The sequence below is a fragment of the Enterobacter sp. I4 genome, assembly GCF_022669095.1.
Taxonomy (GTDB): domain Bacteria; phylum Pseudomonadota; class Gammaproteobacteria; order Enterobacterales; family Enterobacteriaceae; genus Enterobacter; species Enterobacter pasteurii.
Genome location: NZ_JALBUO010000001.1, coordinates 860,836 through 974,989, shown reverse-complemented (window position 1 = coordinate 974,989; position 114,154 = coordinate 860,836). Strand labels below are relative to the sequence as shown.

Below are 114,154 nucleotides of genomic sequence, written 5' to 3'. Positions count from 1 at the left end.
GATTACCCGCTCCAGGGTGAACAACAAAGTCACGCGGCTTGTTGATGACCAGAATGTCGTCATCTTCATAGACGATGTTCAGGGGGATATCCTGCGGCTCGAAGCGGACTTCCTCTTCGATTTCAGCATTGATGGCGACAGCTTCCCCACCAAACACTTTCTCTTTTGGTTTGTCCCAGATCTTGCCGTTTACCAGCACACGCTGGTCAAGGATCCATTCTTTTATGCGTGAACGCGAATAATCAGGGAACAATTCGGCCAAAGCCTGATCTAAGCGTTGACCGAGCTGATTTTCGGAGACTGTTGCGGTGAGTTCTACTCGTTGTGCCATAAACTGCTTCTTCGTTTAACGTTGGGTTTTACGGCTTTGCCGTTTAATATAGTGTGCTATTGTAGCTGGTCTTAATCGGGAGCAGGAACTGAGTTTCTCCCGGACAAACATTTGAGGAAAGTCAAAACGTCATGACGCGCATGAAATATCTGGTGGCAGCGGCCACGTTGAGCCTGGCTTTGGTGGGCTGCTCCGGTTCGAATGAACAGGTCCCTGACAATCCGCCGAATGAAATCTATGCGACTGCACAACAAAAGTTGCAGGACGGTAACTGGAAACAGGCGATAACGCAACTGGAAGCGTTGGATAATCGCTATCCGTTTGGTCCGTATTCGCAGCAGGTACAGTTAGATCTTATCTATGCCTACTACAAAAATGCCGATCTGCCTTTGGCTCAGGCTACTATCGATCGTTTCATGCGTCTGAACCCTACCCATCCTAACATCGATTATGTGATGTACATGCGCGGCCTGACCAACATGGCGCTGGATGACAGCGCACTGCAGGGCTTCTTCGGGGTGGATCGTTCTGACCGTGACCCGCAGCACGCGCGTGATGCTTTCAATGACTTCTCAAAGCTGGTCCGTAGCTATCCGAACAGCCAGTACATTACCGATGCCACCAAGCGTCTGGTGTTCCTGAAAAATCGCCTGGCGAAATATGAATACTCCGTAGCGGAATACTACACCCGCCGTGGCGCATGGGTTGCCGTGGTTAACCGTGTGGAAGGCATGCTGCGTGATTATCCGGATACGCAGGCAACGCGTGATGGCCTGAAGCTGATGGAAAACGCCTATCGTGAAATGCAGATGACCGCTCAGGCTGACAAAGTCGCGAAAATCATCGCCGCGAACAGCAGCAACACCTGATCTCGCTTCAAAGCAAAACGGCAGCCCGATGGCTGCCGTTTTTGTATACATTCCAGACCTCAGCTGAAGCGGTTTAGCCTCAACACATCCTGTCAACTATGACCGTAAATTCTGGGTTCGACAAGGTAAATCTCGCCTCTTCCTGCCCTGCCTCACAAAAAAGATTCCCTGACAAAAACCGACAAAATAACGTGATCTAAATCACACATTTTGACATTAGGTCGGGTATGCTGGAATCACCAAGACGGAAAGACAAGAGGTAAAATTTATGACAATGAACATTACCAGTAAACAAATGGAAATTACTCCGGCAATCCGCCAGCACGTCGCAGACCGTCTCGCCAAACTGGATAAATGGCAAACACATTTGATTAATCCACATATCATCCTGTCCAAGGAGCCACAGGGTTTCGTCGCTGATGCAACTATCAATACTCCAAACGGCCATCTGGTCGCCAGCGCAAAACACGAGGATATGTACACCGCAATTAACGATTTGATCAACAAGCTGGAACGGCAGCTCAATAAAGTGCAACACAAAGGTGAAGCCCGTCGCGCCACAACATCGGTGAAAGACGCCAGCTTCGCGGAAGAAGTTGAAGAAGAGTAATCCTTTAAATTGAGTGTACCGACAACGCGCCTCCGGGCGCGTTTTTTATTGACAGGATTAAAACAGTACAGGTACTTTAACGATATCAATTTCAGGATGACCCCATGAAACAGACGCCGTTTTTCTTCGCATTCTTTTTTACCTTCCCCTGACCGGGAGGCGTTTCGTCGTGTGATAAAGAATGCGAAGACGAACAACAAGGCCTCCCCCACCGGGAGGCCTTTTTTTTGATAACGATAAAAGAGACAGGCAACACTATGACACCGGAAAACCCGCTACTGGATTTACGCGTAAAAATCAGCGCGCTTGACGAAAAATTACTGGCTCTGCTGGCTGAACGCCGTTCACTGGCCATTGAAGTGGGTAAAGCCAAGCTGGACTCCCATCGGCCGGTGCGCGATATCGATCGCGAGCGCGATTTACTGGAACGGTTGATTCAGCTCGGTAAAGCACATCATCTGGATGCTCACTACATTACTCGCCTGTTCCAGCTCATCATCGAAGATTCCGTTCTGACTCAGCAGGCCCTGCTCCAGCAGCATCTGAACAAAACCAACCCGCACTCTGCTCGTATTGCCTTTCTCGGCCCGAAAGGCTCCTATTCGCACCTGGCGGCGCGCCAGTACGCGGCCCGCCATTTCGAGGAGTTTATTGAGAGCGGCTGCGCGAAATTTGCTGATATTTTCAACCAGGTCGAAACCGGCCAGGCCGATTACGCCGTGGTGCCCATTGAGAACACCAGTTCCGGCGCCATCAACGATGTTTACGATCTGCTTCAGCATACCAGCCTGTCGCTGGTAGGCGAGTTGACTATTCCTATCGACCACTGCGTGCTGGTTTCCGGCTCAACCGATTTGCATCAGATCGAAACGGTTTACAGCCATCCGCAGCCGTTCCAGCAGTGCAGCCAGTTCCTGAACCGCTATCCGAACTGGAAAATTGAGTACACCGAAAGTACCTCGGCGGCGATGGAAAAAGTAGCGCAGGCAAACTCTCCTGCCGTCGCTGCACTCGGTAGCGAAGCGGGCGGCGCGCTGTATGGCCTGCAGGTGCTGGAGCGTAATCTGGCAAACCAGACTCAGAACATTACGCGTTTCATTGTTCTGGCCCGCAAGGCCATCAACGTGTCAGATCAGGTTCCGGCTAAAACTACCCTGCTGATGGCGACCGGCCAGCAGGCAGGGGCGCTGGTAGAAGCGCTGCTGGTACTGCGCAACCACAACCTGATCATGACGAAGCTGGAATCGCGCCCTATTCATGGCAATCCGTGGGAAGAGATGTTTTATCTCGACGTGCAGGCAAATCTGGAATCTGCATCCATGCAGAAAGCCCTGCGCGAACTGGGCGAGATCACCCGTTCGATGAAAGTGCTGGGCTGCTATCCGAGCGAAAACGTGGTCCCGGTTGACCCGGCTTAACGTTCGATAAAGCGGCTTTTCTTCATCCCTGCCACATTAACCGGCAGGGTGAAGATGGCGCCGGAAAGGGGATATTTCGCCAGCTCCTCCGCCTCCATATTTTCCCGCGTGGTGGTGATAAACAGCGTTTTCATATCGTCCCCGCCAAAGCAGACCATCGTCGGACAGCGTACCGGCAGCCGGTACTCTTCCAGCTGTTCTCCCTGCGGTGAAAATCGCGCTATCCGCCAGCCGTCAAACAGCGCGCTCCAGTAGCATCCTTCCTCATCCATTGCCGCACCGTCGGGTATCCCCTCCCCCTCGCTAAACCGGCGAAACGCTTCGCGCTTACCGGGTTCGCCAGACTCATCCAGCGGCGTACGGTAGATGACACCGTTTGGCGTGTCTGAGGTAAACATCCACTGCTCGTCCGGGCTAAACGCTAAGCCGTTATGCCCGTGAATGTCGCACTGGATCACCTTCGGCGTCAGATCGTTGTCGATACGCATCAGTATGGCGCCGTTATAATCTCCCGGTCCCCAGAACGTGCCCGCGTAAAAGCGCCCCTGCCGATCGGTTCCGCCATCGTTAAACCGCGCAAGCTGCGGGTTGGACGGGTTATCACATACCTTACGCTGGAGCAGGCCGTGTTTATCGGCCAGCCAGATAGCGTTACGCATCGCGACGATAAAGCCGCCGCGCTCACGCAGGGCAAAACACCCCACTTCTTCATGAAATGAGAGCACCGTATGCTCTGCGGTAGGCAGATGATAGCGATGGATCTCCCCTTCCAGAATATCCGCCCAGTAAAGCGCCTTCTCTTCTGCGCTCCACGTCGGGCATTCGGGCAGATGCCCGGTGTAGTTCAACAGCAGCTGCGGTTCAGCCATGACAGTTCCCCAAAATGAAAAAAGCCAGCATTGCTGGCTTTCAGTATATACATCATCGGATTACTGGCGACTGTCATTTGCCTGGCGCAACAGCGTGCGGCTTTCACTCTGGAAACGCGTGGCGTAATCGCCGAACCAGTGCTCCACCTTACGGAAGCTGTCGATAAAGGCCTGCTTGTCGCCGTGCTCCAGCAAGGTGATGGCTTCGCCAAAGCGCTGATAGTAGCGTTTGATCAGCGCCAGATTATTTTCAGACGACATGATAATGTCGGCATAAAGCTGCGGATCCTGCGCAAACAGACGCCCGACCATCGCCAGCTCCAGGCGGTAGATTGGCGAGGAAAGTGCCAGCAGTTGTTCAAGCTGAACATTTTCTTCCGCCAGATGCAGCCCATAGGCAAAGGTCGCAAAGTGGCGCAGCGCCTGAATGAAGGCCATGTTCTGGTCGTGCTCTACTGCGCTAATGCGGTGCAAGCGAGCGCCCCAGACCTGAATTTGTTCCAGGAACCACTGATAGGCTTCCGGCTGCCGTCCGTCACAGTAAACCACCACCTGCTTCGCCAGGCTGCCGCTGTCCGGGCCAAACATCGGGTGTAACCCAAGCACCGGGCCGGTATGCGCAGCCAGCATTGCCTGCAGCGGACCATTTTTAACGGAGGCCAGATCCACCAGAATGCAATCATCCGGTAAAGGAGGAAGCTTCCCGATGATCTGCTCCGTGACGTGGATCGGCACGCTGACGATAACCATTCCGGCATCTTTCATGAGTTCCGGGGCATGCTCCCAGTCCTCTTTTTCCAGAATGCGTACCTGGTAGCCAGAAAGCGTCAGCATTTTTTCAAACAGACGGCCCATCTGACCGCCGCCGCCGACGATAACCACCGGGCGCAGCGAAGGACAAAGGGTTTTGAAGCCCTTATCGTTTTCGCTGGAATAGGACTCGCGCATGACGCGACGCAGGACATCCTCAATCAAATCCGGAGAAACGCCCAGCGCCTGCGCCTCTTTGCGGCGGGAGGCGAGCATCGAGGCCTCGCGCTCCGGGACGTAAATCGGCAGGCCGTATTTGCTTTTAACCTCGCCGACCTCAGCCACCAGCGCCATGCGGCGTGCCAGTAGATCCAGCAGCGCCTTATCCACTTCATCTATTTGATCGCGTAATGCGGTCAATTCAGCAACCATAACTACCCTCTTAAGCCAGACGCGTCGCCAGCTGGCCGTTCAAATCTTTGTGGATCTCACGCAGCAGCGCATCGGTGGTTTCCCAGCTGATGCAGGCATCCGTTACGGAGACGCCGGGCTTCATCGCGCTGCGCGGCTGTTCCGATGACTGATTACCTTCATGAATGTTACTCTCAATCATCAAACCGATAATTGAACGGTTGCCATCTTTAATCTGTGCAATCACAGATTCTGCAACCGCAGGCTGGCGACGGTAATCTTTATTCGAATTGCCATGACTGCAATCTACCATCAGCGCCGGGCGCAGTCCCGCCTGTTCCATCTCTTTTTCACACTGCGCAACATCCGCCGGGCTGTAGTTTGGCGCTTTACCGCCGCGCAGGATCACATGTCCGTCCGGGTTACCCTGGGTTTGCAGCAGGCAAACCTGGCCCGCCTGGTTAATACCGACAAAACGGTGCGGCATGGCGGCCGCACGCATGGCGTTAATCGCCGTAGCGAGGCTACCGTCGGTGCCGTTTTTAAAACCAACCGGCATAGACAGGCCAGAGGCCATCTCGCGGTGGGTTTGTGATTCGGTTGTACGTGCACCAATCGCAGACCAGCTGAACAGGTCGCCGAGGTACTGCGGGCTGTTCGGATCCAGCGCTTCGGTTGCCAGCGGCAGCCCCATGCTCACCAGCTCCACCAGCAGGCGACGCGCAATCTTTAGCCCTGCCTCCACGTCAAACGAGCCATCCATGTGCGGATCGTTAATCAGCCCTTTCCAGCCAACCGTGGTGCGTGGCTTTTCAAAATAGACGCGCATCACCAGATAGAGGCTATCGCTGACCTCCTCCGCTAATGCTTTAAATCGACGTGCGTACTCAATGGCGGTTTCAGGATCGTGAATCGAGCAAGGGCCGCATACCACCAGCAGGCGCGGATCGCGACCCGCGATGATGTCAGAGATGGTCTGGCGCGAGTGCTCAATCTGCGCCTCCTGCGCAACGCTCAGCGGGAATTCTGCCTTCAGCTGATCCGGAGTAATTAAAACCTGTTCGTCAGTGATATGTACGTTGTTCAGCGCGTCTTTTTGCATGATTGCGATCCTGTAAAACTCGTTTGCGATAGTGGATGTCCTCAATGAGGTGGAACAACGATACCATAACAAGTAAAGATTTCAATCCAAAATACGTACACTTTAATTTACACAAAGCAAATAATTGCGAAAAACAGTGCGCACAATCGTAAATATAAAATTACACCCCTGGAGAGTTAAGCCAGGCTATGCTCAAAAAAAGGAGACACGCTATGCGTCCATTTGCTCTTGTGCTGCTGCTGATTTTATCGGGTTGTCAGATCGATCCTTATACATTCCAGCCCCACTGGACCAGCCCGGACTGGTTCAGCGCAGGTAAAGAAGACGCCATGAACGGCGTTCCGGTTAAAGATAACCAGACGCTGGCCGATAGTTTTAACGACCCGCAGGTGGATCGGGCTGAATATCTCCGAGGCTACGCCGACGGACGGAAAAAAATATGTGAAGAAGGCTTTATTCACGCCTGGGGATTAGCGGGAAAATCATTCCCTGCCAGCTGTGCCAACACGGAGAATGCTGCCAGGCTGCACGATTCATGGCAAACGGGAATGGATAAAAGCATGAGTTCCACCAGGCTTAATTGAGCCTATCTCAATTCTCCGGAATATAAGCACGCGTGAGATTTAGCTTAGGTCAACCCGGGGATATTTCTGACATAATGACGACTTTGACAAAAAATGGTATTCTGCCTGCAACTCTTAAGGACATCTATTTCCGGAGCAGTTTGGCGGACTCTGATGAGAAATGCATTCTTGATCGCTTTGCTCCGACTAACGCTGGCGCTAATGCTGCTCCTTATGGTGGGCCCTGTTGCCGCTGGCACGTTTACGGAAACGGATAAATCGGTACGTTCGATTGTTTCAGGTATTGTGAGCTATACCCGATGGCCCGCGCTGTCCGGCCAGCCTAAACTCTGCATCTATGCCTCTTCTCACTATACCCATGCGCTCAGCAGTGAAGATGAGCAAAACCCGTTGCCCTATGTCCCTGTCATTGTGCACAGCGACCGGGAAGCACTCACCGCAACGTGTGATGCCCTTTATTTCGGGACTGAATCCCCAGCTAAGCAGCTGGAATTAATAAGCGAATACCAGGGCCGGGCGTTACTCTTAATGTCAGAGCAAAATCCTGAATGCGTTATTGGTAGCGCATTTTGTCTGATTATAGAGCACAACCAGGTCAGGTTTTCCGTCAATCTAGATGCCCTAACGCGCAGTGGTGTCAGAGTCAATCCGGATGTATTAATGCTCGCACGGAATAAGAAGCATGAATAAGGATGTCACATCAATACCGCGTCCAACGTTTAAAAGAACGTTGCGGCGAATCAGCATGATAAGCGTCATTATAACAATGACGTTTATATGGTTGCTGCTGTGTTTCGCTTCCGTGGTGACATTAAAGCAATACGCGCAAAAAAACCTTGAATTAACCGGTGCCACCATGAGCCACAGCCTTGAAGCCTCTCTGGTTTTCAATGATGCCGTGGCGGCAAATGAAACGCTGGCCGCCCTCGGTAAACAGGGGCAATTTTCCGTGGCGGAAGTGCTTAATGCGCATCAGAAACGGTTTGCCTGGTGGGCATGGAACCCGGCGAATAATACCGACACGCTGGGTACGCTGGTCAGCCGCTGGCTGTTCCCTGTTCCGATCGCACAGCCCATCATGCACAACGGCATTAAGATTGGCGAAATTCGCCTGACCGCACGAGACAGCCTGATCGGCCACTTTATCTGGCTGTCATTTGCGGTCCTCACCGGCTGCATTCTGTTTGCCTCTGCCGTCGCATTGACCATCACCCGTTCGCTGCATCACGGTATGGTCACTGAAATGCAAAACATTACAGAGGTTGTTCATGACGTACGCACCAACCGCAACTTCTCCCGCCGCGTAACGGAAGGCCGCATAGAAGAGTTCCACCAGTTTGGTGAAGACTTCAACAGCCTGCTGGATGAAATGGAGGAGTGGCAGCTTAAGCTACAGGCGAAAAACGCTCAGCTGTTGCGTACCGCCATGCACGACCCGCTCACCGGGCTCGCAAACCGCGCCGCGTTTCGCAACAATATTGCGGCATTAATGAACGACGCCTCTGCAAAAACCAATTCTGCCCTGCTCTTTCTGGACGGCGATAATTTCAAGTTTATCAACGATACCTGGGGCCATGCCGCGGGTGACTGCGTGCTAATCGAAGCCGCTAAAAGGATGGTCGAGTTTGGCGAAAAACGTCATCAGTCTTACCGTCTTGGCGGCGACGAGTTTGCCATGATCCTGTACGGCGTCCATTCAGAGCGTGAGGTCCAGAGCATTTGTGCTGCGCTGTCGCGGCAATTCATTCGTCCGTTCGATCTGCATAACGGACACACGGCATCGATGTCACTCAGCATTGGCTTTGCTCTGGCGTGGGAAAATGCCTCCGTCGAGGCATTACTGGAGCAAGCCGACCGCAATATGTACATGGTTAAAAACCAGCGTTCGAAAACAATATCCTGAAAGGAAGACGATATGTTAAAGCGATACTTTGCGCCGTTGTTACTGGCATCTCTGGCTATGTCCGGGTGCCAGACGCCGGACGGTAAATTCACACCAGAGCAAATCGCGGCAATGAAGTCCTACGGCTTTAACGAACTGAACGGCGACTGGTCCCTGGGCCTGTCGGATAAGATCCTGTTTGATAAAAACGATGCCAGGCTGCGCCCCGAAAGTGAAACGCAAATCAGGACCATGGCTTCGCGCCTGGCGGCAACCGGTCTGAACCACGCCCGGATGGACGGCCATACCGACAACTATGGTGAAGACAGCTACAACGAAGCGCTTTCGTTGAAGCGCGCTAATGTCGTGGCGGATGCCTGGGCGAAGGGGGCGAATATCCCGCGCGGCAACCTCACCACGCGGGGTTTAGGTAAAAAATACCCTGTAAGCAGCAACAGCACTGCGCAAGGGCGCGCTGAGAATCGCCGTGTGGCGGTGGTCATCAGCACGCCATAACGTTATTTAACGGATGTCCCGGCGAGCGACACGCCTGAAGCCGCTCGCCAGCGCAGCCAGTCAATCACAATGAACAGCGCCAGGCTGACGCCCATCACCGGCAGCGCCAGCCCCAGCAAGACGCACGTAACGAGCGTCACACCTCTTCCCCACAGCGGCAATGCCAGCCAGCTCTGATACAGCGTTTGCACCGGATCCGCGCTGGATTTGGCAGGACGACGCATCCACCACATCCGATAACCCCAGATAATCAGCACGCACAGCGCAATACCGAACGCTATCAGCAGCAGCTGATTGGCCAGGCCAAACAGGATCCCCATATGGAAATCCACGCCCCAGCGGGTGAGTTTGGCCATCAGCGGGAAATCCACGAAGCGCGTGCTGTCCAGCACCTTCAGAGAGTGCGGATCTACGGCAACGGCATCAACCTGCGTCGGCCAGCCGCGATCGATTTCCGTTACCGTCCAGGCCCGATCGGCCATTCCTGGCGGACGGATTTCCAGCTTGTTTGCGTCAATCCCGGCCTGGCGGGCAGCCTGCAATACGCCGTCGAACAGCGACGGTTCAACGGGCATTTCAGGCATCGTCATGCCAGCGTGATGCCCATGATGCTCAGCGTGTTCATCCATCGTTTCCGGCGCGCCTGAAAGCTGGGTATTAACCTGCGGCGTCAGCCAGTTCATTTCTGCGCGCAGCTTATCGACGTTGCCTCCGGCCCACTGTGACCAGGTTAACCCGGTGGCAGAGAACAGCAGCATCCCCCCCAACAGCGTCCAGCCCAGGATCACATGCAGGCGACGACGATTCTGGAAGCGATTGTTAATGCGCCGCTTCGGTCGGGTGAAGAACCACAGCGCGATGCCGCCAAGGGCTGCCACCCACATCCAGGAGGCGGCTAGCTCGCTATAGAGTCGCCCGGGGTTGCCCAGCATCAGCGAGGTATGCAGATAATCGATGGTCTGGCGCAGCGGCAAAATCCCGCTGGTGCCATAGACCGTCAAATCACCGCGTTCCTCAAGGCTGACGGGATCGATAAAAATAGCCCGATGCTCCGAGGGGCCAAGCGCCGGGTCGGCAAACATCACGCGAGTGGTTTCGCCCTTTTCCAGCCCCGGACGAACGGCATGCAGACGCAGATCCGATCCTGCGGCCTTTTCGGCCACGGCAATTTGTGCAGCAAGAGGCTGCGCCTCACCCACGGCATCCGCGTGGAGCGCGTGATGGTACAGCGCATTTTCCAGCTGCGGCGTAGCGACATACAGCGTGCCGGTCAGAGCAGCAAAGAAGATAAACGGACCGACAAACAGTCCGATATAGAAATGGAGGCGACGCAGCAGGTTTCCCCATGCCGCGCGCGGCGTGCAGGTAGTCATACTTTTCCTTTTAAGGCAAAAAGTTATCGATTTTGTTTTTAAAGGGAGAAAGCAGACCGCGGCGGCGGCGCGCGGGTATCAGGGTAAAGCCAGGGGAAAAAGTGCCAGTGGCTGATCGCCTGACGAGGCGGCTTCAACCGCAGCCGCTGCAACACCACGCTGAGCAGGACGATAAGCGCCAGCATCACGCCCGGCACGTGGGCTAACAGCACGCAGTAGCCGCAGGCTTCAGCGTGGTCGACCGGCATGCTGTGGGACATATCACCGTGATGCTCGTCCATCGACATCATGCTCATGTCATGGTGCATGCCGGGCATCGCGCTCATGGGATCTTTTTGCAGCGAGACGGAGATCAGCGGCGCCACGACGATCAGCAGGATCGCAAACAGCGCGGTCATTGCCGCTGCGCGTTTCCAGCTATGCTGATGCAGTACGTTATCCACTTACCCTCCACCGAAGAGGCGATCATTGTAAATGATTTATGACGTAAGGGTTAACGCGAGAGGTGCGATGGGATAAAAAAAGGGCCAGCCTTTCGGCCAGCCCTTTCTAACAGGATGTCGCTTAAGCGAATCTTAGTTCAGACGCTCTTTAATACGAGCAGACTTACCAGTACGCTCACGCAGGTAGTACAGTTTAGCTTTACGTACAGCACCACGACGTTTAACAGCAATGCTGTCAACTACCGGAGAGTGAGTCTGGAAGACACGCTCAACGCCTTCGCCGTTGGAAATTTTACGAACAGTGAATGCAGAGTGCAGACCGCGGTTACGAATAGCGATAACCACGCCCTCGAATGCCTGCAGACGTTTTTTGGAACCTTCAACAACCCATACTTTCACTTCCACGGTGTCACCTGGACGGAAGGAAGGTACGTCCTGCTTCATCTGCTCTTGTTCAAGTTGCTTAATAATGTTGCTCATAATTTAATCTCTTATCCTGGGTAAACTGATATTCGGGAGCGTATTACGCATTCCCATCATGTTCATGCTGCTGGTGCGCGTGTTCCGTTTTGAACTCGGCCAGCAACTTTGCTTGCTCTTCAGTCAGAGCCAGGTTTTCCAGAAGTTCAGGTCTTCTAAGCCAGGTGCGGCCCAGCGACTGCTTCAAACGCCAGCGACGTATCTCGGCATGGTTTCCAGACAGTAATACTGCCGGTACTTCCATCCCTTCTAACACTTCAGGACGAGTATAGTGTGGACAGTCCAGCAATCCATCAGCAAACGAATCTTCCGTTGCCGAAGCTTCGTGGCCCAGTACACCCGGAATAAACCGGGCTACGGAGTCAATCAGCGTCATTGCCGGTAACTCACCACCGCTGAGAACGTAATCGCCGATAGACCATTCTTCGTCAATCTCGGTTTGAATTACGCGCTCATCTATCCCTTCGTAGCGACCACAGACCAGAATCAGCTTTTGATTCGTCGCCAGTTCGCTCACGCCCGCTTGATCAAGCTTGCGTCCCTGAGGTGACAGATAAATCACCTTCGCGCCTTCACCTGCCGCGGCTTTTGCTGTGTGAATGGCGTCCCGTAAGGGTTGCACCATCATCAACATCCCCGGTCCGCCGCCGTAAGGACGATCGTCCACGGTACGGTGCCGGTCATGCGTGAAGTCACGAGGACTCCAGCTCTGGATGCTCAGCAGGCCATTCTTTACTGCCCGGCCAGTTACCCCGTAATCGGTAATCGCGCGGAACATTTCAGGAAACAGGCTAATTATGCCAATCCACATAGCGCCGTCTTTTACCGTTTATCCGGAGAATTAAAAACCAGGATCCCAATCTACTTCAATGGTTTGAGTAGCGAGATCGACTTTCTTGATAACCTGTCCATCGAGGAACGGAACCAACCGCTCCTTGATGCCAAATGCATCTTTCAGGTTTGCCTTAATGACGAGAACGTCATTTGACCCGGTTTCCATCATATCGATGACTTTACCCAGGCTGTAGCCTTCGGTGGTCACTACCTGGCAACCCATAAGGTCTTTCCAGTAGTAGTCACCCTCTTCCAGCTGCGGCAACTGCGACGAATCCACGACAATTTCACAATTAGTCAGCGCATTCGCGGCATCACGATCGTCAACGCCTTTCAGCTTGATGATGATGTCCTGATTGTGGTGACGCCAGCTTTCCAGCTCGACCTCTTCCCACTTACCGGCTTTCTGGATAAACCAGGGCTGGTAATTAAAAATGCTATCAGCGTCTTCAGTGGAGGAAAACACTCTGAGCCAACCACGGATACCGTAGCAAGAACCCATTTTTCCCAATACGATCGGTTCAACAGGTGCTTTATTGCTCATCATGACCACCGTGACAGATTAAGCTGCTTTGTTTGCTGCTTTGATCAGCGTAGCAACGCGATCGGAAACAGTAGCGCCCTGGCCAACCCAGTGAGCGATACGATCCAGATCCAGACGAGTTTCTTCTTCTGCGCCAGCGGCCAGTGGGTTGAAGAAACCAACGCGCTCGATGAAGCGACCGTTGCGTGCATTACGGCTGTCAGTAACAACAACCTGGTAGAACGGACGCTTTTTAGCGCCGTGACGTGCTAAACGAATAGTTACCATAACATCCTCTTGTGTGAATAAAACAACCGGGCCCCATCGAGGAACGGAGCCCGGGTGTCATATTAAAAGCCCGAAAATTTTACTGATTTTTGGGGAAAATGCAATCAGCAGTTGATCGGTCTGCTGTAAAAGGCCGATTAACGCCCAGGGAATCCTGGCGGCATCATGCCTTTCATGCCGCGCATCATCTTCGCCATGCCGCCTTTCTTCATTTTCTTCATCATGCGCTGCATGTCGTCGAACTGTTTCAGAAGGCGGTTGACGTCCTGCACCTGCATACCGCAGCCGGCGGCGATACGGCGCTTACGCGAACCTTTGATGATTTCTGGCTTCGCACGTTCTTTGAGCGTCATGGAGTTGATGATCGCCTCCATCCGCACCAGAACTTTGTCATCCATCTGCGATTTGACGTTGTCCGGGATCTGCCCCATACCCGGCAGTTTCCCCATCAGGCTTGCCATACCGCCCATGTTTTTCATCTGACGCAGCTGCTCAAGGAAGTCGGTCAGATCGAAACCGTCGCCTTTTTTCAGCTTGCTGGCGAGTTTTTCTGCCTGCGCGCGGTCGACCTTGCTCTCGATATCTTCGATCAGCGACAGCACGTCGCCCATGCCGAGGATACGGGAGGCAATACGATCCGGGTGGAACGGCTCCAGCGCTTCGGTTTTCTCGCCCACGCCGAGGAATTTGATCGGCTTACCGGTGATATGACGAATAGACAGCGCTGCACCGCCGCGGGCGTCACCGTCAACCTTGGTCAGCACCACGCCGGTCAACGGCAGCGCTTCGTTAAACGCTTTTGCGGTATTCGCCGCATCCTGGCCGGTCATGGCGTCAACGACAAACAGGGTCTCTACCGGGTTGATAGAGGCATGCACCTGCTTGATCTCGTCCATCATCGCTTCGTCAACGTGCAGACGACCGGCGGTATCCACCAGCAGCACGTCGTAGAACTTAAGCTTCGCTTCTTTCAGCGCGGCATTGACGATGTCGACAGGCTTCTGGGCCACGTCGGACGGGAAGAAATCCACGCCAACCTGCTCGGCCAGCGTTTCCAGCTGTTTGATCGCCGCCGGGCGATAAACGTCCGCAGAAACGACCAGCACCTTTTTCTTGTGCTTCTCGCGCAGGAATTTACCCAGCTTACCGACGCTGGTGGTTTTACCCGCACCCTGCAGGCCCGCCATCAGCACCACGGCCGGAGGCTGAGCCGCCAGGTTAAGCACCTGGTTCTCTTCGCCCATCGCCGAAACCAGCTCGTTGCGGACGATTTTGACGAACTCCTGACCCGGGGTCAGGCTCTTGTTGACTTCATGACCAACCGCTTTCTCTTTCACGCGGTTGATAAAATCACGTACGACCGGCAACGCAACGTCTGCTTCCAGCAGCGCCATGCGCACTTCGCGCAGCGTTTCCTTGATGTTCTCTTCGGTGAGGCGTCCACGGCCGCTGATGTTGCGCAGCGTGCGCGACAAACGATCGGTTAAATTATCAAACATTGTCTCTCGCCTGGGGTAGAAACGTTAGGTCGCCTGGGCGACACATACACAGAATTTTGCCGGAGTATAACATGAAGGCGCCTTTGTTGTTATGCAACGGTTGGAGCAGGCGTCACGTAACGTTATACTGCTTCTCTTTCTTATTAAGACAACTGTCGACGCCTATATGCCTGTTTTCGCACTGATCGCCCTTGTTGCCTACTCTGTCAGCCTCGCGCTGATCATTCCTGGCCTGCTGCAAAAAAACAGCGGCTGGCGGCGCATGGCTATTCTTTCGGCGGTGATCGCACTGATAAGCCACGCCTTTGCGCTGGAATCACGCATCATTCCCGGCGACGGCAGCGTGCAAAATCTGAGCGTGCTGAACGTCGGTTCGCTGGTCAGCCTGATGATCTGTACGGTAATGACCATCGTCGCGTCCAAAAACCGTGGCTGGCTGCTGCTGCCGATTGTCTACGCCTTCGCGCTGATCAACCTGGCGTTAGCCACGTTCATGCCCAACGAGTTTATTACCCATCTGGAGGCCACGCCGGGCGTACTGGTGCATATTGGTTTGTCGCTGTTTGCCTACGCGACGCTGATCATTGCCGCGCTCTACGCCATGCAGCTCGCGTGGATTGACTACCAGCTGAAAAATAAAAAACTGGCCTTCAACCACGAAATGCCGCCGCTGATGGTGATTGAGCGTAAGATGTTCCACATCACCCAGGTCGGCGTGGTTCTGCTGACGCTGACGCTGTGCACGGGCTTGTTTTATATGAAAAACCTGTTCAGCGTGGAGAATATCGATAAAGCGGTCCTCTCCATCATCGCGTGGTTTGTCTATATTGTCCTGTTATGGGGCCATTATCATGAAGGCTGGCGCGGTCGTCGCGTGGTCTGGTTCAACGTTGCGGGTGCGGGTATTCTCACGCTTGCCTATTTTGGCAGCCGCTTCATACAGCAATTTGCTGGCTAAGTCATAAAAGGAGTTCCCCCTGGAACACATCTCTACCACCACGCTGATCGTCATTCTGATCGCCATGGTGGTCATCTCCGCCTATTTCTCTGGCTCGGAAACCGGCATGATGACGCTGAACCGCTACCGGTTACGTCATCGTGCGAAACAGGGTAACCGTGCCGCGCGGCGTGTCGAAAAGCTGCTGCGTAAGCCGGACCGCCTGATTAGCCTGGTGCTTATCGGTAACAACCTGGTCAACATTCTCGCCTCTGCGCTGGGCACCATCGTCGGGATGCGTCTGTACGGCAACGCCGGCGTGGCCATTGCCACCGGGGTGCTCACGTTTGTGGTGCTGGTGTTTGCCGAAGTGCTGCCTAAAACCATCGCGGCGCTCTACCCGGAGAAAGTCGCCTATCCGAGCAGCTTCCTGCTGGCACCGCTGCTCATTCTGATGATGCCGCTGGTCTGGCTGCTGAATATGGTGACCCGCGTGCTGATGCGCATGGTCGGCATAAAGGCGGACGTCACTATCAGCAGCGCGCTCAGCAAGGATGAACTTCGCACCATCGTGAACGAATCCCGCTCGCAAATCTCCCGCCGCAATCAGGACATGCTCCTGTCGGTGCTGGATCTGGAAAAGGTCAGCGTTGACGACATCATGGTGCCGCGCAATGAAATTGTCGGAATCGATATTAACGACGACTGGAAGGCTATCGTCCGCCAGCTGACGCACTCCCCGCACGGGCGCATCGTGCTTTATCGTGATTCCCTCGACGATGCTATCAGCATGCTGCGCGTGCGCGAGGCCTATCGTCTGATGACCGAGAAAAATGAGTTCACCAAAGAGGTGATGCTGCGCGCCGCCGACGAAATCTACTACGTACCGGAAGGCACCCCGCTCAGCACGCAGCTGGTGAAGTTCCAGCGCAACAAGAAGAAGGTCGGTCTGGTGGTAGATGAATACGGCGATATTCAGGGGCTTGTGACCGTTGAAGATATTCTGGAAGAGATCGTCGGGGACTTCACGACCTCGATGTCACCGTCCCTTGCGGAAGAAGTCACGCCGCAAAACGACGGCTCGGTGCTTATCGACGGCAGCGCCAACATTCGTGAAATCAATAAAGCGTTTAACTGGCACTTGCCGGAAGATGAAGCGCGGACGATGAACGGCATGATTCTGGAAGCGCTGGAAGAGATCCCGGCGGCAGGTACGCGCGTGCGTATTGAACAGTATGATATTGATATTCTGGACGTTCAGGACAACATGATTAAGCAGGTGAAAGTCCTGCCCGTTACGCCGCTTCGGGAAAGTATTGCCGAATAAAATGTAGGGCCGGGTAAGGCGAAGCCGCCACCCGGCACTACAGGCAGCGCATTACGCTTTCGCTTTCGCCACGGTCACCATCGCAGCGCGAATAGTACGGCCGTTCAGGGTGTAGCCTTTCTGCATCACGCCCAGCACGTTACCCGCGGTAACGTCTTCTGATTCCACCATCGCGATGGCCTGGTGAACGTTTGGATCCAGCGGTACATCAGTATCGGCAATCACTTCAACACCGAACTTACGCACCACATCCAGCATGGATTTCAGCGTCAGCTCAATGCCTTCAATCATCGCCGCGTTATCAGGGTTAGCTTTATCCGCCACTTCCAGCGCGCGATCCAGGCTGTCGATTACCGGTAGCAGCTCGTTGACGAATTTCTCCAGCGCAAATTTGTGCGCCTTTTCAACGTCCAGCTCGGTACGACGGCGCAGGTTTTCCATTTCCGCTTTGATACGCAGTACGCCATCGCGTTCGCGATTCTGCGCTTCTACCAACTGAGCTTCCAGATTGGCAATTTTTTCATCGCGCGGGTCCACCTGCTCAGCAGACGCGTCTGGCTCTACTGCCTCAACTTCATCGTGCTGTTCCGTGATAATTTCTTCAGGGGCTTGCCCCTCAGGCGTTTTCTGTTCTTTACTACTCATGAATTTCTCCGCGTTTTTCTGCATTCATCTCGCTAACTTCGCTTATTATGGGGATCAGTTTCCTGGATTCAAGGGAACAAGGCAGATTGTCATCATTCATCAGGCACAAGGACCTCCAGAACATGAATAATCATTTCAGGTGTATTGGGATCGTCGGCCATCCGCGTCACCCTACCGCATTGACGACACATGAAATGTTGTATCGCTGGCTGTGTGGCAAAGGCTATGAAGTGATGGTCGAGCAGCAAATCGCCCAGGAGTTGCAGCTTAAAAGCGTTAAAACCGGCACGCTGGCGGAAATCGGCCAGCAGGCGGACCTCGCCGTGGTGGTCGGCGGCGACGGCAATATGCTGGGCGCGGCACGCACGCTGGCTCGCTATGATATTAAGGTTATCGGTATTAACCGCGGCAATCTCGGTTTCCTGACCGACCTCGACCCGGACAATGCGCAGCAGCAGCTGGCGGACGTGCTGGAAGGTCACTATATCAGTGAAAAACGGTTTTTACTCGAAGCCCAGGTGTGCCAGCAGGACTGCCAGAAGCGCATCAGCACCGCCATTAACGAAGTGGTGCTTCACCCTGGTAAAGTGGCGCACATGATTGAGTTCGAAGTCTATATCGACGAAATCTTCGCCTTCTCGCAACGCTCAGACGGGCTGATTATCTCCACGCCTACAGGCTCAACCGCCTACTCGCTCTCAGCTGGCGGCCCCATTCTGACGCCATCGCTGGATGCGATAACCTTGGTCCCCATGTTCCCGCACACCCTCTCGGCGCGTCCGCTGGTGATCAACGGCGACAGCACCATCCGTCTGCGTTTTTCCCATCGCCGCAGCGACCTGGAGATCAGCTGCGACAGCCAGATTGCGCTCCCCATTCAGGAGGGTGAGGATGTATTAATTCGCCGCTGCGATTACCACCTGAATCTGATTCACCCCAAAGATTACAGCTATTTCAATACATTAAGCTCGAAGCTCGGCTGGTCAAAAAAATTGTTCTGATTTTGCATCCAGTACTTTACTGTATATAAAACCAGTTTATACTGTATGGAAACACAGTTATGGTTTTTCATACAGGAAAACAATTATGCTGGCACAACTGACCATCAGCAACTTTGCCATTGTTCGTGAGCTTGAGATCGACTTCCATAGCGGCATGACGGCAATTACCGGGGAAACCGGTGCAGGTAAATCCATTGCCATTGATGCCCTCGGCTTGTGCCTCGGCGGCCGTGCAGAGGGTGATATGGTGCGCGCAGGCGCAGCCCGTGCAGACCTCTGCGCCCGCTTCTCGTTAAAAGATACCCCTGCGGCCCTCCGCTGGCTGGAAGCGAACCAGCTTGAAGATGGACGTGAGTGTTTACTTCGCCGCGTCATCAGCAGCGACGGCCGTTCCCGCGGCTTCATCAACGGCACGGCGGTGCCTCTTTCCCAGCTTCGCGAGCTGGGTCAGCTTCTTATCCAGATCCACGGCCAGCATGCGCACCAGCAGCTAATCAAACCCGAACAGCAGAAAGCCTTGCTTGACGGCTACGCAGGTGAGTACGCGCTTACTCAGCTGATGGCGGATCACTATCGCCAGTGGCATCAGAGCTGTCGCGAACTCGCCCTGCATCAGCAGCAAAGCCAGGAGCGCACCGCGCGCGCCGAGCTGCTAGAATATCAGCTGAAAGAGCTGAACGAATTTAACCCACAGGCGGGTGAATTTGAGCAAATCGACGAAGAGTACAAGCGTCTGGCCAACAGCGGTCAGCTGCTCTCCACCAGCCAGACTGCCCTGAACATGCTGGCGGATGGCGAGGACGTGAATTTGCAAAGCCAGCTGTACAACGTGCGTCAGCTTGTTACCGAGCTGACCGGCATGGACAATAAGCTGTCTGACGTGCTGGATATGCTGGAAGAAGCGGCGATTCAGATTTCCGAAGCCGGAGATGAACTGCGCCATTACTGCGATCGCCTGGATCTGGACCCGAATCGTCTGTTCGAGCTTGAGCAACGCATCTCCCGTCAGATTTCACTGGCGCGCAAACACCACGTTACGCCGGAAGAGTTGCCGAATTACTATCAGTCGCTGCTGGAAGAGCAGCAGCAGCTGGACGATCAGGCCGACTCCCTCGAAACCCTGTCTCTGGCGGTAAATCTGCATCATCAGCAGGCGCTTGAAACGGCGAAACGGCTGCACGACGTGCGTCAACACTACGCGCTGGAGCTCAGCCAGCACATTACCGAGAGCATGCACACGCTGGCGATGCCGCATGGCGTGTTCACTATCGATGTTCGTTTTGAGGAACATCACCTGACGGCAGAAGGCGCGGATCGCATTGAGTTCCGGGTCACCACCAACCCAGGCCAGCCGTTGCAGGCCATTTCGAAAGTGGCGTCCGGCGGCGAGCTGTCGCGTATCGCGCTGGCTATTCAGGTGATTACCGCCCGTAAAATGGAAACCCCGGCGCTGATTTTCGATGAGGTGGATGTTGGTATCAGCGGCCCGACCGCTGCCGTTGTTGGTAAGCTGCTGCGTCAGCTGGGTGAATCAACCCAGGTTATGTGCGTTACCCACCTGCCGCAGGTAGCGGGATGTGGCCATCATCACTTTATCGTCAGCAAAGAAACCGATGGCGAAATGACGGAAACGCACATGAAGCCGCTGGATAAACGCTCGCGGCTGCAGGAGCTCGCACGCCTGCTGGGTGGCAGTGAAGTCACCCGTAATACGCTTGCGAATGCGAAAGAACTGCTGGCGGCATAAACTTTTTCGGGATCTCAGGGTCATACAGAACAATAAAAACGCCGCAAGACCGGTTTCAAAGTGGGACAAGGTCTATTATCATCGGCATATTACATATGAGCCGCGTACTGCTCGGGCCCGAAAAGGAATCAAATCACTATGCGCTGTAAAACGCTGACCGCTGCCGCAGCGGTTCTTCTGATGTTGACCGCAGGCTGTTCCACTCTGGAGAAAGTGGTTTACCGTCCTGACATCAACCAGGGGAACTACCTTACCCCTAACGATGTGTCCAAAATCCGTGTGGGAATGACACAACAGCAGGTCGCTTATGCACTGGGAACCCCGATGATGTCCGATCCGTTCGGTACAAATACCTGGTTCTATGTATTCCGCCAGCAGCCTGGCCATGAGAATGTGACTCAGCAAACCCTGACGCTGACCTTCAGCAGCGCTGGCGTGTTGACCAACATCGATAACAAGCCTGCCCTGACGAAATAATCAGGACTCAGAAATACAAAAAGGTGCTCATTGAGCACCTTTTTTGTTTTCCTTGAGCCCCCTGGAACAGGCTACTTACCCGATTTCTCCGCTCGCTGGCGACGCAACTCTTTCGGGTCGGCAATCAGTGGACGATAAATCTCAACCCTGTCGCCCTCTTTCAGCACATCACCAAGCTTAACCGGACGGCTGTAGATGCCGACTTTGTTCTTCGCCAGGTCAATGTCGCTGCGAAGCTCAAGGATACCAGACGCGCGGATGGCCTCCTCAACGGTGGCCCCTTCTTCCAAGGTCACGCGCTGCAAGTACTGCTTCTGCGGCAGCGCGTACACCACCTCAACAGCAATCTTATGCGACACTGTAAACCTCTTTGGCGCGCGTGGTGAACGCCTGAACCATATTCGAGGCCAGCTCTTTAAAAATGCGGCCAAACGCCAGTTCGATCAGCTTATTGGTAAATTCAAAATCCAGATGGAACTCAATGCGGCAGGCGTCCGCGCTGAGCGGCGTAAACTTCCACCCTCCCATCAGTTTTTTAAACGGACCATCCACCAGATGCATCAAGATACTCTGATTGCTCGTCAGGGTATTGCGCGTGGTGAACGTTTTGCTGATCCCCGCTTTGGAGACATCCACGGCCGCGGTCATCTGCGTCGGACCGGACTCCAGCACCCGGCTACCGGTGCATCCCGGTATAAATTGCGGATAGGACTGGACGTCGTTCACTAACTGATACATTTGTTCCGCGCTGTAGGGAACAAGCGCAGTACGGCTAATCTGAGGCATAGCATTTTCCATGGTCACACAACGGACAAATAATAACATTTATCACCTGTTAAAAAAACGCTAAGGCTTATCTCGTGCTAAGATAGCGCGTTAGACCTCACGGGACGCAATGAGGTGACTTTTTAAAATCAGATTACCGACGGCTTTACGACACTTATGACGAAGAAAAAAGCACATAAACCTGGTTCGGCGACCATTGCGCTCAACAAGCGTGCTCGCCACGAGTATTTCATCGAAGAAGAATTCGAGGCTGGCCTTGCGCTGCAGGGCTGGGAAGTAAAATCGCTGCGTGCCGGGAAGGCAAACATCGGCGACAGTTACGTGATCCTGAAAGACGGCGAGGCCTTCCTGTTTGGCGCAAACTTTACGCCGCTGACCGTCGCCTCGTCGCATTACGTGTGCGACCCTACGCGCACCCGTAAGCTGCTGCTTAACAAGCGCGAACTGGAATCCCTTTACGGGCGCATAAACCGTGAGGGCTTCACGGTGGTGGCGCTTTCTATGTACTGGAAAAACGCATGGTGCAAAGTGAAAATCGGCGTCGCGAAAGGTAAAAAACAGCACGATAAACGTACAGACCTGAAAGAGCGCGAGTGGCAACTGGATAAAGCGCGCATCATGAAGAATGCAGGACGTTGATTCTGCGCACTTATTGTACTATTCAATAAGTTAGCGTTTCGGACTGGTATCGAGGATGTGAAATCTGGTATACTGAGTTCAACACTATTGGGGCTGATTCTGGATTCGACGGGATTTGCGAAACCCAAGGTGCATGCCGAGGGGCGGTTTGCCTCGTTAAAAGCCGCAAAAAAATAGTCGCAAACGACGAAAACTACGCTTTAGCAGCTTAATAACCTGCTCTGAGCCCTCTCTCCCTAGCTTCCGCTCTTAAGACGGGGATCAAAGAGAGGTCAAACCCAAAAGAGATCGCGTGGAGGCCCTGCCTGGGGTTGAAGCGTTAAAACTAATCAGGCTAGTACGTTAGTGGCGTGTTTGTCCGCAGCTGGCGTGCGAATGTAAAGACAAACTAAGCATGTAGTACCGAGGATGTAGAAATTTCGGACGCGGGTTCAACTCCCGCCAGCTCCACCAAATAAAACAAGGGGTTACGTGAAAACGTAGCCCCTTTTTCTATTCCGATGGCGGCAAAATGGCGACAGGCTTTTGGACTGGCGACAAAAAAAACCCGCTTTGAAAGCGGGTTCTTTTTAAAAATTCATGTGCCCTTGCCCATCCTTTCCCGGATGTGGGGGCGCAGAAGAAATCACATTAGGCTTTATGATATGCCTAACAAATGTTTCATGCGTGACAAAAGTACAACCGCAGTTGATATTTTGGCACTGGTTGTAACGTTCTTTGGTTGTTGCTGATACCTGAAAACTGCTTCTTGTATGAGCTGCCTGGCCGCACTCTGGACAATTCATCATTCCGGTTATCCCACTACTTTTGCCAAAATCACAATAATGATACATCATTATTTAATTTTGAGAACCCATTACTCCATTTCGAGATCATCAATCTTCACTTCAAGCTCCAGAGCCGTAGTAAAACCATTATCTGCACTGACACTATGCGTCAGGGTGGTAATGGTCCATTCGGCATCATCAATGGGCTGTTTAAAGCCGCTCACCTTCACCGGCATTTCGGTATACAGATCAGCCCTCCCCTCTGCGAGCTGCAGGGAGAATGTTGCTACCCCGCGCTGCAGGCGCTCCCACTGCATCTTTGCCGCTCGCTCTGCATTGCTGCGGTTTGCATAAGTTCTGTTGAGTACCAGCACGTTTTCATCCGTTCCAACCAGGTAATCTCCCTGTTTTGCTTCCGGCTCCTTTGCTGCAGTGGTTTTCTTTCGACGGCGCTTAACCTTTGCCGTCTCTTTTTTCTTTGGCTCACGGGTATGGAGCCAGCTGGCAATTACCCCCGTATAGGCATCGCGATCAGCCAGGGTAAAACGATGACCGTCACCGGCCTGGCGGGTGATGGTGATAACCGGCAGCGGCTTACCGCTTGCCGTTCTGCCCTGCCCCTGGCGGATAAACAGCAGATTGCCGTCCTTAACTGAGGCTATCGCCCCATACTGCCGCGCCAGCTTCATCAAAAAGCTGGCGTCGCTTTCATTAGTCTGGTCAAGATGATCAACAGGCTTGTCCAACAGGTCCTTTCCCAGCGCCATCTTTAATTTATGCCTGCCCGCGATTTCCTTCACGACTTCGCCCACCGTTGTCTGGTGCCAGGACTTTTCACGCCGCGTATTAAGGGTTTCACGGAAATCTGCACTACGCGCGCGGATTGTGAGACGGTCAGGCGCGCCGCTGTGCTCAATCTCATCGACAGTAAACGCCCCTTTCGGAAAAAGAGGCTGACCTTTCCATCCCAGCGCAAACTGAATAATTGCCCCCCGACGCGGCAGAACGATTTTCCCGTCCGAGTCGTCCAGCTCCAGATCAAGCTGGTCCGCTTCAAAGCCCCGGTTATCCGTCAGCGTCAGACTCATCAGGCGCGCATCCAGCACGGTAGTCACATCTTTACCTTCAATGATGATGCTGAAACCGGGGGTTTTACTGTTCAGGTTCAGGAGTTCAGAGGTGAAATTCACTGCAGTAACCCCCCAACCGTATTTTTCATATTGCCTATCGCAGAGGTGGCGGAGTCCTGCAAATTACTGAGCTGATCGCTGAGGCTGCCAAACATATCAGACAGCGATTCATCCACCCGTTTCAGGCTCAGCGAAAATTCGATGCGCCGGGGCATACCGCTCTCAAAAAATTCTGTTTTTGTCTGGCTCAGACTCTCGATCACAAACATGCCGTAAATCGTCCCGCTCCCCTCAATCAAGGGCCAGGCTTTCCCCAGCTCCGCCATCTGCTCCAGCGCCAGCAAAGACAACCTGCCGCCGGTAATCTCCGGCAGCAGGACGCCGGACAGCGTAAGCGAATCGTTATCCGGCCCAAGAAACTGCGTTGTCGGGCGCCGGTTTACCCGGCTGTTAGCAGCGTGCCGCCAGCTGCGCTGATACTGCAGCTCCTGATAGGGTACGGTGCGCAGCATGAATACGTATAACCCCAGCACCATCATCATTATTCGTAACCCCCTCGATCACTGAAATTACTGCGTGTTTTTGCCCTGGCCCTGCGCTCTCGCTCATCAAGCTGCCGGGCCACCTCCCGGGCGATATCCTGCGCGCTTTGCCCTGGCTGGGCGACAATATGAATTGGCGCGCTTATCTCGTACTTAATGACCTGCGGCTGTCTTTCTGCCTTCGCCGACGGCGCCGGTTGCGTCCTGACAGGTACACTGTACGGATGAATTGGCGCGGCTTCTGCCGGGGCAGCCGCCAGGCCCATTACGCCAGCGACCACGGAAGCGAACACCTTCTGGCGCATAGCCATCGGGTCAGCCCTGTTATCCGTGATTTCCGTAATGGCCGGTGCTGGCATGACAGCCGCAGCGATATCAGCCAGCTCCGCAGCTCGCTCCCGACCAGGACGATTTACCGGGGCGTTAACAATCTCAGGCGGCAGTATTAACCTGCTTTCAGGCCGTTGCTCCGGGCTGGCTGTTACATCACGAACCGGGCTTACCGTTGCCGCCAGTTTCACCAGCTCAGTTGTACGATTAATTACCGGAAGATTTGCCGGACCGTTCACACTATCAGGCGGCAGAACTATCGCGCGTTCAGGATATTGTTTAGCGCTGGCCGGTTCCGTCCGGGATGGATTGAGCGTTGCCGCCACCCTTGCCAGATCAGCAGTCCGTTTCCTGCCGGTGACATTGGCGGGCCCGTTAACGATCTCTGGGCCATTCTCACCCACGATGCCGAACTGGCCGCGCGGAATGGTACCGCCGCTGTCGTACATGCCAGCAAAACCCATCGGCGGGAATCCGCCAGGCGGCAGCACCACTTTACCGTCTCTGTTTACCGTGGCTGGTTGCTGCCGCGTGACCTGCTCAGGAAGCTTCGCTTTGGCCGCTTCCTTGCTGACAATGCCAAGTTTTTCAAGCAGCCAGGACACGCCCGATTTAAGCGAATCCAGCGGGTGCATGACCATGTTCAGCCCTGCCGCCAGCGCCTCCCCAAACTGCCGCCCCATCGACGCCGCGCTTTGCAGCTCTGCAGAGGTGGATTTAACCGGCGTCAGCAGATCAGTAAACCAGCCCCACAATGCCTGGACCTTGTCACCTATCCACTGGAAAACAGGCTGCAGTGGCTCAAACGCCGCACTGATAGGCGCAGCTGCAGCTTTGAATCCTTCAACCACTCCGCCTAAAAATGCGCTTATCGGCTGCCAGTATTTCCAGACAACCAGCGCCACGCCAGCCAGCGCCGCCACAACGAGCCCTATCGGACTAAGCAGGGCGCCCAGCAATCCAGAAATCCCGTACAGCGCAACGCGAAGGAGGGCCAGCGGGCCGGACGCCAGGAAACGCAGCACGCCACCGGCTGCGGATAATCCCCCGCGCAACGCGGCCAGCGGATTCATTACCATGCCGATAATGTTGCGAATACCCGACATTCCGCCGCGAAGGACAGCAAGCGGCGCACCGGCCAGCGCTTTCAGCGCATTGCCAGCCAGCCCGGCAGAACGGCGCAGGGAGTTAAGGGGAGACGCCAGCAATCCGGTGCTGCTGCCGGATGCCGCCAGGCCACGGCGCAACAGGGAAAGCGGCGCATTTGCCAGCCAGGACAGCGCGCCCCCGGTGCGGGTCACTGCAGACATAACGGAGGGGAGTGTTTTTACACCCAACACGGACAGGCCAAAACGGATCACCGCCAGCGGCCCCAGAACGGCAGCCACGGCCACCGCCAGCGTGCCGAGCACAACGGTGATCGCAGCTGTGGCTGCAGCCACTTTCATCAGCGTGCCCGCCAGCTGCGGGTTAGCCTCAACCCATCGACGCAGTGCCCCGGTAACGTTTTTGACGTACCCCATGATATCCATCAGCGGCTGGCGCAGGGTTTCACCCAGGCTACTGAAAGCGTTCTGCGCGCCCGTTTTAACAAGCAACCACTGCGCGGAAAGTGAATCCTTATTGATATCGGATTCTTTCTGCATGGAGCCGTTAGCCTCAGTGCCTGAGGTGAGTTTCAGCTGTCGCTGCAGCTCCGGCAGGTTGTTTGCAAGCTTCGCCGCATCGTCGCCAAACTCCTTGCCAAATATCATCGTCATGGCGGACAGGCGCTTATCCTGCGGCAGCTTGTTGACCTTCTCCAGCACGCGCTGAATGGTCCCCATTGCGTCCTTTGTCATCTGCTTTTCAATCTCTTCAGGATTGAGTTTCAGCAGATCCATACCTTCCATGAACCGCTTGCTCTGCATGGTTGCAATCGACAGTTCGCGCACCATCGCATTTGATGCGCTGGCGGCAATTTCAGGCGCGGCCCCCAGAGAAAGGAAGGTGGAACCCAGCGCGGCCGCCTTTCGGAAATCAAGCCGGTCAGCCACGCCACCCATGCGCTGCAGCACACTGATGATATCGCCGCCCTTAGACATGGCGTTATCGTCCAGGTAGTTCAGGGCATCGCCAAGCTGTTCAATATTTCGGGTCGGCACTTTATACAGCTGCGCGATTTTCCCCAGCCCCTCCGCCAGCTCATCAGCGGGCAGCTCAAATGCCGTTGCGGCCTTTGCTGCAGTGGATGCAAAGGCCAGCAGGTCACGCTTCTGGTCTTCGTAAGAATCGTTCTGGTTTGTCACGCCCATGCGGGCGCCACCTTCAACCAGCGCGGCATAGTCAATGGCGCCATTCTCCATCGGCAGCTGTTCACTGGCGGCCTTAATGGCATCCTGCATGTCGTAAAACTGTTTTGTGCGGTTGCCGTTGTCGTCCCGCAGCCCGTTAACCTGCTTTGCAACGCCTTTCATCGCATCTTCCATGCTGGCATAGCTTTTAACGGCTGCCATCACCGGCGCGCCCATCGCCAGCCCGGCGGCAGTAGTCGTTGCTCCCGCGCCCGCGATACGATCCCGCACCTCAAGACGCCGCGAATACTGATCGCGGACGGCGTTCATACGGGCCTGCTGCTCACCCAGGCGTTTAAGGGATTTCTGCTGTCGGTCCAGCGCCTGCCTGGTTTCGTCGGCATTCTGCCGCAGCTCACGCTGGGCACTGCTCAGCTTTTTGGTGTCCAGCCCTGCCTCATTGAGCGCAAGACGCTGACGCTGCACCGACTGACGCAGGCCGTTATATTTGCTCTGCAGCTCGTTAACGCGGTTTTTTGCCTGCTCAAGCAGACGAGCCTGCGCCGCCGTCGGGCGGTTAGTTGCCGAGAACTGCGTGGCAAGCTTCGCCGCTTCTTCGCGTGCGGCTTTAAGACTGTTGCCGGTGACGGCGAGCTGCGCGCTTGCCTTGCGGAAACCGTCAATACGGCCCGCCTGGGCGTCCAGTTCTTTTAATCTTGCGCGGCTTTGCTGAATGGCGGTAGCCAGCTCTTTAGAGCTGGCCTGCGCTGATCGGAATGGGCGGGTGAGCTTATCAACCGCATTTAGAATTACCTGCAAACGCAGGTTAGTGTCACTCATCGCTGGCCCCGCTTCTCTGAATCGCTTTATGCCGCCACTCCAGCACTTCGGTCAGCGGCATAACGTCAGTGACGGACGGCGGCCAGTGAAAAATGGTGGCGATATCAGCCACCAGGTCTTCTACCGTCAGGCTGTCGGCAAACCGGCAAGCACCGATTTCTTCAACAAAAAAGTGACCACCTCAACCGACAGCGCGGTGAGATCGGCGGGGTCCATTTCAGCCATTTCCTGAGCGGTCAGCGCGGGCGTGGAGATGCGGGGAATAATCGTCATCATCGCGCCGACGTCCATATCCATGATCGCCTGCAGACGGGTGCCACGCAGCGCGCCGGACTGCGGCTTGCGCAGCACAATTTCGGCAATTTCGGTTTTACCGCGTTTGATTGGGGTGTCCAGCTGTACGGTTTTTTCAGTCAGTTGTTCGCTCATTGTCATTTCCTGTTAATAAGGTACTGGCGCGGCTGCCCGCGCCTTTAAAGTAGATCAGAGGCCCAGGGCATTGCGGTGTTCTTCCATCAGGTCCACGCCATCAACGATTTCAATCATGTTGATCACATCAACCTCATAGAGCACCTCGCCGTTAATGGTCAGCTTCGCGTAGCTGTTGGTGCTGCTGACTTTTGTGGTGTTGCTCTCCCCGGTTTTCCATTCGCCGGAATCGACTTCTTTATGTCGCCCTCGCACAACCAGCTCAACGGCCTGCACTTCGCCGGTATCGTCACGCTGAATGGAGCCGGTGAAACGCAGCTGGATACCGTCAACGGTGGCTTTACCCATCTGTTTGAATAACAGCAGTTCGGTGCCACCGATTGAAAATTCCGTGTCCAGCGCGCCATCATCCAGCCCCAGATCAACATCAGCCGAACCGGGCATACCACCGCCGCGATACTTTTCAAACTTGCGGCCGAATTTAGGCAGGGTCAGGGACTCAACAATCCCCTGATAGTTATTCCCGTCGTTAAACAGGTTCAGGTGTTTTAACTTGCGTGGTAAAGCCATATTGTCCCCTTACGCGCTGACCTGGCTGGAGAAATCCAGCAGATACTGATCGGTGATGCGCTGGCGCAGCATCAGGTTTTCCAGAGGCGGTACCGGCGTATAGTCGTAATCGATAGTGAGCTTCCCGGCTTTCAGGGAATCTTTATCGTTTACGGACTCATCCAGCCAGCAGTCGGCGCCGATGATGTAACCCTGCGTTTTCAGGTTACGCAGTTTGGCGCGAATACCTTCGATAATGTCGCGGGCCAGTGACGGGTTAAGCACGCCATCCACCGCCCACATATGCGCTTCGGCGATGGTGTCAGCCAGTACCTGCGCGGTGCGGGTGTAGTTTTCAAAGGCAAACAGTGGATCGTCACTGAGGCAACGGGAACCCCAGAAGCGGAAGCCGTCTTTGCGGATCAGCGTGGTGACATCGTTCTGGTTCAGCAGCCCCGCATCGGTTGCCGGGTCCTGCAAATCCCAGAACACATCAGCAGAAATGCCGGTGACGCCATTCACGCCCACGTTGGACAGGGATTTGTGCCAGCCGGTCTGTTCGTCAATTTTGGCACGCAGGCCAAGCGCACGGGCTGAGGCATAAGCCGTTGCTTCAGCATTCAGCACGGTGTCAAAACTGATGAAATCAGGCCAGATCAGCATCCCCTCGCGCTGGCTGAAATTAGCGCGGTAAGCAATGGCCTCCTCTACCGTTTTACAGCCGTAGGCTGACAGATAGGCGAACCCGCGCAGACTCTGCGCCACGCTCAGCAGCTCAGTGGCAACTGCCTGCGTATCGTGCCCCGGCACGCCAAGAATGCGCGGCTTAACGCCGAGCTGGGACTGCGCAGATAACAGCGCTTTCATCCCCGTTTTTTTACCGTCGGCTGTCACGCCGCCGATAATGTTGGAGGTTGTCTCCGCTTCGGTTTCACCCTGTGCAACGCGCACAACGACGGTCACGGGTTTAGCCTGGTCGGCAATTGCATCCAGCGAGCGGGCCAGCGTGCCGGACTCGCCTGCTTTACCGCTGGCGGTCAGCACGTCGGTGAGCAGGACCGGTTTATTGAGGGGGAACACGGACGCATCTGCATCATCGCCGGTACAGACCATACCGACAATTGCCGTGCTTACTGTTGAAATAGGGCGGGTGCCATCGTTGACCTCAACGACACGCACACCGTGGTGATAATCCTGAGCCATACGGCGAACCCTCCGGTGTTTAGGTTTCGCCCTATGGTGAAGTGAATCAACTTTGTAGACAGCTTCACTGCATTGTTCTGTTATCCATACAATGCCGCAGGGAATTTCCGGTAGAGTGTAGACATACCCACATCAAAAATTAATGCGACACGTTGCCGCGACTCTCCTGCTTCCAGCAGTCTCCCCGCCTGCGCCCATTGTTCCGCTGTGAGTTTTGGTCGCCTGCCGCCGATACGCCCTTGCTGCCTGGCTGCTGCTAATCCGGCTCGGGTGCGCTCAACGATTAGCTCACGTTCCATTTCAGCAAGGGCTCCCATAACATGGAAAAAGAAACGCCCCATAGGAGTTGATGTGTCAATGCTATCGGTCAGGCTGCGGAAATTTATCCCTCTCCCGCGCAGGTCTTCGATTAGCGTAACAAGATGTCGCATGCTCCTGCCTAATCTATCCAGCTTCCAGACTACCAGCGTGTCTCCTTCTGAGAGTGTGCGCAGGACCTTTTTTAGCCCTGGCCGATCTGAGGTTTTTCCGCTCATTTTGTCCTCAAATATCAGCTCACATCCTGCGCACTCAAGCGCATTTCGTTGTAAAGCTGTGTTTTGGTCATTTGTTGACACCCTCACGTAACCGATTTGCATGATTTTTCGCCCATAAAAAAGTGGTGAATGATGCCACCATTTTATCGAGCATGGTCATTTCTCGACTGTACTGCAGAGAATGGCCAACACGGACAATCATGGACCGTGGTGGATAAAAAACCTTCGTTTGGGGGAAGCGGCCTAAACGGGGTGTCGGCAATGGTGCAAATCAGCTTCCTGACATGAGCAACTTTGCCGGTTCTTTAGGTTTCAATGGTTATCAAAAATTGCCCAACTGGGCTGATCATACAATGGGGGGGCGCTTGGAGTTAACGGGACATCTGGGGCTGTAGGAACCACCGACATTACTTTCCCGATTGCATTCCCTACAGCATTCAGACATCTCAGCACTTTAATGTCTACAAACGATCCATCCATGCGATTCACTGGATTTGATATTGGCAATACGACTACCACTAAAGTCAGATTTACTTACGTTACCCCTACCTCGAACTCAATTTACTGGTTGGCTATAGGGTATTAAACGTTCGTTTGGGAGAAGCGGCAAAAACTCGCGAGCAGCGAGCGGCGTTTTGTCTAACAGCGGCTGGGCGAAATTCCCGCTAACCGGCGGTGTTACGTTAATAGTGCAGTGGGGGCGATGGGAGGGAGGCGTAACAAGCACTACATATAATTGTGATATTACGTTTCCAGTCGCGTTCCCGGCGGCTTGCTTCGGTGTATATTCAAGCTCAGGCGTAAGGGCATCAAATTATGATTATGTGCCATCGTATAGAACTTTAAGGCAAGCTGTTTCAGTCGGCTATCCAACGAAAACCGGCGCTAATGCTCAGTTTTTCCTTGATGATACGCTGCCTGGTAACTCCCGTATGTTTACGTGGTTTGCAATAGGGTTTTAATTTAATCCTGTATCTAACCCGACTGTATAAAAATAAAGCCCTTACGGGCTTTATTTCACTCAGGCCAATTTTTTACTACGTAACCGTTGTTTACTGCCTCAATGAGAATCCATTGAGGTATCGCAGGCAACGCTATGCCCGGCCAACCCTCACTCTCAGGCCAAACTTTAAACTTTTGCCTTACGTCCAAAAGTTCCGCTTGCTGCTCAGAGGTTAATAAAACATTGTTGATAGTGTAATCAGAAACAAGCATCCGATCTGTACTGACAATGAATTCATCCCGCAAAGCACGGGCGCGTGCCTGGATTTGTTCCGGGCTTTCTTCCACAACGGGAATATCAATCCAGATCGGCAATCCATCAGCTCCAATGCCACGCAACTTCCCTTCTGGTGGCGTCGCGGAAAACTCGCTAAACACGCTATCTTCAACTTCGATTAAATCATTAGGGAGACTACCTGCATTTACATAAGACTCCTTTAAAGCAACGGGATAAAAAGCATTATTTGCAGGGCTAAACCAATAGTTCATAACGCACTCCTTAGTTTGAAACTCAGATCGTAAGTGCGGTTTCATAAAATAATTATCTAGCTACTTTGTGTGAGTAATAACACAATATTTTGACGTCAGTAGCCAACAGCGAACCAGTAAACGCTACGTTCAAACGGTTGCTGCACGCCGTTCACTGTTCTGGCGCACAAAGCAAACGCGCTGGTTTTATCCCTGATAAATCCATTAGTCATAGTTACCATGCTCACATCAGCGGAATCAGTTGTATGGGCCATAGCAACCAGGCATAAACCACCTACGGGAAATGCAATTGGGAATTTAAAAGAATAATTACTCGCACCGGTCAAAAGCCCCCACTGCAGCAACATTTTTTTGCCGCCAGAAACGGGAATATATAGCCAGCCATTAGCACCGATCTGTGCGGTGGCCGCCTCCATTTTTGCCGCTTCTCCCAAACGAAGGTATTCGATAATCCCATCCGCTGTTTTTCCAGACAACGTTGTCAGCGTGTTATCAAGAGGCTGTTTGCCTGCCAGCGCATTTGTCATGGTAGTTGCAAAGTTAGGATCGTTTCCTAACGCCGCCGCCAGCTCGTTCAGGGTATCAAGCGCCGCAGGTGATGAGCCAACAAGCGCAGCCAGAGCTGATTTTACGAAAGCAGTAGTAGCAATTTGCGTATTGTTGACAGTCTGCGCAGCCGTGGGCGCCGTCGGTGTTCCGGTCAGGGCCGGGCTTGCCAGTGGGGCTTTGAGCGCAAGCGCGTTATTAATGGTGGTGCTGAAATTAGGATCGTTGTTGATAGCCGCAGCAATTTCTTTCAGCGTGTCCAGTGTCGTCGGGGCACCATTCACCAGGGCGATCAGAGCCGCCTGCACAAACGCAGTTGTGGCAAGCTGAGTGGTATTGTTACCTGCAGCTGCAGTCGGGGCTTTCGGGGTGCCGGTAAACGTCGGGCTGGCTTTTGTCGCATATTGCGTATGCGGATCAGCTGCTGCAAGATGCGCCGCCATCAGCTCATCTACATACACCTTCAGTTCCAGCACCTTGTCATCCACATATTTTCGGGTAGCCAGCACTACGGACGGGTCAATTTTCAGCGTAATGTTATCGGTGCTGCTGGTAATCAGTACCATGCGCACTGTCTGCGTGCGGCCGCTTCCCTCTGCCAGCTGCGGCTTGTAGCTCTCCGGGCAGTTACCCACTGCGATCAGCGCGCCCGTTTCATCAAACAGCCCAACCTCACGAATCCACCAACCGCCCTCAGTTTCAGGAATCACCTGCTCAGCAATAATCTGGCTGCTGTTCTGCGGATCGATGTAAAGCATGTTCAGGTCAGCGCGCCGCTTTTCGGAAACCAGCTTCGTCTGTTGTGCGCTGGGAGTTGGAAGCACGCCGCCGCCATCCCCCACCGCCATCTGGGTAATTTTCAGCGGCACACCGAGCGCGGCAGCGCTTGCCAGTTTCGCCGCGCCAATATCCGTCAGCAGGGTATAAAATTTTGCGCTCATGGGTTCACTCTCATTGTGTCAATAACATGGACGGCGCCGCCCTCGTAGGCAGTGCCACCGGAAATGATGGTTTCGTTGATATACGGGTAAATCGTGATTTCTTCGCCGGTATAAGTGGCAGCCCCAACAAAATATGGTCCGCTCGTCTGCAGGTTTATGGACATGCCGATCAGATGCCGACTGCAGGGTTTGGCATCACCAATCAGGCGCTCCAGCTCCAGATAGGTTTCCTCTGTTATGCCCTGGTCCTGCACCCCAATATCCAGGCGAAACGTGCCTGGCGCCTCGCCGGTCTGCCACCATTCAATGATGCGGATCAGAAAGCCGAACGGCTCCACCACACGCCGCACCGCGCTGGTTGTGCCCTTGTGCTGATGGATATAGAACGCATCCTGCACCACGCGGCGCTTCACACTCTCCGCCCATCCTTCATCCCAGCGATCAACCGAAAAGGCCCACGCCAGATACGGCAGAAACTTGACCGGGCATGTTGCCGGGTTCCATAAATCCCGCAGCGGCACCTGCAGATCGGAAATTCCGCTGCAGGTCTGAGCCAGTCGGCGCTCAAGCGCCGATGAACCAGGAGGAAGCAGACTATTCATCCGTTCCCCCGTTGGTTACGCTCCATTCCGTACATGAAGCGGCTTGTGTCTTATCCAGCACCACATCAGCAAGCGGCGAGGCCAGTTCAACACGCTGCACACCTTCAACATGCAGCGCGGCATAAATAGCACTGCGGCGAATATCACGCCCCAGCCTCGTCTGGCTGGCGATATATTTCTGCAGGCTGGCTTTTGCCGCCTCCATCACCGGCTCAGCTTCTGGCCCAGGGTAAAGAAAGATCGTCGCATCCACGCTGTACGGAATAATTTCAGCGCTGCGCACCGTCAGACGGTCAGCAACCGGCCGCACGTTCTCACTGTTAAGCGCCTGTTCAACCACTGCCAGCAGATCCGCCGCTGCCGTTCCGTCGCCCTCACGGCTCAGCACGGTAAGCACCACCTCCGCCGGTGCCGGGCTGGTTGCGCTGGCGTCAGCCACTCGCCCGTCAGCGCTTTTAGCGTGAAACTCATAGGCAGCCGTCGGCCCCGCCACGGACAGCCCCTCAAATGCAGCAGGAACACGCAGGCGCAGCGCCTCATCACTTTCCATTACCGCTGCGACCGGCGGCACCGCGTCGTTATCCGCAGGTGTAACCGTCAGCCGCTTCACGTTGTAGTTGGCCGCCATCTGATCGAGATCGCCGCCAATGGCATAAGCCACCATGACCGCCTGCGCCGCCTCGTTAATGCGCTGGCGCAGGAGGATTTCACGATACGCATTTTCCTGCAGGAGCTTGGTCACGGGTTCAGACTCCAGCTCAAGCGTGCGCCTTACCGCGTCCTGCTCGTCTGCCGGATAAAGGGCCATAAACGCGGCTTTCCGTTCGTTTAACAGCATTTCAAAATCCGGCACATCCACTATTTGCGGGGCGGGCAGCTGGGAAAGGTCAATGACTGCCATTGTCTGCTCCTGTTGATACCGAAAGTGAAACCGGCGCGCCGTTATCACGCTGCCCGGTAAGCTCAACCACCATCGAACCATCAAAACTGCTGTTTATGGTGATGGAATCCAGGGTAAGCCGCGGCTCCCAGCGACTCAGAGCCACATAGACGGCAGACATTATCTGCAGGCGCAGCGCCGGGTTCTGCGGCTGGTCTATCAGTTCAGACAGAAGCGAGCCGTATTCCCGGCGGGCAATGCGGCTCCCCTGTGGGGTCAGCAGAATATCCCGAACCGACTGGCGCAGGTGGTCCGTGTCGGTAATGGTCTTGCCGTTGCCCTGACTCATTCCGATATACAGCGTCATACCGGGCCTCCTGATGTATCGCCGCCGGACTTAACGCCGGTATGACCGTGTTTATCGACTACGATCCCGTTAGAACTCATGGCGCCGCCGCCCTGGGTGACGCCACCATTGATCACCACCTCGCTGTTTATGCGCGTGTTGCTTGCTTCCACCACAAATTCCCCCGTTTTCAGGGTTATGTTATCTGCAGCCTCGATCACCATGGATTTAATACCCCGCACATGCCAGCGGCCGGTCGCGGGTTCATATTCAAACCAGCCACCGTCCGGGTATTCCGTTACGCACCCGTCTACAGAGTCCGACGGCGGCGCGAACTGGTTGGAATAGATCGCAGGTAAGGCAAAAGCGGTTTCCAGATTGCCGCCCATACTCAGCACCACCACCTGCTCATCCGGCGACGGGCACCACCATGTACGGGCACCGCCTGCGCGCAGTGTCAGCCAGTTTATCCAGTTGGTTTCAAGCTCGCCCACTTTCACCCGGCACAGCCACTTTTCCCGGTCCACTTCGGTTACGGTGCCAGTGCGGATCAGGTTGGTGATAAGGCGCATGATTTCTGTCAGTTGTGAATTCATAAGTTGATTTTATTTGTACTATTTGTATATTTATATCCACCTTCCTTGTGGCATTAACTACACAAAAAATGACAACTAACTCCAATACCCCAGAAGCAGTTGAGCAAGATAATATTGTTCCTATGGATGCAATGAATGATTCCATTAATCCTCCCCCAACAAAGGAGGAGAGAGACGCATACAAAAAGAAACAGCAAGAAAGGATTGGAAAGTATATTGTTGGTGGAACAGATTTAGGTGGAAACACCATAAGTAAAATTTACTCACGCGGCGATGAATATGTCATTTATGAAGTAGCGAACCTTCCACCTCATGAGTCAATGCTCGTGTATATAGACTCGATCATTGAGGAAGATGATACTAAGATTGATAGATATCATGCATCTAAAGAGCATTTTGATGAATTCATTGCACACTGTTACAAATACAACTGCTCTTCAATTTATAAAAAAAGAGCAGCAACCGTCATGTCAGCAACGATCCTTGGGAAAAACAACTTAAACAAAAATAATTTTACCGAGATAAATAAAGATATAAAAATTGACTATGAAAACACAATGCTCGGAAGGAACTTATATCAATCAGGAGCAATATCGCTAGCTCTGTTATTCATCGCAGTTGCATTAATAGTATATTTAACTAGAGATACCAATTTCATAAAAAACAACCACTTTATTCCAGTGGTTCTTTATGCAGCATCCTTTGCTTCTGTTGGAGGATTCATCTCGGTATCTCTTAAAATAAAAAGCCTTCATACAGACAGAGAACTTAAAAAGAAAACCTATTTCTTTTATGGCGCGGAAAGGATACTTCTTTCAATGATGGCTGGTGTACTTGTATACTTCATGCTAAAGGGTAATATAATCTTCGGATTTATGAATAACAGCAGCGACATCTCATTTTCAATTTATGTGATTTGTGCTCTTTCTGGATTCAGCGAAACATTGATCCCTAACACATTGAGAAACCTTGAAACCAAGTCGGAAATTTAAATCTATAAATTAGAGTGGCGATTATGCCACTCTAATTTTTACTAGCCTAACAATATCAATTTGATACCTCTCTAAATAATATTTCTTTAATAATGTTAATTCCTTCATTGTTTATCCCTAAAAGCCGTCTCTCAGAATAGCGTACTAGCGGTCCTTTGCGGCTGACGCGATCACGTAGGCCGTAATGGTGAACACGGGCAATACGTTGCACTGAGCCGTCAAACTGCACGCTGGCAGAGTCCGCAGTGGCTGCAGTCTTCAGGTATTTAGTAGTGCGCAATTTGGCGAACATCTGGCGCTTAATGCGTCCCTTTTTACTTCTGGCCGTCACCCGGCGCGGCTCAAAGGCGGTGCCGTCTGGATTGCGCTGCAGCCTGATGTTTTGCTGTTGCGACCGGCGCAGCTCCTGCGCCAGTTGTCGCATCATACGGTTGCGGGCTGCCGGTTCCAGATTCGCCAGCAGGGCCTTTAGCCAGTCATCCACCCTCTGCAGGTCATCCACGTTTCACCGTCCACATTTCTTCGGGTACGTCGGGTTCCGGCACCGCTTCAACGCTCGATACGGTGCCGTCTGTGCTGACAATCACGCGCTCCGTGAGCTGCAGATTGAGGCTGATATCACACAGATCGTTGCTCAGGATATCGACGTCAAAGGTAAAAAGTTTTTCGCGCAGCTCCGGGTTGTTGATAGCGTCCGGTTGATTGGTCATTAACCAGAGCAATACGGGCGCCATCACTAAATTCTGGTTGCCGCTAAAGTCTTCAATCACCACGTTCAGGGTGTAGCGATATTCCCATGACATTGAACGGGCGCCGGTTGCAACCAGCGAACCGTTATCAACAAAAAGGTGCAGTTTGTCCGGGTTGTCACGGACATACGCTACCGATTTATTCAGGGCGTTGCGTAAGGACTGCGGCTTGTTCACTGTCTCGCTCCTGACACGCAATGATCGTGTCCACTTTGTCGGCACATGCCGCCCAGGCGGCCTCAGTCTCATCCAGCACCTGATTCAGATCCCCATTACTGCGCGGCGCTGACCTGTCCAGGCGGCACTGCGTCACTTTTGGACAACCACTCACGGTAAGCTGCACCTCCGGCGAGGGCCGGGCGGTCCCGCAGCCGGATAATGTCAGCAGGCAAAGGAGTGTCAGCCCAGCGGCGTAAATCCTCGTTTTCACGTTTTAGCTCCTCGATCCGTCGCTGGCGACTCCGCAACAGCGCGGAAGTCTCTTCCGCTGCAGCATAAAGTTGCATCTGCGCCCGACTGTTGGTTTCGGTAAGAATGGACAGGCTGATGAGCTGGCTGTTTTTCTTCGCCAGCTCCTGCTTGCTCTTTTTAAGCGCCTCAGCCTGCGTCCCGATGGTGTGACCGGCATTATTAAGCCGCCATGACTGCCAGCCTAGCAGTGCCAGTACCAGAGCCAGAATCACCGCCAGCGCGCGCGTCATGCCCCTGCCCCTTTAAGACACCAGGCAAGCTCACGGGCGCGCCGGTTTTCCAGCCCTTTATTCCATTGACCATTTACATAAACCCAGCGCGGGAGCTGGTAGCACGCCTGCCACCATTGCTGGCGATTGATGTAAGAAACCATTGTTGACCGGCAGATTGCCCCCGTTCCGACATTAAAGCCGATACTGATCAGGGCATCGTAAACATGCTGAGGTGGCTTAACTTGCAGGCAGGCTTCAATCCTTTTTTCCGTCAGCAACACGTTATTAATCAGCCCCTGCGCTGCCTGTCGCTCCGTTATGGTTTTGCCCGGCGCTACCCCGGACGTATTGCCGATCCCATCAGTCCAGACCCCGGCGCTACACTGGTATGGCTGCAGGCGGCACCCTTCGAAATCAGCAATCAGTTTCAGCCCCTCGACGGAGGTATGAAGCGACTGAAAACCCGGCAGCGTGGCGGCAATCGCCAGCACCGCGCCGACCAGGCAACGCTTAACGATTGAAGGACTCATATTCCCCCCTGGATATTCTGCCGTCCCGCAGCAGCTGGTAGGCTTTCCAGCGTAAATAACAGGTCACCGCTGCAGTAATAATCCCCAGCGCAAGACCGGTGATGGTGGATACATCTTTAAGAGACAAATCGCCGAGCCATGCCAGAAGCAGGGCAACGCAGTAAGTGATAAAGGCGCTGATTCGTTCAAGCGTCATAGTTCAGTCCCATAACTGGACAGTCTGCGCAGTGGTTGACGCCGTAATGTCCGGCAGCTCCACCTGCAGCCCGTGCGGTAAAAAGGGGCCATATTCAGCCAGCCCCGGATTCGCCTGCAGCACCTGTTCAGTGACTCCCTGCGTGCGCCCGTAATGGCGCCAGCAGAGTGCGTCCACCGTGTCATACTGATGCGCACGCACTTTCATCAAATCAGCTCCACCGTCATATGCGGCATATCGCGCAGGCGGGACTCCGCCCAGCGCACATCGCGCCACAGCTCGCCTAAGGTTGTTTCGATATCTTCAGCTTTCTTGCTTCCGTCGCCGGTTGCGTCAAAATCGCGATAGCGCTCAACCAGGTTTGCTTTTGCCCAGCAAAACACCGCACGGCGATACAGCATGAGCCGCTGGCTTTCGCCGTCGATCACATCAGCAGGGACGTCGGCCAGGCTCGCATACCCCTGCGCCCGTTGTTTCTCGCGGAACTCATAAAGATCGGCGTTAACTTCAGCAATCGCTGTCAGCAACGCCAGACGCAGGCGTGGATCGGTGACACTCCCATCCATGCGCATATCACGGCGGAACTCTGAAACCCTGACATCAGGCCAGAAACTGGTGTTTTTAATAACGTCCTGGGTACTTTCCCCGGCCTGTTCCGGCGAAACGAATTGCATATTTCTGGCACTCCCAAATAGTTGGGCGGTGGACGGGGTTTTGACGCGGCATAAAGCCTGTCGCCATCCCGTGCCGCCCCGCGCGTTGGCACGATTCGTTAAGCCGACATTGCCTGTCGCAATCGGCTTTCAAGCTTATTGATTTCGGTTTTGACGCCAGAACTGTTATCCAGCTGCAGGGCACGCTTCAGATGGTTAAGTGCCGCCACTGCCTGATCGTTATCCCGCAGCGCGTAGCCCATCGCCTTATGAAGTCGGGCGCGGGACTGATCCGGCATATCCTGACCTTCAACGATATCGAGCACCTGGGTAAGAATGGCGGCACTGAATGATTCACCGGCAGAAAAAGCGCGCATTGCCGCGTCGGCAAACTCTTCGGCAACAGCGGTCCCGCAGGTCCGGTTGAATCGCTGCGGCAGGACCCAGCCGTGTTTAATGGCATGGCGGGCAATGTCCAGCGCGCCGGTATAGTCTCCGGCATCAATGCGCCAGATCATGACGTACATCGCCACGTCGTCCTGGCCTGACGCGTCAGCATCCAGTAAACCGGCAATCCATGAGGCATAAGCGGGAAGAAACTCACGTTTGAGCTGAGCCTTGCGCTCATTTGACTGGACGGTTTTAAGGCGCCTGCGGTGTTCTGTCAGCTGTAACAGCATCTGATTGTAGCCCGTCAGGCTGGCATTACTGCCGCCCTGCCGGGCGGCATCCTGTGCCTGTACATACTGAGTGTGAGCACGGAACGGATTCATTTATCACGCTCCGGCGCCAGCACCGCCAGCTGCCTGCGCATCAAGCGCGCCTTTCACCGCTGCCGTGACGATTTCCTGGATGGTTTCAGTTGTCAGCGCTGGGCTGGCATTGCCACCTGCCTGCACGGGCAACAGTTCGATGTTCTCAACCAGGCAAACGCCGTCGTAATCTTCGACAACATACGCCTCGTTAACGGACTCGAAGTTCTCCACGCGGTCACGCTTCGGATTGTCGATGACCGAACGGCGGCGGGAGCCTGATTGCCAGTAAATAGACAGGTTATCCAGGCGGGTGATCAGCATGGCATTCGCCGGGAAGAACGGCGCGCGAACGGCCGGGAGGTTGCCGATACGCTTCTGGCTGACGATAAGATCTGCCGCCAGCGTTTCGCTGTTTGGCTGGTCACGGTTGACAATCGGGAAATATTTATCCGCCAGTAACTGGCGCCCGACGATAACCACAAGCTCCGTATCTTCCTGATACCACGGCGCGATTTTCTCATTCACTGCACCCATAACAAGCGCGTCCAGATTCAGGAAATCACCGCCTTTACCGACACGGATAGTCTGAGAAATCACCTCGCCCTCGGACACGATCTTGTCCATCACCTGAACGGGTTTCTCCTGGCGGATTTTTTCCAGCCAGCCGATATTCACATCCTGCAGCAGTGGATAGGTCGCGCGGTCTGACGTTTTCTCACGCTTCACGCCGTTGAAGCCAATCATGATGCGGTCAAGCGCCTGGCGGGTAATGATGGCGTCACGGATGCGCGTCTGGAAGTCCTGGAATTTGGCCCATAAATCCAGCTTCGCATAGGGCAGCGCCGTATCAGAGTTGGTCTGGGTACACTTGTACCCTTCACCGTCGATGTAAGTCGGATCAACGGGTTCACGGTCTTTCTGGGTGGTATCAGTATTTCCGGCAATACTGGAACCAATACCCAGCCCCAGACGCTCGCCGGACTGCTCATCAACCGGGACAATGTTGATTTTCTGCAGGAACGAGGAAGACTCCTGTATTTTGGTTTCCAGCGTCTGCGCCACTGACGGCTCAGCCGTATATTTCGAGGCGATATCGCTCACAGATACGCCGTTGAGTTTGGCGAGCTGCGTCAGATAGCCGTTAAATTTAAAGCGAGTCTCTTTTTTCATTGTGCTTTTGCTCCGTCAGCAATCGGTGGTTTGTTCTGCGCCGTTATTGCCGGTCGCATTAGGGCGGCGTTCGCTGCGGCTGTCCTGAGTGGAAAGCTGCTCACGCAGGGTGGAGAGTGCGCTGGTTGTCTCATCAACAACCTTTTGCATATCGCTCAGCTTGTTACTGAACTCGGTCTGATGGGTGCTGACCTGCTCCGCCAGCGTCTGATGCTCACGCGCGATGGCTTCAACAGCCTGATTCACATCAGCAAAGCGGGCGTTATCATCGGCGCCTTTGCGGGACAGCAGCTCTTTCACGCGGGTAAACAGGCTGGTTTTTTCCGGCACGTCCTCAAACTCGATCAGCGTTTCAAGAGCAGCGGTAAACAGGTTGTCTTTGTCCAGCTTGCGGCGCGCCAGGGGGTTATGTTCTGCGCTGGCGCTGAACTGCAGCATTTCAGTGCCGAGGCTTGCCGGATCGTCAGTAACCGCCAGACCAACCAGATAAGCGGAGCCGGTATCGGCAAAGCTGGTGTTAACTTCCATTGAGGTGAAAAGCTTCTGCCATTTACCGGTCATGGTGACCAGATCGTCCGTCGGGGCAATCCAGCCATACAGCGCCATCTTCCCGGACAAAGCCCCTTCGGTGATTTCTTCCGCTTCCAGTTTTTCCACCATGCCAAAACGACGGAAAGGCCCATCAGGGGTAAAACCCTTGATGTGTTCCATATTGATCAGCGCGGTGTATACCTGCGGGTTATAGCTCGCCGCCATCTGGGTGATCCAGTCACGTTCAATAACGCGCCCGTCAGTGGTGGCCCCTTCGACCCCAATACGAAAACGCTTAGATTTTTTTGCCATTGGTCCGGCTCCGGTTAGTTAGTTCGTAACACGTTCAGAGCCTTATGTTTGCGGTGATAGGCGCGTGTAAACAACGCGTTGGGCTTGTGCGAACTCCCACACAATGCGAAGCCGGGGAAAGTGCTGATTTGAGGCCGTATGTTTGTGCCATGACAACACTGACCCCCGCAGACCTCGATCCCCGTCGTCAGGCAATGCTGATGTACTTTCAGGGATACCGCGTAGCCCGCATTGCTGAAATGCTGGGCGAGAAAGTTGCAACCGTTCACAGCTGGAAAAAACGCGATAAGTGGGGCGAATATGGCCCACTGGATCAGATGCAGCTCACCACCGCCGCACGTTACTGCCAGCTCGTCATGAAGGAGCAGAAGGAAGGAAAGGATTTTAAAGAAATTGACCTGCTGGCGCGTCAGTCCGAACGACAGGCCAGGATCGGCAAATTTAACAATGGCGGGAATGAAGCAGACCTGAACCCCAACGTGGCCAACCGCAATAAAGGCCCTCGCAAACCGCCGGAAAAAAACCTGTTTACCGACGAACAGATCGAAAAGCTGGAAGAGATTTTCCGCGCCGGTATGTTCGAGTACCAGCGCCACTGGTGGGACGCTGGTATCAAACACCGTATCCGCAACCTCTTAAAGTCACGCCAGATCGGTGCAACCTACTATTTCGCCCGTGAAGCGTTGATAGACGCCCTGACCACGGGGCGAAATCAAATCTTTCTGTCAGCGAGTAAAGCGCAGGCGCACGTTTTTAAACAGTACATCATCGACTTCGCAAAAGAGGTGGACGTTGAGCTGAAAGGCGATCCGATGGTGCTGCCTAACGGCGCCTGTCTTTACTTCCTCGGTACAAATGCCCGTACCGCGCAGAGCTACCACGGCAATCTGTATCTTGATGAATATTTCTGGATACCGAAATTCCAGGAGCTGCGCAAGGTGGCCTCCGGTATGGCGCTGCACAAAAAATGGCGTCAGACCTATTTCTCAACACCTTCCAGCCTGACGCACAGCGCCTACCCGTTCTGGTCTGGCGCCCTGTTCAATAAAGGGCGCCCGAAAGCCGACAGGGTAGAATTTGACCTTTCTCACAGTAGCCTGGCGCACGGCGTTTTATGTCCTGACGGCCAGTACCGCCAGATAGTCACCATCGAAGATGCAGTAAACGGCGGGTGTAACCTTTTCGACCTGGACCAGCTGCGTCTGGAGTACAGCCCGGACGAATACAACAACCTGCTGATGTGTCAGTTTGTTGACGACCTGGCGTCCGTGTTCCCGCTGGCGTTGCTGCAGTCCTGCATGGTTGACAGCTGGGATGTGTGGGACGATTTCGAACCGCTTTTACTGCGTCCGTTTGCATACCACCCGGTCTGGATCGGCTATGACCCGGCAAAAGGAACGCAGAACGGTGACAGCGCCGGTTGCGTTGTCATTGCACCTCCCGTCGTCCCCGGCGGTAAATTCCGCATACTTGAGCGTCACCAGTGGCGCGGGATGGACTTTCGCGCTCAGGCCTCAGCGATTGAGGAAATCACCAGACGCTACAACGTGACCTACATAGGCATTGACTCGACCGGCGTTGGCGATGGCGTTTACAAAACGGTTAAGCAGTTTTTCCCTGCCGCGCGTGAGTTTGTCTACAACCCGACCGTAAAAAATGCCCTGGTGCTTAAAGCCTACGACATTATCAGCGGGCGCCGTCTGGAGTTTGACGCGGGGATGCTGGATATCGCGCAGTCCTTTATGTCCATTCGCCGTTCAACCACCGCCAGCGGCAACCGGCCAACCTACGAAGCAGCCCGCACAGAGGAAGCCAGCCACGCGGATTTAGCCTGGGCAACCATGCACGCACTTTATAACGAACCACTGGCAGGAGCTTCCGCCAGTACCAGCAACATCGTGGAGATTTTTTAATGGCTAACCGCAAAAACCGCAGCAAGGCACCGCGCGGCCAGACCGCCACCGATACGGCCAACATGGTCAGTAATGCACATGCGGAGGCGTTTACGTTTGGCGATCCGATCCCCGTAATGGACCGACGGGAGTTATTTGATTACCTGGAGTGTGTAGAGCTGGACCGCTGGTATGAACCGCCAATCAGCATGGATGGTCTGGCGCGAACCTACCGGTCAGCGGTTCATCATTCAAGCGCCATACAGGTTAAACGCAATATTCTTACCAGTACCTACATCCCACACCGGTTGCTGTCAAAGCAGGCCTTTTCCCGGTTCGCCCAGGACTTTCTGGTATTCGGCAATGCCTACCTTGAAAAACGCATGAACCGCTTAGGGCAGATCATGGAGCTGCGCGCCTCGCTTGCCAAATACACCCGTCGCGGCATTGAACCGGACACATACTGGTTTGCGCAGTATGGCTACAATTCGCAGCCCTATCAGTTCGATGAGGGGAGCGTGTTTCACCTGATGGAACCGGACGTTAACCAGGAGCTTTACGGGATGCCGGAATACCTCTCCGCCATTCCATCCGCCCTGCTGAATGAATCAGCCACGTTGTTTCGCCGAAAGTATTATCAAAATGGTAGCCATGCTGGTTTTATCATGTACATGAGCGACCCCGCAGCCAATCAGAATGAAGTGGACAGCATACGCGAAGCACTGAAAAAATCGAAAGGGCCTGGCAACTTCCGCAACCTGTTTATGTACAGCCCGAACGGGAAGAAGGACGGCATTCAGATCATTCCGCTGTCAGAAGTCGCCGCGAAAGATGAGTTTCTTAACATCAAGAATGTGAGCCGTGATGACATGCTGGCCGCTCACCGCGTGCCGCCTCAACTGATGGGGATCATTCCGATGAATACCGGCGGGTTTGGTGATGTGGAAAAGGCTAGCCGAGTTTTTGTCCGCAATGAGTTGATACCACTTCAAAAAAGACTATTGGAGATTAATGAGTGGATTGACGAAGATATTATCCAATTTGAAGCTTATAACTTAGGCATTTAATATCAAAGCCTGTGTATACAGGCTTTATTTTATTAAATAAATTTGCAATTAAATATTCAAAGCTCTGGATCTACAGGATTATGGTAAAGATTTACGGGATAATGAATAACTTCATAATTCAATTGACTAACAGTATGAATATGCTGACTGTAAAAAACCAACGGGTTTTTTTGACATGGAGTAATCGTTATTGTTTTACATGCGTGTATTTTAGGCGCTGATTTATTCAAGTGAGTTTTCCACTTGGTCATCATCTCATTACATTTTCTATTTTGCGTATAGATAATCAATCCACCGCTTGCACTATCCACGGTCCCTGTGCTATATCGCTCAGTAAGCTGTGAATAACCTTTAAACAAATAGCTATAAGATGAAGAATGTTTTTTAGCCTCCCCATGCCAAATAAAGTGGTTTAATTTAATTGTAATATCACAATGACCTCGCTGGTTATTCTCATGATATGCTTCAACACCCATATCTTTGTTTTTTATATTAGCCAACAAAATTAAAGTTAACTGATCTTCCGTTAAATTGAAGTTGATTTTATTAGCGTTCTCTTCAATTTCCTTAACAGCGGAATCAAGCTCTATCCTGACAAACTGCTTAAAATTATCATATGATTGGAGTGCAAATTTCACTCGCGTTAATGACGCGTTTATACGCCTTAAAAAAATATCATTATCTATTTCAGCCAAGCTCATTGGCGCAGGCATTTGTTCCATCAGATTATATCCTTAGATTTAGATATATCTAACGTAAAAAAAGGAAACACAAAAGATTTATAATCTTCCATCAGCTCGCCTGTAAAGGGATTAACTAATGATTGATTAATTTCGGCTTCAATCACTTCTTCAACTTCAAGTTCTACTGGATCATGATAATCATCTATGAACCAATAGTTAAGTTGCAAAAAATCCACTTTAGGGCTACAGAGTATCTGAATGGCGGGGTAGATGATTTTCTCGGAGCTCTCAAGATGCAGAGAGCCCTTATAATCGTTTACCATATTAATCAAATCTTTATAACTTAAAGCTATATTAGGTGATCTCTTTGCTCGCGCACCGATTTCATCATACAAATAGCAAGCTAACGCCCCTATTTCAGGGCGCTCTGCACACATTTCCTTGATGACGTTGGGCATATCACCATCCTTCATTGCTGACTCCACTCATAATATCAGCTTTGTTAGAGTTTCGAAATCACCTTTAGAAATACATTTACTCAATATAGCATAATTTACAGGAGAACACCCACTTCCTCCTAAATGTCTGCGTAACGTTCCCGGTATGATAAGTTCCACATTATCCGCTAATTGTAGTTTAGGGTTATTTCTTTCGACTCTAATCCCAATACGATAGAGGCCAATACTACCTACCGCTTTGATACCTTCTTTATTGAATAAATCATCACGTAAATCTTTAGTTGCTACGTTTTTCTTTTCCTTATGTGTAGTGCCTTCATATGTTAAAAATGAAAGATCAAAAACCTTATAAGATAATTGTGAATACGGTAATGTGGTTTGTTTAAAAATTGGCTCAATTAAAGGATAAAAATCTTTTTCGGTAGATTTAAATTCATAACCAATCTCATTATACAACTCTCGTATGATATTACTTTTTGCAAAAGTAACATTATCACCAACAATATTACCATTAGTATCAATTAAGACATGAATCTTATTATATTGAGAGTCTAATATACAAACATCAAAACATTGACGTTTTTCTTTTCGCTTGGCAATAATTTCATCGAATTGTTTATACTGAGCCAAAGCAGAAGGTGGGATTTTTTCTCTTACAACTAATTCTCTTACTGATGAGAAAACCACTATTGACTGATTTTTTTGAACAGAATAATTTACAAGCTCAGGCTTATTTTTCACCGTACTTTGTAACTGAGTATCATCAAGAATAGTATCTACCAACGATGCAGGTTGGTTTATCAAATTCCAATGGAAGCTAAATTTCTGATCTAAGCTTTTAATGACAGCATTATCAACAGCAAGGCTAAAGAGTGCTTTTTCACCATAAACCACTTGACCAAAAACGAGGTCATTTATGGTTGCAATTATGTCATCAAACTTATGTCTATCTTTGCCTTTAATATCAATGAGACTTTCTAAAATTTTTTCGTTTGTCGCTTCACGTCCTTTACCTGTTGGCAATCCTAAAGAAGCGATGATTGGTCTTGCAACGGGCCATGCAAAACGTTCCGTCAAGGTCAAAATGGACTTTAACTCTGATTCAGAAAGTACTACTGGGACACTACCTGTCATATCCTGCACCTAATCTCACAAAGAGCATAACTGCCCTTGCTTTTTAATCCTTCGATTCTTGTCAAATTACCCTAATGCACGAAAAATTTGCAAGCCATTTGGCACAAAAAAGAGACAAGCCTCAGACTGTCGCATCGATTTTCGAAAAAGCGCGCTCGTAGCCCCGCCACGCCTGCCCACTTTACGTAATGGTTTTCATGCACCTGCATGACATAAGCATAAGCCCGTCATTTCTGGCAGGCCTCAGCAACAACACTACTCAAATGATCATGCGTTCTCATGCGGCATAGCCATGCACTAATAGATATTTGCAAGCAAAAGAATGTAGAAAAACTAGAAAAGCGGAATGTTCACAGTAAGTGGGTCCAGTTGAACCGAGCGTGTTTAGGAGGATTGGAAATGGTCTGAAATTTACATATCTGTGGATAACCTGTTACTAACCATTGATTAACTTTGGTCGGTGAATACGCTGTGGATAAAAAAAAAGCACCATTTAACTTTCAACAGCTCAATAAATAAACATTCCATGCAATGAAAACACGCCTTAAGGCCCCGTCAGCGCTGAAGAAATCAACATTCGATCCAATTTTCTTTTTTTTTATAAGTTATTGACATACTGCTCAAGCCTTATGCCATGAGGCCTTAGCCTTTTTTATCTATTGACAACCTCAATTTAGCGTCAAAATCAACCCTTGTGCGGAAACGAAAGCGCTCTAGAATACTAATCAGAAAAGAAGATGTAGCCGTTTGGAAGGGCTCCAAACCCAAGATGTTGCGTTGGGGTTAGCAGATGCAATAAATGAAAAAGCCCGGCTGATTAGACCGGGCCTTTCAATCGGAAACGGAGTTTGCGGCTCTGTTACCGTGCCGTATGTATCTGGCGACTCAAAACTAGCTTAACCAAATGCACCGTAATCTTCAAGAGAACGGGAACGGTTAGGAACGTCTCAGAACGGTTTCGACTGATTTAAAAGTGAATTATTTGTCCGAGCTGTTGGTGATTCTTCAGTTCCACCCAAACATAAAATCGTGCCGTATGTGTCTGGCGACTCAGACACAACAACTGTAAAGGCAAGCCCAAGGGTGTTTGCAGCCAGGCGCGAGAAAACATCGTCTTAAAGGACGACGTAGGAATTAAGCATGCAAATGTTGCTGCTGTTCTTGAAGCTCGCGCACCCAGTGACGGTCATCATCATGACCTTACTGAATTACTGGAAAGACCGATAACCCTGAAGCCCAAGGAGGCTAACAATGGTCAGTTTGTTGTTGAAGATAGTGCCACCAATGATCGTTATTGTTAACGCGATCATGGATTACCTGAACCGTCGCTAAAGACGTGACCGGCTAATACAAAGGCCTGCATTTGCGGGCCTTTTTTATTCAAGTGTTATCCTTCCCTCAAGTTTGAGACGAACAACTCTCATAAGCTGAAAGAGCCAGGTCTTCAGATGTATTTTGACTAAAGTCCACTGTCCGGCTGTATCCATGGTTGCGTATTTTCGCCATCAGTTCATCAGTAAGTTCAGAAACCCATTGGATAGCCAGACGCTTTTCTTCGTCGCTGCAATCGCTTGCTGCTACCAGCTTTAAGAAAAAATCAATGCGCTGAAGTTTCAATGACTCCAAAAGATAATCTTGCATTTTCCCTCCTTTTACGGCCACCACACAACATAACTGTATGTATATACACTGTTTATGCATACAGTATAATACCGATTTCTAAATGTAAAACGCTTTTTGATTTCAATAAGAAAACCCTGGTCTGACGCAAAAAGGAAATATTCTCGGGACGTTAAAAATACTCCCTCCATCTGTCATCCTCACGCAGCCGCTCGTTCTGATAAAAGAAGCGCAACCCGCCACCTGATGGAAGGCTGCCTCCACGTAAAAGCAAATTCACCTCGTATTCACAGGCATCAAAACCCCTGGACCTAAGCTCATACTCAAGTTGCAGGCGCAGCTGCTCAGAAACCTCCTGCTTGTAAGCCTTTTTCCGTTTCGGTTTTACTAGCCTGAGCCGGGCAACCAACTCCCGCCGCTCCCTTTTCCCCATTCCGTGCAGGTAGTCCTGCAGCGCCTTTTCATCCATGGACGTAATATCCGGTACTTCACCCCCTGTCTGGTTCAAATTTTCAACAGGGGGACAGTTATTGCCACGAGTCCAAGGGGCGCAAGCGCCCTGGTCGGCTGTCGCCTCCTGAAGGTCAACGGCTTTACGAACCATTTTCCACTTCACTGCATGAGTGCAGATCCGGCCCTCAATGATCGGGGACCAGATGCCATAAATACGAACACCATGATCGCCGTAGGCGCTCGGCTCCTCGTTGAGCTCGTAGGCAGTCCTGACGAGGTGATGTTTACGGGGAACTAGGACGCCGCCCTGCTTCATGATGTAGGTGGCAAAACAGCCAGCATCAGCTGCGGCCAGCACAGCATCCAGACGCGGGTTTTCCAGTACCGGCGCGCCTACCTTCTTGTCCCCCTGCACTCTGGCAGCCTGTCCAGCCAGAAGGCGCAGCTCGCGGTACGCCTGGCGGCCAGGGATACCAAAGAAGCGGAATTGCTGGACACGGTGCAGCGAAGCCCAGGCGTTCACGTTCTCAGCGTTATCTCGCAGTGATCTGCCCGTTTCTTTACTGATTTCCTGCGCCAGCCCGCGACCGTCGATGTTTTTGCTGATGTATTTGGCGATATAACTGGTCGGCGTACCCTTGCGGGGGTTGATAAGCTCAGACTTGAATCGCGGCCCGGTATTGGTGCCCAGCTCCTCCCGATCCTCACGAATGGCGAATTTACGCAGCAGCGCGGTGATGGATTTGCGGTCTTTTTTGCGCATGAAGCAAAGCAGGTGCCAGTGCACGGTGCCGTCATGGTGTGGTTCAGCAACGCGGACGCCATACCAGCGCAGCCCGGCTTTGTGCATCGCCTTACGGAAGGCGGCGAACATATTCACCAGGTAATCGCTGCTCTGGCGGACCGTGGCACTGGTCCATTTCGGGTTTGGCCTGCCGTTATTGAGGGTTGCGTGAAAGCGTGACGGGCAGGTGATGGTATAGAACACGGCGCATTCACCACGCATTTCTGCGATAAGCTCCAGCCCCTTAACACAGGCCATCATTTCGTTGCGCCGGTGCGCCGGATTGCTGCTACTGGCGTTTACCACCTCTTCCATATCCAGCGTGTCACCTTCGGCGTTAACCAGCTCATGTGAGCGGAAAAACTCCAGTGATTTGCGGCGCTGTTCGCGTTTGTGGATCACAGCTTCATAGCTGACATACGGGGACGCCTTTTTGTTAACCAGGCAAACAGCACGCAGCTGCTCCTCCCGCCATTCACACCGCATCTGCCACAGCTTGCGATACCACCAGTCCGCACAAAGCATGCGGGCCAGTGAACCCGGAATAAGCTCATACGGGACCGGGTTGCGGCGGTTCTTTTTACGGCGCAGCTGCTCGAAAGCAGGCGGGATAACATCAAGGCGCATGGCCTCAGCGGCCACCCTTTCCCATGACCGGCGGATCTCTTCCGGCGTAACGTTTTCATCCGTAAACAGTTCACCGCAGGCAGCATCCAGACACATGCTCATGTGCGCCGCCACCAGGGTAGATAACCGCTTAACTTGCTCCTGGTTCATTTCGGGCAGGACCAGCAAGCCCTCCAGCCCGTCATGGCTCGCCATGAAACGGAATGAAGCAGAAATCTGGCTGGTACGCACGCGCTCCAGGCGTTCAAGGCACGGCCTGATGGTTTCACGCAGATAGCGGGAATATGCCTTCGGTTTGCCCAGGCCCTCGAAATATTTAATCCGCTCAAGCAGCGGCTTACTGATATGCGCTGGCTGGGCGCTCACGTCAGCAACGATAACCAGATCGGGATTAAATTGCTGCTGTTCGCGGGCCATTTTGGCGCGGCTTATCAGCTGGTCCTGCTCCATTTCACGCTGAACAGGATCGCGGGATTCATTGTAGAAATAGCGTTCCCAGACCTTATTACTCAGGGCCTCGCGGCGCAGCTGCTCCTGCTCGTTATCTGCAGCATAGAGAGAAATCAGGTTTGAAAGCGCAGACTCCGGCGCTACTTCCGCCGGGTCCATGTAGGGATTTAGTGCTTTTCTCGGGCCATTCCATGGGAAAGTCGCAGCGGCCATAGTCGGGCCGCCTTTGTCTTTTATTAATTCAGGCATCAATGACTGGCTCCGAAGCTCACACCGCGCCTCGGGTGTAATGCTTCCCTTTCAGCTCAACGATTTCCTGGCATGTTACGCAGCACTGCACGCCCGGAATGGCACGGCGGCGCGCTGGAGGGATCGGAGCATCGCATTCGATGCAAAGCACACGGGAAGCGCCCGGCGCTCTGTTGCGGGCGGCGTGAATGTGGCGCTGCAGCTGTTCTTCAACGCGCTGCTGTACGAGGTCCATAGAGTCAGCCATTAGTGCAGCTCCTGAGATTCGTTTTCGTAGCGGGTTGCTTCGCGGCGCAGCAGTTCAGCCGCTTCAATACCGTTTAACCCTTTGTTGGTGATATGGGTTGCCAGCGCCTCAAGGCGGATTGAAACAGCGAGTGCGCGGCCTTTGCGCTCCTCACGTTTGGCAATATCGATCACCGCCATAAGCTGGTCGTTTTCTGGCACAACCATTTTTGGTAATTCTTTCTGCATTTCTCTTTCTCCTGAATTTGGGCAAAAGAATGCCCGGCGGGTTTACGCCATTAATTTCTGTTGTGGGTTAATTCGGCATGGTTAGCCGTTTGGGAAATAAGCTCACCACTGCACGAAAATGATTCATTGCTTTAACCAGTTCCCGCTTTTCGTCAGTAGTCAGATCACTAATATTGACGCCGTGACGTTCTGCCGGAATTTTTGCCATAAAGAATATGGCTGCCAGTGCGCGCACATTTTGCTTATGGTTTATATCGCGGCGGTCGCGCATATCTTTAATAAACCTTTCAAGCTCTGGCTCGATATTCAGACCAAACACATTTGCCCTTAATTCCGCTATTCGGTTCAGCCCTTCCATCCGTTGGCCCGGGCTTAATGGAACAGTCGCCGCAGCGCCTTCAATAGCCATGTTTTCCCCCGTTTGGTAGTGGTCAGCCCTGCAAGCAGTTCATCCTGAGAGCGGGACGGGTGCCAGCACTTGCCATCTTTCCCGATAATCCAGCCATGGCCGCAGTGCATACCTTGGCTTTGTTTAACTAAAAGCGATGCGAATGATGGTTCTTCAGTCAGCATAATCACCTCAGAGGATGCCGAACGAAGCGCCAAGGCCCGTTACGGTGTCCACCGCGCTTGCCATTGCGGGGTTGGCCTGCAGGCGGGCCTGCATGGAAACGGCAGCCAGTGCCATCAGACGAGTTGCTGAATTGATGCTGCTGATCACATCACGGCGCCCGGCGGTTGTTTTCACATCACCAGTAACGGCACCGGCGGCAACGCGCCCGATCTCAGCGGTGGCGCTCATGACGTAGTGCGGCAGCTTCTCTTTTGCCACTTCGTTCATCGGCACGCATGGCAGGCAGTGAATTTGTGCCAGGAAGCCGTCAACCAGGGTGGAGTCCTCAGTGATATCGGTAAGCAGCCAGATTTCAGGCGGTGTGAGCTGATGCGGTTGCTCCGGGTTCAGCTTGTTGCGCAGCGTCTGGACATTCATTCCCGCGCGTTCTGCCAGCTTCGCCATGTTGTGACGCAGCGCGAAAGCCCTGCAGGCCTCTTCAAAGTGTGGATGTTTGGAAATCTTATAATCAAACATGCGAGCCCCTTAGAAAGTTCTCATAATTGAACTTACTGACCAACAACAACGCGGAAGTTGGAATGACCAAGGGACTCACGAACCTGATCGGTTTTGTACATCAAGTAACGCAGGCTTACACGACCCTTATTTTTTTCTTTCTTAACCATGTATTTAGCAAGCTGGCCATGGTGAATTTTTTGATACACAGAACCGCGTGAAATGCCTTCCCATTCAGCAAATTCCGCAGGCGTAGCCATCTCTTTTGGTACACGAATTGAAATATCTGTGCTCATAGTGCAGTATCTCTTAGTTTGTTTTCGTTTCATCTCGTTTTATGTGGTTTGGTTTTGCTTTTCAAACCATGAGCGGATATTAGGATCACTTTTTATATACGTCAAGGGGTTTGATTATGAGTTTAATCAAGGCGGGAAATGATAGTGGTGGGCGTGATGCAATCAACAGGCTTATTAAGGCCTACAATTTCAGCTCACGTCAGCAGCTCTGCGAACATCTGGACGTATCGAAAAGCACTATGGCTAACAGATACTTAAGAGATAGTTTCCCCGCCGAATGGGTAATTCAATGCGCCCTTGAAACAGGAATTTCCCTTCTTTGGTTGGCTACCGGTCAGGGAGATATGTATGCGAGTGAGAACGAAGAAAAGAATCTCAAAAACGAAACTTCCGTCACGGTAAGACCACTTTCTAAAATCGTGGCTCCCAGTATCAAACATGCTGAACTGAAGAACGGCGAACTGCATCCGAGTGATGAAATCCTTCTCGATAGCAGACTGCTGGATGGTGAATCGTCCAACTCACTTTTTGTAAAAACAGCTAGTGATAGCTTTGTTGTGGATACCTCTGTGAAACAAATCAGCAATGGTTATTGGCTGGTAGACATCGACGGCGTTAAAAGCTTGGTTAAGATTGCTCGCATCCCTGGCAATAAAATTGTGGTTCATCAGGATGAAGCATCCTTTGAATGCGCCGTAGATGATGTTGAGGTAGTAGGCCGCGCAGTAAAAGTCATTAAGAGCATCTAACCATGACCATCAGAAAACAGCCGAACGGAAAATGGTTGTGTGAGTGTTACCCGAACGGGCGTGACGGCAAGCGCGTGCGCAAGCAATTTGCGACAAAGGGCGAGGCTGTAGCATTCGAAAACTTCACCATGGATGAAGTGAACAAAAAGCCGTGGCTGGGTGAAAAGGAAGATCGGCGGCGTTTGTCAGAATTGATTGAGCAGTGGCACTCCCTTTACGGCCAGACGCTCGCAGACCCCAAGCGCCTAATGGCGAAACTGAATATTATCTGCAATGGCCTCGGCGATCCCGTCGCCTCTGAGTTAACCGCCGGTGACTTTACAAAATATCGCGAAGCACGGTTAAAAGGTGAAGTACGTAACGAAGACGGCGCGCTGATGTCGCCAGTAAAGCCCCGCACGGTAAACCTGGAACAGCGTAACTTATCATCCGTTTTTGGCACCCTGAAAAAGCTGGGCCACTGGTCAGCGCCTAACCCGCTTGCCGGTCTACCAACATTCAAAATCGCAGAGGGGGAACTGGCGTTTCTTGCCCAAGACGAAATTAAACGCCTGCTTGATGCTTGCGCTGATTCTCAAAGCCCCAGCCTGTTAATGATCGCAAAGGTATGCCTCGCCACCGGCGCGCGGTGGAGTGAAGCCGAAAACCTGCAGGGCCACCAGTTATCTAAATACCGGATCACCTATACCAAAACCAAAGGTAAGAAAAACCGAACCGTACCGATATCTCAGGATCTGTATGACGAGCTGCCCAAAAATAGAGGTAAGCTATTCACGCCCTGCAGAAAAGCTTTTGAGCGCGCAGTAAAAAGAGCTGGTATCGACTTGCCTGAAGGCCAATGTACTCACGTGCTGCGTCATACATTCGCCAGCCATTTTATGATGAATGGCGGAAACATACTGGTATTGCGCGATATTCTGGGTCATGCCGATATAAAAATGACAATGATTTATGCTCACTTTGCTCCTGATCATTTGGAAGATGCAGTTACGAAAAATCCGTTATATTCATTAAATTATTCTAAAGGATAATATAAATGGAAACCGAATATATACATGATGATTTTAATGATTTATTTGAAAGTCTTGTAAGAACAGAAGATTTAAAACTTCCTTTCACTGTTAAGACAGATATTATAAATGATTTCAAGAATAAATGTGAAATTTATTTTAATGCCTTGAATGATTATATAGAAGATAATGACAATGAATTATCTCGGAGATTGAGATCTAAACTGGATAGAATAACAAGAATATACTTTGGCGTTGTGAGTTCTTTAGAGTATTTTTTGTCAGGTGATATCAAATCCTCATATGATACTTTCGACAGAACATTTTCTGAACGATACACAGCTAACTATATCCAAAAAATATCGATCCCCTTAGAGAATATTTGCAATTCTTCAAGGCCTTTATTCAGGGTTAGAAAATCTGATACAGCAGTAAAAAATAGAAATGAAATCTTTCATATACCATTCTCTAAGAGGCACCTGGTAAACGCTCAAAGATACTCGGTTGCTGGCCTACCCTGTTTATATTTAGGCTCATCCCTATATGTATGTTGGCTTGAAATGGATAAACCTGATTTTGATAAGTTATATATATCCTCTTTTATATCCAGTGAAGAGAGTTCCAAAATATTAGATTTCAGCTCGGAAATTCTCTACTCACGTTTCTATGGTAAGACTGATAATGACAAAATGTCGTATATCACAAAGATGTCTTACATTTGTTTAATGCCACTCATTTACGCTTGTAGTTTTGCAAAGATTAATGGCAGCACCTCATTCACTCAGGAATATATAATTCCAAATTTATTAATGCAATGGATTAGCCGCAGAAATAAATCAAACATTGTCGGAATTGCATACAGATCGACAAGAATGATTAAAACAAACCATGGAGAAAAATCTATTAACGTTGTTCTTCCTCCTAAAGTTACATATCAGCAAACCATAACAAAAGATTTTTGTCCTAAGCTAGTAAAAATGTTCAAGCTTACTCCCCCCGTTTCATGGCAGGTACTAAAAACTTTAGATTACTCCTTTGAACCAAGTGAAGATGATGGTGTTAAGTCTGCCTCAAGATTCTTAAGAACGAAAGAGCGTATATCAGGTATGCAAAGTTTTGATGACAACATTGTCAATCTTTATCCTTTGACTGATTTCTATAGGTTAGAGAAGTGTATGGACAACCTTCTTGAATACGATTCAATCAAAGATAAGAAATGATGGCGGCAATTTGGCGACAGGGCATTAAAAAAGCGTAAAACGAACAAATACAAAATAATACTAAGGCATTGTTTTAAAACATAACTTGCTGTTTTTACTATAGTATAAATGGTATGTAGAAATTTCGGACGCGGGTTCAACTCCCGCCAGCTCCACCAAAATTCTCCATCGGTGATTACCAGAGTCATCCGATGAAGTCCTGAAAGCCCGCACGGCGCAAGCCCTGCGGGCTTTTTTGTGCCCTCAATTTGTCCCGCGAAGTCTGATGCCAACTAATTAAATCCGAACCTTTTAGGCACCTTGTTAGGCACCTCATAAAGCTTTATTGTTTTTGAGGTGACTAAAACTATGGAAACCCGGCATGGCAAGACAAACCAAACCTCTCTCCGTTAAGGAAATCGAATCAGCCAAACCCAAGGAAGCGGACTATGTGCTCTATGATGGCGATGACCTTGAGCTAACGATCAAATCCAGCGGGAGTAAAATCTGGCAATTTCGCTACATTCGCCCCGTCACCAAGAAGCGAGCGAAAAAGAGCATTGGCTCCTACCCGTCAGTTACGCTTGCCGATGCCAGAAACTATCGGGCAGAGTCTCGCTCTCTCCTGGCGAAACAAATTGACCCTCAGGAACATCAGCAAGAACAATTTCGCAGTTCGCTGGAAGCTAAAACCAATATTTTCCAACTCGTAGTTGAACGATGGTGGAATGTGAAGAAAGCCAACGTGACAGAGGACTATGAATCGCCATACATTCGCCAGTCACTTTATGATGAATGGCGGGAACATATTGTGTTCTACATGATGTGTTAGGCCATGCCAATATAAAAATGACGATGGTTTACACTCACTTTGCGCTCGACTATCTGGAATATGCCGGAACTGAAAATCCCTTAGCTAATTTAAATTATACTCGGAGTAGTTAGGATGGATCTAAGCATTATGGAATTACTAAAAAACTTTTCCCCTTTGCTTCCAGTGATAGTATCAATCATTGGGTTGAGGGCGGGATGGATATATAGAAGGGACAAAGTCTTTAACTCCAGAAAAGCGATTAGCGAGTTCGCATACAGTCTCTATAAAAACACAAGCGACGAAAATTATAAGCGAATTGCTGAAGAATACGGCATTTCAGCATTAACAAAAGATTCAAATCTGACACCAGAACAGAGGAGAATACTTTTGCGGTCCAAAGATCCAGTAACAGATATTGATAATTACAGTAAGTGTCAAAAGCTTTTGTATGTTAGTGATAACTCAACAATATTTCAGTGGACTAAAAAAAGATATAGTTTTTGGATTTGGCGAAAAGCCGTAGAAATAGTTAGCCTCATCATTTATTTTATGAGCGGCTTTGTAGTTGCAATGCCGTTCATGTATAGCACAATGCTCAGCAGTGGTTTGGTTGAAAAAATAAACGAGTCATCAACTATGCTTAAATTTGGTTTGGCTGCATACTGTGTATTAATGGGAATCAGTACAGGTCTGTTTTTCTTACATAAACTTTCGACCATAAACATCGCAGAAAAGACCATCAAATCTAACCGATAATGCCTCATAGTGTGTCAGAAACTTGGCGACGAAATGGCGGCAGAGCTTTAAAAAAGCGTAAAACGAACGAATATGGAATAATACTAACTCCCTATTTTATACGTAACACACTGATTTAATTATACTAAAAGTGAAATATAGAAATTTCGGACGCGGGTTCAACTCCCGCCAGCTCCACCAAAATTCTCCATCGGTGATTACCAGAGTCATCCGATGAAGTACTGGAAGCCCGCACGGCGTAAGCCCTGCGGGCTTTTTTGTGCCTGAGCAACTTTTCCTGTCCCAAAAACACACCTGTTCAATATGCAACCAACCTCAAAATCTCTTCATCTTATTTATCGCGACTAAAGCACCGCTCGCACGCCAGCGCCAGCACCATCAGCGCCGTCTCGTCCTCCTGCGGCGATAGAATCTCCATCCCCACCGGCAGCCCATTAACGTTCACGCCGCACGGCAACGTTATTGCAGGCAGACCACTGATGGCGGCAAGCTCCGGCGCACACCCGGGCGGCATCTTCGCCATGCTGTCCGGTAGACGCTGTACGGTGGGATATAAAAAGCCATCGATGCGCTGCTCCGCCGCTACCTGGCACAGGCTCTGGCGCAACAGGCGCTGAAGGCGCCGTCCCGCCAGCCAGAGCGGGGTTTTCAGCGTATCGCAGGCCAGCATCTGCTTCAGAAACGGCGCGAACTCGGGCAGGAAAGCGCCGGAGGCCACAATTTCCGCGAGCCCTGATGGCGCACCCGGCTGTTTAGCGAGCCAGCGGTCAAACGCAACGCGAAATTCATACAGGCTCAGGCACGTCGCCTGCCTTACGTCGTCCAGCAAAGGTAGTGATACCTCCACCAGCGTCGCCCCGGCGCGGCTCAGCGCGTGTAGCGCCGCCTGCCACACCGCCAGCTGTGCTTCATCCTCTCCCTGTAGCGCGGTAACCACACCGAACCGGGCGCCGTTCAGCGGGCGCGCCGGTAGGGTTACCGGAGAAAATCCGTGGATGACCGCATGCAGCAGCGCGGCATCTTCAACGCTATGTACCATTGGCCCGACGGTGTCTTTGCTCGGCGACAGCGGCGCAACGCCGTCTAGCTGCGCCCGGCGAAATGCGGGCCGAAGCCCTACCAGCCCGGTATAGCTACAGGGAATGCGGATGGAGCCGCCGGTATCGGTGCCCAGCGCGCCATCGGCCATTCCGGCCGCGACCGCGGCGGCGCAGCCTCCGCTGGAGCCTCCGGCCGTCACCGACGGCCAAAGCGGATTCGCTACGTCTCCACCCAGCGAGCTTCGCGATCGCACGTCAAAGGCAAACTCGGACATATTGGCCCTGGCGAGAATAATCGCCCCGGCCCGGCGCAGCCGCTGTACGACAAGCGCATCCGATGTCGCACCGAGCGAGGCCAGCGCGCGGCAGCCAAGGGTAACCGGCATCGGCGCGCAGGCGATATTATCTTTAACGATCAGCGGAACGCCGTGCAAAGGGCCAACCTGCACGCCGCGCCGACGCAGCTGCTGATACCGTTGCGCCTGAGAGATGGCGTCAGGGTTAACGCCGAGGATCGCGTTGAGCGCACGGTGTCGCTGGATGGTTTCAAGACGGCGGGCGATCTCTTCCGGAACGTCGTCTGGCGGTAGCAGGCGCTTCATAGCCTCAGGTTCTCCCAGCTAAAACCGGGCAGAAAGCTGCCCGGCGTATCGTTTAGTCCCGCATGCCGCTGGTAATGGCGTCGATGTCCTGCGGACGCAGGCGGATTTCTGCCGCCCGTCGGTGCCCCTGCATGCCTTCCGTACGGCTCTGGCGGATCGCCGGCTCCGCAATCGCCGGGATGCCCTGCTCGTCAATCCACTGATGGGTACAGATTTTGACGTACGCCCCCACCCACAGCCCGCCGGTATAACGTGCCGCCGCCATCGTCGGTAGCGTATGGTTAGTGCCGCAACATTTATCGGAGAACACCACGCTGGCGTTCTGGCCGATAAACAACGAGCCATAGTTGCGGATCTTCGCAGCCGTGGCGTGCGGATCGCGGGTATGAACCTGCAAATGCTCCGTCGCCATCCGGTCGGCAAAGGCAATCAGCTGCGCTTCATCTTCGCAAAGCACAATCTCCCCCTGCCGGCGCCACGCTTCGCCAGCCGTTGCCGCCGTTGGCAGGCTGGCGAGCTGACGCTCAACTTCCGCCAGGGTACGCGTTGCAATATCCCTGCTGGTCGTCGCCAGCCCAACGCGGGTGTGAATATCGTGCTCCGCCTGCGCCAGCATATCGGCGGCAAGAATACGCGGGTCGGCGCTGTCGTCAGCGATGGTGAAAATCTCGCTCGGCCCGGCGAGCGCGTCAATGCCGACTTTACCAAACACCTGGCGCTTCGCTTCGTTAACGAAGGCGTTGCCGGGTCCAACAATTTTGTCCACCGACGGAATACTGTCCGTTCCCCAGGCCATTGCCGCAATAGCCTGCGCGCCGCCCACTTTGAAAATGCGATGCGCCCCCGCCAGGTGGCAGACCGCGATCATCGCCGGATGCGCGCCCGGCGGCAGGCAGGCGATAATCTGCTCGCAGCCCGCGACCGTCGCAGGCACGATCGACATCACGGGCGCGGAGAGAATCGGATAACGCCCTCCCGGCACGTAGCAGCCCACCGTCTGCACCGGGATGATCCGGTGACCAAGATGCACGCCGGGCAGCGTCTCTACCTCCAGCGGCTGCATGGTCGCCAGCTGCGCCTGTGCAAAACGACGCACCTGACTAATGGCGAACTCGCTGTCGCGACGCGTCCGGTCATCCATCCCTTCCAGCGCTTCGGCGATCTCCCGCTCGCTCACCTCAAACTGCGCCGGCACGACGTTATCAAACTGCTGCGAGAAGTCTCTCAGCGCCGCGTCGCCCTCGGTTTTGACGCGTTCGATAATGGCGCTGACCTTATCGGTCAGCGAACGGTCGGCCTGTGCATCCTGCCCCTGCGGGCGCTTAATCCAGCTCACCTGATTGCTCATTTACGCATCCTCCATCTGGCCGAGTTTGATTTGCGCCAGCAGCGCAAGGTGGTCATAAACGATCCACTCGTCGACAATTTTTCCGTTAACGATATGGTAGTGCGACATGCCCATCACGAACAGGCGTTCTCCGGTAGGCCTGCCCAGCTCTCCGTAGCCCAGATGATGGCCCTCGATAATCCAGCGAACCGCCACCTTCACGCCGCCTTCGTCGCAGGGGTTAGAGCAGATATGCTGCGGCAGCCACGCGCCGTCAGGGATCATCCCTACCAGCGCCAGCGTCTGGTGCGTCACCGCCGCCGTGCCGTACAGCTCCTTCATCAGCGGCCCGTGCCACTGCACGTTCGGCGCGTAAACCTCTTTGATCTTGCCGAACATACGGCGATTATAAATTTCGTGCAGCCAGCGCAGGCACTGCTCTTCCGTATCGGTGTGCGCAAGCGAAACATCGCATTCCATCTCCGGCGGATACTGCCCCAGCATGCGGCCATTTTCGCCGATGTCCATAACGCGGAAGCCTTTATCAAACTGCTCTTTCGCCATATCAAACGCGATGCGATCGGTATCCAGGCCGAGCTGCTTCATCAACGACATGTTGTCGCTGACCACCCACTCCCGGTAAATTTTGTTTTCGTGGATCATACAATCCGCCACGGTACGGGTTACGAAGGTGCGGTTTGTCGGCTTGCCTAAATGGCTGTGCTGGGTATGCCGCCCGCTTCCCGTCACCAGGTGAGAGGTATAAAAACCGTCCACATCATTCCCGTTCCAGATAACCTGGGTGGCCATGCCCCGCCGCTCCGGGAAGGCAATTAAGCGTTGCAGCGTATCCTGAACGACCTGCTCGCGGTTATATAATGTGCCCAGCGCGTTATACAGTACGCAGTTATGGGTATAGTGGGAATAAATTAAGCCGACGTCGCGCTCGTCCCATATTTTATGGGTGCAGCGAACGATATAATCGACAATATCGGTGTAGCAGTCATCAAAGCCGCGTAACGACTGTACGCGCGGGCGTTTTTCCGGTACCAGGTCGACAAAATCTCGACGTTCAACCTGTAATACCGGCTCGTCTTTTAACGCTTTCACGCTGTTTTTTTCGGGTACGGCTGGTGCTTTATTTGTTGCTTCAGTTGAAGACATATAAACTCCTGCTCTGTTTTCAGACAATAAAAACCCGCACCCGTAAGTGAGGGTGAATTAAACGCGAAAAGTAGTGGCAGCCAGAATAAGGGCGCTGCCGCCCCTGTTAATTAAAGAGTTGCGACCAAATCGCTAATTCATCAATACCCAGATATTCCCGGAAAATTAATCCATCGCGTAATTCAAGCTGGCTGATGCCGGTTACGGAAACGGGTTTACGGGTTGGTGCGCCAAATTTGCCGTAACCGTCATGCCAGGTTAATAACGACCAGCGCAAGGAAAGCCGGACTGGCTCGTTGGGATCCTTACGCACGATCAGGTGATGAAGCTGCGTCTCGCTGTCGGCAAATGAGGCGCGGTAGCCGGAAAGCTGTGCGCCAATGTCCTGTTCCCCGGTACAGATGCAGTGGCCGGGCGCGTACAGCGTCGCCGCAGGATGATATAAACCGGGCACCACGCCGCTGTTGCCGCCCGCCCACATCGTCAGATAGCGCTCCACCACGCCTGCCAGCGCCCCTTCCACATCATCGCCGTCAGGCCCGCCCGCCCAGCGGGCGTCCAGCGTCTCGGCAGACACCGACTCCACCCCAAGCTGCTGACGCATGCTCGCGAGGTTAAAGGCAAACTCGCGGATATCCAGCCCCAGCTGCGCCACGATTGCCGCGCGATCCTGGAGCAACCACTCCTGGCGCACGGCACCGTCGACGCAAAGGCGATCGGCCCACGTGCGTACCCAGACGTTTTTACCGGTCGGGGGGCCAAAAAACCCCTCGCCCTGGTGCTGGATCCGGGCAACGGTGCGCTGCGCGGCGTAGTGCTCCTCGCCCGGATTCTGGCTGCACAGGATATCCTCGGTCAGCACCGTGCGCTGCGGGAAGCTGTGCATCGCCTCAAGCGTAAGGCGCATAAACTGGGGAAGCTCGTGCAGCTGTTTTTCAGGGGTGGTAAAGACCACCGGGGTGGCGTAAAAATCCGCCAGCTGTCCGATATCCTTCTGCTCCCACACCACATGCGTGAGCGTCAAAATGAACTGCTGGAGAGTGTCGAACTGTGGGCTGAAGCCCCGCAATCTGGTCATTTGCGCTCCTTTAACTGGTAAAGCGTAACCCCATTGGTTTCGATAACGCCGCTGCGCGGACGGCGCGCCGAGTGGCGTATCACCAGCGTGCCGGGCACCGTAATCTGTTCAGGCTCGATGGTTCCGCTGTCAATTTGCTTCATCAACAGGTCCACCGTGGCGTCCACCATCGCGCCTACCGGCTGTGATGCCGAGGTGAGCGCATAGGAGGGCCAGCCGGAAGGGCCGATGTCGTCATACCCGACAACGGATACCTCCTCCGGAACGCGCAGCCCAAACTCGTAGCGCGCCACGTCCATCACCGTGACGGCCATATGGTCGTTAGCCACGAAGACGGCATCGGGCGCAGGCGACGCCGAAAACAGGGCGTAGGCTGCCCGGGTCGTTTGTTGGACATCGTAATTGCCGTGCACTACCCGCACGTCGGTAATGCCGTGTTCTTCCAGCGTGGTGATAAACCCGCGCTGGCGGGCAATATTGACCGGGGAATCCGCCACGCCGCCCACATAGGCAAAACGCTGATGCTCGCCCGCCAGCAAAAACTCGGCAATCTGCCGCGCCGCCGCTTCGTTATTGCTGTTTACGCTGGAGGCCATTCCACTCTCTTCGCTGCGGTTAAACAGCACCACCGGTATTCCGGCAGCCAGGCACTCTTCGGACAGCTCCAGCGACAGCGTCACCGAGGCCAGCACAATGCCATCTACCCGGTACTGCATGATCTGGTCAAAAATACGGTCGACGTTGCCTTCACGGTCGCCGACAAACAGCAGCAGGTGATAGTTCAGCGTGTCCAGTTTTTGTGCCAGCGCCTCCAGCACCTGCGAGTAAAAGGGGTTGTCAAAGTAGGAGATCACCACGCCGATAATGCGCGAACGCGCCGTGTTGAGCGAACGGGCTATCGCATTCGGGCGATACCCTAGCTCCCGCGCCGCCTTCAGCACTTTTTCACGCGTCGCCGGCGAAATACTGGCTCCCGGCGTAAACGTTCGCGACACTGCGGATTGCGATACGCCCGCCAGCTGCGCGACCTGCTGGGATGTGACTGCTGCAAAAGTCTTACGTTTCATTACCCCTGATTCCTTATCAACGCCCCACCCTTTCCGGCCTGTTCAAACGCCTCAGCGAGTGGGTGTTTTTTATACTTACACCACCTTTGCATGCGTATGCAACACAAAAAATTAAAATTCTCACAACAAGATCGAGATCACTTTACAAAAATGAAACCTTCTCGTAACTTCAATTCTTGAATACGTATGCAAAGCGTTTTTATACCGTCATGGTACCGGAGAGAACAGGAGTCGCCCAAAGGACTGAACCGGTAAACGTCGTACTTGGCTGGTGATAACCCATTACTTTTTAAGAGGTTCAGAACCATGTTGCGAGCACTGTTACGCCGTCGGGAAGCCCGGCTCTTTTTCATTATCAGCATTCTGTTCTTCATCTGTATTCACAGCATTGATGCCTTTCTGGCACCCATGATGATCAACCAGGGTATAGAGCCACAGATCATGGGGATCGTCATGGGCGCCTCCGGGCTGGCAACCCTGCTTATACGCTTCCCGCTCGGCATTATTTCCGACGTGGTAAAGAGCCGCAGGATATTTATCCAGATTGGTCTGGTGCTGCCGATTATCGCCTGGCCAATTGCCTGGCTTGAGCCCAACGCCATCACGCTGTATATAGCGAAAGCGGCCGACGGCGTCACGGCGGCGACCTGGGTGCTGTACAACATCCTGTTTATGCGCTATTTCGAACGCGACGAAGCCCCTGCCGCCGTCGCGCTGCTGGCGCTGGCCGGCCCCGTCGGCGTGTTTCTCGGCAACTGCATTGGCGCGGTGCTGATTCACTACTTTGCGAACAATATCGCCTTCTTCGTCTCCTGCATTTCTGCCCTGGTCGCGCTGATCCTGACGACCCGTATCCAGGACGTGCACGACCCGGTGCAGGCCCCCACGCTTAAGGCCTGCATCACCGGCGCGCGCCAGCAGCTGGCCGACCGTTCCGTCTGGCTGCTCGGCATTCTGGCAACCGTCGTGATCCTGGTTCCCTTCGCCACCCGCGACACGCTGACGCCGGTCTACGCCGAACAGCTCGGCGCCCGGGCGGGGATCCTCGCGGTGCTCGGAAACATCCACCTTCTGTTTTACGGGCTGGCTATCGCCCTGTGCAGCTCGGTGTTTTATCAGCGCCTTGGTCTGGTTAAAACCGCCGTGCTCGGCATCGTCTTACAGGTGGTCTCCACCTTCGGCATCCCCTTCACCAGCAATATGTACGTCATTTACCTGTGGCAGGCGCTGGCAGGCTTTTCGTTCGGCATGGCCTTTGCCGCCTTTATGTCGCTTAGCGTGGTGAATACGACCTCCGACGAGCAATCCACGCGGATGGGGTTATTCCAGACCATCTATTCCTGCGGCATGTTTGTCGGGCCGGTGATGATGGGCGTCATGATGCAGCATATTAACCTGTCGTCCGGTTATATATTAATTGCCGCCCTTTCCGTTATTGCCGCCATTGCCACACCGCTGTCCGTCCGCTGGGTATATACCCGCAAGGCACAAAAATCGACCCGGTTATTAAAAAACGGCGCGTACGCAGCCGCACCGGATCGATAACGCATTCTGAATATAAATAACCTATCCCGGCTCGCCGGGAGGGCATCTGTCATCTGAAAAAGGTAAGGAGTTACGCGTGTCGTGGAAATTGAAAAGCGGTAAATCTACCGAAGAACGCCAGCAGGCCAGCCAGCAAATAAGAGAAACGGTTGAACACATACTTGCAGATATAGAAAAGCGCGGGAATAAAGCCATCCGCGAATTATCGATTAAATTCGATCGCTATGACCGTCAGGATTATCGCCTGACGCCAGCGGAGATTGACCGCTGCATTAAGCAGCTAAGCCGCCAGGATATTCAGGATATTGAATTCGCCCAGCAGCAGGTGGCGAATTTTGCCCGCGCGCAGAAAGCGTGTTTGCGGGATCTGGAAATTGAAACGCGCCCCGGCGTTATTCTCGGGCATAAAAATATTCCGATTAACGCCGTAGGGTGTTATGTGCCCGGCGGAAAATATCCTCTGCTCGCCTCCGCCCACATGTCGATCATCACCGCCAGCGTGGCGGGATGCTCACGGATCGTCAGCTGTGCCCCGCCGTTTAACGGCGAGCCTGCTCCCGCCATCGTCGCGGCACAAAAAATGGCCGGAGCAACGGAAATTTATGCCCTGGGGGGCATTCAGGCGATTGGCGCAATGGCGCTGGGCACCGGCTCGCTGGCGCCGGTCGATATGCTGGTGGGCCCCGGCAACGCCTTCGTCGCGGAGGCCAAGCGCCAGCTGTTTGGCCGGGTAGGTATCGATCTGTTTGCCGGTCCGACGGAAACGCTGGTGATCGCCGATGAAACCGTTGATGCGGAAATGTGCGCCACGGACCTGCTGGGCCAGGCGGAACACGGCGTCACCACGCCCGCCATCCTGCTGACGAACTCGCTTCAGCTTGCGAAAGAGACGCTCGGCGAAGTGGAACGGCTGCTGGAAAAACTCCCTACCGCCGACATCGCCCGCCAGTCGTGGCGGGACTATGGCGAAATTATCGTGTGCGAGAGCTACGACGAGATGCTGGTGGAGGCGGATCGTATTGCTTCCGAACACGTTCAGGTCATGACCGACCGGGACGACTGGTTCCTTGCCAGCCTGACCAACTATGGCGCGCTGTTCCTCGGCCCGCGCACCAACGTTGCCTATGGCGATAAGGTGATCGGCACCAACCACACGCTGCCGACGCAAAAAGCCGCGCGCTACACCGGCGGGCTGTGGGTCGGCAAATTCATGAAAACCTGCACCTTCCAGAAAGTCCTTAGCGACGAAGCGACCGCCGAAATCGGCAGCTATTGCTCACGCCTGTCGCTGCTGGAAGGGTTCGCCGGTCATGCCGAGCAGGCCAACATTCGCGTGCGCCGTTACGGCCAGACCGAGGTGCCCTACGCCGCGCCTGCCCCGGTGCGGGAAAAGGTGTAATTCATGACGCTACCGCAAACGCCTTCTTTTTACCTGCACGGCAAACGCGCGCTGGTCACCGGCGGCTCCAGAGGGATTGGCTTTGCCGCCGCCGTTGCGCTCGCGCAGGCGGGCGCAGAGGTATGGATTGCCGCCCGGGATCGTGACGCGCTGGCGAGCGCCGCTGGCCTGGCCGCCGGACACCGGCTCACGCTTCAGACGGTAGCGCTGGATATCACCCAACCCCATGACGTGGAGCGCGCGCTGGCAAACCTGCCGGATCTCGACATTCTGGTGAACAGCGCCGGGCTGGCGCGCCACCAGCCATTTCTTGAGGTCAGCGAGGAAAATTTTGATGCGGTGATGGCGCTCAATCTGCGCGCCACCTTTTTTGTCAGCCAGCGCGTCGCCGGGCGAATGCGGGCGGGCAATAAAGGCGGGTCGATCGTTCACGTCTCTTCGCAAATGGGGCACGTGGGCGGCCCCGGACGCAGCGTGTATTGCGCCTCAAAGTTCGCCCTTGAAGGGCTAACCCGAACCATGGCGCTGGAGCTGGGTGAGGCGGGGATTCGGGTAAATACGCTCTGCCCGACCTTTATTGAAACCGACCTTTCCCGTTCGTCGCTGGCCGATCCGGCGTTTCGCCACTACGTGCTGGAGAACATCAAGCTGCGCCGGCTGGGCAGGCTTGAGGACATTATGGGCCCGGTGGTCTTTCTCGCCTCTGATGCCGCCGCGCTGATCACCGGCAGCGCGCTGATGGTTGACGGCGGCTGGACGGCAACGTGAGGGATAAGATGGCACTTCCGCTTCTCGATAACACCGACCTGCCGCTGGTGCTGCTCGGCGGCACGCTCTGTAACGCCCGCCTCTGGCAGCCCGTCATTGAGCGGCTGAACGTTCCGGCGGTGCTGTGCGTCACGCTGACGGGAGCAGAGTCCGCGCGGCAGGCGTCACGCCGGCTGTTAACCGTGCTGCCGCCGCGCTTCCTGCTGGCCGGGTTTTCTCTCGGCGCGATTGTCGCGCTGCAAATTGCCGCCGACGCGCCAGAAAGGCTAAAGGGGCTGGCATTGATGTCCGCCAATCCCCTCGCCGATCCGCCGGAAAATGCCGCGCCGCGGCGGGAAGCGGTACGCGCCGCCCGGTCGCAGGGCGTGGCTGAGTGGCTGGCGTCGTCCCTGTGGCGAAGCTATGTCGCCCCGTCACGCCTGCACGACCGCGCTCTGCGGGAGGTTATCTGCCGGATGGCGGAGGAGTGCGGTATCACCACCTTCGCAGAGCAGACGGAAATAGCCATTCACCGGCAGGATAACAGGGCAGCGTTTAACGCCCTCTCCTGCCCCACCCTACTTATCAACGGGGCGCAGGACGCGATCTGCACGCCCCAACATCACCAGTTACTGGCGGCAGGCAACGCGGACGCGACGTGGTACACGGTGGAGACCGGCGGGCATTTTATACCGCTGGAAACACCGGACGAGGTTGCCCCGCCGCTGCGTCAGTGGATAACGGAGTGCATACAGTGCGCAACAACAGACTAAAGACCGCAGTACGGGAAAATACCCCGATCGTTAACGGCTGGCTGGCGATCCCCTCCGGCTATAGCGCGGAAATCATCGGCCACCAGGGCTACGACGCCGTCACCGTCGATTTGCAGCACGGTATGATCGATTTTGCCAGCGCGCTGACGATGCTTCAGGCGCTTTCAGCCACCCCAGCCGTGCCGCTGGTGCGCGTTGCGGATAACGATCCGGCGCAAATCATGCGCGTGCTGGACGCAGGGGCCTACGGCGTGATCTGCCCGATGATCTCCAGCGCGGAGGAGGCCCGTCGCTTCGTCGCCGCGTGCCGCTATCCGCCGCTGGGCTTTCGCTCTTTTGGCCCTGCGCGAGGGCTGCTCTACGGCGGAAGCGATTATCCCCGGCACGCCAACGACGAGATCCTGACCCTGGCGATGATCGAAACCCGCGAGGGGCTGGCAAACCTTGACGCAATCCTCGACACCGACGGGCTGGACGGCGTGTTTATTGGCCCCAACGATCTCTCCCTGACGCTGACGGGCAGCGCCAGCGCTGAATCCCGGCACCCTGAAATGGTTGCCGCCGTTGAGCGGGTGGTTGACCGCTGCCGCCGGCAGCAAAAAATTGCCGGGATTTTCTGTACCTCCGGCACCGCCGCCGCGGCGCGTATTGCGCAGGGGTTCCGGTTTGTCACGCCCGCAAACGACGTCATGCAGCTGGGCCGCGCCTCGCGTGAGGCCATTGCCCTCGCGCGCGGCAACGCTATCCCCGCCACCGGCGCGTCCGGTTATTAACAGGAGAAAAGATGAAAACCATTACGCTAACCCAGAGCCAGGCGCGAAGCCGGTTAATTGCCCCCGAGGATATGGTTTCCTGCAACCTTGCGTTTATTGATTGCAGGCTGCCCGGTTCGCACCTCAAGCAGAACTATTCGTTCATCGGCCCCGGCGTCACGCAGTCCAGCGAGCAGGTGGTGAATATTCCCGAGCCGCACGGCTTTAACATCGGCGCGGCGGCGATGCCGAAAGGGGTGACCAATAACCTGCATCTGCATTTTACGGCGGAAGTATTTTTGATCCACGAAGGGACGTGGCGCTTTCGCTGGGGCGCCAGCGGTGAACATGAAGCGGAATTTAGCGCACCGGCCATCCTCTCCATCCCGACCTGGATCTTCCGCGGCTTCACCAACGTCAGTAAAGAAGACACCAGCGGAATGGTGTTTACCGTGCTCGGCGGGGACAACACGGGCGGCATCATATGGCACCCTTCAGTGCTCGCGGCCGCCAGCGAGTACGGTATGTATTTGAGCAAAGATAACATGCTGATTGCGCAGGAGGCAGGCGACCCGCCGCCCGAACCCGCCACGCTGCTGACGCCGCTGTCAGCAGACTACGTCGCCGGGCTTCGCGATTACAGCGTTGAGGAGATGCGCCAGCGGGCGGTAACCGGTGATGACCGCTGCTGGTCAGCGCGCGGGCTGCTGGACTCCGCGCTGCCCGGGCACGGCGGCGAAATCGCGCCGGTCATCGGTTTCGGCATTTCACAGGATCGGAATGCCGCTCCCGCCATCACCAGCCCGCACGGCTTTTCCGTCGAATGGCTGCGCCTTGCCGATAATCACGTTGTGGGCCGACACCTGTGCCCGGATATTCAGGTGATCATGGTCTTTAAAGGCCAGCTGGAGGTGATCTGGAACGAGGCGGGCGAAGAGGTGAGCGTCATCGCCCCGGAGCGCTCGGTGATCTCTGTTCCGGCAAACAGCTGGCGTCGCTATCGCGCGACGGGCAGCGACGCCGAATTTATTCTCACCACCCGCGGCGACCAGCGGAAGCGCCTTTACTGGGACGAGGAGATCCTGCACCAGGCCAGAAAGTATAACCGCTGTCTCGATCCTGATGGCTACGTGGCCGATGCCGACATCCTGCCGGCCACGGCCCGTCGGGCCGGTGCGATACTGGAAAAATGGCAGGCGGATGCCTGACCGGGCCTATGCCCGCAATCATGATAATGGCGCAGGCCTGGCTGCGCCACCGTGTTTATCCACGCACCGTCCCTTCCCATACGTCAAAAATTATCCGGCCATCCCCTTCTCCAGAACGGTGATATTTCTTCCCGCAACGTTTTCCACCGTGAAATTATCCACATACAACAAAATGAGTTTCAGCCCTCTGCCGCTTTCAGCCAGAAGGCAGGCGTCGAACGACGCGTCGTTACGTGCCGCCTCAAGGCGTTCAGCGGGAAAGGCATCGCCGTCGTCGGTAAAACGCAGCGTCGCGCCCGTGGCGGTAGCGATGAACTCCACGGTGAAGCAACGTTTCGGATCCTCGCGTAGCCCATGGCGAATAATGTTGGTTGCCGTTTCACAGGCGGCGAGATCGAACGCAAAGCGCCATTCGTCGCTGACGGGCAGCGGCGCCATCTGATGCGCAAGCCACGCCGCAAGCGGCGAGACCGACGTTAACGTGGCCGGAAGCGAGATGTCGTTAGCCACGGTCAGCTCACCGACCCAGCTGCGCGAGTGCCGTCGCACGATCGGGGCAAATGCGAAATATTCGATCCATCCGGGTCAGGGTAAACATGTTGCTTATGCCGGGGTTCAGGGCGCACAGCATCATTTCACCTTTACCGTTCATCATCTTCAGCAGGGAAACCAGCGCGCCAAGGCCGCTGCTGTCGATGAAATCGATTTTGCTGAAATCGACAATCAGGGCTTTACGATCTTCCCCAATCTCCCTGGCAATGGCTTCCTTAAACCCTGCCGCCACCGAGGCGTCCAGCCGGCGCACCGACGGCGTCATAATGTTTACGTCGCTCAGCCGGTCTGTATCAATGTTCATCGTTTACTCCTGTACGCTCAATCACTAATAAGGAAACATCGTCGGCCATGGCCTGTTGTTCACGGCATTCTCCGCTCCGCCAGCGGATAAGATGCTGCGCAAACTGCGGTAAAAGCCGATCCAGCGCGAGCGTGGCGTCATTCTGGAGCCAACGCTGCAAACGAGCCTGACCGAACTGTTCGTTGTCAGGATTTTCACACTCGGTAATGCCATCGCTAAACAGGCAGAGGCGCTCTCCCGCCGCCAGCGAGAAGCTCACGTCCGTCCAGCTGAGATCCGGCATCAATCCTACTGGCGCACCGCCTTCACCGACCGTCCTGACCTCGCCGCCGGGGCTCACAATGAAGGGGGTAGGATGCCCGGCCTGACAGAGCTTACCTTCACCCGTCGCCAGGTCGATAACGCCGTAGATCATGGTGAAATAGCTCACTATCTCGGCCTCTTCGCTGCAAAAGCGACCGTTCAGGATGCGAACCACTTCCGCGGGAGACGCAACATCGCTCTCGTCCGCAAAAAGAAAACGCTCCACCGCCCTGCCGTGCAGAAACTGACGGGCTACGGCAAGAGACATCATCGCCGCCCCCACGCCGTGCCCTGAGACATCAACACAGTAGAATCCCAGATGGTTGTCCAGCGGGAACACATTGAAAATATCGCCCGATACCCAGGCTGACGGCAAAAAAATCCAGTCGGCAAAGTAATCCCGGTAGCGCAGCTGATGCGCAGGCAGAACCGACTGCTGGATGCGCGCCGCCACCTCGAGATCCTGCTCTATCTGCCTTAAGGCCTCGCTGAGATGGGCGTTGCGCGCAGCGAGAGTGGCTTCCAGGGACAGCACGCGGGCTCCCGCGTGCAGTCTCGCCCGCAGCTCACTCTGCTCAACCGGCTTGCTGAGGAAATCATCCGCACCGGCATCAAACCCCACCGTCAGATCGCCCGGCTCCTCGCGGGCCGTAAGCAAAATTAAGTACACATAATGCCCGAACTGGCGGCGACGGATCTCCCGACACAGCGTCAGGCCATCCATCTCCGGCATCTCCCAGTCGCTAATCACCAGGCTGACGGGCTGGCTTTCAAGGATCTCAAGCGCGGCGACGCCATTCTCCGCCTCGCTGACGGTATACCCCCACTGCGTCAGCATTCGGCTAAGCAGGCGACGATACACCAGTGAATCTTCTACAATCAGGACGTGCTGCGACCCCATACGCCCTCCTAAAGCGGTAAGAACCAGATGACGCTGATGGTGCCTTCCCGGAATTTGCCGCTGCCGCTCTGGTGGCCGGGATAACGTGTGCCGGAGTAGTTTGCATACTGAACTGAGAATGAACCTGGCGTATAGCCCGCGTAGCCAAAACTATAGCTGTAGTCACCGTTCCAGGGCTGTTGCTGGCTGCTGTCCGGGAACCAGAACGCCGTGGCGCGCACGAAGAAGTGCTGCTTAAAGGTATAGCCACACCCGCTCAGCACCACGTTCTTGTTTTTGCGGATATCGTTGCTGTCCAGATCGTAATAGCGCGGAACCCAGCTGTAGCCCACCTGGCAAATGATGGAGTCGCCCTTGTTGATCAGGAGGGTATTCTCCACGGGCTTCGGCAGGGAAAATTTATACGCCAGGGTCACGGCCCCCTGCTCAAAATAGGTGTGACGACGGGTACCTGACGTCCAGAAGCGGTTATCCCCGTAATTGCTGTAAACCAGGCTCACCGTGTTGGCATGCCAGTCGTCATAGCCAAAGCTGTAGCGAAAATCGGCCGTATAGCGGCTGGTGTCCGTCACCGGCAACCGCGACGTCACGTTCGCAAACCAGTAACTGTAGGGTGAGTACTGCAGGCTGAGATTGAGCGTCTGGTTGTATTTTCGTTTCTGCTCTGCGCTGTCGGAACTGTTAGGGATGGTCATCCACTGCTCTTTCAGGCCGGAACTAAAGCTCAGCGCGCCAGAGAAGACGTCCTCATTCCCGGAGAACAGGCGCCCCCACCGGCTGGTAAACACGCCCATCTGCACCGGCTCGTCGTTTTTATCGCGTAGCGCTTGCGCATCGTCCTTCGGCGCCGACTCTGCGCCAGCGGCAACGCACAACAGCGCGCAGGTCAGCAACAATTTATCCCGCATCTGCCCTTCCTTAGTTAGGTATCCAGCGCGCGGCGACGTTATATTTCGCCATCAGCCACAGCACGCCCAGCGTCGCCGCGTGAATGAAGGTGTTCACAACCCAGGCCTGGCGCCACAGATCGAACGTGACGAACTGGCTTACCAGGAACACGACGTAGACGTGCAAAATAAAGGTATAAAGCGAATGCTGGCCCAGCGGGATAAGAAACCAGCCCGCGAGGCGATACAGGGGCTGCCAGCACCGGGTCAGCAGCAGATAGACCGTCACCATCAGGCAGATATCGTTAAGTACCCTGACGGGTCCCAGGCCATTTTTTGCCGCCCAGGTATGGTAAAACGCGTTAAAGTCCTCCGGCGAAAGGCTGTGCATTAGCAGCGCGGGCGGCATAAACGGGTTGGTATGGTTCTGGGCAATAAAGCCAAGAACCAGCGCAATCATCACCAGCGCCACGAGCACCACCTTACCGGCGGGCGTGCGGGCAAAGGAGATCAACTCCTCTTTGTACCAGCCGCTGCACATTCCCAGCACAAAAATAAACTGCCAGGCGAGCAGCGGAAATGCGAATTCAAACTGGGACGGCGTCACCCGCACCGGCCACACCTGCCAGCAGCCGTAGACGAGCAACGACAGGCCCAGCAGCCAGTAGACGTACCCTCTCTGAAGCATTCCCAAAAACAGCGGGCTTAACAGCAGAAGAAAAATATAGAGACCCAGGATTTGCGTTTGATGAGGGCCAATTTGCAGGTAGAGGACAATGTTAAACCAGGTTTCCTTAATTTGCGGCGTCACCGGATACAGTGACCAGGCTGTACCCGAGTAACGATCGGTAAAATGGGTAACCTCATAGACGTTAATAAACGGCAGATACCCTAACAGCAAAAATGAAAGAATAATAATGATATTTACGCGATATATTTTCCACGCGCGCAGATAAAGCCCCCAGGATATAGTCAACAATACCGCTTTTTGCAATCTGGCGCGGTTTAACATTCCCAGCATAAATCCGGAAAGGATGACAAAACCTTCGGCACCGGTTGTCAGGCCAAACCTTTCCCAGGTAAATATATTAAATATCGACATCACCTCCGTGTGCGCTACCACCATCATCACTAACGCGATACCGCGCATAAAATCAATACGTAAATCACGTTTATCCGACAGAACGTAACGCCAGGTCGTTGTTTTTTCGATATCTTTCTTTATAAGCACAGGCGCAATCTGGCTCATGGGGCGTCGCGTTCTCCATGCTAAAAAGTTTCTTGTATTTTATTTAGATAGCGTAAAGAAATGCATCTGGCAATTTTTGAAAACGCTTACGATATTATTAAGCGTAGGTAACGATTATTTAAGCATGCGTAAACGATCGCTTTTTCACACCTCTGGAATTATTTTTTCCACCATCTACACTTACTTTACTTTTTGTTTTAGCGGACGTTATTTTTTGTTTTTCGCTCCCTGTCGGCAACGGGTCTCTTATTAATCGCTATCGTGGAATCAGGATATCCTTCTCTATGGATTTTTATTTTTCCCGTTTTGAACATCGCCAGCCGCCTGAACCGCTTAAGACACCGCGCTGGGTAATGCTCACATGGCAGGTACTGGCGGTTGCCGCGCTGATTTTAGGCGCTAATTATCTTTACTGGCGCTGGACAGCCTCCTTAAATACCGACGCGCTGTGGTATGCCATTCCGCTGGTGCTGGCTGAAACCCTGGCCTGGATCGGCACCGTGCTGTTCACCATAAACCTGTGGAAAGAAGAGGATCCGCCGCAAACCCCGCCCCCCGCTGAGATCAATGATTGCCTGCGCCCCGAAGACGCGGAAGCAGCGAGACCGATAAAGGTCGATCTCTTTATCGCAACCTATTCAGAAGATGTGGAGCTGGTCAGGCTGTCTATTCGGGACGCCATGAAGATGGATTACCCCTTCCCGCTGGACTACAGGGTGCACGTGCTCGATGACGGCCGACGCCCGGAAATGAAAGCCGTCTGCGATCGGGAAGGTGCCAACTACATCTCCCGGCAGACCAATATTGGCTTCAAGGCCGGCAATTTGCGAAACGGGCTTGAGCAAACCGACGGCGATTTCCTGATCATTTGCGATGCCGATACCCGGGTTTTCCCAACCCTGCTCAGCCACACGCTGGGCTATTTTCGCGACCCTGACGTGGCCTGGGTCCAGACGCCGCAGTGGTTCTTCGACCTGCCGGAGGGGGAAAACCTCGCGCGCTGGCTTGGGCGAAAAGCGGGCAAAACGGGATACGGGCTGGGATGGCTCGCCCAGAAGCTTATCGGGCCAGTAACCGTTGGTCGCGATCCCTTTTTTAACGATCCGCGCATGTTTTATGACGTGATCCTGCGCCGGCGAAACTGGGCCAACGCCGCCTTCTGCTGCGGTGCGGCCTCTGTCCACAGGCGCGAAGCGGTAATGCAGGCGGCGCTGCGCAGCTACGTCTGGACGGTTGAAGAAGAGATCGATCGCCACACGCGGGATATACGCGATCCGGTCATGCGCGAAACCCTTCAGGACGCCATGCGCCCTCACGTGGCCTTCGACACAGAACTTACGCCCTATAAGTTTCACGTATCGGAAGATATTTATACCTCAATCCTGCTCCACGGCGATGCGGCCCGCCGCTGGCGCTCGGTAATGCACCCGCGGATCGAATCGAAAATGCTCTCTCCGCAGGACATGCTGACGTGGATGATCCAGCGCTTCAAATACGCTGCGGGTTCACTGGATATTCTGTTCCACGACAATATTTTCAGCCGCCGCCGTTTTAAGCTCTCTTTGCCGCAAACCCTGATGTACGCCACCACCTTCTGGTCCTATCTGGCCTGCGTGTGGAACACTATCTTCCTGATATCGCCCATTATTTACCTGTTTACCGGTATTCCGCCTGTATCAGCGTGGTCTGAACCCTTCTACCTGCATTTTTTGCCCTTTTTTATTGTGTCGGAGCTGGCGTTTATGTTCGGCACCTGGGGAATATCAGCCTGGGATGGCAGAGCATCGTATCTCTCTTTCTTCTCCATGAACCTGCGCGCCCTCGACACGGTCCTGCGCGGAGAGCAGATCAAATTCCACGTCACCCCCAAAGAGCGGCAGACGGGGCGCTTTCTTTATCTGGTAAAACCGCAGATCGCCATCGTCGTGCTCACCCTGGCCGGGCTGATTTGGGGCGGTTTTCAGGTCGCACGCGGGCAGGTTGACGATCCGTCCGGCTACGTCATCAACATCTTCTGGGGCGCAGTTAATATTGCCGCCATGCTGCCGCTGATCTTCGCCGCCATGTGGACCCCGGCGGAAGAGGAGGTGAGGGAATGAGAAAACGCGACGCGCTTTTGTCAGCCCGCAGCTACCTCACTATCCTGCTCGGCTTTCTGCTGGGATTCGCTATTGTCGTCTGGGTTGAAAAACAGATGCCGACACGCGTTGAGAGCAGCGCGGGGATGTCGCTGAGTAACGATTTCCCGCCCTTGCCCGCTCCGCGTGAACTGACATTCGAAGAAGCGATCTGGGCGCGGGTGGCCTGGCAGTATTATGTGAACAACACGCAGCCGAATGGCCTGGCCAACGCGCACGACGGGGAACCCTGGCTCAGCCTGTGGAGCACCGGCAGCTATCTTTTTGCCGTTGCGGCCTCAAGGCAGCTCAACATTCTTACTCCCGACGAATTTGATGAACGCATCGCGGCCGCGCTGGCCGCCCTCGCCAGCCTTCCACTCAATCCCCAGGGGCTGCCCGCCGCCTATTACCATGCCGACACGCTGGAAGCCCTGGGCAAACCGGACGCCTCGGCGATCGGCATGGGCCGCCTGCTAAACGCCCTGCAAACGCTGCTGTGGCGCTATCCTCAGCATGCTGGCGCCGTGCGCAGTCTGCTCGATCGCTGGAAGACGGGCGCCCTGATTGCCAACAGCACCACCAGCCAGGCCGCGGTCCCGCTACACCACTGGGCGCTGGCGACGGACGAGCCGCGAAACAGCTTCGGCTACCGTCTTTATGCAAGCCATACGCTTCGGCTGATCGACAGCGCGGCGGGACTGGCGGTAACGAACCCGCCAGAAGGGCAGCAGATGATCGACATCGACGGAATAATGGTGCCCGACGAAGGGCTGCGCACGCCGTGGGGTCGTCAGCCTTCGCTTATCAGCCTTCCCTATTTATTAACGGGCCTCGAGCTGGGCTTTGATGCGCAGAGCGCAGAAATCACGTGGCGCATTATGCAGATCCAGCAGCGCCGTCATAGCCTGCGGGTCCGCAAGCCCCCGATCAGCACCGATTACGCCGAGCCCGCGCCGGATTACGTCAACGATCTGCCGGATCGCCAGCCGCTGCAAAACAGCGCCCTGCTTGACGCCACGCCGGAGCAAACGGCGATTACCTCGACCCGCACCGCCTTTGCCTGGTACGCCCTGTTCCGCAACGGCTGGAGCGAAGCGCTGCGCCAGCAGGTGCAGAAGCTACAGGTACCGGGCAAGGGCTGGCAGCGCGGGCTTAATCTTAACAGCAGCGTCAACGATATCGTTGACGCCGATACCAATGCCGTCGTCCTCGAAAGCCTGGCGTACATTGCCCACGGTCAGATGCTTTGTCTGGCCTGCCCTGGCCCCGCCACTCCCCCAACCTCTTCAGCAGGAGCGAAGCCATGAAGCTGAAATCAATACTCTTTTTTCCTCTTCTGGCCGGGCTTGTGGCGTGCTGGCTCTCACTCGCTGCGGCACAGGCGACGACCGGGCTTCCCGCCTCGGACTACCCTCCGCGCAGCGGCGACCTCACGCCCCGGGAGATGACCATTGCCAAAAACGCCTGGCAATATTTCGTGGCTAACTACCAGCCCACTACCGGCCTGGTGAATGCGGTCAATAAATTTCCCTCAACCACCATGTGGGACAGCGCCTCCTATATGGCCGCGATGACGGCCGCAAGGGAGCTGGGGATTATTGATAAAGCTGAATTCGATCGCAGAATGCTGAAATTACTCGCCACCCTGAACAAACTGGATTTGTTCCGCAACGAGCTGCCCAACAAAGCCTATAACACCATCACCGCCCAGAAGGTTAACTACCAGAACAAGCCTGGCGAGATTGGCTTCTCGGCGCTGGACATCGGCAGGATGCTGATCTGGCTGAAGGTCATTAAGGAGCGCTATCCGGAATACGGCAACAGCATTGATAACGTGATGCTGGGGTGGAATTTCACCAACGTTATTAACCCCTGCGGAATGATGTACGGGGCCTACCTGGAAAACGGCCAGCCGAAGTACGTGCAGGAGGGGCGGCTGGGCTACGAAGAGTATGGTGCCGCGGGCTTTGCGCTGTGGGGCTTTGGAACCTGTCAGTCCAGCCAGCCTCAGCCCTACGAGCTGGCGGAGATCTACTGCGTAATGGTGCCCTACGACTCGCGCGATCCGCGCCTTACCAACCAGCATAATTACGTCGTAACCGAATCCTATGTGCTTTACGGCCTGGAATTTGGTTTCGACAAGCCGACGGACAGGGAAAACAGTCCGCGCGACTACTCCCATCCGTGGATGAAAAACTTCGCCGACAGGGTTTATCAGGCTCAGGAGAATCGCTACGCCATCACCGGTATCTTATCCGCTCGCTCTGAGCATCAACTCGATAAGTCCCCCTACTTCGTCTACGACACCGTATTCAGCGACGGCTTCAACTGGAACACCATCACCGATAAGGGGCTATACGTTCCCAACACGGCCGCCGTCTCGCTGAAGGCGGCGCTCGGGATGTGGGTGCTCTGGAACTCGCCCTATACCGACCGCCTGCTGGACGCCATTGAAAACGCCAACGAGGCGGACAAAGGGTACTATGAAGGGCTGTACGAAAACGGCGACGGCCCCATCAAAGAGTTCACCGCCAATAACAACGGCATCATGCTGGAAGCCTTGCTGTTCAAAAAAGAGGGCAAGCTGCTGCAGTTCAACAGCGATAACCCCAAAGACCGCAACTTTGCCCCCTCCCTGTGGGAAAAAAAGCTGGTGGATCTGTTTGAGCCAAATAATGCCTCGCGCAACCGTCCATTCCTGAACGGTACGCCAGCGGTGAAGACCTGGTGTGAACAGACCGGGACTACCCTGCGCGCCAAACCCGCCTGCCAGGCCTGTCAATGTGCCACCTGTAATACGGACGAGCCTGTGAAACTGCCGCCGGTGACCGCACAATGCTTAAGACCTTAGCCCGCTGGCTGGCTGCTGCCGTCCTCATGCTTATTATCACCTTCGCCCTGTTCGGCCGGGAGGGCGCAGGGTGGCGCTGGCTGACCAAAGGTGGCTGGCACACCACCGCGCGCATCAGTAGCCTGACCCCGCAGGAGCGGGAGTGGGCGCGTATCGCCTGGCGCTATTTCGAGAATAACACCCAGCCTCAGACGGGGCTGGTTAACGGCAGCGATAAGCAGCCGCGCGTTACGCTGTGGCAAATGGGCGATACGCTAATCGCCCTGCTGGCTGCCCGCGAGCTGGATCTGATCCGGGCGGACGAGTTCGATGCCCGGCTGACGCGGCTGCTCGGAACCCTTAATCGCCTGACGCTGACCGAAACCCGCACCCCCGGCAGGCTCTATTCCAGCCGAACGGCCTCGCCCATCGACTTCACGGGAAAACCGGCGCAGCGCGGATGGTCGGCGAAAGATATGGCGCGGCTGATGCTGGCCCTGCGGCTCGCTGCCGAGCGGGCGCCCGAGTACCGCGAATATCTGGATAAAATCATCCTGCGCTGGAACTTCTGTCCGGTGATGGATAAGGACGGGGAGCTGTGGTCTGCGTCGGTGCAGAACGGGCAGCCGGTGGTGCGCGATGAACTGCGGCTGGGTGAAAGCGAATATGCTGCCAGCGCGTTTCGGCTGTGGGGATTTCCATCGGGTAAGGCATTTTCTCCGCCTTCTCAGAACGTCATCCTCTACCAGCGCAGCCTCGCCGTTGACGCGCGCGATCCAAGAACGACCTGGCAGCCGTCGCTGCTCTCTACCCTCCCCGCCATGCTTCCGGGCCTGGAGTTTGGCTGGCAGCCGCCCGGGGTGGCCTCCGATATTCAAAAAACGCTGCGCGCCCGGGCCGAAGGGGTATGGCTCAGCCAGAAAACGCGCTGGGAGCGCGACGGCGTGCTCACCGCCCGCGCCGATTTTTACCTCTCCCGTGCGCCCTGGCGCGTCGAGGACGCCGTCTGGGGGAATGGCTACGCCTGGAATACGTTGGGCGATGACGGTAAAAGCTATCCCCGGCTGGCGCAGGTGACGACGAAAGCGGTCTTTGTGCTCTGGACGCTGTGGCAGACCGAATACACCGACGCCCTGATGGCCGTAACCCGACACCTGAATAACCCGAATCAGGGCTGGTTTGAGGGCCGCGTTGAGGCAACCGGCGACATCAACCCGACGCTCACCCTCTCGACCAACGCCATGGTGCTGGAAGCGCTGCTGTACAAACACAACGCCGGGCCGCTGTTTGAAAACGGCCTTGTGGAAAACGACGGCTATTTTGCCCGCCGCACGTCGGATCCCTTCAACCCGCCCGGCCTCTGCCTGCCGGGTGAACGTGGCGCGAGGGCCGCACCATGAAATTTTATCGCGATCTCTTTGACGCCAGCCTGAACCGCGTCCTGCCGGAGAATGATAAACGGCACTTTTTCGAGGCGTTCTGGGAGACTTTTATCCATATGTCCCCCGAAACGGAGCAGCACTTTGCCGGGGGCCAGGGCCGGGATGGCCAGCAGATGATCTTCAAGAGCTTTTTCGCCATGCTTGCCGTTGACGGTGCGCTCTTTGTGCCAGATTTTCTGGAACGCCTTGCGCGGGAGCAGAGCGATGAAGGGCTGCGCCTGCCGCCGCGATTTTTCGGCCTCTGGCGGGAGGCAATGCTCAGGACCGTGCGCGCCTGCGATCCCCTTTGCGATGAGGAGATCCTCACGGCCTGGGCGATGGCGATTGCGCCCGGGCTGGAGTATCTGCGCCGCCAGGCGGAGCTGCACTATCAGGCCAGAGGTGAGTAACCATGCGAGCCACATCCCGTTTCGATCTCAACGCGCTGCCCGTGGGGGTGATGATTTACGATCCCGCCGAGCGTCTGCTGGCCTGGAACGACCAGATAACGCGCTTTTACCCGGTGATCGCCCCCTGGCTGAGCGCCGGCGCCACCCTTGAGAGCCTGGCGGAGAAATTTATTGATGCAGGCTACAACATTGACCCCACCCGCCGCCGGACCCTGCGGGAAGCGATCGTTCGCAACTGCCGTCAGTTAAGCCATCGCGAGGTGCGCCAGTCGGGAAACCGGCGGCTCTACGTGCAGCATCAGCGTCTTGCCGATGGCGGCATCCTCAGCCTGCATACGGATATTACCGAGCTTGACGACGCCCAGCGCTCTCGCCACCAGCTGCACGATGATTTTTTACTGACCGCAGAGTCTATTCAGATCGGCATCTGGAACTGGCAGGTCTCTCACGACAGCCTGGAGGTTAACGATACGCTGCTGGCGATGGTGGGTCAGTCGCGCACGCAACTGCACTACCCGCTGCGCTTTTTACTTAACCTGGTCCATGAAGAGGATCGCGCCGTCCTGCGCAACGCGATGATTGCCTCTAAGCAGGAGCATATGCCGGTATTCGAATGTGAAATTCGCGTGCAGCACGCGACCCAGGGCTGGCGCTGGATGCTGATCTCGGGGCAGGTGGTTACGCTCAGTATGCAGCAGCAGGCCGAACGGGTCATCGGCACCCTGCAGGACATCACCCGCCGCAAGGAGGCCGAGCTGCTGGCCATTGAAGCGGCAAAAGTGGCCCGGGAGGCCAACGAGGCGAAAAGTGCCTTTCTCGCCAACATGAGCCACGAAATTCGCACCCCGATGAACGGCATTCTCGGCATGACTCAGCTCTGTCTGGACACGCAGCTCAATCCCGAGCAGCGGGAATACCTGACGCTGGTAATGAGTTCAGCCCAGTCGCTGCTGCACATCATCAACGACATCCTCGATTTTTCCCGCATTGAGTCGGGCAAGATGACCGTCGATACCGAGCCGCTGGAGATCCGCCCCTTCGTGCAGTCGCTGATCCGCCCGCACATGCCCGCCGCCAGCGAAAAGGGCATCGAGCTGCTGGTCGATATCGCTCCGGCGGTGCCGGACGTGCTGATAGCCGACGGCCCCCGGCTGCGTCAAATCCTCACCAACCTGCTGGGCAACGCCCTTAAGTTCACCCATCAGGGCGAGGTTTTGCTGGCGATAGAGCCTGCGGAAAGCGAAAAAGAGTGGCGGTTTCGCATTCGCGACAGCGGCATTGGCATCCCTGCCGGGAAACAACAGGCCATCTTCGAGGCTTTCAGCCAGGCCGACAGCTCCACTACCCGCCGCTACGGCGGCACCGGCCTGGGGCTGACCATCTCCGCGCGCCTGGTGAAACTGATGGGCGGCGAGCTGACGGTGCAGAGCGAGCCGGGCGCAGGCAGCGAGTTTGCCTTTACCCTGCCCCTGGAGAGCCAGCAGGCCCCGCCAGCCGCGGGCGCGCCCTTAGTACGCTTCAACGGCGAAGCGGTCCTGGTCGTGGACGACAACAGCACGAACCTGCGCCTGCTTGACACCATGCTTCGTCAGATGGGCCTGACGCCGACCTGCGTTGACAACGCCGGGGAGGCCTTAATCCTGGCCGCAAAAGGGGGGCGCTGGCCGCTGATCCTGCTTGATGCCCAGATGCCGGACATGGACGGCGTGTCGCTGGCCCTTGAGCTTTCCGTTATGCCACAGGCCGAGCAAAGCCACATCATTATGCTCAGCTCCATGAGCCGCCATTTCGACGCCAGCATGCTGAAGCGCATCGGTATCGCCCGCTATCTGCATAAGCCGGTCGCCCAGCGTGAGCTCTGTCAGACCATCGCCAGCGTCCTTGCGCCTGCCCCGCCTGCGTCCCCCGCCGCTGCGCCCGCTCCTGCGCCCGTTACGGCGCAGGCCGGTCTGCGTATCCTGCTGGCCGAGGATAACCTGGTGAATCAGAAGGTCGCCAGACGCCTGCTTGAACGGCTCGGCCACCGGTGCGAGGTGGTAAACAATGGCCGCGAGGCCCTTGAACGCTGGCGCGAACAGCCCTGGGACCTGCTGCTTATCGATCTGCAAATGCCGGAAATGGACGGGGAAACCGCCATTCGCCTGATTCGGGAAGCCTCGCGCGCGCAGGGGCGCGACCATCAGCCCGCCATTGCGATGACCGCCCACGCCATGCAGGGCGACAAGGAGCGCTGTCTGGCAATGGGATTCGACGGCTATATTGCCAAGCCGGTAAGTCAGGAGGCGCTTACGGAGGAGATAGCCCGCGTTATCCCCGGTGAAGAAAAGGGGCTACCGGACGAGACGCACCTGTTAAAACAGTGCGCGGACGATCCCGGGCTGGTCAATGAGCTGCTGGCGCTGTTCGGCAGCGGCCTTGACGAGGCGGTGGCGGCCATAGCGTTGAACATTGAGCATGATGATCGCGAGGCCGTGCGGCGGGCCGCTCACAAGCTTCGCGGCGAAGCAGTCACCCTCGGCTTCAGCGCTCTGTCCGACGTGCTTCAGCAGATTGAGGGTAAGGCGCTCTCGCAGACCCAGACCGGGCTGCGCGCTTCACATGGCGATCTTATCGAGGAGGCCAGACGCTCTGCGGCCTGGCTGCGCCGCAGAGCGCAGGAGGTTAAACATGATCCCTAGGCTTCTTCTGCTGCTGGCGTTGAGCCCCCTGCTGGCCCAGGCCAGCCAGCCGATTACCTGGTCACTGGCCGGAACGTGGCGCGTGCATGACGCCAGCCTCAGCACCTTTGACGGCGCCAGTGCGCCTGACCGCGGCTGGCGAGAAATTCGGGTCCCGGCCAACTGGTACAGCGCCGGATACGATCATCAGGGTGCCCTCTGGTACCGCCACGAATTTACCCTGCCCCGGCGCGCGCCCGATACCATGGCTACCCTGGTCTTTGATGGCGTGGACTATTTTGCCGACGTCACGCTCAACGGCAGGCATCTTGCCCGTCACGAGGGATATTTTCAGCGCTTCTCCGTAGACATAAGCGATGCTTTACAGCGATACAACAGGCTCGCCGTGCGGGTAGACAGCCCCTGGGAAGATCCGAAAAAAATCTGGCCGCTGCATAAAACGCTGTTCAAAGGCGTGCTTAACCAGCACGACACTCGCCCGGGCGGGGCCTGGGCAGAGAATGGCCAGGACGCCAACTCCGGTGGGATCTGGGCACCGGTGAAGCTACACCTGAGTCGCGGCGTGACTATCGATCAGGTGATCCTGCGTCCGGACTGGCGCGAGGGGCTGGGCAAGCCCGCTCTGCACGCCGAGATCCGCTATCGGGCGTTATCTGCCGGTCCCGTCACCCTGCGCCTGTCAGCGACGCCTGATAATTTCTCCGGCACGCGCACGGAACGGACGTTTCCGGTACAGATTGCGAAAACGGACGGTAAGCCGCGCTCCCTCAACGTCACGCTGCCAGTGAAAGACGCGAAGCTCTGGTGGCCTGTGGGCTATGGCAGGCCAAATCTCTACCGGGTGCGTGCAACCCTGGTGGATGAGCAGGGGGTGATGGATACCGCGGTGACCCGTACCGGCCTGCGCAAGATGGAGGCGCAGCCAGAAAACAGGGGCTGGCTGATCAATGACAGGCGCCTGTTTATCAAGGGAAGTAATTACATCGGCTCCCCCTGGCTCAGCACCATGACGCGCAAGAAATATCGCCGCGACTTCAGGCTGGTGCAGGCGATGAACGCCAACGCGATACGCGTTCACGCGCACGTGGCAGGCCGGGCGCTTTACGATGTGGCTGACGAAATGGGGCTGATGATCTGGCAGGATGTACCCCTGCAATGGGGTTACGATAACAGCGACGCCTTTGCGGACAATGCCGCGCGGCAGACCCGCGAGATGGTCGAACAGTTTGGCAACTCTCCGGCCATTATCGTCTGGGGTGGTCATAACGAGCCGCCGTGGAATTCACCGTGGATGGAAAAACGCTTCCCCGACTGGAACAAAACCCTTAACCAGACGCTGACGAAACGCGTGGGAGACGCGCTTGCGCAAGACACCTCGCGCATTGTGCATCGTTTTTCCGCGGTGGAAGAACACTACTGGGCCGGATGGTACTTTGGCACGATGCGCGATCTCCTTGGCCCCGCCAAAACCGCGATCATCACGGAATTTGGCGCTCAGGCGCTACCGCGATTCTCAACGCTGAAAACCATCATCCCCGCCCGCCTGATGTGGCCGAAAAGCACCGCCGCCGACGATCCCGGCTGGACGCACTGGAAATACCATAACTTCCAGCCCTTCCAGACCTTCAAATTTGCCAATATTCCGCGGGGCAATACCATTCAGGAGATGATTGCCAACACCCAGCGTTACCAGGCGGAGCTGGTGGCAATGGCGGCGGAGAGCTATCGTCGGCAGCGCTATCAGCCGGTTACCGCCCTCTTCCACTTTATGTTTGTTGAAACCTGGCCCTCCATCAACTGGGGCGTCGTGGATTATCTGCGTAAGCCTAAACCGGGTTACTACGCGCTGCAAAAAGCCTATCAGCCCATTCTGCCGTCGATTGAACCCGTGACGGCGGTGTGGCGTGAGGGAAGCGAAGCCACGGTTCGCCTGTGGGCAATCAATGACACCTGGTCCGCCTGTGAGGCGTGTCGTCTGAAGTGGCAGGTGAAGCAAAATGGTCGGGTGCTGGCTAAAGGCACAACGACCCTTACGCTTCCCCCGGATTCGGGCAGCAGGGTAAAGGAGATCGCCGTCACGCCGGGCAGCAGGCATAACGTTACCATTGAGTATGACATTGCGGATCGCGCCGGTAAAACCGTGGGGAGCAACCTGCGCCTGGAGAAGGTAGAAGGCCCTTCAGCGCAATAAGCTGAACACGCGCTGCACCAGAAGGGCTCCGCTTGCCTGCGCTGGCTAACCGTCGCTGCTGTTTACCCCCGGCATGCCGGCCTGCATTTTCAGCGCGTTAACGAACCAGCGTCCGGCCGGGCCCGGCGGACGTTCTTCCAGGTGCACCGCCTGCATGGAAAAACCGGGCCCGACGTCGGGCTGCATCTGCACGTTCAGCGTGACCAGTTTTCCCGCCGCGAGATCCTCCTCAACCATCGGCAGCGGCATATAGCCCCAGCCAAGCCCGGCGCGCAGGAAGGCGTGCTTCGCGCCCATATCCGCCAAATGCCATGTCTTTGACGACATGACGCCAAAGCTCCGGCCCGCGGTAAGAGAGGAGCGGTCGGCCAGCACCAGCTGGACGTGCTCCTGTAAAAGCGAGCGCAGGATCGGGCCAGACGCGTCAGCCAGCGGGTGCCCGGGGGAGACAACGGCCACCGCGGGCACGCTGAGAAGAAATTCAGCGGTGCAACCCGCCGGGAGGTGCGGCAGCGAGCCGGTAATCGCCACCCGGCAGTGGCCGTCCAGCAAAGGCTGGAGCACCGCCCCCAGCGCCTCCACGTACAAACGCAGCGGCGTGTCGGGAAATGCCTGATGAAACGCCTGCACCGCAGCGGTGAGCCGGGCAACGGGAAACATCACATCGACGGACACCGCCAGCTCAGGCTCCAGCCCCTCTGCCAGGGTGCGCGCCTTCGCCTTAAACGCGTCCATCCCGGCCGCGGCCAGGCGTGCCGCTTCCAGCATGGCGACGCCCGCCTCCGTCAGCTTCGGATAACGTCCGGAGCGATCGAATAACGGAAACCCGACCTGCGCCTCAAGGTTTGCCAGCGTCGCGCTGACGACCGACTGCGCGCGCCGCAGCCTGCGCCCGGCGGCGGAAAAACTCCCCTCATCAGCCGCGGCAATAAAGGTGCGCAGCTGATCAACAGACATACCGTCCAGCATGTATCGCTCCGGCAGATGGATTCCATCTAATTATATAGGCTATTCAGATAGGTTAAAGATTACTACTCTCTCTGCACGTTCACTACTCTTCATTGAAGGAAATTCAGCATGAAAACAACAACTGTGGGTATTATCGGCGCTGGCGCTATCGGGCAAGCTTTTGCGGGGCAGCTGGTTAAAGCGGGGATAAACGTTATTCTTAGCAACAGCCGCGGGCCGGAAAGCCTGGCCGACGTGGTTGAGAAACTGGGCCGCGGGGCACGCGCCGGCACCGTACGCCAGGCCGCTGAAGCCGATATCGTTTTCGTCAGCACCAACTGGGACAAAACCGAAGCCGCGTTAAGCGGCATCAGCTGGGCAGGTCGTATCCTGATTGACGCCACCAACCCGGTGCTTTTGCCTGGCTACAGGCTGGCTGAGCTGGGTGGGAAAAACTCAAGTCAGGTCGTCACCCGCTGGGCTCCGGGGGCGCGCGTGGTCAAAGCCTTCAACACCCTGCTTGCCGGGGTGCTGGCTCAGGATCCGGCGCAGGCGGGCGGGCGTCGCGTCGTCTTTATCTCCGGAGACCATGCTGATGCGAAGGCGGAGGTCATCGCGCTGGCCGGGCAGCTGGGTTTCGCAACTATCGATTTAGGCAGCCTGGAGGTTGGCGGTACGCTTCAACAGTTCCCCGAAGGGCCTCTTCCGGCGGTAAACCTGGTTCAACTGGCATAGCAAAGGGCAACGATAAAGATGACGCAGCGTACTTCCGCAGAGACGTTTGAAGAATACCTTCCCGGCAGGCTGCTCAGGGAACATCGGGCGCAATCCTCCCGGGACGTATTCGTGCAAATTCTGGGGCGCAGGCACGTGCATGAAAACGTCATTATTCCGGCGGTGCCGGAGCCTTTTATCGTCTGGATCCTCTCCGGCCAGGCCGTCGTGGAGGAGCGTTCCCCCGGTGAACCGTGGCTATCTAACCGCGTTAGCGCAGGGGATTTCTTTCTCACGACGGCAGCCTCTCCCACTGAAATGCGGTGGCGCGCCGGGCCAGACGCGCCGTTCGTCGTTATGCATGTTTATATGGGAGTGGCCATGATGCAGGAATACGAGCTGCGGGAAGTCTCCGGCGCGCGCGACGAAACGCTGTCCGCCCTGCTGGAGCAGATACGCCAGGAGCTGTATCTGCAAAATCCACCCAGCGGCCCGTTTATCCAGGGCATCGCGCAGGCGCTGGCGGTACACCTGATCCGCACCTACGGCACGCGTACGAAACGACACCGCGGCGGCCTGCAGGCGTTTAAGCTGCACCGGGTCTTCACGGCAATGCGCGAAGGGCTGGCCCAGCCGTTTGATCTGGCACGGCTGGCGACGCTGACCGAGCTTAGCGAATACCACTTCAGCCGCGCCTTCAAACAGTCTACCGGGCTTTCACCTTCCCACTATTTTATCCGGCTACGCATGGAGGAGGCGCGTCGCATGCTGTCGGAAAGCGATGATTCCATTATCAATATTGCGCTGAACGTCGGTTACACCAGCCCCAGCCACTTTGCTGCCGTGTTCCTCAGGCATAACGGCGTGACGCCCTCCCACTATCGCCGCGATGCCGTTCGCAGCAAAAGCCCGACAGTTTGAGCAAAAGCCCGCGCGAAGCGACCGCCCGAAAGAGCCATTATTGACCCGTGCTTCAGACGTTCTTTCTGAAGCGTTGAAATTAACTCTCAAGAGGATCGTTTATGGAACTTAAAGGTAAAGTCGCGCTCATCACCGGTGCATCAAGCGGAATCGGGGCCTCCACGGCCAAAAAATTAGCGGAACAGGGCGTCAGGGTTGGTCTCGCTGCCCGCCGTCTGGATCGCCTTCAGGCGCTGGCGTCTGAAATTGAGGCTGCCGGCGGCGAAGCCATGGCGCTGGTCATGGACGTCACTGACCCGGCCTCGGTTAATGAAGGGGTGGCGGCACTGCACAAGCGCTATGGCCATATTGATATCGCCTTTAATAACGCCGGGCTGATGCCGATTTCGGATATCGCCAGCCTCCGGGTTGACGAGTGGCACCGTATGGTCGACGTAAACGTAAAAGGGCTGTTTAACACCGTGGCGGCCGTGCTGCCGATAATGCAGTCGCAGCGGTCTGGGCATATCATCAATACCTCGTCGATCGCCGGGCGCAAAACCTTCCCCGGGCTTGGCGTATACTGCGCGACGAAGCACGCGGTTGCCGCCTTCTCGGATATTTTGCGAATGGAGCTGGCGCCCCAGTTCAACATTCGCGTCACCTCGCTCCAGCCGGGTGCCGTGGAAAGTGAACTGTTCGAGCATATCAGCGATGAAAACTATCGCGCGCAGATGGAACAGCTGAAGGAGAAGATGACGTTCCTGAAGGCCGACGATATCGCCGACTCGATTCTTTACGTGCTGCAGGCACCGGAACATGTGGACGTGGCGGAGCTGTTTATTATGCCAACCGAACAGCCGTGGTAAGAGGGTAAAGCGGGTCAGGCTGGCGCCTGACCCGCTGCGCTAGTTCGCAGATGCCGTAGGTCTGATGGTGATTTCGGTTGTATCAACGCTCTCAGGCGCCTCGATGATGTGGCGCACGGCGCGGGCGATATCAGCCGGCTTAAGGGCAATCGCGCGGTACGCATCCATCGCCGCCATGGTTTCCGCGTGCGTAATGGTTGAGGCCAGTTCGCTTTCCACCACCCCAGGGTTGACGCAGGTCACGCGGATGTTCGAACTTTCCTGGCGTAAACCATCGGAAATGGCCCGCACCGCAAATTTGGTCGCGCAGTAAACGGCGGCCGTGGGCACGACGGACAAGGCGCCAATCGAGCCGATATTGATAATCTGCCCCGCGTTCTGGGCTTCCATAATCGGCAGAACCGCGCCAATTCCCCACAACACGCCCTTGATATTCACGTCAATGGTGCGCTCCCACTCATCCTGCTTGCCCGCCGCGAGCGGGGAAAGAGGCATAATGCCCGCGTTGTTAATAAGCACGTCAATCCGGCCCCACTTTTCCCGTGCTGCCTGAACGAAGGCGGCCATCGACTGGCGGCTGGTCACGTCCAATACCTGGGCCTCTGCCTCCCCTCCTGCGCTGCGGATTTCATCGGCCAGGGCGTGAATGCGATCCAGCCTGCGCGCTCCCAGAAAAACCTTCGCGCCCGCCTTGCCCAGCTCTCTGGCAATACCTTCTCCGATGCCGCTTGATGCACCGGTAATTAAGATGACTTTGTTCATGGTGTGCTCCTTCAGTTGAGTTCAGAGTGATAATAGATACGCACCATTGTTTCTTGTATCCTGCCTTTACTGGACTCACTGGTTAGCGATATTAAACAATGAAAATCGATCTGAATTTATTACCGCTTTTTCTGGCGGTCGCCGAGGAGCGCAGCTTCAGCGCTGCCGCCGGGCGGCTGGGCATCACCCGCTCCGCCGTCAGCCAGGGAATCAGACGTCTTGAAGACGGGCTTCAAACCCTGCTGGTGATGCGCACCACGCGCTCGGTAAGCCTCACCGAAGCGGGTGAACGGCTGCGTAACGCGCTGCAGGGGCCCATCGCCAATATTGAGGCGGCCTTTGACGATGCGGTGTCGGACAGCACGCCGCGCGGTCAGCTCAGGATCGCGGTCACCTCAATTGCGGAAGCGTTTCTTTCCGGCCCGCTGCTCGCATCGTTTGCGGCAGCGCATCCTGAGGTCTCGCTTGATATCTTCGTGTCGGACGAGGAGTTCGATATCGTGGCGGCGGGATACGACGCCGGGGTGAGGCTGGGCGAGGTGATTGAAAAAGACATGATTGCCGTTCCCCTAACGGGGCAGCAGCGTGAACGGGTGGTGGCCTCCCCCTCCTATCTGGCGACGCGCGGCGCGCCTGAACATCCCCGCGAGCTGGTTGCGCACCGGTGCATCGGGTGGCGCCCTTCTCCGGACGTTGCTCCCTATCGCTGGGAGTTTGAGGAGGCAGGCGTGCCGTTCGATGTGGCGATTGAGCCGCAGATCGCCACTAACGATCTGCGCCTTATGCTCAGCCTCGCCCTGGCCGGTGGCGGCATAACCTTTGCCACGGAGGACACCTTCACGCCGTATCTCGAATCAGGACAGCTGGTTTCCCTGCTGGATGCGTACCTTCCCTCTTTTCCCGGCTTTTATCTCTATTTCCCCCAGCGTCACAATATGGCCCCCAAGCTCAGGGCGCTGATCGAGCACATCCGCCAGTGGCGACATGCCCCTGCCGCGCCCCCTGCTCTGCGGTAGGACGGATCGCACACCGGCATGCAGACTTTCCTTAATCTACCGCCTCCCTTTGATGAGCATCAACGACAGCACGTCGTTACCGTGGAAAATGAAAACGGACGCGATGGCCAGGACTTCACTCAAGGATGGAACCTTAAAAAATGTACAGACCCATAGTCGTTATCCTCTTTATTCTTTTGACATTAGCCGCCCTCATTGAAATCGGCATCATCCCTTTCGGTTAAGGCCTGATACTTCATAAAGGCCACGCCTGCGGCCTTTTATTTGTTAAATGTGATAAAGAAATAATTTATTTTTTGAGTAGCAGAATTTTACCTGCGTATAAAAATATATTTTATAAATGAGAACATTTAAAATATATCATACAGTAGATATTTTACCCTAACTTAAATCGCTATTAAGCACTCATTAACCCTAACCTGAATTATATATTTACCGCACATTTTTCATAATATTTTCGCCACGCCTGCACCGTTTTAAAGGTTGCACCTCTTACGCAAAACCCCTTTTACGCCGCGCCCTTTTAGCTAACGAAATATATTCATGCTATTGATTAATCCCCCCTGCAATCGCAGCGCAGGGTTTACGGTTACTTAATTTGCTTATTCAGACATTTATAGCTATATCATTTTCATAACGAAATAAACCCATACCTGCACAAATAATAAGGCTTACGCATCGCAAATATATAAATAAACAACAGTTTCTTAAGTAAATAATTAGCTTCGCCCTGATGTTGCCACTTTTAATACTGGCGGGCATCGTTCGCGCTAAAGAAAGTAACGGTAAATCCTGTTTATTTAACAGTATTTTCGCCGGGAGCGCGCTCATCCCTTCAGAAACGATGGCCTTGATTGACACGCCGTAACCAATAACTCTGCTGGAGTAATAACTGTATGAGCCAAATATCTGTTATATCTAAATTAACTGGCGTGGAAACGACCACGGAAGGGACACAGATAACACTCGATAATTCCTCAATCGTTAAGCTTAACGTGGATCGAGCCGACATCGCAGATTACTCCCGCAGCGGAAACGATCTGGTGATTACCCTGCAATCGGGCGAAGTGATCACCCTGAAGAATTTTTTCGTCACGGATGCGCAGGGCGTGAGCCAGCTGGTGCTCCAGGAAAGCGACGGTGCGCTGTGGTGGATTGACGATCCAACCGGTGCCGCTACCTATGAATCCATCGCCTCCACGGACGCGTTGCTGGCGGCATCCGGGAGCGACGCGGGCGGCGCAGCCGTATGGCCATGGGTGCTGGGCGGCCTGGCCGCCGCAGGCGGGATCGCCATTGCGGCAGGCTCCGGCGGCGGAGGCGGCGGGGACGACGATGACGATAACCCGAACCCCGGCAATCCGGGCCCGGGCAACCCTACCGAACCTGACACCACGCCACCGGACGCGCCAACCAACCTGCAATTCTCCCCGGACGGCAAAACCGTTACCGGCAGCGCCGAGCCTGGCAGTACCATCACGCTGAAGGATGCCGATGGCAACACGGTCGGGACAGGCAAGGCGGGCAGCGACGGGAAATTTACCATTGAGCTCGGTACGCCGCTCACCAACGGCGAAAAAATTACCGCCATCGCCACCGATCCGTCCGGAAACGCCAGCCAGGGCGGCCAGGTGACCGCGCCGGATCTGACCGCACCGGATGCGCCGGAGATCGTCACCGTTACCGACAGCGTGGGTACCGAAGCGGGCCCGCTGAGCAACGGACAGCGTACCGACGATGCACGCCCGACGTTCAGCGGCATCAGTGAAGCCGGTACCGTCATTACCTTCTACGACAACGGCAAACCGATCGGCACCGTCACGGCCGACGCCAGCGGGAAATGGAGCTTTACCCCAGCAACCAACCTGTCTGAAGGCAGCCACTCGATTACCACCACCGCAACCGATGCCGCAGGCAATATCAGCCCGCCGTCCACGGCGGTGACCTTCGTGGTTGATACGGTCGCGCCGGGCGCCCCGGCTATCACCGGCATTACCGATGATGTCGCGCCTAATACCGGCACGCTCGGGAGCGGAAGCACCACCAACGACCCGCGCCCACAGCTTACCGGCACGGCAGAAGCCGGCTCTACGATCACCATCTATGACAACGGCGTTGCCATTGGTACGACTGTCGTCGGCAGCAACGGAAGCTGGAGCTTTACGCCGTCGGTGAACCTGAGCGAAGGCAGCCACCAGCTGACCGTGCGCGCCACCGACGTGGCCGGAAACACCGGTCCGGCTTCGCCGGCCTTTACCGTGACGGTGGACGTCACCACCCCGGCAGCGCCGACAGGATTTATCGTTAACGACGATACCGGGGGGCTGAAAGGCGCGATTACCGCCGGGCAGTTTACCGACGAGTCGCAGCCCCGGCTGACGGGCAGAGGGGAACCCGGCAGCACCATCACGATTTACGATAACGGCGTTGCCATCGGCAGCACCACCGTTCTGCCTGACGGCACGTGGAGCATCACGCCAGCCGCTCCGCTGGCGGAGGGTCCACACTCGATCACCCTGCGCGAAACCGATGCGGCAGGAAACCAGAGCGGCATGTCTCAGCCGATCAGCTTCACCGTCGATCTCACGCCGCCTCCGCTGCCCGCAGCGACGATCAATTCCGCAGGCACGCAAATCACCGGTACCGCCGAGCCGGGCAGTAAAATCGTTATCACCAACAACAGTGGGCTGAAAATCGGCGAAGCTACCGCCGACAGCAACGGCAACTACGTCGCCAACCTGAACCCTGCGCAAACCAACGGCGAGATTATTTCCGTGGTCGCGTCCGATGCCGCAGGCAACCAGAGCCAGCCGGCAGTGGTTAACGCGGCGGATATCACCGCGCCTGCCGCGCCGGGCAACCTTGTGGTGGCAGAAAACGGTGGAAGCGTCAGCGGCACCGCCGAGCCAAACAGCACCATTACGATCAGGGCGCCGGACGGTACCATCATCGGCGAAGCCACCGCGGGGCCGGACGGCACCTTCACCATCCCGATTTCTCCACCGCAGACCAACGGCGAAGCCCTTGAGGTGACGGCTACCGACGGCAGCGGCAACACCAGCCCGTCTGGCTATGCCGACGCGCCGGATACCACCGATCCGCTGGCCCCGGAAAACGTGGTGATTTCTCCAGACGGCACGACGGTAACCGGTACCGCCGAGCCGGGCAGCACCGTCACCATTCGTGAAAACGGCGTGAAGGTCGGTGAAGCGGTCGCGGACGATGAGGGTAATTTCAGCGTTGACCTGATCCCGCCGAAAGCCAACGGCGAAGCGCTGACCGCGGATGCCACTGACGCCGCAGGCAACACCGGTCCGACCGCGCCGTTTGACGCGCCGGATATCACCGCGGCACAAACCCCGGTTATCACCGGCGTGGTGGATGATGAGCCCGGCGTCACCGGCTCCGTCAGCCAGAACGGTCTCACCAACGACAAAACCCCGACCATCAACGGAACGGGCGAGCCCGGCACCACGATCACCCTCTACAGCGGCACCGCTGAAATCGGCACCGCGGTGGTTGGGCCCGACGGCCAGTGGTCCATCACGCTGGAAGCGGATCTTCCCGACGGCGGGCACGTTCTGACGGCGACGGCGGTTGACGCCAACAATAACCTCAGCGGGACGTCAAACACCTGGAGCATCACGGTGGATACCTCCGCTCCGGCCGTCCCGGCGATTACCCAGGTCATTGATGACGTGCCGGACCGCACCGGGCCGCTGGACACCAATGGCACCACCAACGACACGCTCCCAACCCTGAGCGGAACCGGCGAGCCGGGCACCACCGTGACGATCCGCCTGGACGGACAGGATATCGGTACCGCTTCCGTTAACAGCGCCGGGGCATGGACCTTCACCCCAGACGAGCCATTAGAAGACGGTCAGCACACTTTCACCGTCGTCGCGAGCGATGCGGCAGGCAACGCCAGCGCACCGTCCGGCGGCTTTACCCTTACCGTTGACACCACCCCGCCGCCGGCAGCCACGATTGGTGCCGTCTCCGACAACGTCGGTCCCGTGCAGCTTCCGCTCAACAGCGGAGACACCACCGACGACACCCTGCCGCAGCTGCAGGGCACCGCGCCGGAAGGTACCACCATCACTGTCTACGACGGTACAACCCTGCTCGGCACGGCCGTGCTTGACGGCAGCGGCGGCTGGAGCTTTACGCCCACCACGCCGCTGACGGACGGCCCGCATTCGCTGACGGTCCACGCTACCGATGCGGCGGGTAACATCACCATATCCCCACCGTTTGAGCTGGCGATTGACACCACCGCGCCCGCGACGCCGGCCATTCCTGACATCACCGTTAACCCGGACGGCAGCACCCCGGGCACGGCCCTGAACCCGGGTGAAACCACCCGCGACACCACGCCGACCCTGAGCGGCTCGGGTACGCCGGGGGATACGGTGAACATTTACGATGGCGGCACCAAAATTGGTGAAGCAGAGATCGATGCCGACGGGAACTGGAGCTGGACGCCGGACGATCCGCTCCCTGACGGCACCTACGATCTCTCCCTGACGGTGACCAATCAGGACAGCGCGGGTAACGAAAGCGCCCCGTCCACGCCGGTAACCATCACCATTGACAGCGACGCGCCTGCCGCGCCGGGCGTTCCGGTGGTGACGGACAGCGTGAGCCAGATCACCGGCCCGGTGGCCGATGGCGGCTCCACCAACGATCCGCGTCCGGTCCTTAGCGGCACCGGCACGCCGAACGACGTGATCACCATCTATGACCAGGTGGGCACCGGCGAGCCGCAGGCCGTAGGCAGCGTTACGGTAGACGGTAACGGCAACTGGACCTGGCGTCCTGACGCCAACGTTGGCGAAGGGACGCACGAATACACGGCCACCGCTACCGATGAGGCGGGTAACGAATCGGCTCCATCGGCAGGCATTTCGATTACGGTAGATACCGTCGCGGCGGATACCCCGACCATCAGCGCCATCGGCGGCGCGCAGAACGGCGGCTCCACCAGCGACACCACGCCGACCATGAGCGGCACCGGCACCAGCGGTGAGACGGTAATCGTCTACAACAACGGCGTGGAGGTGGCGCGCGTTCCGATCGTTGATGGTGCATGGTCTTACACCCTGCCGACGCAGACCGACGGCCCGCTGAACATCACCGTGGCGGCGGTAGACGGTGCGGGCAACCTCAGCCCAACCAGCCCGCTCTTTACGGTGACGGTTGATACCCAGGCGCCAACCGTGCCGCAAATTGACGCGTTGTCCGACAGCCAGCTGACGGATAACGTTCTCTATACCCGCGACGGCACGCCTACCCTTACCGGGATTGGCGAGCCGGGATCAACCGTAACGGTTTCCGTGGACGGCGCACCGTCGCCGGTTGTCGTGGTGGTTCAGCCGGACGGGACATGGTCCTGGACCGCAGACCCCGCGCTGGCGGACGGGCAGCACACCTTCTCGGTTGCCGCGAGCGACGCGGCGGGAAATACCTCCGCCAGCTCCGGCGATCTCAGCGTGACGGTAGATACCCAGGCTCCGGCAGCGCCAGAGAACATCGCCATTGCCGCGCAGGGCACGCCGCTGACCGGTGAGGCGGAAGATGGCGTGACGGTGACGGTTCGTGACGCTAACGGCAATATCATCGGGACCGGAGTCGCGACGGGAGGCACCTTCACCATCGCCCTCTCCCCGGCCCAGCTGGATACGACCACACTTGAGATCACCGCCACGGACGCGGCAGGCAATGAAGGCCCGACAACCACCTTTGACGTGCCGGACTCCCCGCTCGATCTGCCTGCGGTACCGGTGATTACGGCAATCAACGACGACGCCGATCCGGTCACTGGCGATGTGAAGGACAAAACCACCAACGACACCCAGCCAACCCTTACCGGCACCGCCGATCCGGGCAGCGTCATCGCCATTTATCAGGATGGGGTGCTGGTTCCGCTGACCAGCGTTGTTGCGGATGCAGACGGCAACTGGAGCTACACGCCGCTGCTGCCGCTCGCGGAAGGCTCACACACCTTTGAAGTGACCGCCACGAATATCACCACCGGTGCCACCAGCGGCCGCTCGCCGGTCGCCTCCGTCACCGTCGACCTCACCGATCCAACCGCGCCAGCCATCGGCGCGGTGACCGATGACGTGGGTCCCGTCACCGGTCCGGTCGGCGACGGGCAGAGCACCAACGACAACCGTCCTACCCTTACCGGCACGGGCACCGCCGGGGACACCATTACGGTATACAGCAACGGCAACCCGCTGGGCACCGTTGTTGTCGGTCCGACCGGCACCTGGAGCTATACGCCGCCAGCGCTGGATGACGGCAGCCACACGCTCACCGTGACGGCCACCGATCCGGCCGGCAACGAGAGCGCAGAGTCGGCGGGCATCACCATCGTCGTCGATACCGTTTCCACCACGCCGGTAATTACCAGCGTGACGGATAACGCCGGCAATGCCGCAACGCCTGTCCCAAGCGGCGATCCGACCAACGACGCCACGCCAACCCTGACCGGTACCGCAGAGCCGAACAGCGTCGTCGCCATTTTTGACGGCACCACGCAGATTGGCACCGTGGCAGCGGACGAAACCGGCGCCTGGACATTTACCCCAGAAACCGCCCTCGGCGAAGGAACGCATAATTTTACCGTCAGAGCGACCGATCCGCAGGGCAACGTCAGCCAGCCGTCCAACGCCTGGAGCGTTGAAATCGATCTTACCGCGCCACAGGTGCCGACGATCGCGACGGTCAGCGACAACGCCCCGGGTGGCGTAACCGGCCCGCTTACCGCCGGACAGGTCACCAATGACGCCACGCCAACCCTCAGCGGTACCGGCCAGGCGGGTACCACCATTCACGTGCTGAACAACGGCGTGGAGATTGGTACCGCCACGGTTGACGGCAGCGGCAACTGGACCTTTACGCCGGATCCGATCCTCCCGGACGGGACTTACAGCCTGCGCGTCAACGCCAGCGATGACGTTGGAAACGTGTCTGCCAACTCGCCGGTATTCGCCTTTACGGTCGATACCACCGGCCCGGCGGCACCGGCCGTGACCTCGGTGATTGACGACGCCGCGCCGGGTACCGGAACCATCGTCACCGACGGCTCCACGAACGATACCCGTCCTACCTTCACCGGCACCGGCGAAGTGGGCTCAACGGTACACGTGATTGTCGATGATGTGGAAATCGGCACGGCGGTGGTCAACGCCCAGGGCACCTGGACCTTTACGCCGACCACCGAACTGGGCGAAGGGCCGCACGCCATTACCTTTAACGCCACCGATGCTGCAGGCAATACCGGACCAACGTCGCCAGCGTTCAACCTGACGGTGGATACGTCAGTGCCCGAGGCGCCGGCCTTTACCCCGGCCACCGACGATGTCGGTACCGTGCTGGGCCCGGTCGCCTCCGGGCAGAGCACGGACGACACCACGCCAACGCTGAACGGCACCGCGGCGGCCAACGCGACCATCACCATTTATGAAAGCGGTCGTGAAGTGGGTACCGCCGTGGCGGACGCAAACGGCGTCTGGAGCTTTACCCCCGGCACGCTGGCAAACGGCAGCCACACCTGGACCGCCACGGCAACCGACGCCGCGGGCAACGTCAGCCCTGCCTCACCGGGCTTCACGCTGGTTGTGGATACCGCCGCGCCCGTCGCGCCTGTTATTACCCAGGCAATTGACGATGTCGGTACCGTCACGGGAGCGATCGGTGCCGGGCAGGCCACGAACGATACCCAGCCTCGACTGGTGGGAACCAGCGAACCGCTGGCAACGGTGAATATCTATGAGGGCACCACGCTGGTAGGCACCGGTACGGCCGATGCCAACGGCAACTGGACCGTCGATATCACCGCGCCGCTGGGCGACGGGCCACACACCTTTACCGCAGAAGTAACGGACCAGGCGGGCAACACCAGCGATCCGTCCGCCAGCTTCAGCCTGACCGTTGATACCGCGCCGCCTGCGCTGCCGGTGCTGACCAGCATTACCGATGACGTCGGTAATGCCGCAACGCCGATCGCCAGCGGCGGGTTAACCAACGATGCCCGACCAACGCTGACCGGCACGGCGGAAGCCGGGGCGACGATAACCATCTTTGACAATGGCGTACAGATTGGCACCGCTGTCGCTACCGGCGGCGCGTGGACGTTCACGCCGTCGACGCCGCTGGCTGACGGCCCGCATAACCTGACCTTCTCCGCCACCGACGCGGTGGGCAACGCCAGCGCGCAGACCGGGGGTTACACCATCAACGTGGACGCCACGGCCCCTGTCGCACCGGCCATCACCTCGATTGTGGATGATGTGGGCAGCATCACCGGCCCGGTAACCGGCACCAACCCAACCAACGACGCGCGTCCGACGCTAAACGGTACGGCGGAAGCCAATTCCACCGTGCGCATTTACGACGGCACGACGCTGATTGGAACGGTGACCGCCGACGCCAACGGCAGCTGGACGCTGCCGCAGACCACGGTACTGGCCCAAGGAGCGCATAACCTCACCGTGACCGCCACCGACGCCGCGGGCAATACCAGCGCGCCGTCGCCGGTTATCACGCTGAACGTCGACCTGACGCCACCACCTGCGCCAGCCGGTCTGGCGGTGATCGCCAACGGTACGCTGGTTACCGGTACGGCGGAAGCTGGCAGTACCGTCACCATCACCACCAGCACCGGAACGGTGCTCGGTACGGCCGTCGCGGACGGTAGCGGAAGCTTCAGCGCCACCATCAGTCCGCCGCAAAACGGCGGGGAGTCGCTGATTGTCTATGCGACGGATAAGGCCGGGAACGCGGGCGTAACGACCTCGGTGATTGCGCCGATCACGACCATCCCGGACGCCCCGGTTATCGCCACCATCAACGATAACGTCGGCACGGTTACCGGCAACCTGACCAACGGCAAAACCACCGACGACACTACGCCAACCCTGAGCGGCACGGCGCAGCCGAACGCGACCATCACCCTGTACAACAACGGGGTGGTGATGGGTACGGTCACCGCGGACGTCAACGGCAGCTGGAGCTTCACCACGCCAGCGCTGAGTGAAGGCCCGCATGCCTTCACCGCCACGGCGGGCAACGGTTCAGGCACCAGCCCGATCTCAACCCCGACCACCGTCATTGTCGATCTCACTGCGCCAGCGGCCCCGACCGGGACCTTCAACGCGGACGGCAGCGTCCTGACCGGCAGCGCCGAAGCGGGCAGCACCGTCACCATCCGCCTGGCGGACAATTCAACGGTCACCGCCACGGCGGACAGCAACGGTACCTGGAGCTACACCTTCCTCAATAAACAGACGGAAGGTCAGACGCTGCAGATCACCGCTACCGATCCGGCAGGCAACGTCTCGCTGCCCGGCTCAGCCCTGGCGCCGGTCGTGCCGCTGTCGGCCAGCACCAACGTCGAAGAGCTGGCGCTCACCACCACCGCCACGGTGACCAATTCGCAGTACAGCGACTACGGTTTCCTGCTGGTGGGTGCGGTGGGTAACGTGCTGACGCTGCTCGGCAACGACACCGCGCAGGTTGGTTTCACCGTTGGCAGCGGCGGCAGCGCGGACATTGCCGTGAACGCCAACGCCACGGGTGCCGTGCTCTCCCTGCTCAATACCCTCGAGCTGGTGGTGCAGCGCTTCGACGCCGCCAACAATACCTGGACCACCGTGGTCGATACCGGGCAGCCGCAGTTCGCTGACCTGCTGACACTCGGCGCCACTGGCGTGTCGCTGAACCTGGCCGGGCTGGCGAACGGCCAGTATCGCGTTCTGAGCTATAACACCAACCTGCTGGCAACCGGCTCCTACACCAGCCTCGACGTGGCGGTGAAGGAGACCAGCGCGGGCACCGTGTCCGGCGATACCAGCCTTGCCGGTAACGTGATCACCGACGTGGATCCGACCGCAGGCAGCGACAATGCCCCGGCGGGCACCACCGTCACCGCGGTCACCAACGCCCAGGGCACCACCACCAGCGTCACGGCTGACGGCACGGTGATTCAGGGGCTGTACGGTACGCTGACCATCAACCTGGACGGCAGCTATACCTACAACCTGACCAACACCAGCGCCGCGGTCATTGGCCGCACGGAGAACTTCACCTACACCATCACCCATAACGGCACCAGCGCCTCGGCAAATCTGGTGCTCTCCCTGGGCGACGGAACCACCAGCAGCAGCATCGTGGCCGTGGACGATACCGCCTCGCTGACCTTCGATACCACCGTGGAGGCCATCAACAACGGCGCGTCTTCGCAGGGCGGCTTTACCCTGGTAGGCATCAACCTTGGCAATACGCTCGGGCTGAACCTGCTGGACGATCTGGCTAACCCGATCATCTACACCGTCGAGGAAGGCACCACCCGCACCATGACCGTTCAGGCGTCCGTTGGCGGCGTGGCGCTGGCCTCGGTGTTCGACCTCTACATCTATAAGTTCAACAATGCGACGCAGACCTTCGAGCAGATGCGCGTTGAACCGGGCTGGCTGCGCGCGCCGCTGCTGGGCGGGACCTCACCGCAGCTGACGCTGAATCTGCCGGCGGGCGAGTACCTGTTCCTGCTGAATACGGCGGCGGGGATCACCGCGCTGACGGCCTACACGCTCAACGTGCTGCAGGATCATGTCTACAGCGTGGCAAGCGTGAGCGAGACCACCACCGGGGACGTGCTGTCGGATGATGTTGCGCCAGCAGGCACCCTGGTCACGCAGGTTAACGGCGTGGCGGTGAACGGCAGCGGCCTGACGCAGATTACCGGCGAGTACGGTACGCTGAGCATCAACGCCGCCGGGGAGTACACCTATACCCTGAAGAGCGGCGTCGGCGCTGACCAAATCAGCACGCCGGATACCTTCGTCTACACCATCACCGCGCCTGACGGTTCAAAAGACACGGCATCGCTGAACATCACCCCAACCGCGCGCCCAATGGACGCGGTGAACGATGTCAGCTCGGTGATGGACGTGAACTCGGTACACCGCACCGCCGCGTACTCGGATACCACGGTCGGGTCGGCGAGCTGGAACGCCGCGCTGCTCTCCTCAACGCAGGGCAGCGGCACCGGTACCTTCGTGGTGGATGCCAATACCGCGCTGCACAACGTGGTTCTGACGTTTAACGTTGCCTCGCTGCTGTCGCTTGGCGGATTAACGGTTGACTGGACGCTGACCAACGGCACCACCACCATCCGAAACGGCTCGTTCAACGGCGGGCTGCTGCTGGGCGGCAGGGCCACCATCAACCTGACGGGTCTCGACCTGGAAGCGGGAACCTATACCCTGAACTACACCGGCAAGATGGGGCCGCTGGCGGTGGGGAATATCACCATCACCCCAAGCGTGACCGGCACCAGCTATTCGCTGTCGCAGTTCGACGCCACGGGCACCCACACCGTTGACGGCAATATCTTTGACGGTACCGGCTCCGCGGGCGCGATGGATCAGCTGCACTCGGTGGATACCCGCGTGAGCATTACCGGCTACGACGGCGTTACCACAACGCTCGATCCGTACAGCGGCAGCACGCAGGTCAACATCACGGGCCACTACGGCACGCTGGCGATTGCCGCCGACGGCAGTTACACCTACACGCTCAACCCGGGGGTATCGTTCTCGTCCATCACCAGCAAGGAGGTCTTTAACTACACCCTGACCGACGCCAACGGCACCAAAGATACCGCGTCGCTGACCATCAACATGGCGCCGAAATTTGTCAGTTCGGAGCATAACGATCTGATTAGCGGCACGGCCTACGGCGACACCCTGATTTATCAGGTGTTGAACAATACGGCGGGTAACGCGACGGGGGGCAACATCACCAGCGCCGGAGGCGACCACTGGACGAACTTCTCCCTGGCGCAGGGAGACAAGATCGACATTGGCGATCTGCTGGTGGGCTGGAACGGTAGCGCGTCGACGCTTGGGAACTATGTCTCTGTTTCACAAAGCGGTGGCAATACTGTGATCTCCATCGACCGTGACGGCACGGGAGCCGCCTACACTAAATCTACGCTCGTTACGCTTGATAACGTTCAGACCACCTACGACGAGCTTGTTAACCAACAACACATCATTACCTGATAGCACGTGCAGTAAATGACCCGGGCGCGAACAGCGCCCGGGCATAAACAATAAAGCAGTACTCTTTTATTAGGGACAAGACATGGGAAAGAAGATGCCTTACTGGTGGCTCTCGTGCTGCCTGATATCTGTGCCCGCTATCGCGGCAAATCCTGCGGCGATGATTAATACCGGACAATTAAGCGAAACGCAGGAACTCCCCTCGTTAAATGGCCGCGTGGCGCCCGTTGCCAGCAAAGCCGCCCCCGGCACGCTACGGCTGGACGACGCCGTTAACCGCGCCGTGAGCTGGCATCCTGCCATCAGTGAAGCCGTCGGCAAACTCTATCAACAGAGCGAAAACGTGGACGTCGCTAAATCGAAATACTATCCGCAGATTAACGCCGGCATGGATAACGGCTATACCCACGACGGTGACGACAACGGCTTTACCCCGTCGCTGGTGCTTTCCCTTTCGCAAATGCTCTACGACTTCGGCAAAGTCGCAAGCCAGGTGCGCGCCGAAAACGCGGGCGTCGCCCAGCAGCAGGCCAACGTGCTGGTGAGCATCGACACCATCGCCCACGATACCGCCATCGCCATGGTGCAGGTTCAGACATGGCAGCAGATGGTGGGTACCGCCAAAGAGCAGCTGGATGCCCTGACCTCCATCGGCTCGCTGACGAAGCTGCGCAATGACGAAGGGGCCACGTCGCTCTCTGACGTCGTGCAGACCGATGCCCGTATTGAAGGCGCGCGCGCGCAGCTGATGCAGTATCAGGCCAGCCTCGACAGCTCTCGCGCCACGCTGATGAGCATGCTGGGCTGGGACAGCCTGAACGCGGTCAGCAATGAATTTCCGCAAAGCCTGGCCCACAGCTGCGATATCGCCGAGCCGGACGATCGCCTGGTGCCCTCGGTTTTAGCGGCCTGGGCGCAGGCCAACGTCGCGCAGGCCAATCTCGACTATGCCAACGCGCAGATGACCCCTACCGTCTCGCTGGAGCCGGAAGTCCGCCACTATCTTAACGACCGCTACTCCGGCAACGAAACGCGGGACCGCACCCAGTACTCCGCGTGGGTAAAAGTGCAGATGCCGCTCTATCAGGGCGGCGGCCTTACCGCCCGGCGCAACGCTGCCGGACACGCGGTTGAATCGGCCCAGTCCGCCATCCAGCGCACGCGTCTCGACGTGCGGCAAAAGCTGCTTGAGGCGCGCAGCCAGGTGATGAGCCTGATGAGCACGCTACAGATCCAGGGACGTCAGGAAGCGCTCAGCGCCCGCACCCGCGAGCTGTATCAGCAGCAGTATCTCGATCTCGGCTCCCGTCCGCTGCTCGACGTGCTCAACGCCGAGCAGGAGGTTTATCAGGCGCGCTTCACCCAGCAGCAAACCGCCGGACAGCTGCATCAGCTTCAGCTGAACTGCCTCTACCAGACCGGGCGTCTGCGTCACGCGTTCGATCTTGAAAACCGCACCATCCAGACCGTGGAGATCCAGCCATGAAGCAACGCGATATCCCGCAGGGTGAAAACATGACGGATGAGGCGCTGGAGCAGTGGGCGCAGGCGTTTGGCTACGTGGCGACACGCTATCGCGTTGCCTGCTCGCCGGGCTCGCTGATCGCGGGCGCGCCGTGGCTGAAGGGCAAACCGATGGTCCCCGCGCTGACCCAGCTCGCCCGCGAAGCCGGGCTGACGTTTCAGCTGCTGACGGCCGATCAGCAGTCTATTAACAGCTGGCGGCTGCCGGTGGTGGTGGAGCTGAGCGACGGAAAGATCGGCGTGATCGACAATTTCGACGGCGAAGACACGCTTGAGGTCAGCTTCTTCGACGACAAAATGCACACCAACCGCCTGTCGATGAGCGCGATGTTGCCCGCCATCCGCCACGTTATTGCCCTGCGGCCGCTGGCGGCGCTGAAGGACAGCCGCGTGGATGCCTACATCTCAAAATACCGCCCGGACTGGCTCTACCGGCTGGTGATGCGCGACCTGCGTCCCTACAGCTGGGTAATGCTGGCAGCGCTGTTTATCAACGTGCTTTCCCTGTCGGGGATTGTGTTTTCCATGCAGGTGTATGACCGGGTGATCCCCGCCCAGTCCTACCCGACGCTCTACGTGCTGACCATCGGGGTGCTGATCGCCACGCTGTTTGGCTTTGTGCTGCGCGTCGCGCGCGGACACATTATGGATCTGCTGGGCAAACGCTCGGATCTGCGCGTGTCGGATCGCGTGTTCGGCCATGCGCTACGGCTGCGCCACAGCGCCATTCCGCGATCCACCGGCAGCTTTATCTCCCAGCTGCGCGAGCTGGAGCAGATCCGCGAGATGGTCACCTCCTCCACCATTTCCACCATCGTCGATCTGCCGTTCTTTATCCTGTTTGTGATTGTGCTTGCGATCATCGCGCCGCAGCTGGCGTGGATCGCCCCGGTGGCGGCGGTGATCATGGTCCTGCCCGGCCTGCTGCTGCAAAAGAAGCTGGCGGAGCTGGCGAAGCAGTCGGCGCATGAATCGACCCTGCGCAACGCGGTGCTGGTGGAGAGCGTGCAGGGGCTGGAGGACATCAAGCTGATGCAGGCGGAAAACCGCTTTTTGCAGCAGTGGAACAGCTATATCCAGATCACCGCGGAATCCGGCCTGCGCACCCGCGAGCTGACGCAGAACCTGATCAGCTGGGGGATGACGATTCAGAGCCTGGTCTACGCCGGGGTGATCGTGGTAGGTGCCCCGATGGTCATCGACGGGACCTTAACCACCGGTTCGGTGGTGGCCGCCTCGATGCTGGCCTCGCGAATGATCGCCCCGATGGCGACGCTGTGCGGCGTGCTGGCCCGCTGGCAGCAGGTCAAGGCTGCCAAAGAGGGGCTGGACAGCATTATGCAGCTGCCGACGGAGAACCAGCGCGAAGAGACGCCGATCCGTCAGGACGTGCTGCGCGGTCACTATCTTTTCGAGCAGGCGCAGTTCCGCTATCACCCGGAAGATCCGCGCATGGCGCTGCGCATCAACCGCCTGGAGATCAGGCCGGGCGAGAAAGTGGCGATCCTCGGGCGTAACGGCGCGGGCAAATCCACCCTGCTCCAGGCGATGGCGGGCGGCATGGATCTGGCCGGCGGCGAGCTGCGGCTGGATAACCTTAGCCTGCCCCATCTGGACGTGGCGGACGTGCGGCGAAACGTCGGCTTTATGACCCAGAACGCGCGGCTGTTTTACGGCACCCTGCGCGAGAACATCACGCTCGGGATGCCGCGCGCCACCGATGAAGAGATCTTCGAGGTGCTGGAGATGTGCGGCGCGGCCAGCTTTGTGCAGAAGCTGCCGAAGGGGCTGGATTACCCGATTATGGAGAACGGCGTGGGGCTGTCCGGCGGCCAGCGGCAGTCCATTCTGCTGGCGAGAATGCTGCTACGCGATCCGAATATCGTGCTGATGGATGAACCGACCGCCTCCCTGGATGAACACACCGAGCGGGAGTTTATTCAGCGTCTCGGAGCCTGGCTCGGCAACCGCACGCTGGTGGTTGCAACCCACCGCGTGCCGGTGCTGGACCTGGTAGAGCGCGTGGTGGTGCTCAAAGACGGGATGCTGGTGATGGATGCGCCAAAAGCGCAGGCGCTGAACAACAGCCGAATGCAGCAACAGCAGCAGGCAACCGGACGGGAGTGGAAAAATGAAAATCAGTCAGCGTGACGTTGCCGCGGTGGACGATCTGGATAACGCGCTCGACTCCGAAAGCGGGTATACCGGCGCCCGGCGCATTGTTTTTTTCTCCCTGCTGATGTTTGTGGTGCTGGGCGTCTGGGCGTGGTTCGGGGTGCTGGACGAAGTCTCAACCGGGACCGGTAAAGTGATCCCCAGCTCGCGCGAGCAGGTGCTGCAGTCCCTGGACGGGGGGATCCTCACCGAGCTGAACGTGCACGAAGGCGATCAGGTGCAGGCCGGACAGGTGCTGGCGCGGCTTGATCCAACCCGCTCGGAATCTAACGTTGGCGAAAGCGCGGCGCGCTACCGCGCGTCGCTGGCCTCCAGCGCCCGTCTGTACGCTGAGGTGAACGATCTGCCGCTGAAGTTCCCGCCTTCGCTGGAGAAATGGACCGACCTGACCGCCGCCGAAACGCGGCTCTACAACTCGCGGCGCGCGCAGCTGGAGGACACGCAGCGTGAGCTGCGCTCCGCCCTGGCGCTCGCCAATAAGGAGCTGGCGATCACCCAGCGGCTGGTGAAAACCGGGGCTGCCAGCCACGTGGAAGTGCTGCGCCTGCAGCGCCAGAAAAGCGACCTGGAGCTGAAGCTCACCGACGTGCGTTCCCAGTATTACGTGCAGGCCCGGGAAGCGCTGTCGAAGGCCAACGCCGAGGTGGATATGGTGTCGGCGATCCTGAAAGGCCGCGAGGATTCCGTCACCCGCCTGACGGTGAAATCCCCGGTGCGCGGGATCGTGAAAAACATCAAAGTCACCACCATCGGCGGCGTAATCCCGCCTAACGGCGAGCTGATGGAGATTGTGCCGGTGGACGATCACCTGCTGATTGAAACCCGCCTTTCGCCGCGCGATATCGCCTTTATCCATCCTAATCAGGAGGCGCTGGTGAAGATCACCGCCTACGATTACGCCATTTACGGCGGGCTGCACGGGGTGGTGGAGACCATTTCGCCGGACACCATTCAGGACGAAGCCAAGCCCGAGGTGTTCTATTATCGGGTGTTTATTCGTACCAGCCAGGATTATCTGGTGAACAAGGCCGGCAGGCACTTCTCGATTGTCCCGGGGATGATCGCGACGGTAGATATTAAGACCGGGGAGAAAACGGTGCTGGACTATCTGATTAAGCCGTTTAACAGGGCGAAGGAGGCGCTGAGAGAGCGGTAGTCAAACACCGGGTGGCGGCTACGCTCCCTCTCCCTGTGGGAGAGGAATATTCAAAATCACCGACCATAATTTAATCGCAAAATCATTATAAGTTAATGATTAACAAGTAAATTTAACAGTTGTGCAATTCCAAGTGAATGCATACGATTTCAACGTAACAGTACCCACAACAACACCCGCTGTTATGCAAATTGTATGCACCACTTATGCAAAAGGAGAAAGCAACGATACGGTTAAATGATAGTGCGATCGGCGGACTACGCGCAAAAAATTCAGCTTACTATGTTTTCCGTGACGACGGTACAAGGGGAGCCGGACGGTTAGGTATCAAAATTTTCCCTTCAGGACGTAAATCTTTCGTTTATCGTTTTCAGGCTGGCGGCAAACGTAAGTTTAAAACCCTGGGAGACTGGCCTCATTTCACGCTCGAACAGGCGACACAACGTTATGCTGAACTGGCAGGTATGGCGCACCAGGCGCGTTCTGACGCAATGGGTAAATAAATGCGCACCGGAGCACTGCGCGAACTGTTCAGCGCTTTCATTGCGTTTAAATCGCGCTCAGGCCATCGCAGTACAATCGGTCAGTATGGCGCACCCTTAGAACAGTTAATCAAACTAAAGCTGTTTACTGGCGACGAAATAGCAAATGAAATTACATCTGTGCAGATCACACGCTGCATACAGCACTGGACAAAGCAAGATTTTATGTTCAGAGCAAAGGAAGTAAGAAATAAACTTCATGCGCTGTATGAGTAGGGTGTTGTAGCTGATAACGATCCCATGAGCGATTCAGTTTCTAACGGGATGCAGTTTCAGATTTCTCAAAATCCTGTCCGGAATGTTCATAATTTCAAAGCGGGAACACCCGGAGAGCGTTATCTCGATTTTAAAGAATTGCAAAATTTGTTAACCCTACTTGCAAATGAAAAATACGTACTGCCAACGGATGTGCATGCTTTAATTGAGCTGGGTATCTATACATGTGGGCAGCGTCCATTTGAGTTATGTCACTTACAAAAAAGCAGGTTTAACCTGGAACAAAATAAAATTGTTCTGGCTAAAGAACTCTCAAAAACAGGGTTCGGAACAATTATATTTGTATGTGACAAAGCAAAACAAATTCTGGACGAACAAGCGTCGCGATATCCAGAAAGTGATTACTTGTTTCCTAATGTTAACTATGAAGAACAACTGAAGATATACAACAAAAATTAAGGGAAGTTCCGTTATCAGTATTGAAAAGCCAACAGTTGGCCTTAATAGTAATGCATGGAATAAGCATATTAATGATTTTACCAGAAGGCATTTTGACAAACCATTCACGATGCGAGATTTACGCCGTACATTTAAAACTCTGTCTGGCATGCTGCATTTTACTGAAAAGGAACGTGACATTGTAAACCAGTATGTAAACAAAAAAAATCAGTAAAGAACATTATTATTAATATGATTATCTCATTGAGAAACGCGAAACAACTGAAAAATGGGTAAGGGCTATAAGTTTATTATTATCAGTTGACGGGCTTAGAGAAATTGAAAAGATAGTCGAGAACCAAAAATCTCTCTGAATCATTTGCGTGATGATTATTAATGGAACACCAATTTATGGCCTGAATTTTAATGAAAAAATCCAAGCTTTTTTTATTGTTAGTGTGATCGTTACCACATTATTAAATAATGGAAATGTGTGACGCTCAGCTTTTAATGAAAGGAGATGAATCACGCATGTATTTTTTTCAGGAAGATAAAACCATCCATCAATATATATGCCAACATAAATTATGGGTCCTTGGACGTGTTGTTGATTTATATAACAGAAATACAAATAAACAAGAACAAATGTTAGAGCCTCTCTGGAGGAAATACCATGAAGGATTGGAAGGGATCATGGTGTTTTGTTCCAGAATAGAAGCGGCAATATACAGCATTCATCTGGATAAAACATTCAGAGAAAAATGGTTGGTTTATTCTTTGAATGAGTTGAATATTAAAGAAATGATGATTCATAATCAGAGAGTTAAAAACACTGATGATTATAATATATTACTTAGTGCAGGTTTTTGGGCAAATAAAGATAATCAATTACTTTATTCGGGTTATCACCTCGCACAGGTTACAATTCCGATAACCTATAATACCAATGCTGTAGCAAATGGAGAAGGCCATGCGATATTAAGAATACCTTCAAGCGTCGTTGACTACTTTGAAAAATACTGGAAAGCAAGATTTGCAAATTTCAAAGATTATACTGAATTGCACTCAAGCTCGAATAGTAAAATCATTATGGAGCAAGCCTTAATTGCATATAATAATTTAAATTTATCGGAATCTAACAGCATAGACGATTGTCAATATATTACCACTTGGAAAAAAAAATGGATTTTCAATAATCCAGCAAATTTAACTTTAATTAAGTGAGAGCATTATGGGTACTGGATATTTTTTAGTGCGTGGTGATAAAACCACTTGTGGTGGTAGTATTATAGAAGGATGTGATACTCATTCTATACATGGCCAGGCTACAGCACGGAAGGGTGATAAGTATATTTGTGGTGCGGATAAAAAAGTTTATCATATCGCAGGAGGTATCCCCAATTATTTTATATATGGTGTTCAGGCAGCCGGAACTGCACATAGCAAGGGAACGTGTCCCTGCAAATGCTATTTTATAAACTCTTTTAGTGATTGCATTTACGGATTTGAATCTGAAGCTATTAAAAGTTCTGTGAGTGCTACCCGGCTCACTTCCCCGGTACACTCAAAATCATCACCAGCACCAAAACCTGTTGCCCCAGTTACAGAACCTGCTGAAGCGCCTACAGTACGGCAGGAGGAGCGTGAACCCGCAGACGCAGGGTTTTGCGTACTGCCCTATGGCGAGACTCCCTCATCTTATGAACCGTATCTTTTCACTACGCCGCCAGCGGGAGCACGAGAACTCTATTCTCAACTGAATCCAGAAATGAAGAAAAAGCCTGGCTCAATATTAATCGTGGTCGATCCTGAAAAGCAGGAACCAGAACAGGTTGAGACGCTACAGCGAGCAAGAGACAGAATTGATGCTGCATTAGAACCTTTGACTGTTCAGGAAGCAAAGTTATTGCATGATAATAGAGGGGCTGTAGATGCATTTTCATATCAGCTTTTTGCCGATAATTTAGGTAAAGCTGGCGATGGATTAGGCTATATCAGTGAAATAGGAAAAAGTTATTACGAAGAAATCAAAAGAATTTTAGTAGAAATTGAGGATTTATATAAAAATACTTACAACCGCAATAACGGTGTTATTTCAGGTCAAGAGTTTTTTGGTCAACGAGCAAGATTGTTCAAACAACTAGATCTGGTTTTAACTAAATTTTCCAAAGCACAGTTAAATTTAGGTGAATATCAGAGTATTAAAAGAGCATTAGGCTTATCAACTAGCTCTATAATGCACCGCTGGGATAGAACAGGCGTTGATAACATAGAAGGATATGCGTCATATATTGAAAAATCAGCCAAACTTATGAAGATAATGAAAACTGTTGGCTATGTAGGAATAGGTTTAGATTTTGCAAGTTACACTTCAAATGTCTATGATGCATGTTCTAAGGGGCGTGAGAGTGAATGTCGTAAAGCAGCTATTACTGAATATAGTAAATTTGGGTTTAAGCAAATTGGAAGTGCTGCTGTTGGTGGTGCAAGTGGATGGGCTGCCCGCGGAGCTTGTATGTGGATCTTGGGGATAGCAACTTCTGAGGTAGGTGCAGTAGGCGCTGGCCTATGTTTAATTACAGGGGTTGGAGCTTCGATGGGAGCAGCTAAACTAGTTGAAGGAGGAGCTGAAGATTTAGGTAAATCTTTTGGAGGGGAAATTCTTTATGAAAAACTTTTTAAATAACAATCCACATTTTATTGTTTTTCTAGTGGCATTTTCTATGTTTGGCATGTTATTAATCATGATAATTTCATTTATTAATAAGATAGCCTACAGGAAAATCGTTTCGCTTTATACTGACAAATATTCACGATTGCCAATAACAGCAGCATTAGCAAAAGAGGCAAGTTTAATAGCAACGCCAGGTGCATATTTTGCAAAGATCGGATTTATTATGGAAACATTAATGTTACCATATAATAAAATTTCTAATCATGATATGACAAAAGAGCAATATGATTACATTAATAGTTTGCCAAAAAAATTGACTATTGGTTTTAAAATAGAAGCAGTATTATGGATTATTTCCATACCAGCAATGATAGTAGGTTTTACTTTACATGCAATTTATAATTAAAAAAAGGGACTCAATAGAGTCCCTTTTAATTGTTTTTCGGGATTATTTCAGCGCCCCATATACCTGATCAACAATCCATCCATATGTTGCCGCTGGCAATAAACCACTGACAAATACATTAAGATACACAGCAGGATTCGCTACTGGTGAATGTGGCCTGTTACCGAGTATAACGATAGCCATATTGTTAACCGGATCTATAGCTGTCAGTGTACCTGTCCATCCTGTATGGCCGTATGTCAGAGGGCTTGCCAGCATACCGAACGTTGGCGTCATCGAGGCAGTAGCATTGACGCGCCAGCCAGGCCAAACGTAACGTCTTCTGACGAGCCAGAAGGTCGCCAGGCGGAGTTAGAGGTGTATATGTTTGCCGCACTGCGCGAGGGGAAAATTTGTAGCATTCATGAAGTCACGCGGACGACTGGCGGCGATCCCTCTGACCGCGCGCTTGCCCACGCAACGCAATAAGTTCATCCAGCAGGCGAACCGCGC

At 55.3% G+C, this 114,154-nt stretch carries 111 protein-coding genes, 1 other RNA gene, 3 pseudogenes and 1 other annotated feature (1 of these 116 cut by a window edge); of the genes and pseudogenes, 51 read left to right on the top strand and 64 right to left on the bottom strand.

The genetic code is table 11. The annotated features are described in order from the left end of the window. Positions 1-331, bottom strand: the 5' portion of a protein-coding gene (gene rluD / locus MOQ06_RS04665; RefSeq protein ID WP_148421515.1) for a 23S rRNA pseudouridine(1911/1915/1917) synthase RluD. Its footprint begins 650 nt before the window's first position; the window shows 331 of its 981 coding nt (coding positions 1-331); the start codon lies at positions 329-331; its stop codon lies off the left edge, out of view. A 131-nt stretch (positions 332-462) separates the two neighbouring features. Between rluD and bamD the strand changes: the two genes are divergently transcribed. From bamD to pheA, 4 genes are all read left to right on the top strand, one after another. Continuing rightward, the gene (gene bamD, locus MOQ06_RS04660) at positions 463-1,200 is read left to right on the top strand and encodes an outer membrane protein assembly factor BamD (RefSeq protein ID WP_148421513.1); all 738 of its coding nucleotides are present in this window, start codon (positions 463-465) and stop codon (positions 1,198-1,200) included. A 268-nt stretch (positions 1,201-1,468) separates the two neighbouring features. Then, the gene (gene raiA / locus MOQ06_RS04655) at positions 1,469-1,810 is read left to right on the top strand and encodes a ribosome-associated translation inhibitor RaiA (RefSeq protein ID WP_006811628.1); all 342 of its coding nucleotides are present in this window, start codon (positions 1,469-1,471) and stop codon (positions 1,808-1,810) included. Positions 1,811-1,913: 103 nt separating this feature from the next. After that, positions 1,914-2,039, top strand: a sequence feature (Phe leader region). Further along, positions 1,915-1,962, top strand: coding sequence for a pheA operon leader peptide PheL (gene pheL, locus MOQ06_RS04650; RefSeq protein WP_100229775.1), 48 nt, complete (start codon positions 1,915-1,917; stop codon positions 1,960-1,962). It overlaps the preceding feature by 48 nt. A 28-nt stretch (positions 2,040-2,067) precedes the next feature. Further along, positions 2,068-3,228 carry a bifunctional chorismate mutase/prephenate dehydratase gene (pheA, locus tag MOQ06_RS04645; RefSeq protein ID WP_176609713.1) on the top strand — a complete coding sequence of 387 codons (1,161 nt, stop codon included), beginning with the start codon at positions 2,068-2,070 and terminating at the stop codon, positions 3,226-3,228. Here pheA and MOQ06_RS04640 read toward each other — a convergent pair. Genes MOQ06_RS04640 through aroF form a run of 3 tightly spaced genes read right to left on the bottom strand, consistent with a single transcriptional unit; the run spans position 3,225 to position 6,360 of the window. After that, positions 3,225-4,097 (bottom strand): SMP-30/gluconolactonase/LRE family protein, encoded by an 873-nt coding sequence (locus tag MOQ06_RS04640; RefSeq protein ID WP_242171483.1) that lies wholly within the window; start codon positions 4,095-4,097, stop codon positions 3,225-3,227. The two genes, pheA and MOQ06_RS04640, sit on opposite strands and share 4 nt — an antisense overlap. A 60-nt stretch (positions 4,098-4,157) precedes the next feature. Next, a complete protein-coding gene (gene tyrA, locus MOQ06_RS04635) occupies positions 4,158-5,279 on the bottom strand; it encodes a bifunctional chorismate mutase/prephenate dehydrogenase (protein ID WP_120159269.1) in 1,122 nt (373 codons plus the stop codon). A gap of 10 nt (positions 5,280-5,289) precedes the next feature. Next, complete coding sequence (aroF, locus tag MOQ06_RS04630; RefSeq protein ID WP_006811632.1) at positions 5,290-6,360, bottom strand: 3-deoxy-7-phosphoheptulonate synthase AroF; 1,071 nt, start codon at positions 6,358-6,360, stop codon at positions 5,290-5,292. Between the two features lie 212 nt (positions 6,361-6,572). Between aroF and MOQ06_RS04625 the strand changes: the two genes are divergently transcribed. The 4 genes from MOQ06_RS04625 (at position 6,573) to MOQ06_RS04610 (ending at position 9,342) form a co-directional block, all read left to right on the top strand. After that, positions 6,573-6,944: a DUF2799 domain-containing protein gene (locus MOQ06_RS04625; RefSeq protein WP_242171474.1), complete on the top strand. Its 372-nt coding sequence runs from the start codon at positions 6,573-6,575 to the stop codon at positions 6,942-6,944. A 153-nt stretch (positions 6,945-7,097) separates the two neighbouring features. Then, entirely contained in the window at positions 7,098-7,634 is a 537-nt protein-coding gene (locus MOQ06_RS04620; protein ID WP_242171472.1) for a YfiR family protein, read from the top strand. Further along, a complete protein-coding gene (gene dgcN, locus MOQ06_RS04615) occupies positions 7,627-8,847 on the top strand; it encodes a diguanylate cyclase DgcN (RefSeq protein ID WP_242171469.1) in 1,221 nt (406 codons plus the stop codon). The genes MOQ06_RS04620 and dgcN overlap by 8 nt, the downstream gene beginning before the upstream one ends. Before the next feature lie 12 nt (positions 8,848-8,859). Continuing rightward, positions 8,860-9,342: an OmpA family protein gene (locus MOQ06_RS04610; RefSeq protein ID WP_148421499.1), complete on the top strand. Its 483-nt coding sequence runs from the start codon at positions 8,860-8,862 to the stop codon at positions 9,340-9,342. A 2-nt stretch (positions 9,343-9,344) separates the two neighbouring features. Here MOQ06_RS04610 and MOQ06_RS04605 read toward each other — a convergent pair whose 3' ends face one another. The 7 genes from MOQ06_RS04605 to ffh form a co-directional block, all read right to left on the bottom strand. Beyond that, on the bottom strand, positions 9,345-10,715 hold the full coding sequence (locus MOQ06_RS04605; RefSeq protein WP_242171466.1) for a PepSY-associated TM helix domain-containing protein: 1,371 nt from the start codon (positions 10,713-10,715) through the stop codon (positions 9,345-9,347). A 38-nt stretch (positions 10,716-10,753) separates the two neighbouring features. Then, complete coding sequence (locus tag MOQ06_RS04600) at positions 10,754-11,158, bottom strand: DUF2946 domain-containing protein (RefSeq protein WP_193356641.1); 405 nt, start codon at positions 11,156-11,158, stop codon at positions 10,754-10,756. A 132-nt stretch (positions 11,159-11,290) separates the two neighbouring features. Continuing rightward, on the bottom strand, positions 11,291-11,638 hold the full coding sequence (gene rplS, locus MOQ06_RS04595; protein WP_002914145.1) for a 50S ribosomal protein L19: 348 nt from the start codon (positions 11,636-11,638) through the stop codon (positions 11,291-11,293). Between the two features lie 43 nt (positions 11,639-11,681). Continuing rightward, complete coding sequence (gene trmD, locus MOQ06_RS04590; protein ID WP_014832949.1) at positions 11,682-12,449, bottom strand: tRNA (guanosine(37)-N1)-methyltransferase TrmD; 768 nt, start codon at positions 12,447-12,449, stop codon at positions 11,682-11,684. Positions 12,450-12,479: 30 nt separating this feature from the next. Further along, positions 12,480-13,019 (bottom strand): ribosome maturation factor RimM, encoded by a 540-nt coding sequence (rimM, locus tag MOQ06_RS04585; RefSeq protein ID WP_148421494.1) that lies wholly within the window; start codon positions 13,017-13,019, stop codon positions 12,480-12,482. Positions 13,020-13,034: 15 nt separating this feature from the next. Beyond that, entirely contained in the window at positions 13,035-13,283 is a 249-nt protein-coding gene (gene rpsP / locus MOQ06_RS04580; protein ID WP_003863133.1) for a 30S ribosomal protein S16, read from the bottom strand. 137 nt (positions 13,284-13,420) lie between these two features. Next, the gene (ffh, locus tag MOQ06_RS04575) at positions 13,421-14,782 is read right to left on the bottom strand and encodes a signal recognition particle protein (protein ID WP_003863132.1); all 1,362 of its coding nucleotides are present in this window, start codon (positions 14,780-14,782) and stop codon (positions 13,421-13,423) included. A 166-nt stretch (positions 14,783-14,948) separates the two neighbouring features. On the opposite strand from ffh, the gene MOQ06_RS04570 reads away from it, so the two are divergent. Together MOQ06_RS04570 and MOQ06_RS04565 are read left to right on the top strand one after the other, a co-directional pair. Beyond that, complete coding sequence (locus tag MOQ06_RS04570; protein WP_193356642.1) at positions 14,949-15,740, top strand: inner membrane protein YpjD; 792 nt, start codon at positions 14,949-14,951, stop codon at positions 15,738-15,740. A gap of 19 nt (positions 15,741-15,759) precedes the next feature. Beyond that, the gene (locus MOQ06_RS04565) at positions 15,760-17,046 is read left to right on the top strand and encodes an HlyC/CorC family transporter (RefSeq protein WP_148421492.1); all 1,287 of its coding nucleotides are present in this window, start codon (positions 15,760-15,762) and stop codon (positions 17,044-17,046) included. A gap of 51 nt (positions 17,047-17,097) precedes the next feature. Here the strand turns inward: MOQ06_RS04565 and grpE are convergent, their stop codons facing one another. Next, complete coding sequence (gene grpE / locus MOQ06_RS04560; RefSeq protein WP_063865224.1) at positions 17,098-17,691, bottom strand: nucleotide exchange factor GrpE; 594 nt, start codon at positions 17,689-17,691, stop codon at positions 17,098-17,100. 122 nt (positions 17,692-17,813) lie between these two features. On the opposite strand from grpE, the gene nadK reads away from it, so the two are divergent. The 3 genes from nadK (at position 17,814) to bamE (ending at position 20,916) form a co-directional block, all read left to right on the top strand. Beyond that, entirely contained in the window at positions 17,814-18,692 is an 879-nt protein-coding gene (gene nadK, locus MOQ06_RS04555) for an NAD(+) kinase (RefSeq protein WP_063841620.1), read from the top strand. 85 nt (positions 18,693-18,777) lie between these two features. Further along, the gene (recN, locus tag MOQ06_RS04550; RefSeq protein ID WP_242171453.1) at positions 18,778-20,439 is read left to right on the top strand and encodes a DNA repair protein RecN; all 1,662 of its coding nucleotides are present in this window, start codon (positions 18,778-18,780) and stop codon (positions 20,437-20,439) included. 138 nt (positions 20,440-20,577) lie between these two features. After that, entirely contained in the window at positions 20,578-20,916 is a 339-nt protein-coding gene (gene bamE, locus MOQ06_RS04545; RefSeq protein ID WP_006178060.1) for an outer membrane protein assembly factor BamE, read from the top strand. Positions 20,917-20,987: 71 nt separating this feature from the next. On the opposite strand, the gene MOQ06_RS04540 is transcribed toward bamE, so the two are convergent. Beyond that, positions 20,988-21,275 (bottom strand): RnfH family protein, encoded by a 288-nt coding sequence (locus tag MOQ06_RS04540; RefSeq protein ID WP_148421484.1) that lies wholly within the window; start codon positions 21,273-21,275, stop codon positions 20,988-20,990. After that, entirely contained in the window at positions 21,265-21,702 is a 438-nt protein-coding gene (locus MOQ06_RS04535; RefSeq protein ID WP_209007155.1) for a type II toxin-antitoxin system RatA family toxin, read from the bottom strand. Before MOQ06_RS04535 ends, MOQ06_RS04540 begins: the two co-directional genes overlap by 11 nt. Positions 21,703-21,858: 156 nt before the next feature. Here MOQ06_RS04535 and smpB point away from each other — a divergent pair, with 156 nt between their 5' ends. Both smpB and ssrA read left to right on the top strand, forming a co-directional pair. Continuing rightward, positions 21,859-22,341: an SsrA-binding protein SmpB gene (smpB, locus tag MOQ06_RS04530; protein WP_063956759.1), complete on the top strand. Its 483-nt coding sequence runs from the start codon at positions 21,859-21,861 to the stop codon at positions 22,339-22,341. Positions 22,342-22,430: 89 nt separating this feature from the next. After that, positions 22,431-22,794, top strand: a transfer-messenger RNA (tmRNA) gene (gene ssrA, locus MOQ06_RS04525). Positions 22,795-22,910: 116 nt separating this feature from the next. On the opposite strand, the gene MOQ06_RS04520 is transcribed toward ssrA, so the two are convergent. From MOQ06_RS04520 to MOQ06_RS04450, 15 genes are all read right to left on the bottom strand, one after another. Then, complete coding sequence (locus MOQ06_RS04520) at positions 22,911-23,129, bottom strand: ogr/Delta-like zinc finger family protein (RefSeq protein WP_045334934.1); 219 nt, start codon at positions 23,127-23,129, stop codon at positions 22,911-22,913. Between the two features lie 68 nt (positions 23,130-23,197). Next, entirely contained in the window at positions 23,198-24,298 is a 1,101-nt protein-coding gene (locus MOQ06_RS04515) for a phage late control D family protein (RefSeq protein WP_044704149.1), read from the bottom strand. Next, positions 24,295-24,780: a phage tail protein gene (locus tag MOQ06_RS04510; RefSeq protein WP_032610580.1), complete on the bottom strand. Its 486-nt coding sequence runs from the start codon at positions 24,778-24,780 to the stop codon at positions 24,295-24,297. The genes MOQ06_RS04515 and MOQ06_RS04510 overlap by 4 nt, the downstream gene beginning before the upstream one ends. Further along, entirely contained in the window at positions 24,780-28,223 is a 3,444-nt protein-coding gene (locus tag MOQ06_RS04505) for a phage tail tape measure protein (protein WP_242171449.1), read from the bottom strand. Before MOQ06_RS04505 ends, MOQ06_RS04510 begins: the two co-directional genes overlap by 1 nt. Then, positions 28,216-28,335: a GpE family phage tail protein gene (locus MOQ06_RS04500; RefSeq protein ID WP_007848878.1), complete on the bottom strand. Its 120-nt coding sequence runs from the start codon at positions 28,333-28,335 to the stop codon at positions 28,216-28,218. Before MOQ06_RS04500 ends, MOQ06_RS04505 begins: the two co-directional genes overlap by 8 nt. 14 nt (positions 28,336-28,349) lie before the next feature. Further along, positions 28,350-28,652: a phage tail assembly protein gene (locus MOQ06_RS04495; RefSeq protein ID WP_007848877.1), complete on the bottom strand. Its 303-nt coding sequence runs from the start codon at positions 28,650-28,652 to the stop codon at positions 28,350-28,352. A 54-nt stretch (positions 28,653-28,706) separates the two neighbouring features. After that, the gene (locus MOQ06_RS04490) at positions 28,707-29,222 is read right to left on the bottom strand and encodes a phage major tail tube protein (RefSeq protein WP_007848874.1); all 516 of its coding nucleotides are present in this window, start codon (positions 29,220-29,222) and stop codon (positions 28,707-28,709) included. 9 nt (positions 29,223-29,231) lie between these two features. Next, on the bottom strand, positions 29,232-30,404 hold the full coding sequence (locus MOQ06_RS04485; protein ID WP_242171447.1) for a phage tail sheath protein: 1,173 nt from the start codon (positions 30,402-30,404) through the stop codon (positions 29,232-29,234). Positions 30,405-30,484: 80 nt separating this feature from the next. Then, positions 30,485-31,042 (bottom strand): recombinase family protein, encoded by a 558-nt coding sequence (locus tag MOQ06_RS04480; protein WP_174341025.1) that lies wholly within the window; start codon positions 31,040-31,042, stop codon positions 30,485-30,487. A gap of 915 nt (positions 31,043-31,957) precedes the next feature. After that, on the bottom strand, positions 31,958-32,431 hold the full coding sequence (locus MOQ06_RS04475; protein WP_046889870.1) for a tail fiber assembly protein: 474 nt from the start codon (positions 32,429-32,431) through the stop codon (positions 31,958-31,960). A gap of 95 nt (positions 32,432-32,526) precedes the next feature. Further along, positions 32,527-33,918 (bottom strand): phage tail protein, encoded by a 1,392-nt coding sequence (locus MOQ06_RS04470; protein ID WP_233446908.1) that lies wholly within the window; start codon positions 33,916-33,918, stop codon positions 32,527-32,529. Then, positions 33,915-34,520 (bottom strand): phage tail protein I, encoded by a 606-nt coding sequence (locus MOQ06_RS04465; protein ID WP_044704139.1) that lies wholly within the window; start codon positions 34,518-34,520, stop codon positions 33,915-33,917. The genes MOQ06_RS04470 and MOQ06_RS04465 overlap by 4 nt, the downstream gene beginning before the upstream one ends. After that, entirely contained in the window at positions 34,513-35,421 is a 909-nt protein-coding gene (locus MOQ06_RS04460) for a baseplate assembly protein (RefSeq protein WP_044704137.1), read from the bottom strand. Before MOQ06_RS04460 ends, MOQ06_RS04465 begins: the two co-directional genes overlap by 8 nt. Continuing rightward, a complete protein-coding gene (locus tag MOQ06_RS04455) occupies positions 35,408-35,767 on the bottom strand; it encodes a GPW/gp25 family protein (protein ID WP_046888450.1) in 360 nt (119 codons plus the stop codon). Before MOQ06_RS04455 ends, MOQ06_RS04460 begins: the two co-directional genes overlap by 14 nt. After that, positions 35,764-36,342, bottom strand: a complete 579-nt coding sequence (locus MOQ06_RS04450; RefSeq protein ID WP_044704135.1) for a phage baseplate assembly protein V — start codon at positions 36,340-36,342, stop codon at positions 35,764-35,766. Before MOQ06_RS04450 ends, MOQ06_RS04455 begins: the two co-directional genes overlap by 4 nt. A 68-nt stretch (positions 36,343-36,410) precedes the next feature. On the opposite strand from MOQ06_RS04450, the gene MOQ06_RS04445 reads away from it, so the two are divergent. Then, positions 36,411-37,334, top strand: a complete 924-nt coding sequence (locus tag MOQ06_RS04445) for a hypothetical protein (RefSeq protein ID WP_233446920.1) — start codon at positions 36,411-36,413, stop codon at positions 37,332-37,334. 55 nt (positions 37,335-37,389) lie between these two features. Here the strand turns inward: MOQ06_RS04445 and MOQ06_RS04440 are convergent, their stop codons facing one another. The 11 genes from MOQ06_RS04440 to MOQ06_RS04390 all read right to left on the bottom strand — a co-directional run bounded on the left by MOQ06_RS04440 (position 37,390) and on the right by MOQ06_RS04390 (position 42,913). Beyond that, positions 37,390-37,836, bottom strand: coding sequence for a phage virion morphogenesis protein (locus tag MOQ06_RS04440; RefSeq protein ID WP_044704132.1), 447 nt, complete (start codon positions 37,834-37,836; stop codon positions 37,390-37,392). Next, on the bottom strand, positions 37,829-38,260 hold the full coding sequence (locus tag MOQ06_RS04435) for a phage tail protein (protein WP_014884898.1): 432 nt from the start codon (positions 38,258-38,260) through the stop codon (positions 37,829-37,831). The genes MOQ06_RS04440 and MOQ06_RS04435 overlap by 8 nt, the downstream gene beginning before the upstream one ends. After that, entirely contained in the window at positions 38,223-38,471 is a 249-nt protein-coding gene (gene lysC / locus MOQ06_RS04430; RefSeq protein ID WP_227743268.1) for an Rz1-like lysis system protein LysC, read from the bottom strand. The genes MOQ06_RS04435 and lysC overlap by 38 nt, the downstream gene beginning before the upstream one ends. Next, positions 38,356-38,784: an Rz-like lysis system protein LysB gene (lysB, locus tag MOQ06_RS04425; RefSeq protein WP_046888452.1), complete on the bottom strand. Its 429-nt coding sequence runs from the start codon at positions 38,782-38,784 to the stop codon at positions 38,356-38,358. The genes lysC and lysB overlap by 116 nt, the downstream gene beginning before the upstream one ends. Continuing rightward, entirely contained in the window at positions 38,781-39,296 is a 516-nt protein-coding gene (locus MOQ06_RS04420; protein WP_046888453.1) for a lysozyme, read from the bottom strand. Before MOQ06_RS04420 ends, lysB begins: the two co-directional genes overlap by 4 nt. Continuing rightward, positions 39,277-39,492: a hypothetical protein gene (locus MOQ06_RS04415; protein ID WP_014884902.1), complete on the bottom strand. Its 216-nt coding sequence runs from the start codon at positions 39,490-39,492 to the stop codon at positions 39,277-39,279. The genes MOQ06_RS04420 and MOQ06_RS04415 overlap by 20 nt, the downstream gene beginning before the upstream one ends. Positions 39,493-39,495: 3 nt before the next feature. After that, positions 39,496-39,699, bottom strand: coding sequence for a tail protein X (locus tag MOQ06_RS04410; RefSeq protein WP_000868184.1), 204 nt, complete (start codon positions 39,697-39,699; stop codon positions 39,496-39,498). Next, on the bottom strand, positions 39,699-40,166 hold the full coding sequence (locus MOQ06_RS04405; protein ID WP_014884903.1) for a head completion/stabilization protein: 468 nt from the start codon (positions 40,164-40,166) through the stop codon (positions 39,699-39,701). The genes MOQ06_RS04410 and MOQ06_RS04405 overlap by 1 nt, the downstream gene beginning before the upstream one ends. Before the next feature lie 98 nt (positions 40,167-40,264). Beyond that, positions 40,265-40,918 carry a phage terminase small subunit gene (gene gpM / locus MOQ06_RS04400; RefSeq protein WP_006777754.1) on the bottom strand — a complete coding sequence of 218 codons (654 nt, stop codon included), beginning with the start codon at positions 40,916-40,918 and terminating at the stop codon, positions 40,265-40,267. 3 nt (positions 40,919-40,921) lie between these two features. Further along, entirely contained in the window at positions 40,922-42,070 is a 1,149-nt protein-coding gene (locus MOQ06_RS04395; protein WP_046888455.1) for a phage major capsid protein, P2 family, read from the bottom strand. A 15-nt stretch (positions 42,071-42,085) separates the two neighbouring features. After that, positions 42,086-42,913 (bottom strand): GPO family capsid scaffolding protein, encoded by an 828-nt coding sequence (locus tag MOQ06_RS04390; protein ID WP_242171444.1) that lies wholly within the window; start codon positions 42,911-42,913, stop codon positions 42,086-42,088. A gap of 149 nt (positions 42,914-43,062) precedes the next feature. On the opposite strand from MOQ06_RS04390, the gene MOQ06_RS04385 reads away from it, so the two are divergent. Together MOQ06_RS04385 and MOQ06_RS04380 are read left to right on the top strand one after the other, a co-directional pair. Further along, positions 43,063-44,826, top strand: coding sequence for a terminase ATPase subunit family protein (locus MOQ06_RS04385; RefSeq protein WP_017382378.1), 1,764 nt, complete (start codon positions 43,063-43,065; stop codon positions 44,824-44,826). Continuing rightward, a complete protein-coding gene (locus tag MOQ06_RS04380; RefSeq protein ID WP_046888457.1) occupies positions 44,826-45,872 on the top strand; it encodes a phage portal protein in 1,047 nt (348 codons plus the stop codon). The genes MOQ06_RS04385 and MOQ06_RS04380 overlap by 1 nt, the downstream gene beginning before the upstream one ends. A gap of 56 nt (positions 45,873-45,928) precedes the next feature. Here the strand turns inward: MOQ06_RS04380 and MOQ06_RS04375 are convergent, their stop codons facing one another. The 11 genes from MOQ06_RS04375 to MOQ06_RS04325 form a co-directional block, all read right to left on the bottom strand. Further along, the gene (locus MOQ06_RS04375; protein WP_046888458.1) at positions 45,929-46,594 is read right to left on the bottom strand and encodes a hypothetical protein; all 666 of its coding nucleotides are present in this window, start codon (positions 46,592-46,594) and stop codon (positions 45,929-45,931) included. Beyond that, on the bottom strand, positions 46,594-47,028 hold the full coding sequence (locus tag MOQ06_RS04370) for a hypothetical protein (protein ID WP_046888459.1): 435 nt from the start codon (positions 47,026-47,028) through the stop codon (positions 46,594-46,596). Before MOQ06_RS04370 ends, MOQ06_RS04375 begins: the two co-directional genes overlap by 1 nt. Positions 47,029-47,040: 12 nt before the next feature. Beyond that, entirely contained in the window at positions 47,041-48,147 is a 1,107-nt protein-coding gene (locus MOQ06_RS04365) for a hypothetical protein (protein WP_046888460.1), read from the bottom strand. Positions 48,148-49,545: 1,398 nt separating this feature from the next. Beyond that, a complete protein-coding gene (locus MOQ06_RS04360) occupies positions 49,546-49,788 on the bottom strand; it encodes a hypothetical protein (RefSeq protein WP_046888461.1) in 243 nt (80 codons plus the stop codon). Positions 49,789-49,939: 151 nt separating this feature from the next. After that, the gene (locus MOQ06_RS04355; protein WP_242171441.1) at positions 49,940-52,330 is read right to left on the bottom strand and encodes a replication endonuclease; all 2,391 of its coding nucleotides are present in this window, start codon (positions 52,328-52,330) and stop codon (positions 49,940-49,942) included. A 19-nt stretch (positions 52,331-52,349) separates the two neighbouring features. Continuing rightward, positions 52,350-52,577 (bottom strand): TraR/DksA family transcriptional regulator, encoded by a 228-nt coding sequence (locus MOQ06_RS04350; RefSeq protein ID WP_046888463.1) that lies wholly within the window; start codon positions 52,575-52,577, stop codon positions 52,350-52,352. Beyond that, entirely contained in the window at positions 52,577-52,783 is a 207-nt protein-coding gene (locus MOQ06_RS04345) for a DUF2732 family protein (protein WP_162271128.1), read from the bottom strand. Before MOQ06_RS04345 ends, MOQ06_RS04350 begins: the two co-directional genes overlap by 1 nt. A gap of 88 nt (positions 52,784-52,871) precedes the next feature. Further along, positions 52,872-53,213, bottom strand: coding sequence for a DUF5347 family protein (locus MOQ06_RS04340; RefSeq protein WP_046888465.1), 342 nt, complete (start codon positions 53,211-53,213; stop codon positions 52,872-52,874). Next, the gene (locus MOQ06_RS04335) at positions 53,177-53,377 is read right to left on the bottom strand and encodes a phage filamentation protein Fil family protein (RefSeq protein ID WP_072057255.1); all 201 of its coding nucleotides are present in this window, start codon (positions 53,375-53,377) and stop codon (positions 53,177-53,179) included. Before MOQ06_RS04335 ends, MOQ06_RS04340 begins: the two co-directional genes overlap by 37 nt. 7 nt (positions 53,378-53,384) lie before the next feature. After that, positions 53,385-53,894, bottom strand: coding sequence for a phage regulatory CII family protein (locus tag MOQ06_RS04330; protein WP_046888466.1), 510 nt, complete (start codon positions 53,892-53,894; stop codon positions 53,385-53,387). Between the two features lie 32 nt (positions 53,895-53,926). Then, on the bottom strand, positions 53,927-54,169 hold the full coding sequence (locus MOQ06_RS04325; protein ID WP_032636666.1) for a Rha family transcriptional regulator: 243 nt from the start codon (positions 54,167-54,169) through the stop codon (positions 53,927-53,929). 116 nt (positions 54,170-54,285) lie between these two features. Between MOQ06_RS04325 and MOQ06_RS04320 the strand changes: the two genes are divergently transcribed. The 6 genes and pseudogenes from MOQ06_RS04320 to MOQ06_RS04295 all read left to right on the top strand — a co-directional run bounded on the left by MOQ06_RS04320 (position 54,286) and on the right by MOQ06_RS04295 (position 58,697). Then, positions 54,286-54,918: a helix-turn-helix domain-containing protein gene (locus MOQ06_RS04320; protein WP_023972316.1), complete on the top strand. Its 633-nt coding sequence runs from the start codon at positions 54,286-54,288 to the stop codon at positions 54,916-54,918. Between the two features lie 2 nt (positions 54,919-54,920). Further along, positions 54,921-55,949, top strand: a complete 1,029-nt coding sequence (locus MOQ06_RS04315) for a site-specific integrase (RefSeq protein WP_046888467.1) — start codon at positions 54,921-54,923, stop codon at positions 55,947-55,949. Positions 55,950-55,954: 5 nt separating this feature from the next. Continuing rightward, complete coding sequence (locus MOQ06_RS04310) at positions 55,955-57,148, top strand: hypothetical protein (RefSeq protein WP_046888468.1); 1,194 nt, start codon at positions 55,955-55,957, stop codon at positions 57,146-57,148. 361 nt (positions 57,149-57,509) lie between these two features. Continuing rightward, a pseudogene (locus MOQ06_RS04305) lies at positions 57,510-57,887 on the top strand (integrase arm-type DNA-binding domain-containing protein); the annotation flags it as partial. After that, positions 57,877-58,072: pseudogene (locus tag MOQ06_RS04300) on the top strand (tyrosine-type recombinase/integrase); the annotation flags it as partial. The pseudogenes MOQ06_RS04305 and MOQ06_RS04300, both read left to right, overlap by 11 nt. A 16-nt stretch (positions 58,073-58,088) precedes the next feature. Next, the gene (locus MOQ06_RS04295) at positions 58,089-58,697 is read left to right on the top strand and encodes a hypothetical protein (protein WP_242171437.1); all 609 of its coding nucleotides are present in this window, start codon (positions 58,089-58,091) and stop codon (positions 58,695-58,697) included. Between the two features lie 331 nt (positions 58,698-59,028). Here MOQ06_RS04295 and MOQ06_RS04290 read toward each other — a convergent pair whose 3' ends face one another. From MOQ06_RS04290 to MOQ06_RS04270, 5 genes are all read right to left on the bottom strand, one after another. After that, on the bottom strand, positions 59,029-60,339 hold the full coding sequence (locus MOQ06_RS04290) for an amidase family protein (protein WP_242171432.1): 1,311 nt from the start codon (positions 60,337-60,339) through the stop codon (positions 59,029-59,031). Between the two features lie 52 nt (positions 60,340-60,391). Further along, on the bottom strand, positions 60,392-61,687 hold the full coding sequence (gene hisD / locus MOQ06_RS04285; protein WP_193356653.1) for a histidinol dehydrogenase: 1,296 nt from the start codon (positions 61,685-61,687) through the stop codon (positions 60,392-60,394). Further along, positions 61,688-62,830, bottom strand: a complete 1,143-nt coding sequence (locus tag MOQ06_RS04280) for an ester cyclase (RefSeq protein WP_242171430.1) — start codon at positions 62,828-62,830, stop codon at positions 61,688-61,690. 106 nt (positions 62,831-62,936) lie between these two features. Further along, positions 62,937-63,908: a nuclear transport factor 2 family protein gene (locus MOQ06_RS04275; RefSeq protein ID WP_242171420.1), complete on the bottom strand. Its 972-nt coding sequence runs from the start codon at positions 63,906-63,908 to the stop codon at positions 62,937-62,939. Continuing rightward, positions 63,905-64,975: a LacI family DNA-binding transcriptional regulator gene (locus MOQ06_RS04270; protein ID WP_242171418.1), complete on the bottom strand. Its 1,071-nt coding sequence runs from the start codon at positions 64,973-64,975 to the stop codon at positions 63,905-63,907. Before MOQ06_RS04270 ends, MOQ06_RS04275 begins: the two co-directional genes overlap by 4 nt. Positions 64,976-65,281: 306 nt before the next feature. On the opposite strand from MOQ06_RS04270, the gene MOQ06_RS04265 reads away from it, so the two are divergent. The 6 genes from MOQ06_RS04265 (at position 65,282) to MOQ06_RS04240 (ending at position 71,399) form a co-directional block, all read left to right on the top strand. Then, positions 65,282-66,520 (top strand): MFS transporter, encoded by a 1,239-nt coding sequence (locus tag MOQ06_RS04265; protein WP_242171407.1) that lies wholly within the window; start codon positions 65,282-65,284, stop codon positions 66,518-66,520. 76 nt (positions 66,521-66,596) lie between these two features. Beyond that, positions 66,597-67,919: a histidinol dehydrogenase gene (gene hisD, locus MOQ06_RS04260; RefSeq protein WP_176609693.1), complete on the top strand. Its 1,323-nt coding sequence runs from the start codon at positions 66,597-66,599 to the stop codon at positions 67,917-67,919. Between the two features lie 3 nt (positions 67,920-67,922). Next, positions 67,923-68,687, top strand: coding sequence for an SDR family oxidoreductase (locus MOQ06_RS04255; RefSeq protein WP_242171404.1), 765 nt, complete (start codon positions 67,923-67,925; stop codon positions 68,685-68,687). Positions 68,688-68,695: 8 nt separating this feature from the next. Beyond that, a complete protein-coding gene (locus MOQ06_RS04250) occupies positions 68,696-69,439 on the top strand; it encodes an alpha/beta hydrolase (protein WP_242171395.1) in 744 nt (247 codons plus the stop codon). After that, the gene (locus tag MOQ06_RS04245; protein WP_176609690.1) at positions 69,421-70,212 is read left to right on the top strand and encodes an aldolase/citrate lyase family protein; all 792 of its coding nucleotides are present in this window, start codon (positions 69,421-69,423) and stop codon (positions 70,210-70,212) included. The genes MOQ06_RS04250 and MOQ06_RS04245 overlap by 19 nt, the downstream gene beginning before the upstream one ends. Positions 70,213-70,223: 11 nt before the next feature. Next, positions 70,224-71,399 carry a cupin gene (locus MOQ06_RS04240; RefSeq protein ID WP_176609689.1) on the top strand — a complete coding sequence of 392 codons (1,176 nt, stop codon included), beginning with the start codon at positions 70,224-70,226 and terminating at the stop codon, positions 71,397-71,399. 90 nt (positions 71,400-71,489) lie between these two features. Here MOQ06_RS04240 and MOQ06_RS04235 read toward each other — a convergent pair whose 3' ends face one another. Genes MOQ06_RS04235 through opgC form a run of 5 tightly spaced genes read right to left on the bottom strand, consistent with a single transcriptional unit; the run spans position 71,490 to position 75,595 of the window. Beyond that, on the bottom strand, positions 71,490-71,909 hold the full coding sequence (locus MOQ06_RS04235) for an ATP-binding protein (RefSeq protein WP_267591100.1): 420 nt from the start codon (positions 71,907-71,909) through the stop codon (positions 71,490-71,492). Positions 71,910-71,916: 7 nt separating this feature from the next. Then, positions 71,917-72,255 carry an STAS domain-containing protein gene (locus MOQ06_RS04230; protein WP_242171393.1) on the bottom strand — a complete coding sequence of 113 codons (339 nt, stop codon included), beginning with the start codon at positions 72,253-72,255 and terminating at the stop codon, positions 71,917-71,919. Further along, the gene (locus MOQ06_RS04225; RefSeq protein ID WP_242171389.1) at positions 72,245-73,459 is read right to left on the bottom strand and encodes a SpoIIE family protein phosphatase; all 1,215 of its coding nucleotides are present in this window, start codon (positions 73,457-73,459) and stop codon (positions 72,245-72,247) included. Before MOQ06_RS04225 ends, MOQ06_RS04230 begins: the two co-directional genes overlap by 11 nt. An 8-nt stretch (positions 73,460-73,467) precedes the next feature. After that, entirely contained in the window at positions 73,468-74,367 is a 900-nt protein-coding gene (locus MOQ06_RS04220) for a hypothetical protein (RefSeq protein ID WP_148421454.1), read from the bottom strand. 10 nt (positions 74,368-74,377) lie between these two features. Next, positions 74,378-75,595, bottom strand: coding sequence for an OpgC domain-containing protein (gene opgC, locus MOQ06_RS04215; protein ID WP_242171387.1), 1,218 nt, complete (start codon positions 75,593-75,595; stop codon positions 74,378-74,380). A 284-nt stretch (positions 75,596-75,879) separates the two neighbouring features. Here opgC and MOQ06_RS04210 point away from each other — a divergent pair, with 284 nt between their 5' ends. Genes MOQ06_RS04210 through MOQ06_RS04180 form a run of 7 tightly spaced genes read left to right on the top strand, consistent with a single transcriptional unit; the run spans position 75,880 to position 87,245 of the window. Further along, entirely contained in the window at positions 75,880-77,694 is a 1,815-nt protein-coding gene (locus tag MOQ06_RS04210; RefSeq protein WP_242171379.1) for a cellulose synthase catalytic subunit, read from the top strand. Then, on the top strand, positions 77,691-79,022 hold the full coding sequence (locus tag MOQ06_RS04205; protein ID WP_242171376.1) for a DUF3131 domain-containing protein: 1,332 nt from the start codon (positions 77,691-77,693) through the stop codon (positions 79,020-79,022). The genes MOQ06_RS04210 and MOQ06_RS04205 overlap by 4 nt, the downstream gene beginning before the upstream one ends. Beyond that, positions 79,019-80,566: a DUF3131 domain-containing protein gene (locus tag MOQ06_RS04200; RefSeq protein ID WP_242171373.1), complete on the top strand. Its 1,548-nt coding sequence runs from the start codon at positions 79,019-79,021 to the stop codon at positions 80,564-80,566. Before MOQ06_RS04205 ends, MOQ06_RS04200 begins: the two co-directional genes overlap by 4 nt. After that, complete coding sequence (locus tag MOQ06_RS04195; RefSeq protein WP_242171365.1) at positions 80,551-81,945, top strand: DUF3131 domain-containing protein; 1,395 nt, start codon at positions 80,551-80,553, stop codon at positions 81,943-81,945. The genes MOQ06_RS04200 and MOQ06_RS04195 overlap by 16 nt, the downstream gene beginning before the upstream one ends. Next, entirely contained in the window at positions 81,942-82,376 is a 435-nt protein-coding gene (locus MOQ06_RS04190; RefSeq protein WP_176609685.1) for a globin, read from the top strand. The genes MOQ06_RS04195 and MOQ06_RS04190 overlap by 4 nt, the downstream gene beginning before the upstream one ends. Before the next feature lie 2 nt (positions 82,377-82,378). Beyond that, positions 82,379-85,054: a response regulator gene (locus tag MOQ06_RS04185; protein WP_242171363.1), complete on the top strand. Its 2,676-nt coding sequence runs from the start codon at positions 82,379-82,381 to the stop codon at positions 85,052-85,054. After that, positions 85,044-87,245, top strand: coding sequence for a sugar-binding domain-containing protein (locus tag MOQ06_RS04180; protein ID WP_242171361.1), 2,202 nt, complete (start codon positions 85,044-85,046; stop codon positions 87,243-87,245). The genes MOQ06_RS04185 and MOQ06_RS04180 overlap by 11 nt, the downstream gene beginning before the upstream one ends. Positions 87,246-87,290: 45 nt before the next feature. On the opposite strand, the gene MOQ06_RS04175 is transcribed toward MOQ06_RS04180, so the two are convergent. Further along, on the bottom strand, positions 87,291-88,214 hold the full coding sequence (locus MOQ06_RS04175) for a LysR family transcriptional regulator (RefSeq protein ID WP_242171358.1): 924 nt from the start codon (positions 88,212-88,214) through the stop codon (positions 87,291-87,293). 108 nt (positions 88,215-88,322) lie between these two features. Between MOQ06_RS04175 and MOQ06_RS04170 the strand changes: the two genes are divergently transcribed. The 3 genes from MOQ06_RS04170 (at position 88,323) to MOQ06_RS04160 (ending at position 90,676) form a co-directional block, all read left to right on the top strand. Further along, positions 88,323-88,928, top strand: a complete 606-nt coding sequence (locus MOQ06_RS04170) for an NADPH-dependent F420 reductase (RefSeq protein WP_242171357.1) — start codon at positions 88,323-88,325, stop codon at positions 88,926-88,928. 18 nt (positions 88,929-88,946) lie between these two features. Continuing rightward, entirely contained in the window at positions 88,947-89,828 is an 882-nt protein-coding gene (locus MOQ06_RS04165; protein WP_242171351.1) for a helix-turn-helix domain-containing protein, read from the top strand. Between the two features lie 101 nt (positions 89,829-89,929). Then, complete coding sequence (locus MOQ06_RS04160) at positions 89,930-90,676, top strand: SDR family oxidoreductase (RefSeq protein WP_242171348.1); 747 nt, start codon at positions 89,930-89,932, stop codon at positions 90,674-90,676. A gap of 39 nt (positions 90,677-90,715) precedes the next feature. Here MOQ06_RS04160 and MOQ06_RS04155 read toward each other — a convergent pair whose 3' ends face one another. Continuing rightward, positions 90,716-91,438 carry an SDR family oxidoreductase gene (locus tag MOQ06_RS04155; RefSeq protein ID WP_176678689.1) on the bottom strand — a complete coding sequence of 241 codons (723 nt, stop codon included), beginning with the start codon at positions 91,436-91,438 and terminating at the stop codon, positions 90,716-90,718. A 98-nt stretch (positions 91,439-91,536) separates the two neighbouring features. On the opposite strand from MOQ06_RS04155, the gene MOQ06_RS04150 reads away from it, so the two are divergent. The 11 genes from MOQ06_RS04150 (at position 91,537) to MOQ06_RS04100 (ending at position 113,662) form a co-directional block, all read left to right on the top strand. Then, positions 91,537-92,454 carry a LysR family transcriptional regulator gene (locus tag MOQ06_RS04150; RefSeq protein WP_176678688.1) on the top strand — a complete coding sequence of 306 codons (918 nt, stop codon included), beginning with the start codon at positions 91,537-91,539 and terminating at the stop codon, positions 92,452-92,454. A gap of 896 nt (positions 92,455-93,350) precedes the next feature. Beyond that, positions 93,351-104,531, top strand: coding sequence for a BapA/Bap/LapF family large adhesin (locus tag MOQ06_RS04145; RefSeq protein ID WP_242171346.1), 11,181 nt, complete (start codon positions 93,351-93,353; stop codon positions 104,529-104,531). Between the two features lie 82 nt (positions 104,532-104,613). After that, positions 104,614-106,017, top strand: a complete 1,404-nt coding sequence (locus MOQ06_RS04140) for a TolC family outer membrane protein (RefSeq protein WP_242171343.1) — start codon at positions 104,614-104,616, stop codon at positions 106,015-106,017. Then, the gene (locus tag MOQ06_RS04135) at positions 106,014-108,206 is read left to right on the top strand and encodes a type I secretion system permease/ATPase (protein WP_148421425.1); all 2,193 of its coding nucleotides are present in this window, start codon (positions 106,014-106,016) and stop codon (positions 108,204-108,206) included. The genes MOQ06_RS04140 and MOQ06_RS04135 overlap by 4 nt, the downstream gene beginning before the upstream one ends. Further along, complete coding sequence (locus MOQ06_RS04130) at positions 108,187-109,386, top strand: HlyD family efflux transporter periplasmic adaptor subunit (RefSeq protein ID WP_227009795.1); 1,200 nt, start codon at positions 108,187-108,189, stop codon at positions 109,384-109,386. The genes MOQ06_RS04135 and MOQ06_RS04130 overlap by 20 nt, the downstream gene beginning before the upstream one ends. Before the next feature lie 206 nt (positions 109,387-109,592). Then, complete coding sequence (locus MOQ06_RS04125) at positions 109,593-109,889, top strand: Arm DNA-binding domain-containing protein (RefSeq protein ID WP_242171341.1); 297 nt, start codon at positions 109,593-109,595, stop codon at positions 109,887-109,889. Continuing rightward, positions 109,890-110,144 carry a hypothetical protein gene (locus tag MOQ06_RS04120; RefSeq protein WP_242171337.1) on the top strand — a complete coding sequence of 85 codons (255 nt, stop codon included), beginning with the start codon at positions 109,890-109,892 and terminating at the stop codon, positions 110,142-110,144. A 24-nt stretch (positions 110,145-110,168) separates the two neighbouring features. Then, positions 110,169-110,603 carry a tyrosine-type recombinase/integrase gene (locus MOQ06_RS04115; protein WP_242171329.1) on the top strand — a complete coding sequence of 145 codons (435 nt, stop codon included), beginning with the start codon at positions 110,169-110,171 and terminating at the stop codon, positions 110,601-110,603. A 510-nt stretch (positions 110,604-111,113) separates the two neighbouring features. Next, the gene (locus tag MOQ06_RS04110) at positions 111,114-111,806 is read left to right on the top strand and encodes a hypothetical protein (RefSeq protein ID WP_242171323.1); all 693 of its coding nucleotides are present in this window, start codon (positions 111,114-111,116) and stop codon (positions 111,804-111,806) included. Positions 111,807-111,813: 7 nt separating this feature from the next. Further along, positions 111,814-113,268, top strand: coding sequence for a PAAR domain-containing protein (locus tag MOQ06_RS04105; protein WP_242171321.1), 1,455 nt, complete (start codon positions 111,814-111,816; stop codon positions 113,266-113,268). Continuing rightward, complete coding sequence (locus MOQ06_RS04100; RefSeq protein WP_193356672.1) at positions 113,249-113,662, top strand: hypothetical protein; 414 nt, start codon at positions 113,249-113,251, stop codon at positions 113,660-113,662. The genes MOQ06_RS04105 and MOQ06_RS04100 overlap by 20 nt, the downstream gene beginning before the upstream one ends. Before the next feature lie 42 nt (positions 113,663-113,704). Here the strand turns inward: MOQ06_RS04100 and MOQ06_RS04095 are convergent. Then, positions 113,705-113,985: pseudogene (locus MOQ06_RS04095) on the bottom strand (serine hydrolase); the annotation flags it as partial. Positions 113,986-114,154 lie beyond the last annotated feature (169 nt).

Coding starts and splice junctions, on each gene's coding strand:
- MOQ06_RS04405 (WP_014884903.1), bottom strand. CDS start 40,166: ATGCAATTCGTTTCGCCGGAACAGGCCGGGGAAAGTACCCAGGACGTT.
- MOQ06_RS04100 (WP_193356672.1), top strand. CDS start 113,249: ATGAAAAACTTTTTAAATAACAATCCACATTTTATTGTTTTTCTAGTG.
- MOQ06_RS04620 (WP_242171472.1), top strand. CDS start 7,098: ATGAGAAATGCATTCTTGATCGCTTTGCTCCGACTAACGCTGGCGCTA.
- MOQ06_RS04480 (WP_174341025.1), bottom strand. CDS start 31,042: ATGCAAATCGGTTACGTGAGGGTGTCAACAAATGACCAAAACACAGCT.
- MOQ06_RS04170 (WP_242171357.1), top strand. CDS start 88,323: ATGAAAACAACAACTGTGGGTATTATCGGCGCTGGCGCTATCGGGCAA.
- MOQ06_RS04280 (WP_242171430.1), bottom strand. CDS start 62,830: ATGTCTTCAACTGAAGCAACAAATAAAGCACCAGCCGTACCCGAAAAA.
- MOQ06_RS04495 (WP_007848877.1), bottom strand. CDS start 28,652: ATGAGCGAACAACTGACTGAAAAAACCGTACAGCTGGACACCCCAATC.
- MOQ06_RS04200 (WP_242171373.1), top strand. CDS start 79,019: ATGAAGCTGAAATCAATACTCTTTTTTCCTCTTCTGGCCGGGCTTGTG.
- MOQ06_RS04340 (WP_046888465.1), bottom strand. CDS start 53,213: ATGGCTATTGAAGGCGCTGCGGCGACTGTTCCATTAAGCCCGGGCCAA.
- MOQ06_RS04150 (WP_176678688.1), top strand. CDS start 91,537: ATGAAAATCGATCTGAATTTATTACCGCTTTTTCTGGCGGTCGCCGAG.
- MOQ06_RS04445 (WP_233446920.1), top strand. CDS start 36,411: ATGACAACTAACTCCAATACCCCAGAAGCAGTTGAGCAAGATAATATT.
- MOQ06_RS04265 (WP_242171407.1), top strand. CDS start 65,282: ATGTTGCGAGCACTGTTACGCCGTCGGGAAGCCCGGCTCTTTTTCATT.
- MOQ06_RS04315 (WP_046888467.1), top strand. CDS start 54,921: ATGACCATCAGAAAACAGCCGAACGGAAAATGGTTGTGTGAGTGTTAC.
- MOQ06_RS04605 (WP_242171466.1), bottom strand. CDS start 10,715: ATGACTACCTGCACGCCGCGCGCGGCATGGGGAAACCTGCTGCGTCGC.
- tyrA (WP_120159269.1), bottom strand. CDS start 5,279: ATGGTTGCTGAATTGACCGCATTACGCGATCAAATAGATGAAGTGGAT.
- rplS (WP_002914145.1), bottom strand. CDS start 11,638: ATGAGCAACATTATTAAGCAACTTGAACAAGAGCAGATGAAGCAGGAC.
- MOQ06_RS04385 (WP_017382378.1), top strand. CDS start 43,063: ATGACAACACTGACCCCCGCAGACCTCGATCCCCGTCGTCAGGCAATG.
- MOQ06_RS04535 (WP_209007155.1), bottom strand. CDS start 21,702: ATGCCTCAGATTAGCCGTACTGCGCTTGTTCCCTACAGCGCGGAACAA.
- MOQ06_RS04115 (WP_242171329.1), top strand. CDS start 110,169: ATGAGCGATTCAGTTTCTAACGGGATGCAGTTTCAGATTTCTCAAAAT.
- MOQ06_RS04460 (WP_044704137.1), bottom strand. CDS start 35,421: ATGGCAGTCATTGACCTTTCCCAGCTGCCCGCCCCGCAAATAGTGGAT.
- bamE (WP_006178060.1), top strand. CDS start 20,578: ATGCGCTGTAAAACGCTGACCGCTGCCGCAGCGGTTCTTCTGATGTTG.
- MOQ06_RS04145 (WP_242171346.1), top strand. CDS start 93,351: ATGAGCCAAATATCTGTTATATCTAAATTAACTGGCGTGGAAACGACC.
- MOQ06_RS04125 (WP_242171341.1), top strand. CDS start 109,593: ATGCAAAAGGAGAAAGCAACGATACGGTTAAATGATAGTGCGATCGGC.
- trmD (WP_014832949.1), bottom strand. CDS start 12,449: ATGTGGATTGGCATAATTAGCCTGTTTCCTGAAATGTTCCGCGCGATT.
- MOQ06_RS04155 (WP_176678689.1), bottom strand. CDS start 91,438: ATGAACAAAGTCATCTTAATTACCGGTGCATCAAGCGGCATCGGAGAA.
- MOQ06_RS04290 (WP_242171432.1), bottom strand. CDS start 60,339: ATGAAGCGCCTGCTACCGCCAGACGACGTTCCGGAAGAGATCGCCCGC.
- MOQ06_RS04210 (WP_242171379.1), top strand. CDS start 75,880: ATGGATTTTTATTTTTCCCGTTTTGAACATCGCCAGCCGCCTGAACCG.
- rimM (WP_148421494.1), bottom strand. CDS start 13,019: ATGATGAGCAATAAAGCACCTGTTGAACCGATCGTATTGGGAAAAATG.
- ffh (WP_003863132.1), bottom strand. CDS start 14,782: ATGTTTGATAATTTAACCGATCGTTTGTCGCGCACGCTGCGCAACATC.
- MOQ06_RS04225 (WP_242171389.1), bottom strand. CDS start 73,459: ATGGGGTCGCAGCACGTCCTGATTGTAGAAGATTCACTGGTGTATCGT.
- hisD (WP_193356653.1), bottom strand. CDS start 61,687: ATGAGCAATCAGGTGAGCTGGATTAAGCGCCCGCAGGGGCAGGATGCA.
- MOQ06_RS04470 (WP_233446908.1), bottom strand. CDS start 33,918: ATGAGCGCAAAATTTTATACCCTGCTGACGGATATTGGCGCGGCGAAA.
- MOQ06_RS04490 (WP_007848874.1), bottom strand. CDS start 29,222: ATGGCTTTACCACGCAAGTTAAAACACCTGAACCTGTTTAACGACGGG.
- MOQ06_RS04165 (WP_242171351.1), top strand. CDS start 88,947: ATGACGCAGCGTACTTCCGCAGAGACGTTTGAAGAATACCTTCCCGGC.
- MOQ06_RS04610 (WP_148421499.1), top strand. CDS start 8,860: ATGTTAAAGCGATACTTTGCGCCGTTGTTACTGGCATCTCTGGCTATG.
- MOQ06_RS04350 (WP_046888463.1), bottom strand. CDS start 52,577: ATGGCTGACTCTATGGACCTCGTACAGCAGCGCGTTGAAGAACAGCTG.
- MOQ06_RS04310 (WP_046888468.1), top strand. CDS start 55,955: ATGGAAACCGAATATATACATGATGATTTTAATGATTTATTTGAAAGT.
- pheA (WP_176609713.1), top strand. CDS start 2,068: ATGACACCGGAAAACCCGCTACTGGATTTACGCGTAAAAATCAGCGCG.
- MOQ06_RS04380 (WP_046888457.1), top strand. CDS start 44,826: ATGGCTAACCGCAAAAACCGCAGCAAGGCACCGCGCGGCCAGACCGCC.
- MOQ06_RS04140 (WP_242171343.1), top strand. CDS start 104,614: ATGGGAAAGAAGATGCCTTACTGGTGGCTCTCGTGCTGCCTGATATCT.
- recN (WP_242171453.1), top strand. CDS start 18,778: ATGCTGGCACAACTGACCATCAGCAACTTTGCCATTGTTCGTGAGCTT.
- MOQ06_RS04360 (WP_046888461.1), bottom strand. CDS start 49,788: ATGCAAGATTATCTTTTGGAGTCATTGAAACTTCAGCGCATTGATTTT.
- aroF (WP_006811632.1), bottom strand. CDS start 6,360: ATGCAAAAAGACGCGCTGAACAACGTACATATCACTGACGAACAGGTT.
- MOQ06_RS04370 (WP_046888459.1), bottom strand. CDS start 47,028: ATGAAGGATGGTGATATGCCCAACGTCATCAAGGAAATGTGTGCAGAG.
- MOQ06_RS04270 (WP_242171418.1), bottom strand. CDS start 64,975: ATGAAACGTAAGACTTTTGCAGCAGTCACATCCCAGCAGGTCGCGCAG.
- MOQ06_RS04505 (WP_242171449.1), bottom strand. CDS start 28,223: ATGAGTGACACTAACCTGCGTTTGCAGGTAATTCTAAATGCGGTTGAT.
- MOQ06_RS04475 (WP_046889870.1), bottom strand. CDS start 32,431: ATGAACTATTGGTTTAGCCCTGCAAATAATGCTTTTTATCCCGTTGCT.
- MOQ06_RS04135 (WP_148421425.1), top strand. CDS start 106,014: ATGAAGCAACGCGATATCCCGCAGGGTGAAAACATGACGGATGAGGCG.
- MOQ06_RS04570 (WP_193356642.1), top strand. CDS start 14,949: ATGCCTGTTTTCGCACTGATCGCCCTTGTTGCCTACTCTGTCAGCCTC.
- MOQ06_RS04205 (WP_242171376.1), top strand. CDS start 77,691: ATGAGAAAACGCGACGCGCTTTTGTCAGCCCGCAGCTACCTCACTATC.
- MOQ06_RS04455 (WP_046888450.1), bottom strand. CDS start 35,767: ATGACGCTGTATATCGGAATGAGTCAGGGCAACGGCAAGACCATTACC.
- gpM (WP_006777754.1), bottom strand. CDS start 40,918: ATGAATCCGTTCCGTGCTCACACTCAGTATGTACAGGCACAGGATGCC.
- MOQ06_RS04130 (WP_227009795.1), top strand. CDS start 108,187: ATGAAAATCAGTCAGCGTGACGTTGCCGCGGTGGACGATCTGGATAAC.
- MOQ06_RS04625 (WP_242171474.1), top strand. CDS start 6,573: ATGCGTCCATTTGCTCTTGTGCTGCTGCTGATTTTATCGGGTTGTCAG.
- MOQ06_RS04420 (WP_046888453.1), bottom strand. CDS start 39,296: ATGAGTCCTTCAATCGTTAAGCGTTGCCTGGTCGGCGCGGTGCTGGCG.
- nadK (WP_063841620.1), top strand. CDS start 17,814: ATGAATAATCATTTCAGGTGTATTGGGATCGTCGGCCATCCGCGTCAC.
- MOQ06_RS04255 (WP_242171404.1), top strand. CDS start 67,923: ATGACGCTACCGCAAACGCCTTCTTTTTACCTGCACGGCAAACGCGCG.
- MOQ06_RS04520 (WP_045334934.1), bottom strand. CDS start 23,129: ATGATGAATTGTCCAGAGTGCGGCCAGGCAGCTCATACAAGAAGCAGT.
- MOQ06_RS04190 (WP_176609685.1), top strand. CDS start 81,942: ATGAAATTTTATCGCGATCTCTTTGACGCCAGCCTGAACCGCGTCCTG.
- opgC (WP_242171387.1), bottom strand. CDS start 75,595: ATGAGCCAGATTGCGCCTGTGCTTATAAAGAAAGATATCGAAAAAACA.
- MOQ06_RS04345 (WP_162271128.1), bottom strand. CDS start 52,783: ATGGTTGTGCCAGAAAACGACCAGCTTATGGCGGTGATCGATATTGCC.
- MOQ06_RS04160 (WP_242171348.1), top strand. CDS start 89,930: ATGGAACTTAAAGGTAAAGTCGCGCTCATCACCGGTGCATCAAGCGGA.
- MOQ06_RS04510 (WP_032610580.1), bottom strand. CDS start 24,780: ATGATGATGGTGCTGGGGTTATACGTATTCATGCTGCGCACCGTACCC.
- MOQ06_RS04240 (WP_176609689.1), top strand. CDS start 70,224: ATGAAAACCATTACGCTAACCCAGAGCCAGGCGCGAAGCCGGTTAATT.
- MOQ06_RS04230 (WP_242171393.1), bottom strand. CDS start 72,255: ATGAACATTGATACAGACCGGCTGAGCGACGTAAACATTATGACGCCG.
- MOQ06_RS04320 (WP_023972316.1), top strand. CDS start 54,286: ATGAGTTTAATCAAGGCGGGAAATGATAGTGGTGGGCGTGATGCAATC.
- MOQ06_RS04325 (WP_032636666.1), bottom strand. CDS start 54,169: ATGAGCACAGATATTTCAATTCGTGTACCAAAAGAGATGGCTACGCCT.
- MOQ06_RS04275 (WP_242171420.1), bottom strand. CDS start 63,908: ATGACCAGATTGCGGGGCTTCAGCCCACAGTTCGACACTCTCCAGCAG.
- grpE (WP_063865224.1), bottom strand. CDS start 17,691: ATGAGTAGTAAAGAACAGAAAACGCCTGAGGGGCAAGCCCCTGAAGAA.
- MOQ06_RS04295 (WP_242171437.1), top strand. CDS start 58,089: ATGGAATTACTAAAAAACTTTTCCCCTTTGCTTCCAGTGATAGTATCA.
- MOQ06_RS04485 (WP_242171447.1), bottom strand. CDS start 30,404: ATGGCTCAGGATTATCACCACGGTGTGCGTGTCGTTGAGGTCAACGAT.
- MOQ06_RS04410 (WP_000868184.1), bottom strand. CDS start 39,699: ATGAAAGTGCGTGCGCATCAGTATGACACGGTGGACGCACTCTGCTGG.
- MOQ06_RS04220 (WP_148421454.1), bottom strand. CDS start 74,367: ATGCGGGATAAATTGTTGCTGACCTGCGCGCTGTTGTGCGTTGCCGCT.
- MOQ06_RS04195 (WP_242171365.1), top strand. CDS start 80,551: ATGCTTAAGACCTTAGCCCGCTGGCTGGCTGCTGCCGTCCTCATGCTT.
- MOQ06_RS04365 (WP_046888460.1), bottom strand. CDS start 48,147: ATGACAGGTAGTGTCCCAGTAGTACTTTCTGAATCAGAGTTAAAGTCC.
- MOQ06_RS04465 (WP_044704139.1), bottom strand. CDS start 34,520: ATGAATAGTCTGCTTCCTCCTGGTTCATCGGCGCTTGAGCGCCGACTG.
- MOQ06_RS04110 (WP_242171323.1), top strand. CDS start 111,114: ATGTATTTTTTTCAGGAAGATAAAACCATCCATCAATATATATGCCAA.
- MOQ06_RS04390 (WP_242171444.1), bottom strand. CDS start 42,913: ATGGCAAAAAAATCTAAGCGTTTTCGTATTGGGGTCGAAGGGGCCACC.
- MOQ06_RS04335 (WP_072057255.1), bottom strand. CDS start 53,377: ATGCTGACTGAAGAACCATCATTCGCATCGCTTTTAGTTAAACAAAGC.
- rpsP (WP_003863133.1), bottom strand. CDS start 13,283: ATGGTAACTATTCGTTTAGCACGTCACGGCGCTAAAAAGCGTCCGTTC.
- MOQ06_RS04415 (WP_014884902.1), bottom strand. CDS start 39,492: ATGACGCTTGAACGAATCAGCGCCTTTATCACTTACTGCGTTGCCCTG.
- MOQ06_RS04105 (WP_242171321.1), top strand. CDS start 111,814: ATGGGTACTGGATATTTTTTAGTGCGTGGTGATAAAACCACTTGTGGT.
- MOQ06_RS04355 (WP_242171441.1), bottom strand. CDS start 52,330: ATGCCTGAATTAATAAAAGACAAAGGCGGCCCGACTATGGCCGCTGCG.
- raiA (WP_006811628.1), top strand. CDS start 1,469: ATGACAATGAACATTACCAGTAAACAAATGGAAATTACTCCGGCAATC.
- MOQ06_RS04375 (WP_046888458.1), bottom strand. CDS start 46,594: ATGGAACAAATGCCTGCGCCAATGAGCTTGGCTGAAATAGATAATGAT.
- MOQ06_RS04250 (WP_242171395.1), top strand. CDS start 68,696: ATGGCACTTCCGCTTCTCGATAACACCGACCTGCCGCTGGTGCTGCTC.
- MOQ06_RS04180 (WP_242171361.1), top strand. CDS start 85,044: ATGATCCCTAGGCTTCTTCTGCTGCTGGCGTTGAGCCCCCTGCTGGCC.
- MOQ06_RS04640 (WP_242171483.1), bottom strand. CDS start 4,097: ATGGCTGAACCGCAGCTGCTGTTGAACTACACCGGGCATCTGCCCGAA.
- dgcN (WP_242171469.1), top strand. CDS start 7,627: ATGAATAAGGATGTCACATCAATACCGCGTCCAACGTTTAAAAGAACG.
- MOQ06_RS04185 (WP_242171363.1), top strand. CDS start 82,379: ATGCGAGCCACATCCCGTTTCGATCTCAACGCGCTGCCCGTGGGGGTG.
- MOQ06_RS04330 (WP_046888466.1), bottom strand. CDS start 53,894: ATGTTTGATTATAAGATTTCCAAACATCCACACTTTGAAGAGGCCTGC.
- MOQ06_RS04175 (WP_242171358.1), bottom strand. CDS start 88,214: ATGCTGGACGGTATGTCTGTTGATCAGCTGCGCACCTTTATTGCCGCG.
- smpB (WP_063956759.1), top strand. CDS start 21,859: ATGACGAAGAAAAAAGCACATAAACCTGGTTCGGCGACCATTGCGCTC.
- MOQ06_RS04450 (WP_044704135.1), bottom strand. CDS start 36,342: ATGAATTCACAACTGACAGAAATCATGCGCCTTATCACCAACCTGATC.
- lysB (WP_046888452.1), bottom strand. CDS start 38,784: ATGACGCGCGCGCTGGCGGTGATTCTGGCTCTGGTACTGGCACTGCTA.
- bamD (WP_148421513.1), top strand. CDS start 463: ATGACGCGCATGAAATATCTGGTGGCAGCGGCCACGTTGAGCCTGGCT.
- MOQ06_RS04395 (WP_046888455.1), bottom strand. CDS start 42,070: ATGAAAAAAGAGACTCGCTTTAAATTTAACGGCTATCTGACGCAGCTC.
- MOQ06_RS04120 (WP_242171337.1), top strand. CDS start 109,890: ATGCGCACCGGAGCACTGCGCGAACTGTTCAGCGCTTTCATTGCGTTT.